This is a genomic window from Streptomyces regalis, from assembly GCF_001509475.1.
Classification (GTDB): domain Bacteria; phylum Actinomycetota; class Actinomycetes; order Streptomycetales; family Streptomycetaceae; genus Streptomyces; species Streptomyces regalis.
This window is the reverse complement of record NZ_LLZG01000187.1, coordinates 1-83,567: the sequence shown is the minus strand read 5'-3', so window position 1 is coordinate 83,567 and position 83,567 is coordinate 1. Positions and strand designations below refer to the sequence as shown.

At 70.5% G+C, this 83,567-nt stretch carries 71 protein-coding genes and 2 pseudogenes; 41 read left to right on the top strand and 32 right to left on the bottom strand.

Annotated features, from left to right (window positions below):
- The first annotated feature begins 226 nt into the window (after positions 1-226).
- Both ADL12_RS21735 and ADL12_RS21730 read left to right on the top strand, forming a co-directional pair.
- Positions 227-772, top strand: a complete 546-nt coding sequence (locus tag ADL12_RS21735; RefSeq protein ID WP_062704340.1) for a PadR family transcriptional regulator — start codon at positions 227-229, stop codon at positions 770-772.
- 86 nt (positions 773-858) lie between these two features.
- Positions 859-1,401, top strand: coding sequence for a bacterial proteasome activator family protein (locus ADL12_RS21730; protein ID WP_062704339.1), 543 nt, complete (start codon positions 859-861; stop codon positions 1,399-1,401).
- A 133-nt stretch (positions 1,402-1,534) separates the two neighbouring features.
- On the opposite strand, the gene ADL12_RS21725 is transcribed toward ADL12_RS21730, so the two are convergent.
- Complete coding sequence (locus tag ADL12_RS21725) at positions 1,535-3,172, bottom strand: protein kinase domain-containing protein (RefSeq protein WP_062704338.1); 1,638 nt, start codon at positions 3,170-3,172, stop codon at positions 1,535-1,537.
- Between the two features lie 362 nt (positions 3,173-3,534).
- Between ADL12_RS21725 and ADL12_RS21720 the strand changes: the two genes are divergently transcribed.
- The 4 genes from ADL12_RS21720 to ADL12_RS21705 all read left to right on the top strand — a co-directional run bounded on the left by ADL12_RS21720 (position 3,535) and on the right by ADL12_RS21705 (position 9,223).
- Entirely contained in the window at positions 3,535-5,082 is a 1,548-nt protein-coding gene (locus ADL12_RS21720; protein WP_062704337.1) for a protein kinase domain-containing protein, read from the top strand.
- 536 nt (positions 5,083-5,618) lie between these two features.
- Positions 5,619-6,797 (top strand): pyruvate dehydrogenase (acetyl-transferring) E1 component subunit alpha, encoded by a 1,179-nt coding sequence (pdhA, locus tag ADL12_RS21715; protein ID WP_062704336.1) that lies wholly within the window; start codon positions 5,619-5,621, stop codon positions 6,795-6,797.
- A 1-nt stretch (position 6,798) separates the two neighbouring features.
- On the top strand, positions 6,799-7,794 hold the full coding sequence (locus ADL12_RS21710) for an alpha-ketoacid dehydrogenase subunit beta (RefSeq protein ID WP_062704335.1): 996 nt from the start codon (positions 6,799-6,801) through the stop codon (positions 7,792-7,794).
- A 10-nt stretch (positions 7,795-7,804) separates the two neighbouring features.
- Entirely contained in the window at positions 7,805-9,223 is a 1,419-nt protein-coding gene (locus ADL12_RS21705) for a dihydrolipoamide acetyltransferase family protein (protein WP_062704334.1), read from the top strand.
- Positions 9,224-9,275: 52 nt separating this feature from the next.
- On the opposite strand, the gene ADL12_RS21700 is transcribed toward ADL12_RS21705, so the two are convergent.
- Both ADL12_RS21700 and ADL12_RS21695 read right to left on the bottom strand, forming a co-directional pair.
- Positions 9,276-10,214, bottom strand: a complete 939-nt coding sequence (locus ADL12_RS21700; protein ID WP_062704333.1) for a D-alanyl-D-alanine carboxypeptidase family protein — start codon at positions 10,212-10,214, stop codon at positions 9,276-9,278.
- Between the two features lie 170 nt (positions 10,215-10,384).
- Positions 10,385-11,233 carry a D-alanyl-D-alanine carboxypeptidase family protein gene (locus tag ADL12_RS21695; protein ID WP_062704332.1) on the bottom strand — a complete coding sequence of 283 codons (849 nt, stop codon included), beginning with the start codon at positions 11,231-11,233 and terminating at the stop codon, positions 10,385-10,387.
- A 257-nt stretch (positions 11,234-11,490) separates the two neighbouring features.
- On the opposite strand from ADL12_RS21695, the gene ADL12_RS21690 reads away from it, so the two are divergent.
- A complete protein-coding gene (locus ADL12_RS21690; RefSeq protein WP_062704346.1) occupies positions 11,491-12,168 on the top strand; it encodes a GntR family transcriptional regulator in 678 nt (225 codons plus the stop codon).
- A complete protein-coding gene (locus tag ADL12_RS21685; protein WP_062704331.1) occupies positions 12,165-13,460 on the top strand; it encodes an MFS transporter in 1,296 nt (431 codons plus the stop codon). Before ADL12_RS21690 ends, ADL12_RS21685 begins: the two co-directional genes overlap by 4 nt.
- A 22-nt stretch (positions 13,461-13,482) precedes the next feature.
- Here the strand turns inward: ADL12_RS21685 and ADL12_RS21680 are convergent, their stop codons facing one another.
- Both ADL12_RS21680 and ADL12_RS21675 read right to left on the bottom strand, forming a co-directional pair.
- Positions 13,483-14,262 (bottom strand): SAM-dependent methyltransferase, encoded by a 780-nt coding sequence (locus ADL12_RS21680; protein ID WP_062704330.1) that lies wholly within the window; start codon positions 14,260-14,262, stop codon positions 13,483-13,485.
- Between the two features lie 290 nt (positions 14,263-14,552).
- Positions 14,553-15,377, bottom strand: a complete 825-nt coding sequence (locus tag ADL12_RS21675; RefSeq protein ID WP_062704329.1) for a maleylpyruvate isomerase family mycothiol-dependent enzyme — start codon at positions 15,375-15,377, stop codon at positions 14,553-14,555.
- Positions 15,378-15,579: 202 nt separating this feature from the next.
- On the opposite strand from ADL12_RS21675, the gene ADL12_RS21670 reads away from it, so the two are divergent.
- Complete coding sequence (locus tag ADL12_RS21670; RefSeq protein ID WP_062704328.1) at positions 15,580-16,398, top strand: carbon-nitrogen family hydrolase; 819 nt, start codon at positions 15,580-15,582, stop codon at positions 16,396-16,398.
- A 53-nt stretch (positions 16,399-16,451) separates the two neighbouring features.
- Here ADL12_RS21670 and ADL12_RS21665 read toward each other — a convergent pair whose 3' ends face one another.
- Complete coding sequence (locus ADL12_RS21665; protein ID WP_062704327.1) at positions 16,452-16,952, bottom strand: LURP-one-related/scramblase family protein; 501 nt, start codon at positions 16,950-16,952, stop codon at positions 16,452-16,454.
- Positions 16,949-17,950 (bottom strand): GlxA family transcriptional regulator, encoded by a 1,002-nt coding sequence (locus tag ADL12_RS21660; protein WP_062704326.1) that lies wholly within the window; start codon positions 17,948-17,950, stop codon positions 16,949-16,951. The genes ADL12_RS21665 and ADL12_RS21660 overlap by 4 nt, the downstream gene beginning before the upstream one ends.
- A 52-nt stretch (positions 17,951-18,002) precedes the next feature.
- Here ADL12_RS21660 and ADL12_RS21655 point away from each other — a divergent pair, with 52 nt between their 5' ends.
- Positions 18,003-18,395 carry a cupin domain-containing protein gene (locus ADL12_RS21655; RefSeq protein WP_062704325.1) on the top strand — a complete coding sequence of 131 codons (393 nt, stop codon included), beginning with the start codon at positions 18,003-18,005 and terminating at the stop codon, positions 18,393-18,395.
- Positions 18,396-18,424: 29 nt separating this feature from the next.
- Positions 18,425-20,281, top strand: coding sequence for an NHL domain-containing thioredoxin family protein (locus tag ADL12_RS21650; RefSeq protein WP_062704324.1), 1,857 nt, complete (start codon positions 18,425-18,427; stop codon positions 20,279-20,281).
- Here ADL12_RS21650 and ADL12_RS21645 read toward each other — a convergent pair.
- From ADL12_RS21645 to ADL12_RS21630, 4 genes and pseudogenes are all read right to left on the bottom strand, one after another.
- A pseudogene (locus ADL12_RS21645) lies at positions 20,269-20,511 on the bottom strand (hypothetical protein); the annotation flags it as partial. The gene ADL12_RS21650 and the pseudogene ADL12_RS21645 overlap by 13 nt on opposite strands.
- 107 nt (positions 20,512-20,618) lie before the next feature.
- Positions 20,619-21,917 (bottom strand): M18 family aminopeptidase, encoded by a 1,299-nt coding sequence (locus tag ADL12_RS21640; protein ID WP_062704322.1) that lies wholly within the window; start codon positions 21,915-21,917, stop codon positions 20,619-20,621.
- A 99-nt stretch (positions 21,918-22,016) separates the two neighbouring features.
- On the bottom strand, positions 22,017-23,858 hold the full coding sequence (locus tag ADL12_RS21635; RefSeq protein ID WP_062704321.1) for an acyl-CoA dehydrogenase: 1,842 nt from the start codon (positions 23,856-23,858) through the stop codon (positions 22,017-22,019).
- Positions 23,859-23,993: 135 nt separating this feature from the next.
- Positions 23,994-24,833 carry an intradiol ring-cleavage dioxygenase gene (locus tag ADL12_RS21630; protein ID WP_062704320.1) on the bottom strand — a complete coding sequence of 280 codons (840 nt, stop codon included), beginning with the start codon at positions 24,831-24,833 and terminating at the stop codon, positions 23,994-23,996.
- A 121-nt stretch (positions 24,834-24,954) separates the two neighbouring features.
- Here ADL12_RS21630 and ADL12_RS21625 point away from each other — a divergent pair, with 121 nt between their 5' ends.
- The 4 genes from ADL12_RS21625 to ADL12_RS21610 all read left to right on the top strand — a co-directional run bounded on the left by ADL12_RS21625 (position 24,955) and on the right by ADL12_RS21610 (position 29,896).
- Complete coding sequence (locus ADL12_RS21625) at positions 24,955-25,428, top strand: SseB family protein (RefSeq protein WP_031483212.1); 474 nt, start codon at positions 24,955-24,957, stop codon at positions 25,426-25,428.
- Between the two features lie 183 nt (positions 25,429-25,611).
- The gene (locus ADL12_RS21620) at positions 25,612-27,552 is read left to right on the top strand and encodes an NHL repeat-containing protein (RefSeq protein ID WP_062704319.1); all 1,941 of its coding nucleotides are present in this window, start codon (positions 25,612-25,614) and stop codon (positions 27,550-27,552) included.
- A 114-nt stretch (positions 27,553-27,666) separates the two neighbouring features.
- The gene (locus ADL12_RS21615; protein WP_062704318.1) at positions 27,667-28,647 is read left to right on the top strand and encodes a pirin family protein; all 981 of its coding nucleotides are present in this window, start codon (positions 27,667-27,669) and stop codon (positions 28,645-28,647) included.
- Between the two features lie 139 nt (positions 28,648-28,786).
- Entirely contained in the window at positions 28,787-29,896 is a 1,110-nt protein-coding gene (locus tag ADL12_RS21610; RefSeq protein ID WP_062704317.1) for an AI-2E family transporter, read from the top strand.
- Here the strand turns inward: ADL12_RS21610 and ADL12_RS21605 are convergent.
- Entirely contained in the window at positions 29,812-31,998 is a 2,187-nt protein-coding gene (locus ADL12_RS21605; RefSeq protein ID WP_062704316.1) for a SpoIIE family protein phosphatase, read from the bottom strand. The two genes, ADL12_RS21610 and ADL12_RS21605, sit on opposite strands and share 85 nt — an antisense overlap.
- A gap of 203 nt (positions 31,999-32,201) precedes the next feature.
- On the opposite strand from ADL12_RS21605, the gene aspS reads away from it, so the two are divergent.
- Together aspS and ADL12_RS21595 are read left to right on the top strand one after the other, a co-directional pair.
- Complete coding sequence (gene aspS, locus ADL12_RS21600) at positions 32,202-33,965, top strand: aspartate--tRNA ligase (RefSeq protein WP_062704315.1); 1,764 nt, start codon at positions 32,202-32,204, stop codon at positions 33,963-33,965.
- Between the two features lie 115 nt (positions 33,966-34,080).
- Complete coding sequence (locus tag ADL12_RS21595; RefSeq protein WP_062704314.1) at positions 34,081-34,992, top strand: intradiol ring-cleavage dioxygenase; 912 nt, start codon at positions 34,081-34,083, stop codon at positions 34,990-34,992.
- A 119-nt stretch (positions 34,993-35,111) separates the two neighbouring features.
- Here the strand turns inward: ADL12_RS21595 and ADL12_RS21590 are convergent, their stop codons facing one another.
- The 5 genes from ADL12_RS21590 to ADL12_RS21570 all read right to left on the bottom strand — a co-directional run bounded on the left by ADL12_RS21590 (position 35,112) and on the right by ADL12_RS21570 (position 42,247).
- Positions 35,112-36,518 (bottom strand): FG-GAP-like repeat-containing protein, encoded by a 1,407-nt coding sequence (locus ADL12_RS21590; RefSeq protein WP_062704313.1) that lies wholly within the window; start codon positions 36,516-36,518, stop codon positions 35,112-35,114.
- A gap of 92 nt (positions 36,519-36,610) precedes the next feature.
- Positions 36,611-39,727: an FG-GAP repeat domain-containing protein gene (locus tag ADL12_RS21585; protein WP_062704312.1), complete on the bottom strand. Its 3,117-nt coding sequence runs from the start codon at positions 39,725-39,727 to the stop codon at positions 36,611-36,613.
- 143 nt (positions 39,728-39,870) lie between these two features.
- Positions 39,871-40,467 (bottom strand): O-methyltransferase, encoded by a 597-nt coding sequence (locus tag ADL12_RS21580; protein WP_062704345.1) that lies wholly within the window; start codon positions 40,465-40,467, stop codon positions 39,871-39,873.
- Positions 40,468-40,671: 204 nt separating this feature from the next.
- Positions 40,672-41,544 carry a hypothetical protein gene (locus ADL12_RS21575; protein WP_062704311.1) on the bottom strand — a complete coding sequence of 291 codons (873 nt, stop codon included), beginning with the start codon at positions 41,542-41,544 and terminating at the stop codon, positions 40,672-40,674.
- 142 nt (positions 41,545-41,686) lie between these two features.
- Positions 41,687-42,247 (bottom strand): hypothetical protein, encoded by a 561-nt coding sequence (locus ADL12_RS21570; RefSeq protein WP_167364420.1) that lies wholly within the window; start codon positions 42,245-42,247, stop codon positions 41,687-41,689.
- Here ADL12_RS21570 and ADL12_RS21565 point away from each other — a divergent pair.
- Positions 42,215-42,766, top strand: a complete 552-nt coding sequence (locus ADL12_RS21565; RefSeq protein ID WP_341846371.1) for a DUF5753 domain-containing protein — start codon at positions 42,215-42,217, stop codon at positions 42,764-42,766. The two genes, ADL12_RS21570 and ADL12_RS21565, sit on opposite strands and share 33 nt — an antisense overlap.
- Before the next feature lie 2 nt (positions 42,767-42,768).
- Positions 42,769-42,960, top strand: coding sequence for a DUF397 domain-containing protein (locus tag ADL12_RS21560; RefSeq protein WP_062704309.1), 192 nt, complete (start codon positions 42,769-42,771; stop codon positions 42,958-42,960).
- On the opposite strand, the gene ADL12_RS21555 is transcribed toward ADL12_RS21560, so the two are convergent.
- Positions 42,932-43,612, bottom strand: coding sequence for a nucleotidyl transferase AbiEii/AbiGii toxin family protein (locus ADL12_RS21555; protein WP_062704308.1), 681 nt, complete (start codon positions 43,610-43,612; stop codon positions 42,932-42,934). The genes ADL12_RS21560 and ADL12_RS21555 overlap by 29 nt on opposite strands.
- A 205-nt stretch (positions 43,613-43,817) precedes the next feature.
- Here ADL12_RS21555 and ADL12_RS21550 point away from each other — a divergent pair, with 205 nt between their 5' ends.
- Genes ADL12_RS21550 through ADL12_RS21540 form a run of 3 tightly spaced genes read left to right on the top strand, consistent with a single transcriptional unit; the run spans position 43,818 to position 47,031 of the window.
- On the top strand, positions 43,818-44,420 hold the full coding sequence (locus ADL12_RS21550) for a DUF4956 domain-containing protein (RefSeq protein WP_062704307.1): 603 nt from the start codon (positions 43,818-43,820) through the stop codon (positions 44,418-44,420).
- Complete coding sequence (locus ADL12_RS21545; protein ID WP_062704306.1) at positions 44,417-45,211, top strand: polyphosphate polymerase domain-containing protein; 795 nt, start codon at positions 44,417-44,419, stop codon at positions 45,209-45,211. Before ADL12_RS21550 ends, ADL12_RS21545 begins: the two co-directional genes overlap by 4 nt.
- Positions 45,208-47,031: a carbohydrate-binding domain-containing protein gene (locus ADL12_RS21540; protein WP_244187998.1), complete on the top strand. Its 1,824-nt coding sequence runs from the start codon at positions 45,208-45,210 to the stop codon at positions 47,029-47,031. Before ADL12_RS21545 ends, ADL12_RS21540 begins: the two co-directional genes overlap by 4 nt.
- Before the next feature lie 32 nt (positions 47,032-47,063).
- Here ADL12_RS21540 and ADL12_RS21535 read toward each other — a convergent pair whose 3' ends face one another.
- Together ADL12_RS21535 and ADL12_RS21530 are read right to left on the bottom strand one after the other, a co-directional pair.
- On the bottom strand, positions 47,064-47,429 hold the full coding sequence (locus ADL12_RS21535) for a PH domain-containing protein (protein WP_048581363.1): 366 nt from the start codon (positions 47,427-47,429) through the stop codon (positions 47,064-47,066).
- 85 nt (positions 47,430-47,514) lie between these two features.
- Entirely contained in the window at positions 47,515-47,991 is a 477-nt protein-coding gene (locus ADL12_RS21530) for a hypothetical protein (RefSeq protein WP_062704304.1), read from the bottom strand.
- 216 nt (positions 47,992-48,207) lie between these two features.
- Between ADL12_RS21530 and ADL12_RS21525 the strand changes: the two genes are divergently transcribed.
- Together ADL12_RS21525 and ADL12_RS21520 are read left to right on the top strand one after the other, a co-directional pair.
- Positions 48,208-49,548 carry a pectate lyase family protein gene (locus ADL12_RS21525; protein WP_062704303.1) on the top strand — a complete coding sequence of 447 codons (1,341 nt, stop codon included), beginning with the start codon at positions 48,208-48,210 and terminating at the stop codon, positions 49,546-49,548.
- A gap of 149 nt (positions 49,549-49,697) precedes the next feature.
- Positions 49,698-50,036: a DoxX family protein gene (locus tag ADL12_RS21520; RefSeq protein ID WP_062704344.1), complete on the top strand. Its 339-nt coding sequence runs from the start codon at positions 49,698-49,700 to the stop codon at positions 50,034-50,036.
- 103 nt (positions 50,037-50,139) lie between these two features.
- On the opposite strand, the gene metG is transcribed toward ADL12_RS21520, so the two are convergent.
- Both metG and ADL12_RS21510 read right to left on the bottom strand, forming a co-directional pair.
- On the bottom strand, positions 50,140-51,756 hold the full coding sequence (metG, locus tag ADL12_RS21515) for a methionine--tRNA ligase (RefSeq protein ID WP_062704302.1): 1,617 nt from the start codon (positions 51,754-51,756) through the stop codon (positions 50,140-50,142).
- Positions 51,757-51,856: 100 nt separating this feature from the next.
- Positions 51,857-53,599 (bottom strand): VWA domain-containing protein, encoded by a 1,743-nt coding sequence (locus ADL12_RS21510; protein WP_062704301.1) that lies wholly within the window; start codon positions 53,597-53,599, stop codon positions 51,857-51,859.
- A 276-nt stretch (positions 53,600-53,875) separates the two neighbouring features.
- On the opposite strand from ADL12_RS21510, the gene ADL12_RS21505 reads away from it, so the two are divergent.
- The gene (locus ADL12_RS21505; protein WP_062704300.1) at positions 53,876-55,966 is read left to right on the top strand and encodes a PhoX family protein; all 2,091 of its coding nucleotides are present in this window, start codon (positions 53,876-53,878) and stop codon (positions 55,964-55,966) included.
- A 26-nt stretch (positions 55,967-55,992) separates the two neighbouring features.
- On the opposite strand, the gene ADL12_RS21500 is transcribed toward ADL12_RS21505, so the two are convergent.
- A complete protein-coding gene (locus tag ADL12_RS21500) occupies positions 55,993-56,937 on the bottom strand; it encodes a LysR family transcriptional regulator (protein ID WP_062704299.1) in 945 nt (314 codons plus the stop codon).
- Positions 56,938-57,109: 172 nt separating this feature from the next.
- Between ADL12_RS21500 and snpA the strand changes: the two genes are divergently transcribed.
- Positions 57,110-57,784 carry a snapalysin gene (snpA, locus tag ADL12_RS21495; protein ID WP_062704298.1) on the top strand — a complete coding sequence of 225 codons (675 nt, stop codon included), beginning with the start codon at positions 57,110-57,112 and terminating at the stop codon, positions 57,782-57,784.
- A 72-nt stretch (positions 57,785-57,856) separates the two neighbouring features.
- Here the strand turns inward: snpA and ADL12_RS21490 are convergent, their stop codons facing one another.
- Positions 57,857-59,803: an FUSC family protein gene (locus ADL12_RS21490; protein ID WP_062704343.1), complete on the bottom strand. Its 1,947-nt coding sequence runs from the start codon at positions 59,801-59,803 to the stop codon at positions 57,857-57,859.
- A gap of 41 nt (positions 59,804-59,844) precedes the next feature.
- Positions 59,845-60,810, bottom strand: coding sequence for an endonuclease/exonuclease/phosphatase family protein (locus ADL12_RS21485; protein ID WP_062704297.1), 966 nt, complete (start codon positions 60,808-60,810; stop codon positions 59,845-59,847).
- A gap of 174 nt (positions 60,811-60,984) precedes the next feature.
- Between ADL12_RS21485 and ADL12_RS21480 the strand changes: the two genes are divergently transcribed.
- Complete coding sequence (locus ADL12_RS21480; protein ID WP_062704296.1) at positions 60,985-61,185, top strand: hypothetical protein; 201 nt, start codon at positions 60,985-60,987, stop codon at positions 61,183-61,185.
- Positions 61,186-61,342: 157 nt separating this feature from the next.
- Positions 61,343-62,080, top strand: a complete 738-nt coding sequence (locus ADL12_RS21475) for a VOC family protein (protein ID WP_062704295.1) — start codon at positions 61,343-61,345, stop codon at positions 62,078-62,080.
- 84 nt (positions 62,081-62,164) lie between these two features.
- On the opposite strand, the gene ADL12_RS21470 is transcribed toward ADL12_RS21475, so the two are convergent.
- Positions 62,165-62,944, bottom strand: coding sequence for an alpha/beta fold hydrolase (locus ADL12_RS21470; RefSeq protein ID WP_062704294.1), 780 nt, complete (start codon positions 62,942-62,944; stop codon positions 62,165-62,167).
- Positions 62,945-63,124: 180 nt separating this feature from the next.
- Here ADL12_RS21470 and ADL12_RS21465 point away from each other — a divergent pair, with 180 nt between their 5' ends.
- Positions 63,125-64,444: an aminotransferase-like domain-containing protein gene (locus tag ADL12_RS21465; RefSeq protein WP_062704293.1), complete on the top strand. Its 1,320-nt coding sequence runs from the start codon at positions 63,125-63,127 to the stop codon at positions 64,442-64,444.
- Here ADL12_RS21465 and ADL12_RS21460 read toward each other — a convergent pair.
- Both ADL12_RS21460 and ADL12_RS21455 read right to left on the bottom strand, forming a co-directional pair.
- Positions 64,359-65,276 carry a hypothetical protein gene (locus ADL12_RS21460; RefSeq protein ID WP_062704292.1) on the bottom strand — a complete coding sequence of 306 codons (918 nt, stop codon included), beginning with the start codon at positions 65,274-65,276 and terminating at the stop codon, positions 64,359-64,361. The genes ADL12_RS21465 and ADL12_RS21460 overlap by 86 nt on opposite strands.
- A gap of 237 nt (positions 65,277-65,513) precedes the next feature.
- Complete coding sequence (locus tag ADL12_RS21455) at positions 65,514-65,963, bottom strand: hypothetical protein (protein ID WP_062704291.1); 450 nt, start codon at positions 65,961-65,963, stop codon at positions 65,514-65,516.
- Between the two features lie 126 nt (positions 65,964-66,089).
- Here ADL12_RS21455 and ADL12_RS21450 point away from each other — a divergent pair, with 126 nt between their 5' ends.
- Positions 66,090-67,298: a PP2C family protein-serine/threonine phosphatase gene (locus ADL12_RS21450; RefSeq protein WP_062704342.1), complete on the top strand. Its 1,209-nt coding sequence runs from the start codon at positions 66,090-66,092 to the stop codon at positions 67,296-67,298.
- A 70-nt stretch (positions 67,299-67,368) separates the two neighbouring features.
- Entirely contained in the window at positions 67,369-68,916 is a 1,548-nt protein-coding gene (locus ADL12_RS21445; protein ID WP_062704290.1) for a hypothetical protein, read from the top strand.
- 152 nt (positions 68,917-69,068) lie between these two features.
- On the opposite strand, the gene ADL12_RS21440 is transcribed toward ADL12_RS21445, so the two are convergent.
- Positions 69,069-69,863 carry an NPP1 family protein gene (locus ADL12_RS21440; RefSeq protein WP_062704289.1) on the bottom strand — a complete coding sequence of 265 codons (795 nt, stop codon included), beginning with the start codon at positions 69,861-69,863 and terminating at the stop codon, positions 69,069-69,071.
- Positions 69,864-70,150: 287 nt separating this feature from the next.
- Positions 70,151-71,149, bottom strand: coding sequence for a ribosome-inactivating family protein (locus ADL12_RS21435; protein WP_062704288.1), 999 nt, complete (start codon positions 71,147-71,149; stop codon positions 70,151-70,153).
- A 245-nt stretch (positions 71,150-71,394) separates the two neighbouring features.
- On the opposite strand from ADL12_RS21435, the gene ADL12_RS21430 reads away from it, so the two are divergent.
- Together ADL12_RS21430 and ADL12_RS21425 are read left to right on the top strand one after the other, a co-directional pair.
- Positions 71,395-75,201 (top strand): nSTAND1 domain-containing NTPase, encoded by a 3,807-nt coding sequence (locus tag ADL12_RS21430; protein WP_062704287.1) that lies wholly within the window; start codon positions 71,395-71,397, stop codon positions 75,199-75,201.
- A 198-nt stretch (positions 75,202-75,399) separates the two neighbouring features.
- Positions 75,400-76,056 carry a hypothetical protein gene (locus ADL12_RS21425; RefSeq protein WP_062704286.1) on the top strand — a complete coding sequence of 219 codons (657 nt, stop codon included), beginning with the start codon at positions 75,400-75,402 and terminating at the stop codon, positions 76,054-76,056.
- A gap of 27 nt (positions 76,057-76,083) precedes the next feature.
- Here the strand turns inward: ADL12_RS21425 and ADL12_RS21420 are convergent, their stop codons facing one another.
- Positions 76,084-76,515, bottom strand: a complete 432-nt coding sequence (locus ADL12_RS21420) for an ATP-binding protein (RefSeq protein WP_062704285.1) — start codon at positions 76,513-76,515, stop codon at positions 76,084-76,086.
- 86 nt (positions 76,516-76,601) lie between these two features.
- On the opposite strand from ADL12_RS21420, the gene ADL12_RS21415 reads away from it, so the two are divergent.
- The 8 genes and pseudogenes from ADL12_RS21415 to ADL12_RS21385 all read left to right on the top strand — a co-directional run bounded on the left by ADL12_RS21415 (position 76,602) and on the right by ADL12_RS21385 (position 82,287).
- A complete protein-coding gene (locus ADL12_RS21415) occupies positions 76,602-77,450 on the top strand; it encodes a helix-turn-helix domain-containing protein (protein WP_062704284.1) in 849 nt (282 codons plus the stop codon).
- Positions 77,410-77,679, top strand: a complete 270-nt coding sequence (locus ADL12_RS21410; protein WP_062704283.1) for a DUF397 domain-containing protein — start codon at positions 77,410-77,412, stop codon at positions 77,677-77,679. The genes ADL12_RS21415 and ADL12_RS21410 overlap by 41 nt, the downstream gene beginning before the upstream one ends.
- A 117-nt stretch (positions 77,680-77,796) precedes the next feature.
- Entirely contained in the window at positions 77,797-78,447 is a 651-nt protein-coding gene (locus ADL12_RS21405; RefSeq protein ID WP_079052190.1) for a Uma2 family endonuclease, read from the top strand.
- 247 nt (positions 78,448-78,694) lie between these two features.
- Complete coding sequence (locus ADL12_RS21400; protein ID WP_062704282.1) at positions 78,695-80,044, top strand: helix-turn-helix domain-containing protein; 1,350 nt, start codon at positions 78,695-78,697, stop codon at positions 80,042-80,044.
- 89 nt (positions 80,045-80,133) lie between these two features.
- Positions 80,134-80,343: pseudogene (locus ADL12_RS50740) on the top strand (permease); the annotation flags it as partial.
- Positions 80,340-81,041, top strand: coding sequence for a TIGR03943 family putative permease subunit (locus ADL12_RS21395; RefSeq protein WP_062704281.1), 702 nt, complete (start codon positions 80,340-80,342; stop codon positions 81,039-81,041). The pseudogene ADL12_RS50740 and the gene ADL12_RS21395, both read left to right, overlap by 4 nt.
- 196 nt (positions 81,042-81,237) lie before the next feature.
- A complete protein-coding gene (locus ADL12_RS21390) occupies positions 81,238-81,981 on the top strand; it encodes a GAF and ANTAR domain-containing protein (protein ID WP_062704280.1) in 744 nt (247 codons plus the stop codon).
- Positions 81,982-82,011: 30 nt separating this feature from the next.
- The gene (locus tag ADL12_RS21385; RefSeq protein ID WP_062704279.1) at positions 82,012-82,287 is read left to right on the top strand and encodes a ribosomal protein L7/L12; all 276 of its coding nucleotides are present in this window, start codon (positions 82,012-82,014) and stop codon (positions 82,285-82,287) included.
- A 28-nt stretch (positions 82,288-82,315) separates the two neighbouring features.
- Here ADL12_RS21385 and ADL12_RS21380 read toward each other — a convergent pair whose 3' ends face one another.
- Positions 82,316-83,167 (bottom strand): hypothetical protein, encoded by an 852-nt coding sequence (locus ADL12_RS21380; protein WP_062704278.1) that lies wholly within the window; start codon positions 83,165-83,167, stop codon positions 82,316-82,318.
- Positions 83,168-83,567: the final 400 nt, after the last annotated feature.

Here is an 83,567-nt window from a genome sequence, read left to right as displayed (position 1 = left end):
CCCCCGCACAGGCCCACGACCAGCCCCGCCACCAGCACGACCAGCGCGCCCGCGGCCCGCATCGTCGGCAGGGCTCCCGCCCCTCCGCCGCACGCAGCACGCGTCCGCCCCCGCCACCCTCGCGTCGCCCCCAGCCATGAAGTCACGGAAACAAGCCTCACAGCACCCCACACATCGGTGCATTTTGTACTCCGCCACCCGACCGAATCCGGCGCACAATCCGGTTATGTCGATACGACACGGGCTGCTGGCCCTCCTGGAACCCGGCCCCCGCTACGGCTCGCGGCTGCGCACCGAGTTCGAGGCGCGTACGGGCGGGACCTGGCCGCTGAACATCGGCCAGGTCTATACGACCCTCGGCCGGCTGGAGCGGGACGGCATGGTCGTCCAGGACGGCGTCGACGAGGCGGGGCGGGTGCTGTACGCGCTGACGGAGGCGGGCCGCGCCGAGCTGCGGTCCTGGTTCGCGCGGCCCGTGCAGCGGGCGAGCCCGCCGCGCGACGAGCTGGCGATCAAGCTGGTGATGGCGGTCGGGGCGCCCGGCGTCGACGTACGGGAGGTCGTACAGGCGCAGCGCAGGCATGTGGCCCAGGCCCTGCACGGGCACGTACGGCGGCGGGCCGAGGCGCTGGCGCGGGCGCACGAGCACCCCGACGAGATGGCCCGGCTGCTCGTCCTGGAGCAGCTCGTCTTCCACGCCGAGGCCGAGAGCCGCTGGCTCGACATCTGCGAGGCCCGCCTGTTGCGGCTCACCCAGGCCAAGAGTGACTGACGGAATCTCCCGCGGCGTAAACGGTGGATCACCCCACACGGGGGGCACCACGATGATGAGCTGTACGGGTGCGAGAGAATGGCGGCATGGAGATGCCGAGGAACGAAAGGCCGTCCGAGAACCCCCAGATCCTGGTCGTGGGCCAGGACGGGATGGCGCTCACCGGCGGCACCGGAGACGAGGACTCCCGCGAGATCCCGGTGACGGAGCAGGTCGAGCAGCCGGCGAAGGTCATGCGGATCGGCAGCATGATCAAGCAGCTGCTCGAAGAGGTGCGCGTGGCTCCCCTGGACGAGGCGAGCCGGGTCCGGCTGAAGGAGATCCACGCCAGTTCTGTGAAGGAACTGGAGGACGGCCTGGCCCCGGAGCTGGTCGAGGAGCTGGAGCGGCTCTCCCTGCCGTTCACGGACGAGGCGACCCCGAGCGACGCGGAGCTGCGCATCGCGCAGGCCCAGCTGGTCGGCTGGCTGGAGGGCCTCTTCCACGGCATCCAGACCACGCTCTTCGCCCAGCAGATGGCCGCCCGGGCCCAGCTGGAGCAGATGCGCCGCGCCCTCCCGCCGGGAGTCGGCGGCCACGAGGACGGTGAGCAGCGCCCGGGGGGCCGCGTGGGCGGGCCGTACCTGTAAGACCCGGGTACCTACAGACCTGGTACGCGAACACCCGATACACAAGCGAACCGACCCGATACCTACGCGGAGGCCCGGCAGCCAGTGCTGCCGGGCCTTTTTCAGATCGCAGGCGCGGGTTCGGGTGGTGGTGTCACTCCGGATTGCCCGTCGAGACCGTGAACTTCATCGTCGGCGGGTTCTCCGGGTCGAAGTCCGTGCCCGCCTCGGGGGACTGCACCAGCACCGTGCCCGCGCCGTACGTGTTCTCGTCCTTGGAGGTCGTCTGGTACTTCCAGTCGGCGGCCTTGAGACACTCGACGACCGAGGGCCAGTACTGGTACGAGAAGTCCGGCATCCGTACCTCGTCGGGGTTGAGGTACGACTCCCGCGGCTCGGTGCACACGGTCGTCTCGACCGTCCGCGAGCTGTCCCCCTCCCGGTACCCCGGCGCCTTCGTGGCCGACGCCGACGTACTCGTGCCGCCCCCGCCCTCGTCGTCCTTGGTGCCGTCGCCGGGCAGCGTCAGGGCCGCGATCAGGCCGCCCACCGCGACGAGGGAGACGACGATCGAGCCGATGATCACCGCGCGGTTGTTCTTGCCGCCGCCCGAAGTGGTCTGCGGCTGGGGCGAGATGGTGTACGGCGCCGGGGTCGGGTGGCCCGGCTGCGGCGAGTACGCCGCCGGCGGCGGGGTCTGGTAGCCGGGCTGCTGCTGCGGGTAGCCGTACGCCGGCGCGGGCGTCGCGGGCGGCGGGGTGCCGTACGGGTTCGGGGCCGGGGTCGGCTGGTACGGCGTCTGGACCGGGCCTCCGGGCGGCGGCGTCTGGCCGACCGGCGGGAACACCGAGGCGCCGACGCCCTGGCCGCTCTGCGTCTGCGAGCCCGGCACGATGCTCGGCGGGGCAGCCTGGAAGGACGCGGCCACGCGCAGGCACTCGTCGCGCATGGACTCGGCGCTCGGGAAGCGCTCGTTCGGGTTCTTCTTCAGGGCGCGGGCGACCAGCGCGTCCACGGCAGGCGGCAGGGCGCGGTTGATCGAGGACGGAGCGACCGGCTCCTCCTGCACATGCGCGTACGCGATCGCCAGCGGCGAGTCCGCCTCGAACGGCAGCCGCCCGGTGACGAGTTGGAACAGCATGATGCCGACCGAGTAGAGGTCGGAGCGGGCGTCCACACCACGGCCCAGCGCCTGCTCGGGCGAGAGGTACTGCGGGGTGCCGACCACCATGCCGGTCTGTGTCATCGACGTCACACCGGACTGCATGGCGCGCGCGATGCCGAAGTCCATGACCTTGACGACGCCGCGCTTGTTCACCATCACGTTGCCCGGCTTGATGTCCCGGTGGACCAGCCCCATCTCGTGGCTGATCTCCAGCGCCGCGAGCACGTCCGCGGTGATCTTCAGCGCCTTGTCGGCGGGCACCGCGCCGAACTGCCGTACGTCCTCGTCGAAGACCGAGCTGAGCGGCCGGCCCTCGATGTACTCCATGACGATGTACGGCGTCGTCATGCCGTCGACCTCGTCCTCGCCGGTGTCGAAGACGGAGACGATATTGGTGTGCGTGAGCTTGGCCACGGCCTGGGCCTCGCGGCGGAAGCGCTCGCGGAACGCCTGCTCGCGGCCGAGTTCGGTGTGCAGGGTCTTGACCGCGACCTGCCGGTCGAGCACGGAGTCGTACGCGAGATGCACCGAGGCCATGCCGCCCTCGCCGAGCAAGTCGCGCAGCTGATAGCGGCCGCCGGCGAGCGCCCACCTCGCGTACCGGCCCTGTGCGCCGTCCTGGCTCATGTGCTGCGTCCCCCGTAGCCTCTTAGGCGCCTGCGATTGCCGTGGATTGCCGTGGATCGGGTTTGATCCCGATGATCCAAGTGCTATTCCCGGCCAAGTCTGCCCCACGGCACTGACAGGTCAAGCGCGGTGCCCGTTCCGTGACCGTACGCGAAAGAAGCGTCGCGGAAGAGTTACCGGGGCAGTACGCGCGGTACACAGAATTTGCACGAGCGGACGGGGTGCCGGTTGGATGGCCGGTCCGTCTCCTTCCGGCTGGGGCGGCCTTCTCGGACCGGCGGCTTGCGCGGAGGCTGTAGCGTGGCCGACGGAGACCGTAACAACACCGCGCGCACCGCGGGCAGAAACGACGGCGAGGACCGATGGCACAGCAGCAGCGCGCTCAGGGCCCGTCCGACCCCGAGGCGGCTGGCGGCGGTATGTCAGACGCGCCGGAGATGTGGGGTAATGGCGGGCTTGTCGGGGACGGCCGGTACAGGCTGACCCGCAGACTCGGCCGGGGCGGCATGGCCGAGGTGTTCGCGGCCGAGGACGTGCGCCTCGGGCGCACCGTGGCGGTCAAGCTGCTGCGCTCGGACCTCGCCGAGGACCCGGTGTCCAAGGCCCGCTTCACGCGCGAGGCCCAGTCGGTGGCCGGCCTCAACCACCACGCGATCGTCGCCGTGTACGACTCCGGTGAGGACTTCGTGGGCGGCCACAGCGTGCCGTACATCGTGATGGAGATCGTCGAGGGGCGGACGATCCGCGACCTGCTCCTCAATGCCGAGGCGCCCGGCCCCGAGCAGGCGCTGATCATCGTCTCCGGCGTCCTGGAGGCGCTCGCCTATTCGCACCAGCACGGCATCGTGCACCGCGACATCAAGCCCGCCAACGTCATCATCACCCACAACGGCGCCGTGAAGGTGATGGACTTCGGCATCGCCCGCGCCCTGCACGGCGCGCAGTCGACGATGACGCAGACCGGCATGGTCATGGGCACCCCGCAGTACCTGTCGCCCGAGCAGGCGCTCGGCAAGGCGGTCGACCACCGCTCCGACCTGTACGCGACGGGCTGCCTGCTCTACGAACTCCTCGCGCTGCGGCCGCCGTTCACCGGCGAGACCCCGCTGTCGGTGGTCTACCAGCACGTCCAGGACATCCCGACGCCGCCGTCCGAGTTCTCCGACGGCTGCCCGCCGGAGCTCGACGGCCTGGTCATGCGCTCGCTCGCCAAGGAGCCGGACGACCGGTTCCAGACGGCCGAGGAGATGCGCGGCCTCGTCCAGTACGGCCTGCAGATGCTGTACGACCAGGGCGGCCACACAGGCACCTGGAACACCGGCCCGGTGGCGATGCACGACGGCCGGCACACCCCGGCGGCGGGCTTCGCGAACACGACCGTCATGGGGCACCCCTCGGACTCCGGCTCCGGGACGACGCAGATCCCACAGCCGATCCTGCCCTCCGGGTACGGCGGCGGGGACGAGGGTGGCTTCGAGGGGCACGGCAACAAGGGCAGCGGCCGCGGCAAGCTGTGGATCCTCGCCGTCCTCGCGGTGATCGCGATCGCGGCGGGCGTCGCGCTGGCGCTCAAGGGCACCGGTACGGAGAACCCCGACACCGACCCCACGAAGAAGCCCACCACCTCGCAGACCACCGAGGACAAGTCCAGCGAGACGCCGAGCGACGAGCCGACCGAGGAGCCGACCGACGAGTTCACGGACGACGGCACCGGCACGGGCACCGACCCGGACTACACGCCCTCGTACACGCCCTCGTACACGCCCACCGAGGAGCCGACCGAGGAACCGACGACGGCCGAGCCGACCGACGAGCCCACCACGGCCGAGCCGACCGAGGAGCCGACGGAGGACCCCACGGAGGAGCCGTCGGATCCTGCGACGCTGCCGACACCGAGCGACGGCGTCTGACCTGGCTCCCGGCACCGTCTCACTGAAGAAGTCAGCCCCACGCGCGCGTGCGGCCCGGAAACGGGCTTCACGCGCGCGTGCCGTTTGCGGGGGCCGCCGAGTGGCCGGAATGCGTACCCACGTGTCGGCGGTAGCAGCGGACACGCTTCGTGATCGGCGGGCGGAATTTCCGGATTCTTCCGTCTTCGCGTGTGTGCTCAGCGTCACACCAGATGAGTGATCTCGCCCTCGGTGGCTCTTCCCGTGACCTGGGTCACCGATATAACGTGCCGTTGTTCCGGCCCCCTGCAAGGCTGTGACCAGGTGTTGTTCCGGACTTTCGCGATTTACTTGGAAATCCAAGCAAAATCGCAGGTCAGGAGGGGTTTCACAGAATTGTGGAGCACTGGGTAACGTGCCTATTGCAGGGCGCTCGCCGGGGCACCTGTCACGCCTGTTCCCACACGAGCCGCACCCACCCTGTGCGTCCGTGGGGCTTCAGGTGAGCCGCACTGGCACCCGGCGAACCCGGGAGCCGGACCGACGGAGGAGCACACGTGACCGTGGAGAGCACTGCCGCGCCAAAGCCGCGACGCAGCGCCGGTACCAAGAGCACGGCCGGCAAGCGCACAACCGCAAAGAAATCGCCAGGCACCGACCCCGAACTCGTGCAGTTGCTGACGCCCGAAGGCAAGCGCGTCAAGAACGCCGAGTACGACAATTACGTCGCCGGCATCACCCCCGACGAGCTCCGCGGCCTCTACCGCGACATGGTGCTCACCCGCCGCTTCGACGCCGAGGCCACCTCCCTGCAGCGCCAGGGCGAGCTGGGCCTGTGGGCGTCGCTGCTCGGCCAGGAGGCCGCCCAGATCGGCTCCGGCCGGGCCACCCGCGAGGACGACTATGTCTTCCCCACCTACCGCGAGCACGGCGTCGCCTGGTGCCGTGGGGTCGACCCGGCCAACCTGCTCGGCATGTTCCGCGGCGTGAACAACGGCGGCTGGGACCCCAACAGCAACAACTTCCAGCTCTACACGATCGTCATCGGCTCCCAGACGCTGCACGCCACCGGCTACGCGATGGGCATCGCCAAGGACGGCGCCGACAGCGCGGTGATCGCGTACTTCGGTGACGGCGCCTCCAGCCAGGGCGACGTCGCGGAATCGTTCACCTTCTCCGCGGTCTACAACGCTCCCGTGGTGTTCTTCTGCCAGAACAACCAGTGGGCGATCTCCGAGCCGACCGAGAAGCAGACCCGGGTGCCGCTCTACCAGCGTGCGCAGGGTTTCGGCTTCCCCGGCGTCCGCGTCGACGGCAACGACGTCCTGGCGTGCCTCGCCGTGACGAAGTGGGCGCTGGAGCGTGCCCGCAGCGGCGAGGGGCCGACGCTGGTCGAGGCGTACACGTACCGCATGGGCGCCCACACCACCTCCGACGACCCCACCCGCTACCGCGGTGACGAGGAGCGCCTGGCCTGGGAGGCGAAGGACCCGATCCTGCGCCTTCGCCGCTATCTCGAGGCTTCAAACCACGCGGACGAGGGATTCTTCGCGGAACTGGAGAGCGAGAGCGAGGCGTTGGGCAAACGAGTGCGCGAGGCGGTCCGCGCCATGCCGGACCCGGACCACTTCGCCATCTTCGAGAACGTGTACGCGGACGGGCATGCGCTCGTCGACGAGGAGCGCGCCCAGTTCGCCGCCTACCAGGCGTCGTTCGCGGACGTAGAGGGGGCCTGACATGGCAGCCGAAGCTGTGACATCCAAAAACATGGCTCTGGCCAAGGCGATCAACGAGTCGCTGCGCCGCGCCCTGGACTCCGACCCCAAGGTCCTGATCATGGGCGAGGACGTCGGCAAGCTCGGCGGCGTCTTCCGGGTCACGGACGGCCTGCAGAAGGACTTCGGCGAGAGCCGGGTCATCGACACCCCGCTCGCGGAGTCGGGCATCGTCGGCACCGCGATCGGCCTGGCCCTGCGCGGCTACCGCCCGGTCGTGGAGATCCAGTTCGACGGCTTCGTCTTCCCGGCCTACGACCAGATCGTCACGCAGCTCGCGAAGATGCACGCCCGCTCGCTGGGCAAGGTCAAGCTGCCGGTCGTCGTCCGCATCCCCTACGGCGGCGGCATCGGTGCGGTGGAGCACCACTCGGAGTCCCCCGAGTCGCTCTTCGCGCACGTGGCGGGTCTGAAGATCGTCAGCCCTTCCAACGCGTCGGACGCGTACTGGATGATGCAGCAGGCCATCCAGAGCGACGACCCGGTGATCTTCTTCGAGCCGAAGCGGCGCTACTGGGACAAGGCCGAGGTCAACACCGAGGCCATCCCGGGCCCGCTGCACAAGGCGAAGGTCGTCCGCGAGGGCACGGACCTCACGCTGGCCGCGTACGGCCCGATGGTGAAGCTGTGCCAGGAGGTCGCCGACGCAGCCGCCGAGGAGGGCCGGAACCTGGAGGTCCTGGACCTGCGGTCGGTGTCCCCGCTCGACTTCGACTCCATCCAGGCCTCCGTCGAGAAGACCCGTCGCCTGGTCGTGGTCCACGAGGCCCCGGTGTTCTTCGGCTCGGGCGCGGAGATCGCCGCCCGGATCACGGAGCGTTGCTTCTACCACCTGGAGGCCCCGGTGCTGAGGGTCGGCGGCTATCACGCCCCGTACCCGCCGGCGCGCCTGGAGGAGGAGTACCTGCCGGGCCTGGACCGGGTGCTCGACGCCGTCGACCGTGCCCTGGCGTACTGAGGAGAGGGGCATGACGACGATGACTGAAGCGTCCGTGCGTGAGTTCAAGATGCCCGACGTGGGCGAGGGACTCACCGAGGCCGAGATCCTCAAGTGGTACGTCCAGCCGGGCGACACGGTCACCGACGGCCAGGTGGTGTGCGAGGTCGAGACGGCCAAGGCGGCCGTGGAACTCCCCATCCCGTACGACGGGGTGGTCCACGAGCTGCACTTCCCCGAGGGCACGACGGTGGACGTCGGTACGGCGATCATCGCGGTGGACGTGGCGGGCGGTGCGTCCCCGGTCGCCGAGGCGCCGGCCCAGGCTCCGGCTCCCGCCGAGAAGGAGCCGGAGGAGGCCAAGCCCCAGGGCCGCCAGCCGGTGCTGGTCGGCTACGGCGTGGCCGCCTCCTCGACCAAGCGCCGCCCGCGCAAGGGGGCCGACGTCCCGCGCCAGGAGCCCTCGACGGCGGCGCAGGCCCTGCAGTCGGAGCTCAACGGCCACGGCCCCGCCGCCGCGGCGGTGACGCCTCCCCGGCCGCTGGCCAAGCCGCCGGTGCGCAAGCTGGCGAAGGACCTGGGCGTCGACCTGGCCACGGTGACCCCGACCGGCCCCGACGGCATCATCACCCGCGAGGACGTCCACGCGGCGGTGGCCCCGCCGGCCCCCGCTCCCGAGCCGGTGTCCCAGCCCGCCCCGGTCGCCGCCCCGGCGGCCACGTCGGCTCCGGTGGCCACGTACGACACGGCTCGTGAGACCCGTATCCCCGTGAAGGGCGTCCGCAAGGCGACGGCGGCGGCGATGGTCGGCTCGGCGTTCACGGCGCCGCATGTCACGGAGTTCGTGACGGTGGACGTGACGCGCACGATGAAGCTGGTCGAGGAGCTCAAGCAGGACAAGGAGTTCGCGGGTCTGCGCGTGAACCCCCTGCTGCTGATCTCCAAGGCCCTCCTGGTCGCCATCAAGCGCAACCCGGACGTCAACGCGTCCTGGGACGAGGCGGCCCAGGAGATCGTGCAGAAGCACTACGTCAACCTGGGCATCGCGGCGGCGACCCCGCGCGGTCTGATCGTCCCGAACATCAAGGACGCCCACGCCAAGACCCTCCCGCAACTGGCCGAGGCGCTCGGCGAGTTGGTGTCGACGGCGCGGGACGGGAAGACCACCCCGGCCGCGATGCAGGGCGGCACGGTCACCATCACCAACGTCGGCGTCTTCGGCGTCGACACCGGCACCCCGATCCTCAACCCCGGCGAGTCCGCCATCCTCGCGGTCGGCGCGATCAAGCTCCAGCCGTGGGTCCACAAGGGCAAGGTCAAGCCGCGTCAGGTCACCACGCTGGCGCTCAGCTTCGACCACCGGTTGGTGGACGGGGAGTTGGGTTCCAAGGTGCTGGCCGACGTGGCGGCGATCCTGGAGCAGCCGAAGCGGCTGATCACCTGGGCGTAGCCGAGAAAGGGGGTGTCCCGGTCGGGGCACCCCCTTCGCACGTCGGATCGGATCAGTCCCGCTGTGCGCCCTGCGGCAGCGTGCGCAGCTGCATCGTGCTCGCCGAGGTCGAGCCGAAGGCGTAGTCCATCAGCTTCGCAGCGTCCGTGAAGCGGTACTGGTCGTTGAGGAGGACGCCGACGACCGTCTTGCCGTCACGGGTTCCGGCGAAGACGAGGCAGGGGCCGGCCGGGGTGTTGGTGCCGGTCTTCACGCCGGTCGCGCCGCTGTAGGAGCCCAGCAGCTTGTTGGTGTTGTACCAGGTGTACGTGCGGGTGCCGCCGGTGCTCGTCGTCGCGTACTGCACCGTCTTCTGCTTCTTCACGATGCCGCTGAACGTCGAGTACTTCATCGCGCTGCGGGTGAGCTTCGCGAGGTCGCGTGGCGTCGTGTAGTTGGTGTTCTGCGTCGAGTTGCCGTCGAACGTGTCGAAGTGCGTGTTCGTCAGGCCGAGGGCGTCGGCCTTGGTGTTCATCTTGCTGATGAAGGACTTGGTGCGCGCCGAGACCGTCGTGCCGGTGCCGAAGGTGTCCGCGAGGGCCATCGCGGCGTCGCATCCGGACGGCAGCATCATCGCGTGCAGCAGCTGGCGGATGGTGACCTTGTCACCGGTCCTCAGGTCCGCGGTGCTCGCACCCTTGGCGGCGACGTAGTCGCGGTAGGCCTGCTTGATGGTGATCTTGCGATCGAGGTTCAGGTCGGGGGTGCTCAGCACGACACGGGCCGTCATGATCTTGGTGGTGCTCGCCATCGGCCGCTTGGTGTCGGCGTACTTGCTGAAGAGCGTGGAGCCCGTCGCACTGTTGAGCATGAACGCGCCCTTGGCGCTGACCGTGGGGGCGGTCGCCGCCTGGGCGGGTGACGTCAGGGCGCCGCCGGCGACCAGCGCGCCGGTGGTGAAGACGACGGCGGCGGCTCTGCGGAAACGTACGCCCTTGATGCCGGTTATCACTATGAACGCTCCGAATATGCGAAATGTCCACGGACATTTGCGATGTGGAGGGGGGAGGCGCTCAGAAGACACGCGAGGAGCGTCAAGGGTTGTACGGCGGACGGAAGAAATGGATGTGACGAGGGCGACCACTGATGAGTGGTCGCCCTCTGCCCAGGTGTACGCGATGGTCAGCTGATCTTCGCGTAGCCGTAGTTGATGAGCTTCTTCACGTCCTCCGTGCGCTTCGCCTCATTGGGAGCGGTCAGGACGGCGCCCATCACCGACTCGCCGTTCTTGGTGGCGGCGAAGACGAGGCAGTACTTGGCCTCGGTGCCCGAGCCGGTCTTCACGCCGAGCGTGCCGTTCCAGCCGAGCAGGGTGTTGGTGTTCTTCCACGGTGCCATCGTGCGGGTGGCGCCGGTCTTCGTGATCGTCTTTGCCGTGTACTGCTTGGTCTTCACGACGGTCTTGAACGTCGAGCTCTTCATCGCGCTCCGGGCGAGCTTCGTCAGATCGCGCGGCGTCGAGTAGTTGGAGCCGTTGCTGATGCCGTCGAACGAATCGAAGTGCGTTTTCGTCATGCCCAGGCTCTTGGCCATGGTGTTCATCTTGCCGATGAAGTTCTTGGTGCGGGCGGCGACCGTCGAGCCGGAACCGAACTTGTCGGCGAGGGTCATCGCGGCGTCGCAGCCCGACTTGAGCATCATCCCGTACAGCAGCTGACGGACGGTGACCTTGTCGCCGACGATCAGGCCGGCCGACGAGGCGCCCTTGGAGACGATGTAGTCGCTGACGGCGCCCTTGATCGTGACCTTGGTGTCGAGGTTCAGGTTCGCCTGCGAGAGCACGACCTTCGCGGTCATGATCTTCGTGGTCGAGGCGGTGAGCGCCTTGGTGTCAGCGGCCTTGGTGAAGAGCGTCTTGCCGTTCGCGCTGTTCATCAGGAACCCACCCTTGGAGCTGATGGTGGGTGCCGTGGCGGCCTGCGCGGGTGCCGCGGTGAGGGCTCCGGTGACGAGCACCGCGCCGGTGGTCATGACGGCGGCAGCGGCTCTGCGGATACGGAGACCCTTGGTGGCAGTTATCAACTTAAATACCCCGATTGCGTCGAATGCCCCGATATGCGGCCGAGTTGGCGGGGGGAATGGTCGGGCCGCACGTGTGTGACACGTAAGTAGCACAGAAGGTTGTGCGACGGGTGAGGCGGGTTATGTTTTCTGATGCCTCGTCTGGTTTCCCGTCCGCATGGTGGATGGACGCCGCGATGCGTACGTGTTGTATCTATGCTGTGCACATGCCTTCCGCTCCGCCCGCCCCCGTGAAGCAGCAGTCCATGAAGCAGCCGCCCGCCGCCGACCGCGTCTACACCCACGTCAAGCAGGGCGTCCTGCAACGCCGTTACGAGGGCGGGACCCTCCTCACCGAGGGCGAGCTCGCCGAGGCCGTCGGAGTCTCGCGCACGCCGGTGCGGGAGGCGCTGCTGCGGCTGGAGGTTGAGGGGCTGATCAAGCTCTACCCGAAGAAGGGCGCACTGGTCCTGCCGGTCTCCGCACAGGAGATCAAGGACGTGGTGGAGACGCGGATGCTCGTCGAGGAGCACGCGGCGCGCAAGGCCGTACCCGCGCCCCCCGGCCTCATCGCGCGCCTGGAGGAACTGCTCGCCCAGCAGAAGGCGCAGGCCGCCGCCGGCGATCTCGCGGGGGCCGCCGTCACCGACCGGTGCTTCCACGCGGAGATCGTGCGCAGCGGCGGCAACGAGATCCTGTCGCGGCTGTACGACCAACTGCGCGACCGGCAACTGCGCATGGGCGTCGCCGTCCTGCACTCCCACCCCGACCGGATCGCCAAGACCCTCGCCGAACACGAGGAGATCCTCCGGGCCCTGCGCTCCGGGGACGCCGAGGCCGCCGTCGGGACGGTCCACCGGCACATCGGCTGGTTCTCGCATCTGGCGCGGGGTGAAGAGCGATGAGAGCCGCCGCGTTGCCGGGTGACCCTCCGGGCGGCCGCCGCGCCGCCGCCGTCTGGGGCATAGGCGTCTCGGTCTACTTCGTCGCCGTCATCTTCCGTACGTCCCTGGGGGTCGCCGGCCTCGACGCGGCGGACCGCTTCGACGTGAACGCCTCGGCCCTGTCGACCTTCTCGATCCTGCAACTGCTCGTCTACGCGGGCATGCAGATACCCGTCGGCCTGCTCGTCGACCGGCTCGGCACCAAGAAGGTGCTGACCATCGGCGTGGTGCTGTTCACGGTGGGCCAGCTGGGCTTCGCCTTCTCGCCGTCGTACGGCATGGCCCTCGCCTCGCGCGCGCTGCTGGGCTGCGGCGACGCGATGACGTTCATCAGCGTGCTGCGGCTCGGCGGCCGGTGGTTCCCGGCCCGGCGCGGTCCGCTGATCGCGCAGCTCGCGGGGCTCGCGGGCATGGCGGGCAACCTCGTCTCCACGCTGGTGCTGGCCCGGCTGCTGCACGGCGTGGGCTGGACGGCGGCGTTCGCGGGCAGCGCGGCGGCGGGCGTCGTCGTACTGGTCCTGCTGCTCCTGTTCCTGAAGGACCACCCCGAGGGGCACGAGCCGGAGCCGCTGCCGCACCTGGGCGCGGCGTACGTACGCCGTCAGATCGCCGCGTCCTGGGGGGAGCCGGGCACGCGGCTGGGGCTGTGGGTGCACTTCACGACGCAGTTCCCGGCGATGGTGTTCCTGCTGCTGTGGGGGATGCCGTTCCTGGTGGAGGCGCAGGGGCTGTCCCGGGCGACGGCCGGTGAACTGCTCACCCTGGTCGTCCTGTCCAACATGGTCGTGGGCCTGGTCTACGGCCAGATCGTCGCCCGGCACCACGAGGCGCGGCTGCCGCTGGCGCTCGGGACCGTCGGGGCGACGGCGGCGCTGTGGGCGACGACGCTGGCCTGGCCCGGCGACACGGCGCCGATGTGGCTGCTGATCGTGCTGTGCGCGGTGCTCGGGGCGTGCGGGCCGGCCTCGATGCTCGGATTCGACTTCGCGCGGCCGGCGAATCCGCCGGAGCGGCAGGGGACGGCGTCCGGCATCACCAACATGGGCGGGTTCGTCGCCTCGATGACGACGCTGTTCGCGGTCGGCGTGCTGCTGGATGCGACGGGGGACGACTACGCCATCGCCTTCTCGGCAGTGTTCGTCCTCCAGGCGCTGGGGGTCAGCCAGATCCTGCGGCTGCGCAAGCGGGCGGCTCGGCGGGAGCGGGAACGGCTGGTCGCCAGCAGGGTGGAGACCGTGCACGTTCCCGCGTGAGCCGGCTTGAGTCAGGGGCGTGTCAGCGGGCCGGGACGAGGGTGAGGTAGGCGAGTCCCAGTACCCCGCGATAGCTCATCCACTGGGCGCGATGACCGTCGAGGCGCTCGCGTGTCTCGGCCGCGAGCGGGTGGTCGGGGTGCTCGGCCAGCCATGCCTCGACGTCCGCCTGGTACGCCGACTCGAACTCCTCCCACTCGTCGAGGTTCGCCGTCTCGGTCCACTCCGGGCGGAAACCGGCGGCGACCGCGAGATCGAGCAGGGTCGCGAGGTCGTAGTGGTCCGTCGCCGCCGCTCCCGGCCACATGCCGGAGAGTTCGGCGGAGGTAGGAGGGCGCTGCCAGAAGCCCTCCCCGAGCAGCACACGGCCGCCGTCGGCGACCAGGCGGCGCAGGGCGCGCAGAGCCTCGGTGGTGTGCTCCGGCGGCTCGGCCGCGCTCAGGGCCTGGCTCGCTCCGACGCACAGGACCAGGTCGGCGGGGCCGTGCGAGGTCCCGACGGCGGACTCCTCTACGAATGCCGCTCTTTGTGCCAGCCCTCGGGCCTCGGCGTTGCGGCGGCCGCGGGCGAGATCCTCGGCCTTGATGTCGATGCCGACGCCCGTCGCTTCGGGGGCGGCGGCCAGGACGCGGAGCATCAACTCGCCCCAGCCGCAGCCGATGTCGAGGACGGTGGTGGGGTTTGTCCGGGTGAGTCGCTGCACGAGGTTGTTCGCGCGCGTCTCCGACAGGGGGCCGTGGAAGGTCAGGCGGGTCAGGCGTGGCGGGTGGCTGGATGTGGTGTCGATCTCGGTGTCGGTCACGGCGGGACGTTAGCCGCGGGTGCGGAGTGGGCGACAGTAGTTTTCGCCCCCGCCGCCCCTACCCGTCCCATCCTGAAGGGGCGGAGCCCCTTCGACCCCGCCAGGGGGCTTTGCCCCCTGGACCCCCATCGGCCCTGAACGGGCCTCGTCCTCAAACGCCGGACGGGCTGAAATGCACGGACCGGCGCTGGGAAGTGACCGTCAGCACCGTGAGGCGAAGCCCCTGCGGGTGGGTGGGGGATCGGGATGGCGGTGCTCGGCCTCGAACGCCGGACGGGCTGGGATGCGCCCTACGGCGTCACCGTGAAGTTCCGCAGGATCGCCGCCGTCAGATCCGGATCCCCCTCCGCCTTCACCCGGTCCGCCACGGCATCCGGCGTAACGCGGCCGCAGGCGAGGCGGACGTAGGTCTCCCAGTCGAGGGTGAGGGTGGCGGCGGGGCCCAGGGCGGGGGCCGTTTCGAGGGTGCCGCGGCCCTGGATGTCGACGCGGATCGTGCGGAGGAACTCGATCGGGCCGTGGACGTCGAAGACGACCGCCGAACTGCGCGGGGCGTTCGACTTCGTGGCGACGATCTCGGGAAGCGCGGCCAGCAGGACGTCGCGGGCGACATGCGCGCCGGGGGAGTCGAGGTTGCCGGGGCGGCCGAGGGAGGTGCGCAGGTCCTGCTCGTGCACCCACACGTCGAAGGCGTGGCCCCGCATGGACTCTTCGAGGGTGAGCTCCGTCCCGAGCGGGCCGCGCACCTTGGTGCCGGGGTCGCGGGACTCGTTGCGCAGCTGGCGGTTGCGGCGGATGACCGTGTACTCCAGCTCGGACGTCATCTCCGGTGCCGTGTGGTGGCGGCGGACGTCGACCTGCATCTCCATGTAGCGCTGGTGGTCGTTCGTGACGTGGAAGAGGTCGCGCGGGAGCGTGTGGATGGGGCGCGGGTCGCCGAGCATCTCGCAGTCCAGGCCGATGACATGGGACACCACGTCGCGCACCGACCAGCCGGGGCAGGGCGTACGCCGGTTCCACTCTCCCTCCACCAGCGGCGTCACCAGCTCGGATATCGCTTCGATGGAGTGGGTCCAGGCGTCGGCGTAGGGCTGGAGGGTGGGATGCAGACTCACGGAACGGGACCCCTCGGCGGTTGGAACGTCGGTACGCGGGCAGGTGCTGGCGGCGGTGCCAGTGGGCGGCGGCTGCTGTCGGCGGGTGTCTTGAAACGCTAAGTTACGCTGCTGTGAGGCACCCCGGCAGTGCTTTCGTGTGACGATCGTAGGCCTGTGTGGAAGCCCGTGTGGACCGCTCGAATGCCAGGACGGTGGTAGTGTGCGCGCCTCTCTGCTCCAGATCGACGTCAATGAGGGCGAATCGGTCGAATCGCGTCGGGTGAGGGTTGCCTCGCTGGTACGGGAACAGGCCGGGGCGGATCTGGTGGTGCTGCCCGAGCTGTGGACCACCGGGGCGTTCGCCTACGAGGAGTTCGGCAGCGAGGCCGAGCCGCTCGAAGGGCCGACGTACGAGGCGATGGCCAAGGCCGCGAGTGATGCGGGCGTGTGGCTGCACGCGGGCTCGATTCCCGAGCGAACGTCATCCGACAGCGGCTCCGCCGCGGGGGACGGGCCGCTCTACAACACCTCTCTCGTCTTCTCCCCCTCCGGTGATCTGGCCGCCGCGTACCGAAAGATCCATCGGTTCGGCTTCGACAAGGGCGAGGCCGTGCTGATGGGCGCGGGCGAGGAACTGGTGACGGTGCGTCTGCCCGAGACCGTCCTGGGTGTGGCCACCTGCTACGACCTCCGTTTCCCCGAGTTGTTCCGCGGCCTCGTCGACGCCGGCGCCGAGACTCTGGTCATTCCGGCGGGCTGGCCGGAGCGCCGCCGGGCGCACTGGACGCTACTGGCTCAGGCGCGGGCGGTGGAGAACCAGGCGTTCGTGCTCGCCTGTGGAACGGCCGGGACGCATGCCGGAGTTCCGCAGGCCGGTCACTCGATCGTGGTCGATCCGTGGGGCGAGGTGCTGGCACAGGCCGGTGCGGGGGAGCAGGTCCTCACGGTGGAGTTCGACCCGGGGAAGGTCGCGGTGACGCGGGATCAGTTCCCGGCGCTGAAGGACCGGGTGCTGGGGCTCGCGGCACCGCGCCGCTGAGGGGCCGCTGAGGGCTCGCCCCGTCAGTCGGCGCCCCGTCAGTCGTTGCCCTGTCAGTCGTCGTCCCGCCGCTCCTTCTCAGCCAGGTGGATCACACACACCGCCACCGCGATCAGCAGCGCCGGATCCGCGTCGTCCCGTACGACGTCCACGCCGTAGGTCTCCCGCACATGCAGCCAGCGGCGGGAGACGACGGCCAGCAACTCGCCGTCGTACTCGACGGCGAACTCCCGGTCGTGGATCTTGCCGCTGACGTCGAGGTCCGTGCTGCCGTCCGCCAGGGACACGCGGTAGTGGTTGCGCAGCAGGGACAGCCGCTTGCGGCGGATCGTCGCGAGGGGGCCGCCGTCCCGCTCGATCACCATCGTGTCGCGCAGGGCGAACATCTTCTGGTGGATGTCGATGAGGACGCGCCCCTGGGTGTCCTTCAGCTCGAAGGTGTCCCGCAGCCGCATCGCCTTGCCGTCGACGAGGTACACCTTGTTGCCCTGGTCGTCCTCGATCCAGTAGTCGTCACCGAAGCCGAGGAGCCGGTCGCGTACGAGGAATCTCATGAGACGAGGGGTTCCCCGCCGGCCGGTCCGAAACGCCGCCTGTAGGCCGACGGGCTGAGCCCGGTCTCGCGCCGCACGCGCGCGCGGAGGTTCGCCGCGGTGCCGAGCCCGCTGCGCGCCGCCACCACGTCCAGCCGTTCCTCGCCCCGCTCGATGAGCCGGCAGGCCAGCGCCACCCGTTCACCCGTCAGCCAGGCCAGCGGTGTCGTGCCGAGCTGGGTGCGGAAGCGCCGGTGGAGCGTGGCCGGCGACACCGACGCGCGCGCCGCCAGGTCGGCCACCGTGAGCGGCTCGCCCAGCCGCTCCTGCGCCCACGCCAGCAGGGGCGCGAGCGACTCCTCGGGCACGTCCGGCACCGGCCGCTCCACGAACTGCCGCTGCCCGCCGTCCCGGTGGGCGGCGAAGAGGAGCCGTCGGGACACCGCGTTGGCGATCTCGGCGCCGTGGTCGCGCCGGATGATGTACAGGCCCAGATCGAGCGCGGCGGCGCTGCCCGCCGCGGTGAGGATCTGCCCCTCGTCGACGAAGAGCACGTCGGGCTCCAGCAGCACCCGCGGATGCAGCTCGCGGAAGGCGTCGGCCCACATCCAGTGGGTGGTGGCCCGGCGCTCGTCGAGCAGTCCGGCCTCGGCGAGCGCGAAGCTGCCCGTGCAGAAGCTCAGGATGCGCGCCCCGCGCGCGTGCGCACGGCGAATGGCGTCCAGGACGTCGGCGCCGCGCGGGACGACGTTGTCGGGACGCCCCGGCACCACGAGGGTGTCCGCGCTGTCCACGGCCTCCAGTCCGGGCGTACCGGTCATCGAGAAGAACCCGTGGTTCATGCGCACCACGCGCGCGGGCGTGCACAGCGTCACCTCGTACAGCGGCCCGGGCAGCCCCAGTTCGGGCCGGGGCAGCCCGAACAGCTCGGTGGCGACGCCCACCTCGAAGGGGTTGGTGCCCTCGTCGACGATCACGGCCACCCGATGCGGACGATGCTGAGAGGATCCTTGCGGCATATGCGATTCCTAGCACTCGTGTGCCGCCCCCGGCCACCCGCACGATGACGGCATGACCAACGAACCCGTCTCCCTGCCCGCCGCCCTCGTCTCCTTCACCGAGCAGTGGAGCCCGCGCATCGCCGCCACCGTCAATGACTACGACGTCCGGATCACCCACGTCGAGGGCGAGCACCTCTGGCACGTCCACGACGACACCGACGAGTTCTTCCTGGTCCTCGACGGCGAGCTGCACATCTCCCTGCGGGAGCCGGCCGGCGAGCGCACGGTCGTCCTGCCGAAGCTGTCCGTCTTCACCGTCCCGCGCGGTGTCGAGCACAAGCCCTACGCGCCCGTCCCCACTGACATCCTGCTCCTGGAGCCCACCGGCACCTCCACGGTCGGCGATCGGCACGACGAGGTGCCGGACCATGTGGACGCCACCACCGGGCACGCGCTGATCTGACTGTCGGTCCCGGGTGGCACCCTGGATCCATGAGCGACTCCGCACCCCGCCGCGTCCGCGTCCGCGCCCCCGAGCTGATCGGCAAGGGCGGCTGGCTGAACACGGGCGGCCGCCCGTACGGCCTCGCTGACCTGCGCGGACGCATCGTGATCCTGGACTTCTGGACGTTCTGCTGCATCAACTGCCTGCACGTCCTGGACGAGCTCAGGGAGTTGGAGGACAAGCACCGGGACACGATGGTCGTGATCGGGGTGCACTCGCCGAAGTTCGTGCACGAGGCCGAGCACCGGGCGGTCGTCGACGCCGTGGAGCGGTACGGCGTCGGGCATCCCGTTCTCGACGACCCCGAGCTCGCCACCTGGAGGCAGTACGCGGTGCGGGCCTGGCCGACGCTCGTCGTGATCGACCCGGAGGGCTACGTCGTCGCGCAGCACGCCGGTGAGGGCCATGTGCACGCCATCGAGCGCCTGGTGACGGAGCTGGAGGCCGAGCACGAGGCGAAGGGCACGTTGCGGCGCGGCGACGGGCCGTACGTGGCGCCGGAGCCGGAGCCGACGGTGCTGCGCTTCCCGGGCAAGGCCCTGCTGCTGCCGAGCGGGAACTTCCTGGTCAGCGACACGACCCGGCATCAGCTGGTGGAGCTGGCGGCGGACGGGGAGACGGTCGTGCGGCGGATCGGTCAGGGCAGTCGTGGCGCCACGGACGGCGACCCGGACCGGGCGCGGTTCCAGGAGCCGCAGGGACTGGCCCTCCTGCCGGACGGGGCCGTGGCGGTCGCCGACACGGTGAACCACCTGATCCGGCGCTTCGATCCCGAGACAGGCCGGACCACGACCCTCGCCGGGACGGGCTTCCAGTGGATGCAGGGAGAGGCCACCTCGGGTCCCGCGAGGGACGTCAAACTCTCCTCACCCTGGGACGTCGCCTGGTGGAACGACCGGCTCTGGATCGCCATGGCCGGCGTCCACCAGCTGTGGGCGTACGACCCGGCCGACGGCACCGTCTCCGTCACCGCCGGCACCACCAACGAGGGCCTCGTCGACGGCCCCGCCACCGAGGCCTGGTTCGCCCAGCCGTCGGGCCTCGCGGTCTCCCGCGACGGGGAGCGCCTCTGGCTCGCCGACTCCGAGACCAGTGCCCTGCGCTGGGTGGACGTCGAAGGCATCGTCCACACCGCAGTCGGTACCGGCCTCTTCGACTTCGGCCACCGCGACGGCGCCGCCGAACAGGCCCTGCTTCAGCACCCGTTGGGCGTCACGGCACTCCCCGACGGCTCGGTCGCGGTCAGCGACACCTACAACCACGCCCTGCGCCGCTACGACCCCGCGACCGGCGAAGTCACCACCCTGGCCACGGATCTGCGCGAGCCGAGCGACGCGGTGCTGGTCGGCGACGACATCTTGGTCGTGGAGTCGGCCCGGCACCGGCTGACCCGGTTGCGCCTGCCCGAGGAGGCCGTACGCGTCGAGGCGGTCGCCCATCGCACTCAGCGCGCCGCCACCGAAGTCGCGCCGGGCAAGCTCCAGTTGGACGTGATCTTCGAGGCGCCCGCGGGCCAGAAGCTGGACACGCGGTACGGCCCCTCGACACGCCTGCTGGTCTCGTCGACGCCGCCCGAGCTGCTGCTCGCCGGTGAGGGCGCGGACACCGATCTCGCCCGCATCCTGGAGCTCAACCCTGCCGTCCCCGAAGGCGTACTGCACGTCTCGGCGATGGCGGCGTCCTGCGACGACACAGCAGCAAACAGCGGCTCCGCCGCGGGCGCCAACGAGTACCCCGCCTGCCATGTCCACCAGCAGGACTGGGGCGTGCCGGTCCGCCTCGTGGAGACCGGCACGCCTCGCCTGCCGCTGGTGCTTGCGGGGATGGACGCTCAGACGCCGTAACCGTCGCTGTAGCCGTCCCGCCTGTGGTGGTGTCCGGTCTCGTCGACGACCGGTGTCGACGGCGGCACCACCACACGCCGACGCCGGGCGATGCTGCTGAACGTCGTGGTTCCGATGAGTCCGACGATCATCAGGATGATCCCGACGAGGTCGAGATTGACACCCTGCATCTCCCAGTCGGTCGCGAACGTGAGGATGGCTCCCACGGCGATGAGGATGATGCACCCTCCCCCATAGCCTTAAAGGCATGGGGGGACCCCCACCGGCCCATGAGTTGTCGCCTCCCTGTCCGGGTCCGGTGGTTCCGGTCGAAGGCGAGTACCCCGGTCCCGCGCGACTACCCCTGCAGGAACGCCACCAACGGGTTCGCCAGCAGGTGCGGGTCGTCCGCGCCGCACAACTCCCGTGCGCTGTGCATCGACAGGATCGCCACACCGATGTCGACCGTCTTGATGCCGTGCCGGGCCGCGGTGATCGGGCCGATCGTCGTGCCGCAGGGCATGGAGTTGTTGGAGACGAAGGACTGGAAGGGGACGTCGGCCTTCTCGCAGGCGGCGGCCCACACCGCGCGGCCCGAACCGTCGGTCGCGTAGCGGTTGTTGACGTTGACCTTCAGGATCGGCCCGCCGTTGACGCGCGGGTGGTGCGTCGGGTCGTGGCGCTCCGCGTAGTTGGGGTGGACCGCGTGGCCCGTGTCGGAGGAGAGACAGACGGTGCCGGCGAAGGCACGTGCCTTGTCCTCGTACGATCCCCCGCGCGCGAACACCGAACGCTCCAGGACACCGCCCAGCAGCGGACCGTCGGCGCCCGTGTCGCTCTGCGAGCCGTTCTCCTCGTGGTCGAAGGCGGCCAGCACCGGGATGTACGGCAGTGCGGCGCCCGAGCCGGCCACCGCGGCCAGCGCCGCCGCGCCCGCGTGCACGGACAGCAGGTTGTCCATGCGCGGGCCCGCGACCAGCTCCTTGTCCCGGCCCAGATACGCCGGCGGCTCAACGGAGTGGACCATCAGGTCCCAGCCGGTGACCTCGCCGGCAGCCAGCCCGGCCGTCTCCTCCAGGAAGGCGATCAGATCGCCGTCGCGCACGTCGTTGCCCAGGCCCCAGATGGGCTGCAGGTGCCGCTGCTTGTCGAGCTTGAGCCCCTCCGCCGACACGGAACGGTCCAGGTGGATGGCGAGTTGGGGGACGCGCAGCAGCGGCCGGTCCACGTTCACCAGCCGTGTCGTGCCGTCCCGCAGCGTCAGCCGGCCCGCCAGGCCCAGGTCGCGGTCGAGCCAGGAGTTGAGCAGCGGTCCGCCGTAGATCTCCACGGCCACCTGCCGCCAGCCGTGCGCCCCGGTGTCGGGCAGCGGCTTCACCCGCAGGTTGGGGGAGTCCGTGTGTGCGCCGACGATCCGGTACGGCGTGTGGGGCGCCGCGCCCTCGGGGACGTACCAGGCCACGATCGCGCCACCGCGCAGCACGTACTTGCCGCCGCTCGTCCCGTCCCAGGCGTCCGTCTCCGCGACCTGTCGGAAGCCGGCCTTTTCCAGCCGTTCGGCGGTGTTCGCCACGGCGTGGTACGGCGACGGGCCGGCCGCGAGGAAGGACATGAGGTCGTCGGTGTGGCCGCGGTCGAAGCGGGGGGGTTCGCTCATGGGGTTCACCTTAACGACGTACGAGGGCCCGCTCCCTGTCGATCGGGAGCGGGCCCTCGTAAGGGCGATGTGGGTTTCTGCCGCTTGGAACCGAGTTGACTAGAACGCGGCCTCGTCCAGCTCCATCAGGTCCAGGTCGACACCCTCGGCGAGCTTGCGCGCACCGGTCACGCCCGGCAGGACGTTGGCCGCGAAGAACTTCGCCGCCGCGATCTTGCCCGTGTAGAACGCCACATCTTTAGAAGACACAGCCTTGGCCGACGCGGTCTCCAGCTTCTCGGCGGCGATCGCGGCGCCCTTGAGCAGCAGGTAGCCGACGACGACGTCACCGGAGGCGAGCAGCAGGCGGGTGGTGTTCAGACCCACCTTGTAGATGTTCTTGACGTCCTGCTCGGTGGCCGCGAGGTCGGTCAGCATCAGACCGACGATGGCCTCCAGCTCGACGGCGGCCTTGGCCAGGTGCTCGCGAGCACCCGCGAAGTCCTCGCCGCCGGTGCCCAGCGCCAGGAACTTCTTGATGTCCTCGGCGAGCGAGTTCAGCGCGGCACCCTGGTTGCGGACGATCTTCCGGAAGAAGAAGTCCTGGCCCTGGATCGCGGTCGTGCCCTCGTACAGGGTGTCGATCTTGGCGTCGCGGATGTACTGCTCGATCGGGTACTCCTGCAGGAACCCGGAGCCGCCGAACGTCTGCAGCGACTGGGCGAGCTGCTCGTAGCCCTTCTCGGAGCCGTAGCCCTTGACGATCGGCAGCAGCAGGTCGTTCAGCGCGTGCTCGGTCTTCGCGTCCTCGCCGGTCGCCTCCTTGACGGCGATGGCGTCCTGGACGGAGGCCGTGTAGAGCACCAGCGCGCGCATGCCCTCCGCGTACGCCTTCTGCGTCATGAGCGAGCGGCGCACGTCCGGGTGGTGGGTGATGGTGACCTTCGGCGCGGTCTTGTCCATGAAGTTCGCGAGGTCCGGACCCTGGACGCGCTCCTTGGCGTACTCCAGCGCGTTCAGGTAGCCCGTCGACAGCGTGGAGATCGCCTTCGTGCCGACCATCATGCGGGCGAACTCGATGATGCGGAACATCTGGCGGATGCCGTCGTGCTTGTCGCCGATCAGCCAGCCCTTGGCGGGGTGCCGGTCACCGAAGGTCATCTCGCAGGTGTTGGAGGCCTTCAGGCCCATCTTGTGCTCGACGTTCGTGGCGTAGGCGCCGTTGCGCTCGCCCAGCTCGCCGGTCTCGAAGTCGAAGAGGTACTTCGGGACGAGGAAGAGGGACAGGCCCTTGGTGCCCGGACCGGCGCCCTCGGGACGCGCGAGCACGTAGTGGAGGATGTTCTCCTCCATGTCGTGCTCACCGGACGTGATGAAGCGCTTCACGCCCTCGATGTGCCAGGAGCCGTCCTCCTGCTGGATGGCCTTGGTGCGGCCGGCGCCGACGTCCGAGCCGGCGTCCGGCTCGGTGAGCACCATGGTGGAGCCCCAGGTCTTCTCGACCGCGATCTTCGCGATCTTCTTCTGGACCTCGTTGCCCTCCTCGAAGAGGATGTTGGCGAACGCCGGGCCGGAGGAGTACATCCACACGGCCGGGTTCGAGCCGAGGATCAGCTCCGCGTAAGCCCAGATCAGCGACGGGGGAGCAGTGGTGCCGCCGATCTCCTCGGACAGGCCGAGACGCCAGTACTCGGAGTCCATGAAGGCCTTGTAGCTCTTCTTGAAGGACGCCGGGACCGGCGCGGTGTTCGTCTCGGGGTCGAAGACCGGCGGGTTGCGGTCGGCGTCCGCGAAGGACTCCGCCAGCTCGTTCTCGGAGAGGCGGGTCAGCTCCTCGAGGATGCTCTTCGCGGTCTCGGTGTCCATCTCCTCGAACGGGCCGGTGCCGTACAGCGTGTCCCGCCCGAGTACTTCGAAGAGGTTGAACTCGATGTCGCGCAGATTCGACTTGTAGTGCCCCATGGCGACGGCTCCGTTAGAGAGATCGGCGAGGCACCGGGTGTAGCTCCTCGCGCTAGTTCACGTACCAACAAGTAGCTACGATGATGCTACCCGTCGGTAATAAGAAGCAACCCCGATCCTCGCATCTGTGACAGGTCACACCGGAACCGTCAGCGTCGCCGTGTATCCCTCCTGCACGCTCCCCTGCATGGCGGCCATCTGCTGGTCGTAGCCGTCGCTGAAAATGCCGTCCGTCTCCAGCGACAGCTCGCTCAGGTTCGTCACGCTCGCGCTGTAGCCGTCCGTGGCGTACACCGTCTCGCAGACGTCCTGCGGGAACGCGAGCTGCGAGGTGCTGGTGATGGAGGTGGCGGCCGTGGCGTCGGCCAGGCTGCCGTAGACCTCGAAGTGGATGTGCGGCCAGCGGCCCGGGTAGCAGCCGGGGAAGATGCTCTTGAAGGTGACCCGGCCCGAGTCGTCGCTCTCCTGGACGCCGCGCAGATAGTTCTCGTCGGTGACGCCCTCGGAGTACAGGGAGTAGCCGCCCTCCCGGTCGCAGTGCCAGACGTAGACGGCGGCTCCCTTCTTCGGCGTCCCGCAGCCGGAGGCGGCGTCCACGACCGTGAGCGTGAGGGTCAGGGGCACGCCCTCGGCGGTGCCGCCCGCGGAGTCGCCGAAGCTCTTGGTGAGGTCGCTGCGGACGACACCGCTCTCCTTCAGGACGTTCACACCGTTCGAGCCGTCGCCGGGGAAGGGCCCTGCGGTCTCGTCCGGGATCGTGGCGCACTCGGCGGACGAGGAGGGACTGCCGGAGCCGTTGGAGGAGGGGGCGGCCGAGGTCTCGTCCTGCGAGGTGCACCCCACCAGGGGGATCAGTCCCGCCCCCGCCACCAGCTGGATCATGCGGCGGCGGGCGAGGACCGGAAGGTCGTGGGAGAGCCCGCGGTCGTGCTCGTGGACTTCTTCGGCGGCTTCTTCGGTGTGGTCTCGGCGCATGGAAAGACGCTAGGAGCGGCAACGGCGGGAACCCAGGGGCACACGCTGTCAAGTCGCTGTCGGTTTGCCGGGGCACCCGTACCGGCCCGCCGCCCCCGCCGCTCTCGGTACTCTTGCGCCCATGTACGGCTACGACCAGAACGTCGGTGCACAGCAGGGGTACGCCCCGCCGCAGCAGCCCATGGCCGGCGGCGTCGGCGGGTACGGCCAGCAGCCACCGCTCTACCCCGAGCCGTCCCCGCCCTCGCTCGCGGACGCGGTGCGGGCCTTCACCACCGGGCAGATGTCCGCCGAGGACTTCCAGCAGGTCTTCGCCACGTCGAAGGTCTACTGCCCGCGCGGCGACAACCCCGGCTTCCTCGCCCTGCACAACACCCAGCAGCCGGTGATCCCGATGTTCACCTCGCTCAAGGAGCTGCGGCGGTACGCGGGCAAGGAGTCCAAGTACTTCGTCATCACCGGCGCCGAGGTGATCGACCTGCTGCCCACCGGCTACGGCTTCGTCCTGGACATGGAGGGCGAGCACCGGATGGTGTTCGACGCGAAGGCCGTGGAGCAGATGGTCGAGTTCGCGATGCGGCGGATGTACGGCTGAGCGTCGACCGTCGTCCGGGGCCCGGAATTCCCCTCCTCGATTGTCACAGCCATGCCATAGAGTGCCCCCTGGCAGCCGCGCCCCGCATGTCACCGCTCTCCCGCGGTTCACATCCGGGCGTCGCGCGGCGCTCTCGTCTCCCGGCACTGCCGGGCACTTCTGTGGGGGTTCATCACTGTGCGCATGCGCAGCACTGCGGTCGCGACGTCGCTCGCGGTCCTCTTCAGCTCGGCGGCACTGACCGTCGTGACGGCCGGCCCGGCGTCGGCCGCGTCGGCCGTTCTCACCCAGCCCGTGGGTCTGGTCGCGGACGGCGCGCTCCAGCGCGTCTTCGTGGCGGACCAGGACAACGGACGGATCCTGGCCACCGACTACAGCGGCACCCTGGTCGACGTGAACGTCGGCTTCGGCCGCCCCAGCGACCTCGCGCTCTCGGACGACGGTCTCACCCTGTACGCGGTGCTGCCGACGACCCACGAGGTCGTGGCTGTCGACGCGGCCACCCTGGAGGTCAGGACCCGCTACGACCTCGGCGCCGGTTTCGACCCGCGTGAGGCGGCCTTCGCGGGCGGGCGGCTGTGGTTCTCCTACCGGGTCACGGGAGACGACGGCTTCTTCCACGGCAATCTGGGCGTCATCGACCCCGCCGCCGACGCGGCCGCCGCGGTGAGCCTCGGACAGCTCCCGGAGGGCGTTGCCCCGTACTACAACGCGGCCGTCCTCGACGCGGACCCGTCCTCACCCGGTCTCCTCGCCTTCCACGACAGCGGCGACCGCTCGGGCGCGATCAACCTCCTCGACGTCTCCGGCGCCACCCCGCAGGTGGTCGCGAAGACGGACAGCGACCGCTGGACGATAGACATCGACCTGATGCCCGGCGCCTCCCAGGTGCTGTGGAACGGCTACCGGAAGCTGAACTACGCCGACGGCGCCTTCACGGAGGTCGCGGGCCTCACCGAGACCGGCTGGTTCGCCGACGTCTCCCCGGCCGGCCTGATCGCCCAGGCCTACGACCGCCACGTCAACGTCTACAAGGCGGGCTCCGACAAGCCGGTGCGCCGCTTCGACGCCGGGACCTCCAGCATGGGCGCGGTGGCCTGGGCCCCGGACTCCTCCCGGGTGTTCGCCCTGGCCGGCAACTCGGACAACACGTACACCCTGAAGGCGTTCACGGGCCCGGCGCTCAGCGTGCCGACCCTCACGGTCAACGCGCCCGCGTCCGCGCCCCGCGCCCAGCCACTCACCGTCACCGGCAAGCTCACGGCGAACGTGCCGTTCGCCGCGGGCACGACGCTCGCCGTCACCCGCACCGACCTGGAGAGCCCGAACGGCAAGGCGCTGCCGTCCGTCACGGTGAAGTCCGACGGCACGTACTCCTTCACGAACACCCCGCCGGCCGGCGGCAAGGTGAAGTACACGGTGCGCTACGCGGGTGACGCCACGCACACCGCGGTCAGCGCCTCGGACACCGTCGAGGTCTCCCGCGCCTCCACCTCGCTGAGCCTGAACAACAACGGCAAGCTGTACAACTACGGCACCGACGTCAAGTTCACCGCGCACCTCGGTACGACGTACAAGAACCGTTCGGTCGAGATCTGGGCCAACCCGTTCGGCGGGGACAAGCCGAACAAGCTGATCAAGAGCGGAACGGTCAACTCCGACGGCAACATCTCCGCCTGGGTGGACATGACCCGGGACACCACCGTCACCGCGGTCTTCAAGGGCGACGCCCGCTACAAGCCGAAGACGGTGAAGTCCACGGCGTACGCGCGGGTCAGGGTCTCCACGGCCGTCTCCAAGCACTACAAGACGGCGTATATCGGCTCGAGGTCGTACTACTGGTTCCACAAGAGCACCGACCCGCTGCTCACCACGACGATGACCTACTACCCGGGTCGTCAGCAGCGCTTCGATCTCCAGGTCTACTACCAGGGCACGTGGTACTCCGCGGACTCGCAGTACTTCCCGCTCGGTACGGACGGGAAGTCGCTCGTCAGCCTCGAGGCACCCGGTGAGTCGGGTATCCGGGCGCGGGTGCGGTCGGTGTACGTCAACGGCTCGTCCGGCGACACCGTGAACTCGACGACGTACGGGGCCTGGAAGTACCTGTACTTCAGCAACTGACGCGGGTCCGGCCCGCGCGGCGCAGCCCGGAGGGAATGCCCTCCGGGCTTGCGTCGTTCTAGGTGGCAGAAAGTTCAATGCTCAACTAAGCTGGCCGCACAAGGAGGTACCGACATGCCTGCAGTGACCGTCGAGAACCCGCTGACGCTGCCGCGCGTCGCCGCGCCCGCGGAGGCAGTGGCCCGTCCCGTGCTTGCCGTCACGACCGCGCCGAGCGGTTTCGAGGGTGAGGGCTTCCCGGTGCGCCGTGCGTTCGCCGGGATCAACTACCGCCACCTGGACCCGTTCATCATGATGGACCAGATGGGCGAGGTGGACTACGCGCCGGGAGAGCCCAAGGGCACCCCCTGGCACCCGCACCGCGGCTTCGAGACCGTCACTTACATCATCGACGGGATCTTCGACCACCAGGACAGCAACGGCGGCGGTGGCACCATCACCAACGGCGACACGCAGTGGATGACCGCGGGCTCGGGCCTCCTGCACATCGAGGCCCCGCCGGAGTCCCTCGTCATGTCCGGCGGTCTCTTCCACGGTCTGCAGCTGTGGGTGAACCTCCCGGCCAGGGACAAGATGATGGCGCCGCGCTACCAGGACATCCGCGGCGGCAACGTCCAGCTGCTCGCCTCCCCCGACGGCGGCGCGCTCCTGCGCGTCATCGCGGGCGAGCTGGACGGCCACCAGGGCCCCGGTATCACCCACACCCCGATCACCATGATCCACGCGACGCTGGCGCCGGGCGCGGAGATCACGCTGCCCTGGCGCGAGGACTTCAACGGCCTCGCCTACGTCCTCGCCGGGCGGGGCGCGGTGGGTGCGGAGCGCCGCCCGATCCACCTCGGCCAGACCGCCGTCTTCGGCGCCGGCGGCTCGCTGACGGTCCGCGCGGACGAGAAGCAGGACTCGCACACGCCGGACCTGGAGGTCGTCCTCCTGGGCGGACAGCCGATCCGTGAGCCGATGGCCCACTACGGCCCGTTCGTGATGAACACGCGGGAAGAGCTCCAGCAGGCCTTCGAGGACTTCCAGAAGGGGCGGCTGGGGACGGTCCCGGCGGTGCACGGGATGAGTGCGAGCGGCCCGTCCGAGGTCTGACCCCGATCGGTTCCGGTCGGGTTCCGGCCGAGTTCCACGGCGATCAGTGCCGGTAGTCCGGTACTGATCGCCGCGCCGCGTCACCCACCCGGTCCGCCCGCACACGACAGCCCCGGCCGGCCCATGATCCGCTGGAAGCGTGCAGGCCCCCCCGCTGCTCCCCGACCCCGTCCGGCGGCTCGCCGCCTGGTGTGCCGTCGTTTTGCTGGTCGCCGGGGTCGTCTACGTCGGGATCCGGCTGGCCGTGGAGTTCCGTACGGCCGTCGTGCCGGTGTTGCTCGCGCTGCTCGGGACGGCGCTGCTCGGGCCGCTGCACCGGCGGCTCGTGAAGGCCAAGGTGAACCGGTCCGTCGCCGCCGGGCTCACCTGCGTGGCCGTCGTGGCCGTCGTCGGTGGGGCCGTGTACATCGTCGTCGCCGCGATCGTGGACACCGGCGACCAGATCCTCGCCGCGCTCAAGCAGGCCGGCCAGGATCTCGCCGACCACTTCGGGGCCGCCGGGACCTCGCTGGACGACCTCGCCTCCAACGCCAAGGAATTGCTCACCGACTTCGGGGGGACGGCCGCCTCCGGCGTCATCAGCGGGGTGAGCGTGGTCGCGGAGACCATCGCCATGGCCGTGCTCGCGCTGCTGCTCGTCTTCTTCTTCCTGCGGGACTCCGACCGGGCCGCCGACACCTTGCGGTCCGTCGTCCCGGGCGAGAGCGGGGACGCCGTCGAGGCCATGGCCCGGCGGGCGTTCCAGGCGGTGGAGGGGTTCATGAGAGGGACCACCTTCATCGCCCTCATCGACGCCCTCTGCATCACCGTCGGGCTGCTCGTCCTCGACGTCCCGGGCGCGGTCGGGCTCGGTGCGCTCGTCTTCGTCGGGGCCTACATCCCCTATCTCGGCGCCTTCATCTCGGGGGCCGTCGCCGTGCTGGTCGCGCTGGCCGACCGGGGATTCGTCATCTCGCTGTGGGTGCTGGCGATCGTGCTCGCCGTGCAGGTGCTGGAGGGTCATGTGCTGCAGCCCATGATCCAGAGCCGGACCGTGCAGATGCACCCGGCCGTCGTCATGGTGGCGATCACCGCGGGGGCGTCCGTGGCAGGCGTCCTCGGCATGCTGCTCGCCGTACCGCTGACCGCCGCGGCCTTCGGCGTCGTACGCGAACTGCAGGACCGTTACGCGAGCCCGGAGCCCGCCGAGCCGGCTGCGCCCCCGGAACCGTCGGCGCCGCCCGAGCCGTCCGCGCCCTCGGACTCGTAGAGCTCGAACCAGATGCTCTTGCCCTCGCCCCGCGGGTCCACCCCCCACGCCTGAGCCAGCAGCTCGATCAGCATCAGGCCCCGCCCGGACGACGCCAGTTCCCCGGGGCGGCGCTTGTGCGGCAGGTCGTCGCTGGTGTCGGTCACCTCGACGCGTATCCGGCGGTCCCCCGGCTCACCCCGCACCTCGGCGAGGAGCAGGGCGTCGGCGTCGGTGTGGACGAGAACGTTCGTGAGCATCTCGGAGAGGAGGAGGACGGCCGAGTCCACCTGGTCCTCGGACGTCCAGTCGTGCAGCAGCTCCCGCAGCTGCTGCCGGGCCACCGCCACCCGCTCCGGCTCCGCCTGGGCCACCGAGAGCATGGTGCGGCGGATCGTGGGCCGGACGGCCACCGTGTTGCCGCAGCCGCACCCTTCCCCCTCCCGGCACAGCAGTAGCACCGCTATGTCGTCCTCGCGCCGGTCGGCGAGCGGGCCGGTGGTGTGGTGGGAGGACGGGCCGTGCACGGCCTGGACGAGGGCGTCGGCGAGCGCCTCCAGGTCGCCGTCGTGCTCCTCGAGGATCGCGCGGATGCGCTTCCAGCCGGTCTCCAGATCGTGGCCGCCAGTCTCGATCAGGCCGTCCGTGCAGATCAGCATGGTCTCGCCGGGTTCCAGGGTGATCCTGGTCGTCGGATAGTCGGCGTCCGGGTCGATGCCGAGCGGGAGGCCGCCGGCCGTCGAGCGGGCGAGCACCGTGCCGTCGGTCATACGGATCGCCGGGTCCGGGTGCCCGCCGCGGGCGATGTCCAGCAGACCGGTCGTGGGGTCGACCTCGACGTACAGGCAGGTCGCGAAGCGCAGGTCGGACGGGTCCTCGTCGAGGGAGCCGAACGTCATGCCGTGCAGGAAACGGGAGGCGCGGGAGAGGACGGCGTCGGGGCGGTGGCCCTCGGAGGCGTAGGCGCGCAGCGCGATGCGGAGCTGGCCCATCAGGCCCGCCGCGCGGACGTCATGACCCTGGACGTCGCCGATGACCAGGGCGAAGCGGCCGTTGGGCAGCGGGATCATGTCGTACCAGTCGCCGCCGACCTGGAGCCCGCCGCCCGTCGGGACGTAGCGGGCGGCGACGCTCATGCCCGGTATCTCGGGGCCCAGCTTGGGCAGCATCGAGCGCTGGAGGCCGTCCGTCAGTTCCCGCGCGGACTCGGCGGCCTCGGCGCGGGAGAGGGCCTGGGCGAGCATGCGGGCCACCGTCGTCAGCACGGACCGCTCGTCGGGCGTGAACGCGACCGGATAGGTGAAGGCCGCCATCCAGGCGCCCATCGTGCGGCCGGCCACGGTCAGCGGCAGGAACGCCCAGGACTGGCGGTTGAAGTGCGCGGCGAGCGGCCAGGTGACCGGGTAGCGGTCCTTGTACTTCTCGGGTGAGGAGAGGTACACGGCACGGCCGGTGCGGACGACCTCGGCGGCCGGGTAGTCGGTGTCCAGGGACATGTGCGAGAAGGGGTTCTCGTCGCCGGGCTGGTGGCCGTGGTGGCCGATGATCGTCAGGCGGTCGCCCGTGACGCCGAACACCGCGAGGCCGTCGGGTGAGAAGCCCGGCATCGACAGGCCGGCCGCGACCCGCAGCACCTCCGCCGTCGACCGCGCCTCGGCCAGCGCCCGGCCCGCGTCCAGCAGGAACGCCTCCCGCGAGCGCCGCCAGTCGCCGGTGACCGCCGTACGCCCGGCGGGGGTGCCCGGCGTCGGTTCGGTGACCTCCTGGAGGGAGCCCGTCACCTCGTACGACCGTTTCTCGCGGTCGAAGGAGGCGTGGAAGCGGCTGCGGCCGACCCGGACGACGCGGCCCCGCTCGTCCATGATCCGCACCCGCGCCTCGCCGAGGGTGCCCTCGGCCACGGCGAGCTGGATCACTCCGCTGATCTCGTTCCAGTCCACCGGGTGCAGGCGGGAGCGCACCTGGGCCTGGCTGAGCGTGGCCTGTTCGGCGGGCAGCCCGAGCAGCCGTGCCGCCTCCGCGTCGACCGTGACCAGTCCCGTGGCGGTGTTCCAGTGCCATAGTCCGGTCGCGAGGGCGGCGAGAACCTCCCCCACGGCGGGCAGGGCCTCACCAGTGCGCATTGCCCCACTGTAAGAAGAGGTGATCGCACACTGCCACCGAAGCTGTACGGGGCATCCGGTCGGAAGGGCGCCACGGGTGTGCCCACGGGTGTGCTCACGGGTGCTGTCAAATGGTGGGGAGCCGATCTTGGGGTCCCCGGTAGGCTTGGGGAGAGTTTCACGTGAAACACGCCCCCCGATCCGCGAAGACTGGATGAACGACGATGCATCGGTACAGGTCCCACACCTGCGGCGAGCTCCGCTCCTCTGACGTCGGCACCGACGTCCGGCTGAGTGGCTGGCTGCACAATCGGCGCGACCTGGGCGGCATCCTCTTCATCGATCTGCGCGACCACTACGGCATCACGCAGCTCGTCGCCCGTCCCGGCACGCCCGCGTACGAGGCCCTGGACAAGCTGTCCAAGGAGTCGACCGTCCGCGTCGACGGCAAGGTCGTCTCCCGCGGCACCGAGAACATCAACGCAGACCTGCCGACCGGCGAGATCGAGGTCGAGGTCGGCGAGGTCGAGCTGCTCGGCGCGGCCGCCCCGCTGCCCTTCACGATCAACACCGAGGACGGGGTCAACGAGGAGCGGCGCCTGGAGTACCGCTTCCTCGACCTGCGCCGCGAGCGCATGCACAAGAACATCCTGCTGCGTACGGCGGTCATCTCGGCGATCCGGCACAAGATGACGGCGCTGGGCTTCAACGAGATGGCGACGCCGATCCTGTCCGCCACCTCCCCCGAGGGCGCCCGCGACTTCGTCGTCCCCTCCCGTCTGCACCCGGGCAAGTTCTACGCCCTTCCGCAGGCCCCGCAGCAGTTCAAGCAGCTGCTGATGATCTCGGGCTTCGACCGCTACTTCCAGATCGCGCCCTGCTTCCGTGACGAGGACGCGCGTGCGGACCGCTCGCCGGGCGAGTTCTACCAGCTCGACATCGAGATGAGCTTCGTCGAGCAGGAAGACGTCTTCCAGCCCGTCGAGAAGCTGATGACCGAGCTGTTCGAGGAGTTCGGCAACGGCCGCCACGTCACCTCCCCCTTCCCGCGGATCCCGTTCCGCGAGGCGATGCTGAAGTACGGCTCCGACAAGCCGGACCTGCGCGCCCAGCTGGAGCTCGTCGACATCACCGACATCTTCGAGGGCTCGGAGTTCAAGGCCTTCGCCGGCAAGCACGTGCGTGCCCTGCCGGTGCCGGACGTCTCCGCGCAGCCCCGGAAGTTCTTCGACCAGCTCGGTGACTTCGCGGTCTCGCAGGGGGCGAAGGGCCTGGCCTGGGTCCGGGTCGCCGAGGACGGTTCGCTCTCCGGCCCGATCGCGAAGTTCCTCACAGAGGAGAACGTCGCCGAGCTGACCAAGCGGCTCTCGCTGGCCGCCGGTCACGCCGTCTTCTTCGGCGCGGGCGAGTTCGACGAGGTCTCGAAGATCATGGGCGCGGTGCGCGTCGAGGCCGCCAAGCGTGCCGGGCACTTCGAGGAGGGCGTCTTCCGGTTCTGCTGGATCGTCGACTTCCCGATGTACGAGAAGGACGAGGAGACCGGCGCGATCGACTTCTCGCACAACCCGTTCTCCATGCCGCAGGGCGGCCTGGAGGCCCTGGAGACCCAGGACCCGCTGGACATCCTGGGCTGGCAGTACGACATCGTCTGCAACGGTGTCGAGCTGTCCTCCGGCGCGATCCGGAACCACGAGCCGGAGATCATGCTCAAGGCCTTCGAGATCGCGGGCTACGACCGTGAGACCGTCGAGGAGAAGTTCGCCGGCATGCTGCGCGCCTTCCGCTTCGGCGCCCCGCCGCACGGCGGCATCGCCCCCGGCGTCGACCGCATCGTCATGCTCCTCGCCGACGAGCCCAACATCCGCGAGACCATCGCCTTCCCGCTCAACGGCAACGCCCAGGACCTGATGATGGGCGCGCCGACGGAGCTGGAGGAGGCGCGGCTGAAGGAGCTGCACTTGTCGGTGCGCAAGCCGCAGCCGAAGTAATCGTCAGCGCGCGGGGTGGCTCGGAACCGATGGTTCCGAGCCACTTTCGTATGCAGGGCTCTCACCCAGCTCTTACCCATGGTCCTGACAGGCGCGGTCCCTAATTTCCCTGCCCATGACGGGAAACCAGACGGCCCAAGGGCCGAAACACAAGCGGGATCTGACACGCCGTAAGGTCGTCGTGGCGGGTGCGGGCGCCGTGGCCGCGGTGGGCGTGGGCGGCACGCTCGCGGCCGGTGCCTTCGCCGGCGAGGAGAAAAATACCGCCTCCACCAGCGCTGCCGAGGTCTGCTACAAGCTGACCTCCGAGACGACCGAGGGCCCCTACTACATCGACGCGGACAAGCTCCGCCAGGACGTCACCGAGGACGAAGAGGGCATTGCACTCACCCTCCGCCTCAAGGTGATCGACTCCGAGACCTGCAAGCCCCTCAAGAACGCCGCGGTCGACATCTGGCACTGCAACGCGCTGGGCGTGTACTCGGGCTACGAGGCGATGGGCAGCGGCGGTGGTGGCGGGGGCGGGGGCGGTACGCCGCCGTCCGGTGAGCCGACGGGCGAGCCCCCGTCCGGGGAGCCGACAGGTGCGCCGGGCGGCGGAGGCGGCGTCCACGAGGAGCCGACCGACGACGAGCGCTATCTGCGCGGCACCTGGAAGACGGACAAGAGGGGCGAGGTCGTCTTCCGGACCGTCTTCCCGGGCTGGTACCAGGGCCGTTGTGTGCATATCCACACCAAGGTGCACGTGGGCGGCGAGTGGACGGACGCCGGCTACGAGGGCGGCAACACCTGTCACACCGGTCAGCTCTTCTTCGACGAGGAGTCGGTGCTGGCCTCCGCCGAGGTCGAGCCGTACTCCACCAACACCGCGACCCGCACCACCCTCGACGAGGACACGATCTACCCGGACAACGGCACTGAGGGCGGTCTGCTGAAGCTGAAGTACAAGAAGAACGACATCGCCAAGGGTGTCGTGGCCACGCTCACGATGGGCGTCGATCCCGAGGCCACGAACACCGGCACCTGAGAGGGGGGTGTGCGTACGGAGGACGTAACGTGCGCACACCCTTCACCCCGTTGACCCGGAAGGAGGGACTCCATAGTGCGCGGCCACCCTCTTCGGCTACCTCAAGGACACGACCGGGGTCAGATGACCCAGAGCAGCCCGTTGCCGCCGAGGAGCGTGCCGTTCTGCTGGGTGAGGCCGACGGCGTTCGCCGTGAACACGCGGCTGTTGGCGGCCGTCGGACGCGTGGAGCCGCCGGGGAAGACCCAGACCGCGCCGGTGGAGTTGTTCTCGCCGGACGCGCCGACGAACAGCTCCGGCCTGCCGTCCTTGTTCACGTCTCCGGCCGAGACCGTCGTACCGAAGAAGTCGTCGGTCTCGGCGGCGCCCGGCACGCCGGACGTGTCCTGGGAGAAGGAGTACGAGCCGGTGCCGGGGGCGCCCGAGGAGCGGCCCGGGATCACGGTCACCTGGCCGGCCCGGTTCTTGGCGAGGTCCTCGTACGGCGACCCGACCACGATGTCCGCGAGTCCGTCCCGGTTGAGGTCGGCCACGGTCAGCGCGCCGCCGAAGGCGTCGCCGCTCTCGCTCGCGCCGGGGACTCCGGCGGTGTTCTGCGTGATCTGGACGGGCGCGGTGTCCTTCGTGATGCCGCTCGCCGAGCCGTACCAGACGAGGACCCGGCCGCCCGTCGCCCCGTCCACGCCCTCCTTTTCGGGCTCGTCCGGGTCGCCGGCCACGAGGTCGGCGTATCCGTCGCCGTTGAGGTCGCCGGCGGCCACGATGAGGCCGTTACCCTGCAGCTCGTTGCCGTACGCGAGGTGCGTGTAGACCTCGCCGCCGCTCAGGTCGCCCAGCCGGGAGCCGGCCACGGCCGGATCGGGGACGGCGTCCCCGTCGAAGTCGCCCAGCGCGACGGACTCGACGGAAGCGGTGTCCATGTTCAGCGTGGCGGAGCCGAAGGTGCCGGTGCGGGAGAAGGGCCCCACGATGTGCACGGAGGCGTCGTAACCGCTCACCACCACCCTGGTTTTGGTGCCGCCGCCGGTGCTGAGCGCGGCGATGTCCTGTCCGTAGTAGGTCGGGGAGCCGGACGGCGACGGCAGATCCGTCCCACTCGTCAGCCCGCTCCTGCTTCCCCAAAGGACGGTCACCGCCCCGGAGTTCGTCCCCTTCGACGTGTCCTCGTACGGCGACCCCACCACCAGGTCGGCGTACCCGTCCCGGTTCAGGTCGGCCGTCGCGGTGGCTGCGCCGAAACGGTCGTACGCCTCGGCCGCGCCCGGCACCCCGGAGGTGTTCTGTGTGATCGTCTTGCGGCGGCTCGCCGCCAGGCCGGACGAGGAGCCGTACAGCACGATCACTGCCCCGGCCGCCTCCTTGCCGGACACATTCGCCCCCGGTGCGGGCAGGACGGCGTCCTTGTAGCCATCGCCGTTGAAGTCGCCCGGCACCCCGCCGTGCACCGCGGCCGCCGGTACGGCCGGCAGCAACGTGCCCATCGTCAATCCCGCGGCCACGAACGCGGCCACACCCCATCTACGCATGTGATCCCCTCCCACCCCATCCATCACGCGTGAAGTGTAAAGGCGCCCGGGATCACGGGAACCCCGGGCGCCTCGGTTGGTGAACCACCTGTCTAGGACAGGGACTTGTAGCCGCCCCACCCGGTGGCGATCTTCGTACGGGAGCCGAACGATCCCTTGCCGTTGCCGCTGTTGCGCCACACGTTGCCGCTGGTGTCGCGGGAGACGAGGTCCGGCCGGCCGTCGTCGGTGATGTCGCCGACGCCGACGACGGCGTTGTAGCTGCCGCCCCAGTTGGCGAACACCTTCACTCGGGCGGCGAAGGTGCCGTCGCCCTTGCCGTTGTAGCGGTAGAGGTTGTTGGACGTGTCCTGGGCCAGGAGATCCGCCTTGCCGTCGCCGGTGATGTCGCCGACGCCGACGATCTTCTTGTAGCCCTTCCAGTTGTCGTAGAGCTTTACGCGGGACGACAGCTTGCCGTCGCTGGTGCCCTTGTAGAGGTACACGGCCCCGGTGGAGGAGTTGCGCGCGATGAGGTCCGGCCGCCCGTCCCCGCTCACGTCGCCGGGCGAGGTGAGCGCGTTGTACTGCGTCCAGCCGCTGGTCGCGAGGGTCGTGTACGACGTCGACGGCTTGACCGCCGCCCCGCAGCCCGGCTTGTACAGGCGCAGCGCCCCGCTGCTGTAGCGCACGAGGACGTCGTTGCAGCGGTCACCGCTCAGGTCGCCGAACGGGATCACCGTGACGGTCGTCGGCCAGCCGGTGCCGGTGTTCTTGTCGCTGAACTTGCCGGTGCCGGTGCCGGCGTGGATCGTCAGGCCGCCGGAGGAGTTGAGGGTGAGCAGGTCGCCGCGGCCGTCGGGGCCGTCGGGGCTGGCGTAGTCGTGCCGGACAGCGGCTCCTCGCAGGAGATAGCCCTTGCCGGTGGAGACCGTGTTCGCTGTGGAGGTGCCCAGGCCGGTGGCCTTCAGCGCCCAGGTGAAGTGGCCGGTGGGGAAGTAACTCCCGCTCGCCGTCTTGCCGTTCCAGGTCACCGACACCAGCTCCGCGGTCGCGCCGCCGGTGATCGTCCGGGTCCCCTTGCCGTTCGCGCCGCTCTGGACGGAGGTGAGGGTGAGCGACCAGGAGGTGGCCGGGCGGGACAGCACCCAGCGGCCCTCGAAGGGCACGTTCGGGTACACGTTGTCGCCCGCCAGCGTCGTCTTGAAGGCCGTCATCGAGGACGGGGCGATGCCGGTGGTGGTGACGTGGGTGCGCTCGTAGTCGTCGAACCAGGCGACCAGGCCGGTGTACTCGTCGACCGTCCAGCGGTAGCGGCGGTCCACAGTCAGGCCCTTGTCGGGCAGTCCGGAGGCGATCACCCGGGTGGTGCCGGTGGCCGCCTCGGTGAGGACCAGCGTTCCCGCGGTGTGGTCGTGGCGGACGGTGAAGCCGTCGCCGAGGAGCACGTCACCGGGGGTGACCGCCGTCGACGTACCCGCCTTGGTGTCGTACACGCCCGCCGAGCCCGTGCCGCACGCCCAGTACACCCAGCGGCCCGCCGCCTGGAGTTCGCTCGGCACGCAGGCCAGGCCCGGGACGCTCACCGTGGTGAGCGTCTTCGCCAGCGGGATGCTGTACGAGGTGAGCGTGCCGGCGGTGGTGGTGGCGCTCCAGAGGGTGGAGCCGTTCAGGGCGGCGGCACGCACGGACCGCTTCAGCTTCTGGCCCTGGCCGAACTCGCCGACGTACTGCGCCGGGGTGGTGCCGCCCGAGTTGTAGACGGCGTAGTCGTCGCCGGCGTCGACGATCGAGCCGCCCGTGGTGCCGAACTCCAGCTCATGGCCGCCGATGGCGACCAGCCGGTCCTGCTTCAGCTCCGCGTCGTAGTAATAGTTGCCGAGGTAGACGTCCTCGGCGGCGAGGTTCCCCCACAGCGCCGCGCAAGCGGTGCCGGCGTACGGGCATACGGGGCTGTAGACCTTGCCGCTCTCCGTGGCGTCCGATGCCGTCAGCTCGGTGGAGCCGTTGGTGGTGAGGGTGCGCACGGACGTGAGGTGCGCGGCGGTGTCGGGGTCGTCCTCGGCGACGCGCAGGCGGCCGCGGCTGAGCGCGAGGCCCGTCTTGGCGTTCTCCACCGCCGGAGCCTGCTGGACCTTCGCCAGCTTCAGCGTGCCGTCCTCGGCCTGGCTCACCCGCTGCACCCACCAGTCGGTGGCGCCGGTGCCGCCGGAGACGAGGGCGCTTCCGTCACCGGCCGCCAGCGTGTACTCGCCGGCTCTCGCCAGCAGGGTCTGCTGCACCGAGGGGTCGGTGACGTTGACCGCGAGGAGCTTCGAGCCGAGGTCGCTGGAGGACAGCGGCAGCAGCAGCCAGTCGCCGACCAGGACCGGGTCGCCGTCGAGCGCGCCCGGGTGCGACGGCAGCGTGACGACCTGCTCGGCGGCGGTGAGGTCGGTACGGGACTTCAGGTGCAGTTCGGCGGTGCCGTTGTAGTACCAGCCGACGCGGTCCGCGCTCATCAGGAACGTCGAGTTGGTGGTGGCGTCCGCGAAGACCTTGGTGTTCACGGCCGACTCGATGTCGATGTAGTGGAGCGAGCCGAAGGTGCTGTTCGACACGAACACACCGGAGGAGTCGGCGCCGAGGACGTCCCCGGCCGACACGTTCGTCGCGTCACCGGTCACCCTGCGGACCCGCCACGCACCGTCGACCTTGTCGATCAGGGAGTTGGTGGTGACGATCGTGTCGCCGGCAAGGGCTCGGTAGGAGCCCTGGCCGTACTGGAGGGAGCCGTTCCAGCTCACCTTCCTGGAGGTGGCCGTCGCCGGGTCCCAGAAGGTGGCGTACGCGTCGCCGGTGCCGGTCGGCAGGGCGACCAGGTCGCTGTCCGAGCCGTACCAGGCGCTGTAGCACGTGGAGCCGATGTAGGTGCAGCCGGTTCCCGGGGTGTAGACGCCGGCGGCGTTCTCGACCGTGACGCTCCTGCCGGTGGCGTAGTCGGTCCACAGCAGCCCGTCCTTGCCGGTCTGCCGGTGCAGGAAGCCGGTGTCGCCCGCGACGTACGGGCGGTCGGTGCGCGGTGTGGTGGAGCTGGGGTCGACCAGCGTGATCGTGGTGGTCCCGGCCTCGGCCGCTTCCGCGGTGCCGCCGCCCTCCGACAGGACGACGACGGACGCGGCCGCGACGGCGACCGCGAGCGAGGAGACGGCGGCGGCGAGACCGCCCCGTCTCAGGGCGTGTCTGCCCACGTGAGGTTCCCTCCCCTGCGAGGGCCCGTGCCCTAGCACAAGTGGCCGGATGTTATCAGGGTTCGGTGACCGTCAGGGTTGGTGTCCGCCCAGGTGAACGGGGGTGCGGTGGGCCACGGCCGACGGTGGGGAGGAGGGGGAAATCAGCCGCGTTCGTGGGCGGACCGTACGGCCATCAGCAGCCCGCTCGACCAGGCCAGACGGGTCGTACGGAAGTCGGGCCGCCGCTCCAGCGTGGCCAGCAGGTGTGTCACGGCAGCGTGGTGGCCGTCCGGCCAACCGGGCTGGGGCAGCAGGTCGTCGATGAGATACGTGCCGCCAGGGGCCACGAGTTCCAGGGCGCGGTCGAGGTGGGTGAACTTCCCCGGCCAGGTGTCCGCGAAGACCAGGTCGAAGGGCTGGCCGACGTACTCCTCCAACCAGGTGCCGCCGTCCCCGGCCACGAACGTGACCCGCTCGTCGTGGCGGAATCGCTCACGGGCGACGGCCTGCACGGCGTCGTCGAGTTCGACGGTTACGAGTCCGGCGGTCCTGTCCATACCGCTCAGCAGCCAGGCGGTGCCTTCGCCGACGCCGGTTCCGAGTTCCAGGATCCGCCCGCCGGGCCGGGCAGCGGCGAGTGTGGCGAGCAGGCTGCCCGTGCGCGCATCGCACGACATCGTGAACCCGGCCTCACGCGCGGCTGCCTTCAACGCGGGGAGGGCGGCGGGGAGTTGATCGTCAAAAGGGTTGTCGTCCATCTCGCGATTCTGCGGGTCCGCCAACCGCCGCCTCAACCGGATTCCCGGGACTCTGGCCTCGTCTCGGCGGGGTTGCGCGGGCCGAGGACCAAGCCGTCGGCCCGTTACGGTGACCATGGCACGCCCTGCCGGCTTCTCCCGCGGCTCCGGGCTCAGCCGGCTGAGTCGGTCGTCTTCGCGGGGGCGCGCCCAGGCGTGGCGGGGCTACTCATCCGTGAAGATCTGCTCGGCGGAGGGGGCGATGACTGCGCGCCGGTGCCAGCGGCGCAGGATCTCGGGGTCATCGCAGCTGGTGATGCGTTCGCGGACCGCTTCAGGGACGTCGATGCCCCGCACCTCCAGGACGTCCAGGATGTCCTCGGCAGCGCGTTGTGCCCGGGCTTCGTCACGGATTTCCTCGAAGATGTACGACTTGTAGAAAGAGAGGTCCACGGCCACCAGTTTCCTCCAGATCTCTGCGGCGGCGTGCTTGCCCATGCCGCGTGCGACGTATTCGATGATCGGGTTGGCGAGGTCTGCGGGTGTGTCTCGCAGCACGTTGGTCATTGCTTTGAGTATGGCTCCGATGTCCGGGCTCTTGGCGTGCGTGACCGCGGCCAGTGTGGCGAGCGCGAGGTCCTTGCGGACTTCGGTGGGGTCGGTGATCACCGGCATGTTGTGCGGCCCCGCGACCATCGGGCGCAGGGTGATCAGCGGCCACTTGGCAGGGCCGAAGGTGACTGTGCGCGCTGCCCATTCGGCGGTCGCGCGGTCCTGGCAGACGACCAGCAGCATCGGCTGCAACCGGTACTTCGTGAGCAGATGGGTGGCGTAGTACGCCCAGCTTGCGGGTTTGTCCGGGTCCTTCGCGCCCTGGGCCTCGACGGCGAGGAGTAACGGCTCGTCGTCCTGCGTCTCCAGCCGCACAAGGGTGTCGACGCGGCGTTCGACCGGACTGGTCTCGGTGAGGTCGTTCGGCAGGATGGTGAACGACGTGGGCGGGGGGAAGTCGACGCCGAGCACCTCGGAGACCCGGGAGAAGAGGTCCGGGTGGTCCTGGAAGATGCGGTGCATCGCCTCGTGGGGCGAGCTGACCATGGGGATTCCTATCGGGTAGGGGTGAGTCCGGTCCGACTCGGAGCAGTGCCGGCTGTCAACGAGCCTCGACTCGACGATCGAGGCGGGAGCGACGCGGCACGTGGCGGGGGCGGAAGCAGGCAGGTGGTCAGTTGGCCCGGATTCACAAGACACCTGCTGTGAGCAGTCGTATCCACGTCTCCCGGGCCGCAGTGTCGCCCAGCCCGACTTCCAGTAGCCGGCACAGGTAGAGAGCGGTGTCCCGGTCGAGCGACCGCATTCCGCGAGCCAGCGCTTCCAGCGCGTCGGTGATCTTCTCGCCCTCGCTGTGCGTGATCGCCGCGAGCGTTGCCAGTACCGGCTGCTGGGCGATCGATGACGCGTCCATGATCTCCGGCAGGTCATCCGGCCCCAGCACCAGCGGACGCAGGACCTGGAACGTCCAGGTGCCGAAGCGGGACTCGAAGGGGCCGGCGGCCCAGGTCGCCGTGGTCCGGTTCCGGCAGACCACGAGCAGCAGTATGGGCAGCTCGTACATGAGGTGGAGTCGGGCCACGTGGCAGGCCCAGTCCAGGGGCTTGTCGGGGTCCGGCTCGCTCTGGACCTCAATGGCAAGGAGGAACGCGTCATCCTCGGAGGGGGCGACCTCCAGTGCAGGGATCCCTGTGGCGTCGGGGACTCGCTTCCTCCCGTGTTCTGCGATCTGGCCGAACTGGAGCATCACGCGTCGTTCCTTCAGGAGGTCGCCACCGCGCACGTGCCGGGATTGCTCCAGACCGAGGAGTACGCCCGCGCGGTGTTCGCCTACTGGCGTCCGGAACTCCCCGAGAGTGCCCTCGAGTTGCGGGTCGAGCACCGGATGCGGCGCAAGGGGGTCCTCGGGACGACCCCGTACCTGGCGGTGCTGCATGAACCGGCGCTGCGCACGAGGGTGGCCGACCGTCGGGTCGCACGGGCTCAGCTCGACGCCGTGCTCGGGCTCTCGGAGGCGCCTGAGGTCACCGTTCGGGTGATCCCGTTCGACGTGGACGGTTTCGCCGGCGCGAGTGCGGAGTTGCTGTATGCGGCTGGCCGAGTGTCCGCGCTGGACACGGCCCAGCGGGACACCCCGCAAGGCCCGGCGTTCGTGGACGCGCCGGCACAGCTCCTGTCGATGCGAACGCTCTTTCGTAAGGTGGAGGAGGTGTCCCTCGAGCCGTCTCGGTCCCGGGACTACATCCACCACTTGGCGAAGGAGCTGTAGCAGTGATCCAGTGGCAGAAGTCCACCTTCTCCAGCGGTAGTGACGGAGCCAACTGCGTCGAGCTCGCTCACGACGACACCTCGCTCCTCCTCCGCGAAAGCGACGACCCCACCCGAATAATCACCGTCACCCCCACCGCCCTCGCCGCCCTCCTCCAAGCCCCTGTCACTCATCCCCGTCCCCCGGCGGCCTGAGCGCCTCCTCCTCCAGCAGCCGCTCCGCGATGTCGTCGGCCCACGCCCGGGCCCACCGGCGCAGCACCGGTACCGACTCCTCGTCCAGCCCGGCCACCATGAACTCCCGGTCGTCCAACAGCTCCGTGGCCTCCAGGCGGGACTGCAGGTCGGCCAGGTCGAGCTCGTCCCAGGCGTGGCGGCGGCCCAGTTCCTCCAGGTCGGGGAAGCTCCAGTCGGCCGCGGCCGTATAGACGTCGGCGAGGTCGCGCGCGGCGCCCCGGTCGGTCAGGGCGCGGACCTTCGTGCCGATGAGGTCCGCCAGGGAGAGGGCCGGGCCGAGGGCGGTCGTCACCGGGGGCCGCCAGAGGGTCTCCTTCAACAGGTCGACCGTACGTTCCTCACCCGTGTCGGGGTCCGTGACGAGGAGGCGGGCGGAGAGCGGGTCCGTCTCCAGGGGGCGTACCCGCCAGCCCCGTTCCGTCAGGCCGTGCCGGACCATGGCCGCGATCTGGTCCATGGGCTCGGGGTTCTCGGTCGCGGCCTCCACCGATGTCACACGCCGTGCGGTCAGGTCATGCGCCCGGACCGCGCAGTCACCGGCCAGGACCAGTGGGTAGCGGGCGCCGACGGTGAGGACATCGGTCAGCAGGTGGCGGTGCGGGGGTTGCATGGTGGCCCCGATTATCGCGGTCGTATCCGGGTCAGTGCGGCGTCACCATGCCGCCGTACAGGTGTAGTTCACCTCACCTTCTCCTCCCGGATTTCTCAAGGCCGGTTAAGGGAACGCAAAGGGTTCTCACAGGCCACTCCCCGATCGTCATGGACATGAGCCCGAACAGCCCACGTCACCACAGACCCGGGGAGCGGTAACCGCCATGAATCAGCTGGTCCTTGTCGCCGTCGACCTCGCCGCCATCTCCCTGCTCACCTTCGGCGTCTACTTCCCCCGCCACCACCGCCGGGACCTGATCGCCGCCTTCCTCGGTGTGAACATGGGGGTCCTCGCCGTCGCGATCACGCTCACCTCGGCGTCCGTGGGGATCGGGCTGGGCATGGGGCTGTTCGGGGTCCTGTCGATCATCCGGCTCCGGTCGTACGAGATCGCGCAGCATGAGATCGCCTACTACTTCTCCGCCCTCGCTCTCGGACTCCTCGCCGGGCTCCCCGCGAGCGTGAACGTCCTCACGATGGCCCTGATGGGGCTGATCGTCCTCACCATGTACGTCGGCGACCACCCCCGCCTCTTCGGCCGGTACCGGCAGAAGAGCCTGAAGCTCGACTCCGCGTACACCGACGAGGACGCCCTGCGCGCGCACCTGGAGGTGCTGCTGGGCGGGCGCGTGGTGAATCTGTCGGTCAAGGGCATCGACCTCGTCAACGACACCACTCAGGTCGAAGTGCGGTATGTGGTGACCGAGGGCGCGCGAGCTCCCGAGGAGGCCGGCTCCGCCGTCACGCGGCAGGGAGTCCGGGCGTGACCGCCATCGACTCCTTCACCCCTCTGATCGGCGGCCTGCGGCCCATCGGGCTCGGCGAACTCGTCGAACGCGCCTCGCTGCTGACCCGGCTGGACCGCAAGTACATGCTGCCCGCCAGTGAACTCCCCTACTTCATCGCCGGGTTGGGGGATGACGTCCAGGTGCTGGAGATGGACCGGGAACGTTGCTTCGGGTACCGGTCTGTGTACTTCGACACGCCTGAGCTCGACGGGTACCTGGGCGCCGCGCGCCGTCGCCGGCGGCGGTTCAAGCTCCGGATCCGCGCCTACCTCGACTCCGGCGACCACTACTTCGAGGTCAAGACCCGTGGCCCACGCGGTATGACCGTCAAGCAGCGCATCCCGTACGAGGGAAGCCAGTGGCGGCTCGGACCTGAGGCGCGGGCGTACGCCGACCAGTTCCTTGCCGAGGCCGGGATCAACTCCGACGGGTTCCGGTTCTCGCCCTCGCTGGTCACCTCGTATCGGCGCACGACGCTGTTCCTGCCCGCGAGCGACAGCCGCGTGACTATCGACACCGGCCTGACCTGGGCTCTTCCCGACGGGACCGAACTGCGCACCCCTGACCGGGCCATCGTCGAGACCAAGTCGGGGCGGGCCGGGTCCGGTGCCGACCGGCTGCTGTGGTCGCTGAAGCACCGGCCCTGCCCGGTCTCCAAGTACGGCACGGGGCTCGCGGCCCTGCGCTCCGAACTGCCCGCACATCGTTGGCTGCCCGTTTTGCGGCGCCACTTTCCGACCGCACTCGCACTGAACGGGAGCCCCGCGTGAACAGAAGAGCAGTACAGAGATTTCGTACGAAGCTGATGGCCGCCGTCGCCTCGGTGGCGCTCGGTACGGCTGTGCTGGCCGGGTGCTCGTCCGGCGACAGCTCCTCGTCGGCCGCCGCAGGTTCGTCGAGTACGTCGTCGTCGGCCGCCGCGTCCGTGGACGGCTCCCTGAAGGCCGCCGCCGTCCTCGCCGACAACCAGGACGTCCACGCCGAGGACGGGGACACGGACGTCGACGCGTCCGACGCCGTGGACATTGAGCTGAACGGCGACTCCGCGTCCGCCGACGCGGACGGCGTCACCGTCGACGGGTCGACCGTCACCATCACGGCCGAGGGGACCTACCGGCTCAGCGGCAGCCTCAACGACGGGCAGGTCGTCGTCAACGCCCCCGATGTGAAGGTCACCCTCATCCTCGACGGCGTCTCGATCTCGAACTCCAAGGGCGCCGCGATCGACATCGCCGACGCGGACGAGGCCGTGGTCGTCCTCGCCGACGGCAGCGAGAACACGCTCGGCGACACCGACTCGTACGCCGAGGACGCGGAGGCGAACGCCGCCCTGCACAGCGCCGCCGACCTGACGATCGGGGGCAGCGGCTCGCTCACCGTGCAGGGCAACGGCAACGACGGCATCGCGAGCACCGACGGCCTGGTGATCCAGGGCGGCACCATCGCCGTCAACGCCGCCGACGACGGCATCCGGGGCAAGGACTACCTGGTCGTCAGCGGTGGCACGGTCACCGTCACGGTGGGCGGCGACGGGCTCAAGGCCGACAACACCGAGGACGCCGACCGGGGTTACATCGCCGTCAGCGGCGGCACCGTGAAGGTGAGCGGCAAGGGCGACGGCGTGGACGCGGCCACCGACCTGGTGGTCACCGGCGGCAAGCTCACCGTCGGCAGCGAGGCCTCCGACGACTCCTCCGCGCACGGCCTGAAGTCGGGCGTGATCACGGTCCTGGAGGGCGGCACGGTCGACGTCGACTCCTCCGCGGACGCCCTGCACAGCGACGGGGCCGTCCACCTGGCCGGCGCGCGTGTCGAGGCCGCCGCCGGTGACGACGGCGTCCATGCCGAGGGCGACCTGGTGATCAGCGCGGGCACACTGGAGATCACGGAGTCGAACGAGGGCCTGGAAGGCAAGGACATCCTGGTCAGCGGCGGCTCGACGACGGTCACGGCCGGCGACGACGGCGTCAACGCGTCGGGAAGCGAGGCGTCGTCCGACGACCAGGGCGGTCAGGGCGGCTTCGGTGGCGGCGGTGGCGGTGAATCGGTCGGCGACTACACCGCCAAGGTCACCGGCGGCACCCTCGTCATCAACGCGTCCGGCGACGGCTTCGACTCCAACGGCACCGCCGAGATCACCGGCGGCACGGTCGTCGTCAACGGTCCGGAGATGAACGGCAACGGCGCCCTGGACGTCAACGGGAGTTTCACCGTGAGCGGCGGCACGTTGCTCGCGGCCGGCAGCGCGGGCATGGTCGTCGCCCCGGACACCGAGTCCGAGCAGGGCTGGCTGTCCGCGACCCTGGACTCGTCCGTCCCGGCGGGCACGACCCTCCACGTCGTGGACGCCGACGGCAAGGTCGTGGCGACCTACGTGACGTCGAAGACCATCCAGAACGTCGTCTTCTCGTCCTCCGCGATCAAGAGCGGCGAGGAGTACGGCATCCGCTCCGGCGGATCGGCGTCCGGTGACTCCACCGGCGGCCTCACCGAGGCCGGTGACCTCGGCTCGGCCGACCAGATCGTCACGGTCACCGCGGGCGAGGCGCCGGAGGGCGGGTTCGGCGGAGGACCGGGCGGACGAGGGTAGAGAACGTACGAACGCGTGAACGGGTGAACGGGCTACTTGGCCACGAACTGCGTGAGGATCGCCTGCACCTCGTAGATGTCGACCCCCTTGGTGAACGTCTTCTGGATGGGTGTCGCCGACCCGGAGAGCCAGATCTTCAGCTCGGCGTCCAGGTCGAAGGTGCCGGCGGTCTCCACCGCGAAGTGCGTGATGCTGCGGTAGGGGATGGAGTGGTACTCCACCTTCTTGCCGGTGATGCCCTGCTTGTCGACCAGGATCAGACGCCGGTCGGTGAACAGGATGGTGTCGCGTATCAGCAGGTACGCGGCGTGCACCTGCTCACCGTGGCCCAGCAGACGCGCGTAGTCCTGCTGCGCCTGTCCCTGGTCGATCGTGTGCGCGTTCCCGAACAGTGCCATGGATGGATCCCCCCACTTGATGGCCTTGCGTGATCTTCGCAATGTATAGCGCCTGGGGGGTGTCCAGGCATAGAGGCGTAAACGATCAGGTGTCGTACGAACCGTCCCAGGGTGCGCCGAAGCCGAGGTGGTCCGGGTAGAGCTCGGCCCAGGGCTCACCGTCGTCCTCTCCGGTCACCAACCCGAACAGCACGCCGTCGACGGTGAGTTGGAAGGGGCGGACCGCGATGTCCGTGTAGGTGCGCCGGGGCAGGCTGCGCAGCCGGGTCGCGAGGTGGGCGCGGGCGCGGGCGAGGACCGAGTCGGGGCCGTGGGGGGCGAGTTGCTGCTCGGCCCAGGTGCCCGCGCACCAGATCTCCGAGTCGCGGTAGCGGCCGTCGGCGTCGAAGGTGTGCAGGACCGAGTACAGGCGTTTGTGCTCTTCCCAGCCTTGGTCGAGGCGGAAGCCCTTGGGGAAGCCGTAGGTGACCGACCCCAGGAACTGCCCGTCCGCATACAGACCGATCGCCTCGGTACGGCCGCGCGGCTCGTAGGCGATCGGGATGACCTCAGGGACTGCCATGGCGGAACCATACGGAGGTGCCGGGGGCATGGTGGCGCCGGGGCGCCCTCAAAACCAGCCAGCGGGCCAATTTCCGCTGTTCTTCCATCACTTGATCACCAGTCCGCCGAAAAATCCACGGCAACCTTTCCGATCTCCATGACCACAGATGAGTCGCAGCCCCGTTCACGCGGGCCCGCTCCGAAGCACATCTCCGAAGCGCATAAGGACTCATTCGTGGCATCCCCTTCCCACCGCCGCTCCCTCCGCCGTCGCCGCACCGTCGTCGTCACCGCCGCCGTCGCGGCCGCCGGCATCGGTGCCGGTGTCCTCGTGATGAACGCGAACGCCCGCGCGGTCGACCTGTACCACCAGTCGCTGCCCGCGAAGGACGGCTGGGCGGCCTCCGGCTCCGGTACGACGGGTGGCTCGAAGGCCGACTCCGCGCACACCTTCACCGTCAGCACCCGTGCCCAGCTGGTGAAGGCGCTGGGGTCGGTCTCCGACACCACGCCCCGCATCATCAAGGTCAAGGGCACCATCGACGCCAACACCAGCGACGCCGGCAAGGCGCTGACCTGCGCCGACTACGCCTCCGGCACCGGCTACTCGCTCTCCGCCTACCTCAAGGCCTACGACCCGGCCACGTGGGGCAAGAAGGCGCCGTCGGGCACGCAGGAGAACGCCCGCAAGGCCGCCGCGGACAAGCAGAAGAAGAACATCGTCTTCCGGGTCCCCGCCAACACCACCCTCGTGGGCGTCCCGGGCACGAAAGCCGGCATCAAGGGCGGCAGCCTTCTGGTGCAGAACGTGCGGAACGTCATCGTCCGCAACCTGACGTTCTCCGCGACCGAGGACTGCTTCCCCCAGTGGGACCCGACCGACGGCTCGTCCGGCGAGTGGAACTCCAACTACGACGCCGTCACCCTGCGCGGCGTGACCAACGTCTGGGCCGACCACAACACGTTCACCGACGCCCCGAACTTCGACAGGTCGCTGAAGACGTACTTCGGGCGCAAGTACCAGATCCACGACGGCGCCCTCGACATCACCAACGGCTCCGACCTGGTGACGGTCGAGCGCAACGTCTTCGACTGCCACGACAAGACCATGCTGATCGGCAGCAGCGACAGCGACAGCACCGGCAAGTTGCGGGTCAGCATCCACCACAACGTGTGGAAGGGCATCGTCCAGCGCGCCCCGCTGGCCCGCATCGGCCAGATCCATCTGTACAACAACCTCTACGACACGACCACGCTCAACGGCTACACCCCGAAGTACAGCATCGACTCCCGCGCCAAGGCCCAGGTCGTCGCCGAGCACAACGCCTGGAAGCTGCCCTCCGGCACCAAGGTCGCGGGGCTGTTGAGCGGCGACGGCACCGGCTCGATCGCCGGCAGCGGCAACCTCGTCAACGGCACGGCGACCGACATCGTGGCCGCGTACAACGCCGCGCGCTCGAAGAAGATCAAGACGACGGTGAACTGGAAGCCGACGCTGACGGCGGGTCGTCAGACGTCGGCGAAGAACTTGCTGACCGAGCTGGCGGGCACGACCGGCGCCGGGGTGCTGTCCTGACGCCGGGCTGACGTACGGCTGAGGAACTCTCCTGAACTCTCCTGGTCCGTTGCCGTCACACTTCCGCGGTGCTCGGCGTCAGGGAGGCAGTGGACCCGCCGCGCGGCACCGGCCGTGCGGTACCGACCGCAGCTGACCAGGAGGTCCTCATGCAGATCGCCCATGTCGTCGTCACCGTCGTCGCCGCCCTGATGGCCGGTTTCTCCGGCGCCGTCCTGCTCCTGCGCGCCCAGTGGATCGTGCAGGCGCTCACCGACTACGGAGTCCCCCGGTCGTGGTGGACCTGGCTGGGCCTGGCGAAGGCCGCCGGGGCCGTGGGACTGCTGGTCGGGCTGTTCGTGCCGGTGATCGGGGTGCTGGCGGGGGTGGGGCTGGTGCTCTACTTCCTCGGGGCGGCGGTGACGGTGGCACGGGCCCGGTGGTACGCGCACATTCCGTTCCCGTTGGTCTATGCCGCGCCGGTCGTCGGCGCGCTCGCTCTCGCGTAGAGGTGTACGGCCGTTGGGGTATGGCGAGGGCCCGGAACCAGCCGAGTGCGGTTCCGGGCCCTTGTGCGTGCGCGTGTCGTACCACGCGGTCTACGCGGTCGTACTACGCGGTGGGCTTCTCCTCCAGGCGCGGGAACAGGACCGCGCCCTTCGTCACCGTCGTACCGGCCGGGAGCCTGCCCCAGTCGCCGGCCTCCTGGATCTGCTGGTCCGCCAGGGCACCGAGGGAGACCTCGGCGCCCAGGGAGTCCCAGAGCTTCTGGGAGGTCTCCGGCATGACCGGGTTCAGCAGGACCGCGACCGCCCGGAGGGACTCCGCGGCCGTGTAGAGGATGGTGGCGAGGCGGGCCTGGCCCTCGGCGGAAGCGTCCTTCGCGACCTTCCAGGGCTCCTGCTCCGTGATGTAGCCGTTGACCTGCTTGACGAAGTCGAAGACCGCCAGGATGCCGCCCTGGAAGTCCAGCTCGTCGCCGATCTTCCGGTCGGCCTGCGCGACCGCGTGGGCCAGGCCGTCGTGGATCGCCTTCTCGGCCTCGCCGTCGGCCGTCGCCGCCGGCAGTTCGCCGCCGAAGTACTTGCCGACCATGGCCGCCACGCGGGAGGCGAGGTTGCCGTAGTCGTTCGCCAGCTCGCTGGTGTAGCGGGCGGAGAAGTCCTCCCAGGAGAACGAGCCGTCCTGGCCGAAGGCGATCGCGCGCAGGAAGTACCAGCGGTACGCGTCCACGCCGAAGTGCGAGGTCAGGTCCTGCGGCTTGATGCCGGTCAGGTTGGACTTGCTCATCTTCTCGCCGCCGACCATCAGCCAGCCGTTGGCCGCGATCCTGCCCGGCAGCGGCAGACCGTTCGCCATCAGCATGGCCGGCCAGATGATCGCGTGGAAGCGGAGGATGTCCTTGCCGACGAGGTGGACGTCCGCCGGGAAGGTCGACTCGAACTTCTCCGGGTTCTCGTTGTAACCGACCGCCGTGGCGTAGTTCAGCAGCGCGTCGATCCAGACGTAGATGACGTGCTTGTCGTCCCACGGGATCGGGATGCCCCAGTCGAACGTCGACCGGGAGATGGAGAGATCCTGCAGCCCCTGCTTCACGAAGTTCACGACCTCGTTGCGCGCGGACTCGGGCTGGATGAAGTCCGGGTTGGCCTCATAGTGGGCGAGCAGCTTCTCGGTGTACTCGCTCAGCTTGAAGAAGTAGTTCTCCTCCTGGAGGAGCTCCACCGGCTTCTTGTGGATCGGGCACAGCTTCTGACCCGCGTACTCGCCCTCGCCGTCGAGCAGCTCACCGGGGAGCTTGTACTCCTCGCAGCCGACGCAGTACGGGCCCTCGTAGCTGCTCTTGTAGATCTCGTTCTTGTCGTACAGGTCCTGGACGAACTCCTGCACACGGTCGGTGTGCCGCTTTTGCGTGGTGCGGATGAAGTCGTCGTTCGCGATCTCCAGGTGCTCCCAGAGGGGCTTCCACGCCTCCTCCACGAGCTTGTCGCACCACTCCTGCGGAGACACCCCGTTGGCGTTCGCGGTGCGCATGATCTTCTGACCGTGCTCGTCCGTGCCGGTGAGGTACCACACCTTCTCGCCGCGCTGACGGTGCCAGCGGGAGAGCACGTCGCCTGCGACGGTCGTATAGGCGTGGCCCAGGTGAGGAGCGTCGTTGACGTAATAAATGGGGGTGGTGACGTAGAACGCCTTTCCACCCTGCTTCTCGGATCCAGTGGCCGCCATGGTCGAAATCCTACTGGCCCCGTGAAGATCGACTCACACGCGTTTCGGGGGGTGGACGGGGGGTGGACTCGGCCGGTCCCCCTGTCCACCCCCCTGGGGGTTACGGGCGCCAGTTCGCCAGTACGCCCTCGTAGAGCTCGTTGTCCGTCAGCTCGCGGGGCGTTTCGCCCGCCAGGAAGTGGGCGGTGTTGGCCGTCTTGAGCTTGCGGAGATAGTCGAAGGCCTTGTTCTCGGGGTCACCGAAGGCGACGAAGGAGAAGAACACGGAGGGGTGGTTCTTTGCCGCGTCCGTAAGGGCCTGGGTGGCCGGGGTCTTGGCGTCCGGGGCGCCGTCGGTCTGGAAGACGACCAGGGCCGGGGTGTCCGAGGGCGCGGTCTTGGTGTGGTGGGCGATCACTTCCTCGATCGCGACGTGATAGCTGGTGCGGCCCATACGGCCGAGGGCCGCGTGCAGCTCGTCGATCTTGTTCTCATACTCGGTGAGGGTGAGCTCGCCGGTGCCGTCGAGTTCCGTGGAGAAGAAGACGACGTGGACCGTGGGGGCGGCGGCCTCGGGGTCGAGGTGGGCCGCGAGGGCGAGAGTCTGGTCGCCGAGGGCCTGGGCGGAGCCGTCCTTGTAGTACGGGCGCATGGAGGCGGAGCGGTCGAGGACGAGGTAGACCTTGGCTCGGGTGCCGGTGAGGTTGAGCTTGTCGAGCGCGGTGCCGGCGGACTTGTAGGCCGTGAGGAGGCCCGGGGGGAGGTCGGGGGCGGGGGCCGTGCCGGCGGCTGTGCCGACCGCTGCGCCGGTGGCCGTGGCCTCGGCTTCGCCTTCGGCGTCCGTGTTCCCACCCGTACCACCCGTGCGGCTTTCGTCGTCGGCTGCGAGTGGCTCCTGCGGGGCTTCCTCGCCGTCGGCGACTGCAGGCTCGTCGGTCGCCTCGGCGGCTACCGGCTCTGCGACCGGTTCAGGCGTGGCCTCGGCGGCCACCGGCTCGGGGTCGGGTGTGACCTCCGCGGACACCTCGGGCTCGGGTGCCGCCTCCGGGGTGACCTCCGCGCTCGCCTCCGGCTCGGGTGCCGACTCCTCGCCCGCCGCAACCGGCGCGGGCTCCTCAGCCACCGGCTCGTCCAGCACCGGCGCCTCGGCCGGCGCCTCCGCGACGGGCTCCGACTCGACGACCGGCGTTTCCGCGACGGTCTCCTCGGCCACGGCCTCCTCTGCCACCGACGTCTCCGCGACGACCTCTTCAGCCGCAGGCACCTCGGCGACGGGCTCTGCCTGGACGGGCTCGTCGGCGGCCGGCGTCTCCGCCACGGCCTCCTCGACAGCCGGCGTCTCCGCGGCCGTCTCCTCGGCGGCCGGCGTCTCAGCGACAGGCTCGGCCTCGACCACAGGCGTCTCCGCCACGGCCGACTCCACCGGCGTCTCCGCCACGGCCGACTCCGCCACCGTCGACTCCACCGGCGTCGCCGGCTTCGGCACCGTGACGTTGTCGAACGCGGCCGCGACCAGGTCGTGCTCCCCGTCCTCCGCCTGCTCGGCGTTCTCCGCGCTCTCGGCGGACACCGCCCTGTCAGCCTTCTCGGGTCTGGCGGCCTTCTCGGCCTTCTCGGCCTTCTCGGCCGTCTCCGCCTTCTCGGCTGTCTCCGCCGTCTCCGCCTTCTTGGGCCTGTCAGCCTTCGCGGACCCCTCCGCCCCCCGCGGTTCCGGTACCTGCGCGGCAGCGGTCGGCTGGGGTTCCGGGGACGGGGACGGGACCGTCGGCTGTGGCTCCGGCGAAGGAGTCGCACCCTCTGCTTCGGCGGTGGTCCCCTTGCGTGACCGGCCGAATGCGTTCCGCAGGAGAGTGAGAATGCCCATGTGCGCAACCCTTCGCGTGAGTTGATGCCCGTAGATCCCTGGCCAGGACGGACACGTAAGGTTAGCGGCCCCAGATGGCGATCTTGGGGAGGGGCGGTCACAGGGCCCCCTGGTACGTCAAGGGCTGCATCGAGCCGAGTCCGGTCCCGCACCCAACTGCCGTACGTCTACTTCTGATTCACCTTTAGTTCATGCGGTCGCCCCGCTCCCGCACAAACGTGCCCCTACCGTCCGTCACGCTGCACTCAAGGGGAAGCAAGGGGAGTACAAAACGCCATGCGCATTCAGTTGCCGATCATCCGGACCAACAGTGACTCGCACCCTGGTGGCCGATCCGCCCTGACCTGTCGGTTCCGGTGTGGTGACGCCTGTTTCCACGAGGTGCCCAATACCACCACGAACCCGTACGTAGGTGACGTCATTGCCGATGCCGTCAGCCGCCGTACCACGCTGCGCGCCGCCGCCGTCGTCACCGCGGCCGCCGCCGTGGGCGGTGCCGCCACCGTCGCCGCGCCGCAGGCCGACGCCGCCGTGGCCGCCGGGGCGGCCACGACCGAGCGGACCGGCACCTTCTCGCGCGGTGCGCGCGGCCTGCGCTTCAACCCCGTCGCCCCCAACAAGAACGACGTCGTGACCGTCGCCGACGGCTACGGGCAGAACATCGTCATCCGCTGGGGCGAGCCCATCCTGAACGGTGCGCCCGCCTTCGACCCGGACAACCAGACAGCCAAGGCGCAGGCCGGACAGTTCGGCTACAACTGCGACTACATGGCCGTGCTCGACATGCCGCACGAGCGGCACCAGCAGGTGCTCGTGATCAACCACGAGTACACCGACGAGGTGCTGATGTTCGCCGGGTACGACGCGGCGAACCCCACCCGCGAGCAGGCCGAGATCGCCTGGGCCGCCCACGGTCTCTCCGTGCTCGTGGCCGCCGAGGACCGCAGGAGCGGCAAGCTCACGGCCATCACCCGGCACCGCCTCAACCGCCGTGTCACCGCCACGACCCCCTTCGAGGTCACGGGCCCGGCCGCGGGCAGCGAGCTGCTGCGGACCTCCGCGGACCCGGCGGGCAAGCGCGTCCTCGGCACGCTGAACAACTGCGGCGGCGGCATCACCCCGTGGGGCACGGTGCTGTCCGGCGAGGAGAACTTCAACCAGTACTTCGGCAACGCCGAGAAGGTGACCGACCCGACGACCGCGGCGCGCCTGAAGCGCTACGGCATCAGCGGCGGCGCCTCCGAGCGCAAGTGGGAGCGCTTCGACAAGCGTTTCGACGTGGCGCAGGAGCCCAACGAGACCAACCGCTTCGGCTGGGTCGTCGAGATCGACCCGTTCGACCCGGAGTCGACCCCGCGCAAGCTCACCGCCCTGGGCCGCTTCAAGCACGAGGCCGCCGAGCCCCGGCTGACCGACGACGGCCGCCCGGTCCTGTACATGGGTGACGACGAACGTTTCGACTACTTCTACAAGTTCGTGTCGTCCAAGCGCATGATGAAGGGCACCAGCCGCGCCGCGCGCGAGCACAACCGCACCCTGCTCGACGAGGGCACCCTGTACGTCGCCAAGTTCATCGGCGACAGCCCGGCCGCCGAGATCGACGGCTCCGGCAAGCTGCCGGAGGACGGGGAGTTCGACGGCCGCGGTGAGTGGATTCCGCTGGCCAGCGGCAACAAGTCGTACGTCGAGGGCATGACCGCCGAGGAGGTGTACGTCTTCACCCGCCTCGCCGCCGACAAGGTGGGCGCGACGAAGATGGACCGCCCCGAGGACGTCGAGCCGAGCCCGCGCACCGGCCGGGTCTACATCGCGCTGACCAACAACAAGGACCGCGGTGCCGCGGGCAAGGCCCCCGCCGACGAGGCCAACCCGCGCAACGCCAACAAGCACGGCCAGATCCTGGAGCTGGCCGAGGGCTGGAACGACCCGGCCGCCGACCACTTCTCCTGGCGGTTGTTCCTGGTCTGCGGTGACCCGGAAGACCCGAGCACCTACTTCGGCGGCTTCCCGAAGGACCAGGTCAGCCCGATCTCCTGCCCGGACAACATCACCTTCGACGCGTACGGCAACCTGTGGATCTCCACCGACGGCAACGCCCTGGGCAGCAACGACGGCCTGTTCGGCGTCGCGACCGCCGGATCCCGCCGCGGTGAGGTGAAGCAGTTCCTGACGGTGCCCCTCGGCGCCGAGACCTGCGGGCCGATCGTCCAGGACCGCCGCGTGCTCGTCGCGGTCCAGCACCCGGGTGAGCTTGACGGCGCCTCCGTCGAGAAGCCCGCGAGCGCCTGGCCCGACGGCCCCGGCAAGCTCGTCCGCCCGTCGGTCGTGGCCGTCTGGCGCAAGGACGGCTGCGACATCGGCGTCTGATCGACAAGGGACGGCAACAGATGCCCTTACGGGAGTGCTGGGACCGGCGGCTGCCGCTCACCGTCGCGTTCCAGCCACTCCCGGTACGCCGGTGCCTGCCGCGCCGCCTCCCAGTACGCCTCCTCCAGCGCGGGATAGACGCCGTCCAGGTCCGTCTCCGTACGGGCCGCGAGGAGCAGTCGTACGCCGAGCGGGTCGCCGTGCAGGCGCCGTACCGCCATGGTGGGGCTGTCGGCGTGGGTCGGCTGGCAGACGGCGACGACCTCGCCGGTGGCGACCAGGGCGTCCGCCGTGTAGTAGTCGCCGTGCAGGACATGGGGGTTGACGCCGGCCGCGCGGAACATCCGCTGCACGGCGTCCCACTCGCCGTCGACCGTCGGGTCGACCATCCAGCGGTCCTCGGCCAGGTCGGGGAGGGTGACCTCCGACTTCGCCGCGGCGGGGTGGTCGGTCGGCAGTGACACGAACTGCGGCTCGCGTTCCATGAGCACGCGTAGGCGGAGTTCGGGTGGGATGCGCAGGGGGCTGCCCTCCACCTCGTGGACGAAGGCGACGTCCAGCTGGCCTTCGGCGACCATGCGGAGCAGGGCGTTCGGGGAGACGTTCATGTGGAGGGTCGGGTCCTGGCCGTGGCCGCGCAGCCGGCGCAGCCAGCCCGCGAGGGCCTTGCTCGCCGTCGAGCCGACCCGCAGCTCCGGGCCGCCCACCGCGGCGGCCCTCGCCTCGGCGACCAGGGCGCGCATATCGGCCACCAGCGGGCGGGCGCGGCTGAGGACCAGGCGGCCGAGCGGGGTGGGGCGGCAGCCGGATCTCGCGCGCAGGAACAGTGCGCCGCCCAGCTCCTGCTCGATCCGCCGCAGCTGTGTGCTGAGCGACGGCTGGGCGACGCCCAGCTGGCGGGCTGCCCGGTGCAGACTGCCGGTGTCGGCTATGGCACACAGTGCGCGGAGGTGTCTCACCTCGAGGTCCATGCCCTCGGACACTAAAGCGGAATCAAAGCTTTCACCAGCCGCACAAATCCGCCCTGAACCTTGCTAATTGGGGCCCTGATAGGGCCGTGCTATCGCCGGTTGCCATCATCACAGCCGCCGCACAGGAGCCGACACTCGCCTTGACGACTCACCCCCCACCTAGGAGTCATCGATGCGTATGTCCTTTTCCCTGTCCGCCCGTTCGGCGGTGGCAGTCGGTCTCGGTGTCGCGGCCCTCGGCTTCGGCACGGTCGCTCCGGCGACGGCGGCCCCGGCCGCCCCTGTGCAGGCCGAGCAGGCCGGTTACGTCGCCAAGTCGGCCGAATCCGACGCCAGTCGCGCCTTCTTCCAGGCCGTTCTGAAGTCGGTCGCCGAGAAGCGTGCCGCGAACCCGAAGGCCGCGGCCGTCACCGTCACCTACGACGCGTCCGCCGCGCCCACGTTCAGCGCCCAGATAGCCCGCAGCACCCAGATATGGAACAGCTCGGTGTCCAACGTGAAGCTCCAGGAGGGCGCCGGCGCCGACTTCACCTACCGCGAGGGTAACGACTCGCGCGGCTCCTACGCCTCGACCGACGGTCACGGCAACGGCTACATCTTCCTCGACTACGCGCAGAACCAGGAGTACGACTCGACTCGCGTCACCGCGCACGAGACGGGCCACGTCCTCGGTCTGCCGGACCACTACGACGGGCCGTGCAGTGAGCTGATGTCGGGCGGCGGCCCCGGCCCGTCCTGCACGAACTCCAACCCGGACGCGAACGAGCGGGCCAAGGTCGAGCAGCTGTGGGCCAACGGGTTCGCTGCCGCGATGGACAAGGCCCTGCACAAGGCCGGCCGCCAGTAGCGCCGGTTCTCCAGGACCCACCCCCCACATGGCGCGGTCGCCCTCCTGCACGGGGCGGCCGCGCCTTCCTGCTCAGTGCGGGGAGGCGATCGCGCGTGCTGCCGCCACCTCTTGCCGTAGCGGCTCCAGGACGCTGTCCGCCGGGCCGGTGAGGTCCGTACGGACCTCGTACAGGGTCTCGGCCTCCCGTACGCCCTGCGCCAACTCCCGTAGCTGACGCGCCACTTGGGTGACCTCGGCCGCCGATGGCGGAGTCGCCCCGTGTTTCACCCGCACCCGTGCCGCCGTCGTCGCGTCCACGATGCGCTCCACCGCGACGACCAGCGGCCACCACGCTGCCGCCCGGCGTCCGGTGGGCGGGGGTTCGGTCAGGGCGCGTTGGAACTCCGTGCGGATGGCGGAGAGGTTGCGGTAGAGGCGGCGGCGCATCCGGGCGCGGGCCGGTGGATCGACGGCGTCCGGCCCGAAGGCACCCTCCACATAGCGCGCCGTGTCCTGAACGGCGTCCGCGAGCCGGTCGCCGACCCGGGTGTGCCAGCTCTCCGGCCACAGCAGATACCCGGCGACGAGCGCGATGGCGCACCCCATGAGGGAGTCGACCAGGCGGGGCAGCAGCAGTGCGGTGCCCGCGCGGTTCAGAACGTCCGACAGGAGCAGGATCACCGGCGTGATGGCGGCCGTCTGGTAGCCGTACCCGCGCGGGGTGAACGCCGGGATCAGCGGCGCGAGCAGAAGCAGCACCGGTACGTCCCACCAGCCGCGCGGCACCTCCGCGAGCACCGCCGCAGCGATCACCAGCCCGGCGACCGTGCCGAGGGCGCGCAGCAGGGCGCGGGAGAAGACCGAGCCGAAGTCGGGCTTGAGGACGAAGGTGATGGTGAGGGCGACCCAGTAGGAGCGGGGGACCGGGATGAGGGAGACCAGCGCTTGCGCGATTCCGATGCACAGGGCGAGGCGCAGGCCGTAGCGCCAGGAGGCGGCGGACAGGGCGACGTCGCGGGCGGCGCGCGCGGCGCGGACGCTCAGGGCCGCCGGTCGGCCGAGGCGGTCGTCGGTGCCGCGGGGGTCGACGTCCCGGCCGGCCACGACCTCGGCGGCGTGGCGCAGGGCGTGGTCGACGGCGCGGGCGGTCTCGGTGGTCGGGGTGGGCAGCCGCAGCCCTATCGGTCCCGTGTAGCCGGACTCCACTGCGGAGGCGAGATGCCGCACGGCCTCGGGAACCTCGGGCGGGAGCGGGCTGCCGCTCAGGCGCGCGGCGGGGGCGGCCTCCACGACCGGGGTGATGGCGTTCAACTGGGCCAGCAGCCGGGCCAGTTCGGGGCTGCGGCCGTGGTGGCGGGCGCGGTGGGCGAGGACGATGTCGTACGACTGGTTCAGGGACTGGGTGACGGCGTGCCGGGCGTCGTCGTACGCCGGCGTGCTGCCGCTGCCCCCGGCCGCCAGCAGCTCGGCGACCGCCCGGTAGGTGTCCGCGACGGCGGCCCGCTCCGGCACCCCCGACCTGAGCGGCCAGGCGAGCAGCGCGAGGGCCAGCACCAGCAGCCCGCCGCCGGACATCAGCAGCGGCGCCAGCCACCACTCGCCCGGCATCGGCAACCCGGCCCCGACCACGCAGGTCAGCAGCAGCACCAGCCCCGCCGCGGAGGCGACCGCGCCGATCGTCGAGATCATCCCGGAGACCAGCGCGACGCCGGTGACCGCGGCGACGGCGACCCAGCCGTGGCCGTACACCAGGGCGCCGACGGTGACACCGACGGCGCCGAAGAGCTGCGGGATCGCGATGGTGGGGATGCGGACGCGGTACGCGGCGGCGGTGTCGCTGATGACGCCGTTGAGGGCGCCCATGGCGGCGAGGGCGCCGTAGGCGGGACGGCCGGCGGCCAGCCCGATGGCCAGGGGGAGGGCGATCGCGATCGCGGCGCGCGCGACGGCCGGCCAGTTGACGGGGGCCGGCTGGGCCCGCAGGTTCCGCACCAGCCAGTCGGGAGGTGTGCGGCCGATGGGGAACTCGCGGGACATGCGGCCCATTATGGGCACCCTCGGTCAGCTCGTCGCCGACCTCATCGGCGCTGGTGAAGCGTGACGTCGACGAGCAGTGCGCGGTGGTCGGTGCCGGAAAGGTCGAGGAAGCGGGCGGTGCGGGCGGAGAAGTCCGGCGAGAGGAGCACGTGGTCGATCTGCGCGCCGAACGTCGGGGTGGTGCGGGCGGGCCAGCTGGGCGTGCGGTCGTGGCCGGCGAGCCGGGCGGCGTCGCGCAGGCCGGTGTCGAGGATGCGGCGGAAGGCGGCGTGGTCCTGGGAGGCGTTGAAGTCACCGGCGAGGACGAGGGGCGTCCCGCCGCCCTCGGTGTTCTCAGCGTCCTCGGCGGCGAAGTCGCGCAGCTCACCCAGCTCCCGGCGCCACAGGTCGGTCCGGCCGGGCAGCGGCGGCATCGGGTGCGCGAGCTGGAGCCGTACGGCATGCCCGCGTACGTCGGCGACGGCGCCGGGCATGGCCATGGTGCCGTCGATGCCGTCGCCGTCGGCGGGGTCGAGCGGGAAGCGGCTGAGGACGACCGAGCCCGCCGAGCCGCCCGCCACCTGTGCCGCCCGGTGCGGATAGCCGGTGCCCAGGGCCTCCCGGAGCCTGGCGTCGCAGGTGTACTCGCACTCCTGGACGAACACGACGTCCGGCTTCTCCCGGCGCACGGCGGCGACCAGGTCGTCGGTCGCGTGCCCGAACTCGACGTTCGAGGTCAGCACCCGGAAGGAGACGAGCGCGGGCCCACTCGGCTCACCGGTCTTGCCGTACGGCTCGATGAACCAGGCCAGCAGCCCGAACAGGGCGACGGCCCACACGACGCCGAACCACCAGCGTGAGAACAGCGCGAACAGCAGTCCGAGTCCGGCGGGCACGAGCAGCCACGGCAGGAAGGCGAGGAACTGCGGGACGGGGGTGATGCCGTCGATGCCGGCGACCCGGCAGCCGACGACCACGCTGACGCCCAGGAACAGCAGGCCGGCCGACCAGGTAGCCGCAGTCTTCAAGTCCCGGCCTTCCGCTCGCGGGGGGTGGTGGGGATGCCCGAATCCTCCCTCAAGGACGAGGCCTGTGGGGCGGAGGTTGCGCGGAGGCAGATGTTGAGGCAGTCGGGGAGGGGTCCCGGTCGTGCGTGCCGATGATGAGCCGTCGGTCACCGCCGTGGAACAAGGAGACTCGCGATGACGCCTGTACAGGTCAACTGGCTGACCCTGGTGCTCGCTCCCCTCGCCGTCGTCGGGCTGGTGGTCGCCTTCACGGCGGCCCGGTCGGCGGCCAAGAAGGGCGAGCCGATGCCCGGCTGGGGGAAGGTCGTCCAGGGGGTGGCGATCGCGTTCGTGCTGCTCATGGCCCTGATGAACATGGCCTGGAGCGGGTCGTGAGCGGGCGGGACAGCACGTGGGGCAGCACGCGAAGCGTCATGCGCCGACGCGGGCGAGGAACGCTCTCATCACCTCGTTGAACTCCCCCGCACGCGCCAGGTTCGCATGTGCGCCGCCCCCTCGGCCTGGGTCGTCGGCCGCTTCTAGGATCTGCGGCATGGCAACAAGACTCGTGCAGATCAACATGAAGGCCCAGGACGACTCCGTGCTCGGCCGGTTCTGGGCGGAGGCACTCGGTTGGGGCGTCGACAGCGAGGGGCCCGGCGTTACCAACCTCGAACCCGTGGATTTCGCCTACCCCGACCCCGTGGCCGTCTGCATCGACATCGTCGCCCGCCCGGAAGCCAAAACGGTGAAGAACCGGGTGCACCTTGATCTGGCCACCACCTCGACCGCCCATCAGGCGGAGTTGGTCGCGCGCTTGAAGGATCTCGGCGCGACGCTCGCCGACGTGGGTCAGGGCGACGTCCCCTGGACGGTCATGGCCGACCCGGAGGGCAACGAGTTCTGCGTCCTGGAGCCCCGCCCGATCTACCAGGACACCGGGCCGATCGCCGCGGTGGTGGTCGACTGCACCGACCCACGAGGGATGGCCCGGTTCTGGGGCCAGGCGATGGACTGGACGCTGCACGAGGTCACCGACGACCACGCGTCCATGCGATCCGCCAAAGGCGTCGGCCCCTACCTCGAGTTCCTCCGCACCCCGGACACCAAGAGCGTGTGGAACCGCGTCCACCTCGACGTCTGCCCCTACCCCGGTGACGACCTGGAAGCAGAAGAAGCCCGACTGCGCGCCTTGGGCGCCACCGTCCCTGGTATCGACCAGTCCGCAATCTCCTGGACGGTTTTGGCCGACCCGGAAGGCAACGAATTCTGCCTCCTTACTCCTCGCTGACCTTGAGCAGCGGCTCCGGCCGGTTTCGGGCTCCGGCGGCGAAGATCAGGGCGTGGCCGTTTTCAACGAGCCCATCGCGACGAGTTACCCGTCCACCCGCCCCAAGAACTCCCCCAGCACCTCGTTGAACTCCCCCGCCCTCTCCAGGTTCGGCATATGCGCCGCCCCCTCGATCACCCGCAGCGTCGAGTCGGGAAGCGCGGCGTGCATCGCCTCCGCGTCCGACACCGGGGTGTAGGCGTCGTCCGCGCCCACAACGACCAGGGCGGGGACCGTGACCCGGGTCAGCAGGGCGCGATAGTCGGGGCGTTCGGCGCGGCCGCGCAGGGCTGCCGCGGCGCCCTCGGGGGGCGTTGCCGTCATCATGCGGTGGACGTGGGCCTTGACCTCGGCGTCGGCGTACGGCGCGACCATCTTCTCCAGTACCTCGTCGGCGTATCCGCGCATGCCCTCGCGCAGCAGCCGGTCCGCCATGGCGCCCCGTGCCTGCTTGCCCTCGGGCGTCTCCGGCGCCGGGAAGGTGTCCGCGAGGACCAGGCCGCGGATGCGGTCGGGGAAGCGGTCGTAGCACTCCATGACGATCTGGCCGCCCATCGAGAGGCCGGCGAGGACGAAGGTGTCCACCTTCAGGTCGTCCAGGAGGGCCTCGATGTCCTCGGCGAAGGCGGAGAGCGGGGTGATCCCCGGTACGACCGGGGAGGCGCCGTAGCCGCGCAGGTCGGGGGCGATCACGCGGCGGGTGGCGGAGAACGTCTCGATCTGCGGGGTCCACATCGTGCGGTCGAAGGGGTGGCCGTGGACCAGGACAAGGGGAGTCAGCGAGGTATCGACGCCTTTGTCCTCGAATGCGAGGAAGGGGCTCATGTGGTCGACCCTAGATCGGCCCAACTCCTCGGTGCAATAAGATCTTTGCCCTCGGTGCAATGCCGGGATGCCGGGATGCCGGGATGCCGGGATGCCGGGATGCCGGGATGTCGGGATGCCGGGATGTCGGGATGTCGGGATGCCGGGGTGTCAGGGTGCAGAGTGTCAGGGGGATGGCTCGTGGACGACTATCGGCGTCTCGCCGACCGCATAGCCGACGACATCGCCGCCGGACGGCTGGAGCCGGGTCAACGTCTGCCTCCGCAGCGGGTGTTCGCGCGGCGGCGCGGGATCGCCGGGTCCACGGCGGGGCGGGTGTACGCCGAGCTTGTGCGGCGGGGACTGGTTGTCGGCGAGGTCGGCCGCGGCACCTTCGTGCGGGCCGCTCCGGCGGGGAACGGGCGGGCGCTCGTCGAGGCCGCGACCGTGGCGCCGGTCAACCTGGAGCTCAACTACCCGTCCGCGCCGGGCCAGTCGGAGCTCCTCGCCCCGGCCCTCGCACCGCTCCTGCGCCCCGACGTGCTGACCGAGGCCCTGCGCCCGGCCGCCGCCACCGGCACATCCGCGGCCAGGGAAGCGGCGGCCGCCCTGCTCGCCACCCCGGGCTGGCACCCTGCCCCTGACCGGTTCCTCTTCACCGGCAACGCCCGCCAGGCCATCGCCGCCACCCTCGCCTCCCTCGTCCGGCCCGGCGGGCGGCTCGGTGTCGAACCGCTGACGTATCCCCTGGTCAAGGAGATCGCCGCCCGGCTCGGCGTCACCCTGGTCCCGCTGGCGGCGGACGAGGGCGGGGTGCGTGCGGAGTCGGTTGCCGCCGTGCACCGCAGTGCCCCGCTGTCCGCGCTCTACCTCCAGCCGGCGCTGCACAATCCGACGTCCTCGACGATGAGCGGCGAGCGGCTGCGTCAACTCGCCGCCGCCGTGCGCGCCCTGGACATCCCCGTCGTCGAGGACCGCATCTGGTCCTTCCTCACGGACGACGACCCCCTCGCCGCCCACGCGCCCGAACTCACCCACGTCGTCGACGGCCTCTCCAAGCGCGTCGCCCCGGGGCTCACCGTCGGCTTCGTCGTCGTGCCGCGGGCGCGGGCCGGGGCGGTGGCGGCGGCCGTACGGTCCGGGGGGTGGAGTGCGGGGCGGTTCGCGGTGGAGGCGGCCGCGCGGTGGATCGGGGACGGGACGGTGCAGCGGCTGGTCGCGGCGAAGCGGGCGGATGCGGCACGCAGGCAGCGGATCGTCGGCGAGGAACTGCGCGGATTCGCCGTACGGTCCGATCCGCGCGCCTATTTCGCCTGGTGGGAGCTGCCCGCCCCGTGGCGCGCGGACACCTTCACGGCCGCCGCGGCCGCGCACGGCATCGCGGTGACGCCCGGACCCGCCTTCGTCGTCGACCCGAACCGCACCCCCGACGCCGTCAGACTCGGGCTCGCGTCGGCTGCCGAGCCTGATCTTCGGCGGGCGCTGCGGACGCTCGCCGGCGTCGTGCGAGGAGCTCCGTGAGCCGGCAGATGAGGGCCACCGTCAGGCCGAGGGCGATCAGCAGCCAGGACACCGTGCGCAGGGTCTGCGTCAGGGCGTCGTAGACCGCGCCCGCGGCCGGGCGGTGGGCCGCCTCGGACAGGTCGGCCAGGGTGAGCCGGCGGCCGATCGCCACCGCCAGCGCCAGGAACGCGCCGCCGAGGGCCGTGCCCAGCGCGGTCGCCGTGACCGCGCGGCGGCGGCAGGCGGCGACCGCGATGCCGGCCGTGGCGAGCACGCCGGCCGAGACGGGCAGCCAGAAACCGGCGACTTCGAGCACGTCGTACCCCTTCCGGAGCCGGTCCAGTTCGTGGGCCGGGAGCACGGGGACCTCGGTGTGCTCGACCGGGATGCGGTGCGCCAACGAGACGTGGTCGTCGATGAGTTGGTGCTTGACCTGGGCGGTGATGGGGGCGATGTCGACCGTGACCGTGCGGTCGCGGCCGTCCTGGAGGGCGCTCAGTACGGCGTCGTGGAGCGCCCTGTTGCCCGCGTCCCACGCCGTGCGGAAGGCCTCGGTCCGGGTGAACGAGCGCACCGCGTCGTGCACGAAGGGGCGCACGGTGCGCAGCTCGGGCGACGCGGGGGATTCGGCCAGCCTGCGGTCGACCTCCTGCGTGATCCCGGCCCCGACGGTGTCCGCGACCGCGCCCTGCACGGCCGGATCCGCGGCGAGCGGCGCCATCGCGGTGACGTACCGGCCGGTGTCGGCCAGCCCATACGTCACCCAGGCCGCCAGCACGCCGAACGGTGCGAGGAGGCACGACAGGGCGATCAGCGCTGCCGACAGGGCGTTCCGCAGACGGGTGAGCACGTCTTCAGGCAAGGGTCATCGGGGCGGGCGGGCCAGTGCTGTGCCTGCAGACGGCGGCACTATTGCGCTCTCCGGTGGAGCGTTCACCCGAACGGGTGTCTCATGGATCAGAGGAGCAAGGAGCGGAAGGACAGCTCCTGGTTCCGTGGGTGGATGAAGGGGAACGGGTCGGCCCCGGCTCCAGTGGCGGCCGGGGCCGACCTGTGCCCCCGTCTGTCCGTGTCCGCGTCGTGTCCGTCAGCCGATACGGCGGCCCTGGGCGTCCTCGTGGGTGTAGTAGCGGTAGAACAGCACGGCGAAGAAGACCGCGCCGATCACCAGCCCCATGAGCGCCGACCTGAGGACGGTCTTGTCGGTCTGGCTGTACAGGAACCCGAACGCGCCGCCCGCGAAGGAGGCCCACAGGATCGCGTGCACCTCGCGGATCGTGCGTTCGGCGACCCAGCGCACGGCGACGTACAGCACTATGAACGCGGCCGCGGTGACGAAGCCGAAGAGCAGGTTCCAGCCGGTGATCTCACCGCCGGAACGCCGGTTCGCCGCGGCCCAGTAGCCGTAGACGAGCCCCAGGACGATCGGTACGGCCACGCTCGCGACGCGGTGCGCCCGCGCGCTGAACACGTCGGGCAGGCCGCTCGTGCCCGTCCTTGCAGTCCGCCCGCCGGGCGCGGGTGCCGCATGAGCCATGAGAGCACTCCTCTCTCTCCTCGCCCCCGCCATCCAGGGCACACCTGAGGGCGGCCGTTCGGCAAGTCGTGGGGGACCCCGGGTACCCGGATGCGGCTCGTCGAACGCCGTGTTTCGCTGAAGCCCATGAGGGCCGTAAGCGACGGTGGAGCCGGCCCGCAGGGCGAGGCGCGTCGGCCGCAGCTGCTGCGCTTGCGGGGCCGTAGCGTCGCCTGGGTGCCGCCGCTGCTGTTGCTCGTGGGCATCGTGGCGGTCGACTTCAGGACCAGCAGCGACTTCAGGATCCTGTCCTGGATCGTGCTGGTGCCCGGTATCGCCGCCGCGATCTGCGGGGTGTGGGGGACGGCCATGTTCGCGGTGCTCGCGCCCGCCACGTACGTCGCGGCGGACGCCGTCCTTCCGCACGAGTACCAGGCCGGCCTGCCCGACCTCGTCCTCGCCGGCATCGGCGGTGTCCTCGCCACGCTGGCCTGCGTGGTCCGGGTCCGTGGCGAGCAGCGCATGCTGCACATGCAGGACGTCACCGAGACGGTCCGCCGTACCGTGCTGCGTCCGCTGCCTGCGGGTTGGGGCGGCCTCGACCACGCGGCGGTGTATCTCGCGGCCGACTCCGAGGCCAGGGTCGGCGGCGACTTCTACGACATCCAGACCGGCTTGCACGGCACGCGCGTCATCGTCGGCGACGTCCAGGGCAAGGGGCTCGGGGCGGTGGAGGCGGCGGCCGCGCTGCTCGGCACGTTTCGCGAGGCCGCCTATCACGAGGCGGATCTGACGACGATCGCCGTGCGGCTGGAGGTGCGCATGCAGCGGCACATCCGTATGGGTAGGGCGCTCGGCAAGGAGGAGGGCGACCGGTTCGCCACCGCCGTCCTGCTCGGCTTCCCCGAGGAGCAGCGGGACGCCATGGACGCGGTCGTTCTCGGCCACGAGACCCCGCTCGTCGTCTGCCCCGACGGCGTACGGTCCCTGCCGCCCGACCACGGCCTCCCCATCGGCTACGGCGGGCTCGCCCCCGCCGACGGCCCGCCGCCGGTGCTGCGGGTGCCCCTCGCTCCCGGCGAGACGCTGCTGCTGACCACGGACGGCGTGACCGAGGCCCGGGACGGCGACGGCACCTTCTACCCGCTCGCCGACGAGGTCGCCGCCGCCGTCGCGGCCGACCCGGGACTCGCGCAGCCGCGGCGTCTGGTCGCCTTCGTGCGGGAGCGCACGCTGCGGCACTGCGGCGGGCATCTGGAGGACGACACGACCGTGTTCGCGGTACGGCGGGGAGCGGGGATGCGGGGGGACGGGATGAGGGGGAATGGGGGCGGAAATGGACGTTTGCGGTCCTGAGATCCCCCCTTTGCAGCCGCAGCGGTTACGGTGCTGCCGTACGTGATCGACGGGGGATGGGGAGGGACCGATGCCCGGAACCGTGCTGCTGCTGGCCGCCGCGCCGGCGGGCAGGGGCTGTCTGGTGGACGCCGCCTCCGTGCTCCCCGTCCTCGCCGCGGTCCCGCCCACGGTGCTGTCCGGCACGGACACGGCGAACGTCGTGGAACTCGCCGACCCCCTGGAACCGCAGGCCGTCCTCACCCGCCTGCGCGCCGCCGCGGCCGCGCCCGCCCCGCTCACCGTCTTCGTCACCGGCCAACTCCAGCTGGACCGCCGCCAACACCTGCCCCACCTCGCGCTGGCCCGCACCACCCCCGCGACCGTCCGCTACACCGGCTTCCCCTGGCACTGGTTCCGCGAGGAACTGCGCCTGCGCGCACCGGGCTCGACCACCCTGCTCCTCGACCTGCACGCCGACGCCGAGACCTGGGAGTGGCTCCTCGCCAACCCCCTCGACTCGGGCCGCAACACCACGGTGTACGGCCGCATCGCCCCACCGCCGAACCGCCGCACGGTGTCTACGCCGGCCTACATGAAGGCCGTCGCCACCCTCCTCCGCAGCGGCCACCGCCCACCCCTCGACCAGCTGCACCAGCAGGCCCTGTCCCGAATCGCCCCCGACTCCGGCCCCGGCACCGACATCATCCTGACGGCCCAGGGACCGGCGCAGCTTCCTGTGCCGGGTTCGGTGGCGGGTGGTGGGCAGGGTTCTGTGCCGGTCCCGGTGGTGGGTTCCGTGCAGGGTTCTGTGCCGGCCCCTGTGCCGAGTTCTGCGTCGGCTTTCCCGTCGAGTGCTGCACAGAATCTCCCGCCGAATCCGGCGCAGAGTGCGCCGCAGGTCTCTGCTCATAGTCCCGTGTCGGCTTCCGTGCCGGGCTCCGTGGCGGCTTCCGCGCTGAGCTCTGCGTCGACGTCCGCGGCAAGTTCCGCGTCGGCTTCCGTGCCGAGCTCCGCGCAGGCTTCCGCGTCGACTTCCGTGCAGAATCTCCCGCCGATCCCTGCCCACAGCCCCGCACCGACTCCTGCACCGACCTCTGTTCCGACTTCCGCGCCGCCGAGCCCCGCATCGGCTCCCGCGCCGGCCTCCGCACCGACTTCCGCGCCCACCCCCACGCCGGCTTTCGCGTTGAGCCCTGCGCACAGCGCCCCGCCGAGTGACCCGCACGCCGACGTCGCTGCCGCTCTCGAGGCCGGGCGGGCCGGGGAGGCTGATGCGTTGGCTGCGCATCATGAGCAGGTTGCCGTGCGCAGTCACGGGCCCTACTCCGAGGAGGCCCTGCACTGGATCGAGGTCCGGGCGGATCTGGCGATGTTGGCCGGAGACTCGGTGCGCAGTTGCCGGACCTGGCTGACGGTTGCCTCGGCTCGGCTCTCCGCGGGGCAGGCCCCGGACACGCCCGCGGTGGAGTCCGCGGTGGATCGGGCCCACCATCAGTGGGGTCAGATCCACGACACGGCGGCAGTACGCGAGCTGGGGTCCGCCCTCGCGGAGTTGAGGGGCCGGGTGCCGGGCCGCCGACGGGGCGCTCTGGAGAACGTCCATCAGCGGCTGCGGCAGCTGCAGGTCAGCGGTTGAGATGCGGCGATGCTTCGCGTCGCGGCCACGGGAGGCGATTCCTCCCTGGTGCGAACGCCGGGGCATCCTCGCCAGATGCAGGTGAACAGGGGAAGCCCCTGGCGGGACTGGGGGGGTGTCCCGCCGGGGGCGGCTCGGGCTCGGGCCGTGCGTCAGAACGCGGGGATCGCGCTCTGGGCCCTGGAGTCGGCGTCACGGGCCTTGTTGATGTTGCTCTGGAGGTTGCCGGTCAGCGGGAAGTTGGCCCGGCCCCACTGGGAGTTCCACAGGGCGTTGCGCGGAGCGTCGGCCATCCTCTGCATGGTGACCAGGGCCGGCTCGTCCCAGCCGCCGTTGCCCCAGGCCTCCGGCCTCTCGCCCCACTTGGCGAAGCGGAAGGCGTGCGTGCTCGCGCCGTCCTTGTGGTAGACGATCTCGACGCGGTTGCCGTTCATCGGCACCTCGTTGATCGGGTGGGTGCTGTAACCGCCGTGCCGGGAGGCGGCGAGGAACCGGGGACGCTCCTCGCCCTGCTTCTGGAAGACCACGACGGACTCCCAGTCGTGGCGGTGCCCGAACGCGTCGGCCCCGTTCAGGGTCTGGTCCTTCTCGAAGTAGAGCGCGTAGACGTACGCGCACCACCCGTTCTTGCACCATGACTGAGAGTACGTGTTGGCTCTGCCGAGGTGGTTGTCACGGCATCCGCCGGTGATCGACCCGGAGTTGTTGAGGCCGCCGTTGAGGTTTCCGTTCGCGTCGACCGCCGCGGCGGGGAAGCAGCTGTCCCCGTCGTAGTCGAACAGCGGCATGTACTTCTGCTGGAACGTGTCCGCGTTCCACGGCAGCGGGTTCAGGACGGCGGCGTTGGCGCTGCCCGTCAGGCCGGCGGTCAGCGCGGCGGCGCTGCCCAGGACGAGGGCGGCCTTGGCGAGACGGGATCTTCTGCGGGGCTTGGCCGACTGGGACATGCGGGGTTCTCCAGTTGCTCGGTGTGCCGGGGGTCCGACGGATCCGGTGCCGGGGAAACCGGCGGGACGAGACCGAGACTGGGGCGCGGAGAATTGATCAGCGGCACGTTTGACCAGGGCGAACAATTCCTCTCGGGGTTTCGGAGGGATGTTCGCGGCGGCGTCACCGGCCGGGCTTGTCGCGTCGTCCGCCGTTCATCCCGCGTTGCCCGAACGCCGAGCGGCCGCCGACGGAAACAGATCCGTCGGCGGCCGTCGCTTGTTTCTGGGTCAGCGGCTGCCGTGTGTCAGCGGCCCTTCGCCGTGTTCAGGACGTAGGTCGCGTACAGGTACGCGGCTTCCAGGATGAGCCTCGTGGGGTCGCCGAAGATGTCCCGCCGGTATCCCACCAGCGGGTGGGAGTCCCGGGTCACCCGCCCCTGGGCCTGGTCCTGGTGGACCAGCTGGTTGAAGTGAGAGCTCAGGGTGCCCCAGTCGTTCTCCAGCTCGGCGTACTCGCGGGGGATGTAGAAGGTGCCGTCGACGCTCATGACGGTGGCGATCTGGTCCCGCATGAGCCGGAAGCGTACCGACTCGGAGATGAACTGGGTCATCACCAGGACGCCCCACGCCATCTGCTCGTCGCCGTGCCCGTTGTACAGATTCCAGACCGCCGAGTTGACGGTGCCCCGGCTGATCCCCAGGCCGGCGCGCGGTCGGCCGGTGATCCGCTCGAGATCGACGTAGTTCTCGCCGAACCTCGTCTGCTCCTGCACCTTGGACTTGCGCCACTTGCCATTGTCCCAGCGGGCGGACTCCGCCTCGTAGGGCTTGTCCTTCTTGTTGGTCTTGGTCGCATCGGTGTCGCGGGCACCGAGGTAGTGGTAGGTGTTGTACTTGTCCCACCAGCCAATGAGGTAGAGGTCCGAGCGGCGCAGGTTCAGACGGACGGTGGCGTCGTTGCCCCACGCCTGGACGTCCACGCGGATGTACGCGTTCGTCGACTTGGGGTCGACCCAGCTGGGCGTGTGGTCGACCCGGTAGCCGCCGGCGTTGCGCACGCTGGTGCTCCCTCCGTCGTTGACGCGGCCGCGGATCGAGTCGATGAAGCGTCTGTAGGCCGCCGTCCCGTCGGTCCCGATCCGGAAGGTCGGATTGCCGTCGGCCGCGCTCGCGCTCTGCAGGACGCCCAGCGGGCCCAGCAGGGTGGCGAAGATCGACAGCAGCAGGGTGGTGACGACCGACGCGACGGTGACCCTTCGGGCCCGGCGGCCAGGTCTTGCTTCGATGACGTCTGAGTGCGACATGCGCTGCTCTCCCGGTGACTCGGTGTGCCGGATGCCGGCCTTGCCCCACCGACGCTCGCAACCGGAACGTTGATTGCCACGTCCCTTTTGTCAGGTCAATCAATTCCGTGGGTGGAAGCGGGTTGATTGACGTCACATGCGGTGTCACCTGTCCGTCACCTCGGGTCCATCAGGGCGTTACGGGACGGCTCGTATGGTCATCGCTCCTGATGCCGCTTTCGTCAGTTGTACGGAGGTACGTACGTATGGCGCGTCCTGAGAGACCGGTGGACCCGAACGCCGGCCCCGTCCAGCGCCTCGCGCACGAGCTGCGGGAGCTGCGCCGGGCCGCCGGCAGCCCGGCGTACCGGCGTATGGCCGAGACCGCCGGCTTCTCCGCGACAACGCTGTCGCAGGCGGCGGCCGGCGAACGGCTGCCGTCCCTCGCCGTCGTCCGGGGATACGTGCGCGCGTGCGGCGGCGACCCCGGCGAGTGGGAGGCTCGCTGGAAGGACGCCGAGGCGGAAGCGGCGGGGACGGCCCGCGAGGACGCCGAGGACGCGCCGCCGCCCTACCGGGGGCTCGCCCGGTTCGAGCCGGCCGACCAGGGGCTGTTCTTCGGCCGGGACCGTCTGGCGGAGGAGCTGCTGCGGCTGGTGTGCGGGCACCGTTTCGCCGCAGTGTTCGGTGCCTCCGGCAGCGGAAAGTCGTCCCTGCTGCGGGCCGGTCTGATACCCCGGCTCCAGCGGGAGATCGCCGACCGGGGTCGCCCTGCCGTGCTGCGGGTCCTGACCCCGGGGGACCGTCCGGCCGACACCTACGGTCATCTGCTGACCCCGGCGCAGGACGCGCCGGAGAGCTGGGTGGTGGTGGATCAGTTCGAGGAGCTGTTCACCCTGTGCCGGGACCGGTCCGAGCGGGCCCGGTTCATCGACCTGCTGCTCGCCGCCCGCGACCCCGGCAGTCGGCTGCGCGTCCTCATCGCCGTACGGGCCGACTTCTACTCCCGCTGCGGCGAGCACCGGGGCCTCGCGGACGCGCTGAACGGCGCCGGGTTGCTGGTCGGGCCGATGACTGCGGATGAGCTGCGAGAGGCGGTCGTCAAGCCGGCCCAGGAGGTCGGGCTGCTGGTGGAGCGGGAGCTGACCGCGCGGATCGTGGAGGAGGTCCTCGACGAGCCGGGCGGGCTGCCGATGCTCTCGCACGCCCTCCTCGAAACCTGGCGGCGCCGCAAGGGCCGGCTGCTGACCCTCGCCGCGTACGAGGCGGCGGGCGGCGTGCACGGCGCCATCGCCGCGAGCGCCGAGGAGGCGTACGGGAGGCTGACCGCACCCCAGGCGGACGCCGCCCGGCGCCTGCTGCTGCGGATGGTCGAGCCCGGCCAGGGCACCCCCGACACCCGGCGTCCGCTGAGCCGGGCCGAGCAGGAGGAATGGGCGTCCCCCGACGTGCCGGCCGTGGTGGAGCGGCTGGCCCGCGCCCGGCTGCTGACCGTCGACGAGGAGGGCGTCCAGCTCGCACACGAGGCGCTGATCAGCTCCTGGCCGCGGCTGCACGGCTGGACCGAGGAGGACCGCGAGCGGCTGCGCCACCACCGGCGGCTGACCGAGGCCGCCCGCGTCTGGCTGGAGCACGACCGTGACCCCGGCAGCCTGTACCGGGGCACCCGCCTGGCCCGGGTGGAGGAGCTGTTCCCCGACCACGAGCACGACCAGTCCCTGACCGTGCCGGAGCGCGAGTTCCTCACCGCCGCGCTGGACGCGCGTGAGGCGGAGCGCCGGGCTGCCGCCCGCTCCACACGCCGGGCGCGGGCCGCGGTGGGCGTACTGTCGGCCGTTCTCGCGGTGGCGCTGGTCGCGAGCCTGGCCGCCTGGACGCAGCGCCGGGACAACGAGCGCCGCCGCACCGACGACGAGGCCCGCCGTATCGCCGCCGTCGCGGACGCCCTGCGCACGACCGACCCGCGCACCGCACAGCTGCTGGGCGTCGCCGCCTGGCGCGTGTCCGAGCTGCCGGAGACCCGGCGGGCGCTGCTGGGCTCGCTCGGCCAGCAGGAACTGGACTCCTTCAGCGACCCGGCACCGGGCGACGGCCCCTCCCGCCATCTGACGGACTCCGGTCGCACGCTGCTCAGCGTCGAGGGCCGTACCTGGCAGACCTGGGACGTGGCACGGCACCGCCCGATCGCCTCGGGACGGCTGCCGGAGGGCGGCAGCGCGTTCGCGGCGAGCCCGGACGGGCGGCTGCTGGCGATCCATGGGGACGACGGGGTACCGATCTGGGACACGGCCGCCGGACGGTGGTTCGGTGACCGGCTGCCGAAGTCGTCCTTCGTGGACTTCGCCGCGCGCACGTACACCGTGAGCAGCATGGACGACTTCCGGGTGCAGGTGCGGTCGTCGGCGGACGGGAAGCCGCTGTTCGCGACGGAGTCGGACAGCACGGCGACGGTGGCATCGAGCACGGACGGCCGGCTGCTCGCGGTCTGCCCCCTCGGGGACGGCCCGGTTCAGGTCCGGGACCTGACGGCCGGGCGCACGCTGCACGGGCGCTGGGAACGCGTCGGCGACATCTGCGGCGAGGAGCGGTCACTGCTGACGCTCGGCGGTGGCGAGCGAAGCGAGATGGGGGTCCCCCCGGCCGAAGGCCGGGGGAGGCTGGCCGCACTGACCGGCAGCGGGGTGCACGTCTGGGACGTCCGGTCGGGCGAGCAGCTGGCCGACATCGCTGACACGGGAGTGAAGTACGCCGCCTTCAGCAAGGACGGGAAGTTCCTGGCGACCGCCGACGCGGAGGAGGTCAGGGTGTGGCGGCTCGGCGTCGACCCCGCCGGCCCGGTGTTCCGGCACCCCCTCAACAACCAGCACATCTACGGCGGTCTGGCCTGGGACCCCGAGCGCCCGGTGCTGCGCTATCTGGAGGCCGGCACGGTCCACTCGCTGGACGTCACGACGGCCGTGACGTCCGCCTGGCAGGACCAGCCCCTGGACAAGGTGCTGATCAGTCCGGACGGCCGCACCCTCGCCACCGCCCGCCGCACGAGCGACACCTACCGCTTCGAGCTGAGAGACACCAGCGACGGACGGCTGCTGAGGACGCTGCCGGCCACGCCGCTCCCCGTCTCCCGCGCCCCCTCCCGGCCGGTGCTCCCGGAGGACACCTCCCCGCTCCTGGCCTTCGCCCCCGACGGCAAGACGCTCGCATACGGCGTCTCAGCGCCCGGCTACGAGGCCTCCCCGCAGCGCCTCACGCTCTGGGACGTCACCCGGGGCCGGGTCCGCACGACGCTGGACCTGGCGACGAAGATCTCGGCCGGGGCGGTGATCACGATCGCCCTCGGCCGGGACGCCCGAACGCTCCACCTCACCCGCACTCCGGCCGTCGGCGAGCTGAGCAACGAGACCTGGGACGTCACCCACCACCGCCGGACAGCGGTCGTCCCGGCCCTGTCCAGCGCCCATCTGGCCGTCCGCCCCGACGGCCGTCTGCTGGTCGGCGACAACCGCACGGCCGCCCTGCCCGGCGGCAAGGCCATCCCACGCGACCTCGTCCGGGGCGACGAGATCGGCGCCCTCGCCTTCGCCGCGGACGGCTCCCGGCTCGCGGCGGGAGACCAGACGGGCCGGGTGGCGCTGTGGGACGGCAAGCTCCGGCAGCAGGAGGGAACCCTGCCGAACGTCTTCCCCACGCTCCCGCAGAGCATGACCCTGGCGATCACCGACGACACCTCCGAAGCCGTCAGCGCCCTCGCCGTCAGCCCCGACGGCCGCACGCTGGCGGTGGGCGGCGAGGCGGGAAGCCTCCAGCTGTGGGACATCGCCACCCAGCAACCACTCGGCGACCCGCTGACGACACCGGGCGAGGCGATCGACACGGTGGCCTTCGCCGCGGACAGCGGCACGGTGTACGCGGGAAGCGCGCACGTGCCCCTCCAGCGCTACACGATCGATCCGTCGCGGGCGGTTGAGTCGGTGTGTACGCGGGCGGGAGCGGGTGACCGGGGTGGTCTGACGCGGGCGCAGTGGCGGACGTACGTGCGTGATGTGCCGTACCGCAAGGTGTGCGCCGACTGACGCGTCCGGCATTGACCGGCGTTGATTCGCCTGGTGAGCGGCGATTGATTGGAGTGATGGAAAGGGTGGCTGATCAACTCCCCGGGCCGTGACGATCGTCCCGTCGCTGCCCCGGTCCGAACTCCCCCCATCGGCCGGGGCGGCGGCGCGACCCGCGACCAGACCAACGGGTCGAGGAATCCGACGGGAGAACCACCCATGAAGATCCTGAAGTCCGGCCGCCGCCGGATGGCCATGCTGGCACCCGCATTCGCCCTCGCGCTGATCCCCTTCTCCACGGGCACGGCCAACGCCAACACCAGCCCCGGCTGGGGCGACGACAGGCCCGACGTGATCTGGGACTGCAACAACGGCAAGACCGACCTGTGCCAGTACCACGAGGTCAAGGCGTGGACCCAGCTGGGCAAGCGGCGTCAGGTCGGCAACCCGGTGTACAACTGCACGGGCCAGAGGGACGTGGACGTCGAACGCTGGTGGACGACCTCCCGCACCACCTCGTACTCCTTCCAGCGGGAGACGAGCGTGTCGGTCAGCGCCGGCTTCTCGGACAAGCTTGAAGCGGGCGTGAGCGCCAGCTCGTCGCAGACCGAGAAGTGGGAGGTGGGCAGGACCAGCACCACCTCCAACAAGCTCACGGCCCATGTCCGGCCCGGTATGGCCGGCGGGTACTGGTTCGCACCGTACTGGCGCAAGTCCCAGGGCTGGATCGAGGTCCACTACGGCAAGCGGAAGCACGGCCACTACTTCTGGTACTACCCGGGCAGGGGCTCCACGGGCGTGGAGATCAACACGCCGGTGTTCAACTCGGACGGCGAGATGAAGGGCAAGTGGTACTGGGCGACGTGGAAGTGCTGACCAGAGCCGAGTCGGCGTTGTCCGGCGCTATTCGGGTCTCTTGACGTCACACTCGAACCAGACGGTCTTGCCGGGCCGGTCGGTCAAGGGGACCCACCCCCACCGGTCCGTGACGGCCCCTACGATCATCACTCCACGCCCGTTCTCGCCGAGCTCGTCCACAGCTGTGGACAACGGCGGGAACGGGCTCGTGTCGGTCACCTCGACACGCAGCCCCCGCTCCTCACCTCGCCGCAGGATCAGCACCGCGGCGCGCCGGTCGGCGGTGTGGCGTACGACGTTGGCGGTCAGCTCGGTGAGGGCGAGGGCGGCGCAGTCGTACAGGTCGGCCATCTCCCAGGCGGCGAGATACACGCGGAGGATGCGGCGCAGGTGCCGGGCGGAGTGCTCGCCCAGGGCGAAGTCGGTGCCGTACCTGGCGCCAAGTCCTGGCTCCTGCTGGTCGGTTACGTGATTCATGCCAGCAGCGTGGAGTCATGTGGTTACTCTCGGCTATAGACCGAAATGAACGCCGCGCCGCGTTCTGACCTGGGGGTGACCGCCGCATGCCCAACATCCGCCAACTCGACCCCACCGCATCGCCGTTGGACTACTTCGGTTTCGAGCTTCGCCGGTACCGGGAGTCTGCCGGGATGTCCCAACAGGCGCTCGGCGACTGCATCTTCTGCACCGGGTCGCTGATCGGCCAGATCGAGACCGCCCACAAGGTGCCGACGCGGGAGTTCGCCGAGCGGGCGGATGCGGCGCTGATGACGGACGGGTGCTTTTCGCGGCTGGTCGGGCTGGTGCTGCGAAGCCAACTGCCGACGTGGTTTCAGGCGTACGCGGAGATGGAGGCGAAGGCGACGTACATCTCCAAGTACCAGTGCCAGCTGGTGGACGGGCTTCTCCAGACGCCGGAGTACGCAGAGGCGCTGCTGAGCTTCGACCATGCGGACAAGGCCGAGGAGATGGTCGCGGCCCGCATGGACCGGCAGCGCATTCTGCAGCGGGAGCAACCGCCCGCGCTGTGGGTCATCCTGGACGAGTCGGTGCTGTTGCAGACTGTGGGCAGCCGCCAGGTGATGCGAAAGCAACTCGGCCGCCTGTTGAGCTTCCGGGACGACTCGTGGGTGCACATCCAGGTGCTGCCGTTCGACGTGGGCGCCCACGCGGGGATGATGGGCTCGTTCAATCTCCTGCGCTTCGATGACGACCCGGACATCCACTACAGCGAGAGCTACGACCAGGGGCACATGACGGCCAACCCGCAGGTCATCAGGGAGCGTTCGGTCGGTTACGCTCGCCTTCAGGCCGCTGCCCTCTCCGAGCGGGAATCGGCGGCCCTGATCGCCCGCGTGATGGAGGAACGCTATGGAGACCAGCCAGCAGCTGAAGGCAGCGGCGTGGCGTAAGTCCAGCTACAGCGGCACCAGCGGCGGCGATTGCGTCGAATGTGCCCCCCTCGGCGGCGCCGCATGGCGTAAGTCGTCGTACAGCGGCACCAGCGGCGGCGAATGCGTCGAGGTCGTCGACCTCACCCCCCACATCGCCGTCCGCGACTCCAAGGACCCGGACGCCGGCATCCTCACGCTCTCCCCGGAGGCGTACCGCGCGTTCGTGGAGCACGTCGCCGGGTCCTGACCGGCCCGGACCGAGCGGAAACGTAACAGCACACTCGTTCGAGTGAACGGCTCCGGATTCCTTGTGTGAGCTCCACGTCTACCCTGGGAGGGTCGCGTCGAGCGAAGGAGGTTTGTCATGGCGGTGGCGGAGCCGATCATCGTGCCGGGGTATCAGGGCGAGGCCATTCACGGTCCGTATGACGACCCGGACGGCGACAGCGACGCGGACAGCGGCGTGACCGACAACTCGGATTCGAGCACAGAGACAGCCTTCGAGCGCATCAGTGCGGCGGCCCCCAGGGGCTGGCGCGTGGAGTTGATCGAAGGGGAGATCCACGTGACGCCACCGGCTAACGGGGAGCACGAAGAGATCGTGTCAGAGCTCAGTGGCCAGGTCCGGGACCATGACAAGGGATCGGGCCGCTACACAGGCATTGGTCTGAACGTCCCCGGCGCCTCCGAGAGCGGCCACGTCATCCCTGATCTGGTTATCGCCCCCAAGGGCAGCTTCGGCGACCAGGAGGAGTGGCACGAGCCGTCGGGCGTCGTCCTGGTCGCCGAGGTCACCTCCAACAGCACCGCTGCCCGCGATCGCGAAAAGAAGATGCACGGCTACGCCCGCGCCGGCATCCCCGTCTACCTGCTGATCGACCGGGAGGAGGCGGAGGTCACCGTCTACTCCGACCCGTCCGGCGACGATTACGCCAAGAGCCCCAAGTACAAGCTGGGCCTCACCGTGCCGTTGCCCGCCCCACTCGGGTTCGAGCTGGACACCGCGGAGTTCTGAGCCCGCTCCGCGTCCTGGGCATGAAGGACTGACGCCCGGGCTGGGCCCGCGTTCGCCGCCAGAATCAGCGTCGCCACGGCGATCACCGCGGCGGCGAAGCCCCGGGTGTAGCGCTCGGTTGTGCTGGTGCGTTCCTGCACGGCGACCTCGCAACAGCCATGGGTTAAACGTGCTTAATACTCGGTTTAACCTAGGGTCGTCGGGCTCGAACGGCAAGAGGCGCAGGGCGAGTTGGGGGCATTGAGCGATGTCGGACCGTGACGACCCGGAGACCATCGGGCGAAGAGTGCAGCAGTTGCGGGCCGACCGCGGACTGACGCAGAAGCAGCTGGCGGAACCGGCGTACACCCCGGCCTACATCTCCACCCTGGAGGCGGGCCGCGTCCGCGCCTCCGACGACGCGTTACGGCACATCGCCGAGCGGCTCGGCGTCGCCTTCGAGGAACTCGCCACCGGGCGCCCCGCACACCTCGTCACGGACCTGCGCCTGCGGCTGACCGAGGCCCAGCGCGCCCTCGCCACCGGCGATGCGGAGGCGGCGGCCGGGCAGTACGCCGCGCTGCTCGCGGAGGCGCAGGCGCACGGCTTCGCCGAGGAGCAGGCGGTCGCGCTGCTCGGACTCGGTGAATGCGGCATCGACACCGGCGAACTCGACTCCGCCCGACGTCACTTCGAGCGGGCCGAGCAGGTGCTCGCCGAAGCCGACGCCCCACTGCCCGCCCGGGTCCCGGCCCTGCGCGGGAGGGCCGTGTCCCACTACCTCGCCGGGGAGCTCCGCTACGCCGTCTACCTCCTCGAATCCACCCTCGACGAGCTGAACCGCGGCGGCCTGCACGACCCCGACGCGCTGCTCCTCCTCTACGCCAGCGTCATCGGCCCCTACATGGACATGGGCGTCCACGCCCGCGCCGCCCAGGCCGCCGAGTACGCCCTCGCCCTCGCCCCGCAGGCGGCGGACCCGGCCCTGGTCGCCCGTATGCACCGGTCCGTCGCCCGCACCCTCCTCGCCGAGGGGCGGGTCGCGGAGGCCGACGCCTCCCTCGCCAAGGCCGCCGAGCTGTACCGGCAACTCCAGATCCGTACCGAACTCGCCAACTGCCACTGGATGCGCGGCTACGTCTGCGCACAGAACGGCGAGCTGGAGCGCGCCGAGGCCGAACTGCGCGAGGCCCGCTCCATGCTCACCGCTCAGCGCGCCGCCCTCTACACCAGCCAGGTCGCCGTCGAACTCGCCGACGTACTGCACCGGCGCGGCAAGTCCGACGAGGCCGCCGCCCTCCTCCACGAGGTGCTCAGCCACCTCAGCCCGGAACGCGGCGCCCTCCACTCCGCAGCCGCCCACCGCCTCCTCGGCATCATCGCCGAGGACGCCCACGACACCGAGACCGCCGAGGAGCACTACGTCCGCGCCCTCAGCCTCCTGGAGCGCGCGGGAGCGGCCGGCGACCTGGCCGACCTGTGCCGCCTGCTGGGTGACCTGCTGCGCCGCACGGGACGGGTGGAGGCAGCCCTGGACGCGTACCGGACGGGCCTGGGCCACCGCACGGCCCCAGGCACCACCACCCTCGGCCCGGCCCCCGCCCAGCCCCCTCTGTGAGCACCGCCCCTGCGCAAGCCCAGCCCCCTGCGTGAAGAACCCAGACCACCCGCAGACCGCCCGGGTCGGCCTGCGTCCCGCCCGCCCCCAGCGAGGCGGACGCGTTCGTCGCCGCCTCACTGAGCGGGTTCCCGCCGACCGCGCGGCTGGCGTTCATGGTGGTCGGCCCGATGGTGGACCTGAAGCTGATCGCCCTCCAGGCGGGCACTTTCGGACGATCCTTCGCCCTGCGGTTCTCGTCCGTGACCTGGGTGGTGGCCGTGGTGAGCAGCGCGCTGGTGGGGTGCTGGCTGCTGTGAGGCGCTACGGACCGGCGGCAGTGCTGCTTCTGACGGGCGCGGCGATCCTGCGGATCTCGCTGTTCAGCGAGCTGTATCTGCGGTACGTGCAGGCGGGACTACGGCCATACCTGGTCGTGTCCGGGTTCCTGCTGGTGCTGCTGGCGGTGGCCGCGGCGGTCGTCGGGCGACCGAAACAGGAACCGCACGCCGAGCAGGGCCGGCACACAGAGCACGGCGAGCACGACGAGTCCGGCGACGATTCCCACGCCCACGATCAGCACGGCGGCCACCATAGCCCCCGCCTCGCCTGGCTCCTCACCCTCCCCGCCCTCGCGCTCCTCCTCTCCCCGCCGCCCGCCCTCGGCTCGTACAGCGCCGATCGCGAGGCCGCGCAGCAGGCGGCGCAAGGGGTCGGGGCCTTCCCCGCGCCGGCGTCCGGGAACCCAGTGGAGCTGACACTCGCCGAGTTCAGCTCGCGGGCGATCTACGACAGCGGACGGTCGCTGGCCGGCCGCACGGTCCGGCTGACCGGCTTCGTCACCCGCGCCGGCGACGGCACCTGGTACGTCACCCGCCTCCTCGTCGCCTGGGTCGCCGTCACCGGTACCTGGCACCCCGAGGGCGCGCCCGGCACGGACGAGGCGTGGCCGCCCGTTCTGGACGCGGCGTCGGTGCGGCGGGTCGCGCAGCCCGCGAAGCCGTACGAGAAGCGGTGACGCGCCGCTCGCAGTGGTGGCCGGTCGAGCCCGCGCGGCTGTAGCCGCGTGTTCGACAGCCCCGCGCCCCCCGGGGCTACCGGGCCGCCGGGTTTCGCGGGGCGCGCCACGGGTAGTCGGGCGGCGTCCGGGCGAGTGGTGGAACGGCCACCCGAGAGCCCTGGATCCAGCAGGCCGCTCTCATGAGGAGGCTGCCGTGCGGCCCAAAGACGGTCATCGTGATGAGCGGGGACGAGAGCGGACCGGTGCCGCGGAAGCGATCGCCGACGGCGTACGCGGTGTCGGACCCAGCGAGATCCCGGCGCGGCTGTGCGATGTCGCCGTCGAGCTGCTGCCCGTGACCGGCGCGAGCGTGTCGCTGCACAGTGACGGCATGCCCGTGCAGCTGGGCGCCAGCAGTGCGCAGGCCGCGTATGTGACCGAGATCCAGGCCACCTTGGGCGACGGCCCCTGCCAGTCCGCCGCGCAGAGCGGTGTGCCCGTGCTGGCCTGCGACCTGACGGCCGGGCGGGACGTACTGCGCTGGCCGGTCTTCGCCCAGCAGGCCACGGCCGCCGGGGTGCGGGCGGTGTACTCGATGCCGCTCGGCAGCGACACGGTGTGCGTCGGCACGCTCGACCTGTACTGCGACACCCCCGGCGACCTCAACGGCCGGGACCTGCGGACGGCGCGGCTGGTGGCCGCGATGATGACCGTGGCGCTGATGGCGCTGCCGCGCGCGGAGGAAACGGGCGACCCGGGCGGCGAACGGTGGCTGAGCGGCCTCGCCACCGACCACGACCAGGTCTACCAGGCCGCCGGCATGATCATGGCCCAGCTGGGCGTCGGCACGGACGAGGCGCTGGCACGGCTGCGGGCCCACGCGTTCGCGGGCGGGAGTACGGCACTGGACGTGGCACGGGACGTGGTGGAACACCGGGTGCGGTTCGACCGGGATTAGGTCCTGCGGGCCCTTCTAAGATCGTCGACCATGGACATAGTGGGTCTCTTCTTGGTACTGGCCGCGTTCGTGGGCATCATCACCATCCAGAGCAGGATTTCCCAGACGGATCAGCGGGTTGCCCGGGTCGAGCGCAAACTCGACCTGGTTCTTGATCACTTGGGGCTTCGCGAGGAGGAGCCACGGATGGACGAGGTCCTCGCGCTCCTGCGGAACGACAAGAAGATCCAGGCGATCAAGGTCTATCGGGAGATCACGGGGGTGGGCTTGAAGGAGGCCAAGGACGCGGTCGAGCGTATGGGCTAGTGCAGAGCGCATGGTCTGACACAGGAGGTCAGACCTCCACCCGCCCCCGTTTCCTGACCTCCGCCAGGCGTTGGGCGCCGAGCTCGACGGCGGCCAGGGTGGCGTCGCCCGGTACCTTGCCGAGGCCGCCGTTGGTGACGGTGATGGCGTCGTCGCCGACGCGGACGGCGGCGACGTGGAGGGTGAGCGTGGGTGTAGGTGCTTCCTCGCCCTCGTCGTCGCTCTCGTCCTCGCCCTCGCTCCCGTCCTCGCTCCCGTCCTCGCTCTCGTCCTCGGAGACGCCGCTGAGGACGATGTGCAGGCCCCGCCGGGCGTCGCCGACCTCCGGCATCTGCGCCTCGCCGACCTCCACGGTCATCAGGCCGCCGCGCACGGTCCTGGCCATGAACTGCCCGCACGTGCGCGGCAGGCTGCCCAGCCACTCCAACGTCCGGTCCACCTCCGCGGGCCGATGGGCCACCACCTGGTAGCGCAACTGGGCCTCGTCGTACTCGTCGTCCAGACCGACCGAGGCGCGCGTACGGGCGTCGGGCCCGAACAGCTCCTCCGCGTACAGGGCGTCGAGCAGCCGCCGGCACTCGGCCGACTCGGCGCTCGCCTTGAGCATGGCGTCCCGCCAGGTGGCTACGCCCCGGGTGGGGACCCAGGGTTCCCCGAGGTCGGCCTCGGTGATGAGGGCGGCCCGGGCCTGCGCTTCGGTGAGGGTCGGGGCGGCAGCGGGGGTCGGGGGCCCGGTGGCGGTGGCCGCTGGGGAGACCGCGGCGGGGGCGGCCGGGACCGCCCTCTCCGGTCCGGCGAGGGAGCAGGCGGAGGCGGTGGTCAGCAGGGTGGCTGCCGAGAGCGTCGAGGCGACGACGGCGCGGGCCGGGGGACGGGGCATCGCGGGCCTCCTGGGCTGGGGTCAGGCGTGCGCTCAAGGTCGGGTGCGTGCTCTTAAGGCATCACCCCGGGAGTACGACCACCAGCGCGCCGAGCCGTCCGGGTGACGTGGGATCGCCGCAGAGGTTTTTCGCCCCCGCCGCCCCTACCCGTCCCATCCCCAGGGGGCTCTGCCCCCTGGACCCCCGCTCCTCAAACGCCGGAGGGGCTGAATCGGCCCCCGGCGTTCGAGGAGCGAGACCACACCGTCCCTGGCCCCACCCACCCGCTGAGGGCTTCGCCTCTGAGCGCCGGTCCGGGCATTTCAGCCCGTCCGGCGTTTGAGGACGAGGCCCGTTCAGGGCCGAAGCGGGGGTCTGGGGGCGGCAGCCCCCAGGGACGGGACGGGTAGGGGCGGCGGG

Excerpts from the sequence above, each read along its gene's own strand:
- ADL12_RS21425 (WP_062704286.1), top strand. The coding sequence starts at position 75,400 with ATGAAGATCCTGAAGTCCGGCCGCCGCCGGATGGCCATGCTGGCACCC.
- ADL12_RS21580 (WP_062704345.1), bottom strand. The coding sequence starts at position 40,467 with ATGGACGACAACCCTTTTGACGATCAACTCCCCGCCGCCCTCCCCGCG.
- ADL12_RS21405 (WP_079052190.1), top strand. The coding sequence starts at position 77,797 with ATGGCGGTGGCGGAGCCGATCATCGTGCCGGGGTATCAGGGCGAGGCC.
- ADL12_RS21385 (WP_062704279.1), top strand. The coding sequence starts at position 82,012 with ATGGACATAGTGGGTCTCTTCTTGGTACTGGCCGCGTTCGTGGGCATC.
- ADL12_RS21625 (WP_031483212.1), top strand. The coding sequence starts at position 24,955 with ATGTACGGCTACGACCAGAACGTCGGTGCACAGCAGGGGTACGCCCCG.
- ADL12_RS21550 (WP_062704307.1), top strand. The coding sequence starts at position 43,818 with ATGAATCAGCTGGTCCTTGTCGCCGTCGACCTCGCCGCCATCTCCCTG.
- ADL12_RS21630 (WP_062704320.1), bottom strand. The coding sequence starts at position 24,833 with ATGCGCCGAGACCACACCGAAGAAGCCGCCGAAGAAGTCCACGAGCAC.
- ADL12_RS21695 (WP_062704332.1), bottom strand. The coding sequence starts at position 11,233 with ATGACCACCGGCGCGGTGCTCGTCACCGGAGCCCTCACCGCGGCACCC.
- ADL12_RS21415 (WP_062704284.1), top strand. The coding sequence starts at position 76,602 with ATGCCCAACATCCGCCAACTCGACCCCACCGCATCGCCGTTGGACTAC.
- ADL12_RS21555 (WP_062704308.1), bottom strand. The coding sequence starts at position 43,612 with ATGCAACCCCCGCACCGCCACCTGCTGACCGATGTCCTCACCGTCGGC.
- ADL12_RS21690 (WP_062704346.1), top strand. The coding sequence starts at position 11,491 with ATGCCTTCCGCTCCGCCCGCCCCCGTGAAGCAGCAGTCCATGAAGCAG.
- ADL12_RS21650 (WP_062704324.1), top strand. The coding sequence starts at position 18,425 with ATGAGCGACTCCGCACCCCGCCGCGTCCGCGTCCGCGCCCCCGAGCTG.
- ADL12_RS21530 (WP_062704304.1), bottom strand. The coding sequence starts at position 47,991 with ATGGCAGTCCCTGAGGTCATCCCGATCGCCTACGAGCCGCGCGGCCGT.
- ADL12_RS21445 (WP_062704290.1), top strand. The coding sequence starts at position 67,369 with ATGCCCGGAACCGTGCTGCTGCTGGCCGCCGCGCCGGCGGGCAGGGGC.
- ADL12_RS21500 (WP_062704299.1), bottom strand. The coding sequence starts at position 56,937 with ATGGACCTCGAGGTGAGACACCTCCGCGCACTGTGTGCCATAGCCGAC.
- ADL12_RS21435 (WP_062704288.1), bottom strand. The coding sequence starts at position 71,149 with ATGTCGCACTCAGACGTCATCGAAGCAAGACCTGGCCGCCGGGCCCGA.
- ADL12_RS21590 (WP_062704313.1), bottom strand. The coding sequence starts at position 36,518 with ATGCGTAGATGGGGTGTGGCCGCGTTCGTGGCCGCGGGATTGACGATG.
- ADL12_RS21705 (WP_062704334.1), top strand. The coding sequence starts at position 7,805 with ATGACGACGATGACTGAAGCGTCCGTGCGTGAGTTCAAGATGCCCGAC.
- ADL12_RS21470 (WP_062704294.1), bottom strand. The coding sequence starts at position 62,944 with ATGAGCCCCTTCCTCGCATTCGAGGACAAAGGCGTCGATACCTCGCTG.
- ADL12_RS21595 (WP_062704314.1), top strand. The coding sequence starts at position 34,081 with ATGACGGGAAACCAGACGGCCCAAGGGCCGAAACACAAGCGGGATCTG.
- ADL12_RS21410 (WP_062704283.1), top strand. The coding sequence starts at position 77,410 with ATGGAGACCAGCCAGCAGCTGAAGGCAGCGGCGTGGCGTAAGTCCAGC.
- aspS (WP_062704315.1), top strand. The coding sequence starts at position 32,202 with ATGCATCGGTACAGGTCCCACACCTGCGGCGAGCTCCGCTCCTCTGAC.
- ADL12_RS21615 (WP_062704318.1), top strand. The coding sequence starts at position 27,667 with ATGCCTGCAGTGACCGTCGAGAACCCGCTGACGCTGCCGCGCGTCGCC.
- metG (WP_062704302.1), bottom strand. The coding sequence starts at position 51,756 with ATGGCGGCCACTGGATCCGAGAAGCAGGGTGGAAAGGCGTTCTACGTC.
- ADL12_RS21660 (WP_062704326.1), bottom strand. The coding sequence starts at position 17,950 with ATGCCGCAAGGATCCTCTCAGCATCGTCCGCATCGGGTGGCCGTGATC.
- ADL12_RS21575 (WP_062704311.1), bottom strand. The coding sequence starts at position 41,544 with ATGGTCAGCTCGCCCCACGAGGCGATGCACCGCATCTTCCAGGACCAC.
- ADL12_RS21475 (WP_062704295.1), top strand. The coding sequence starts at position 61,343 with ATGGCAACAAGACTCGTGCAGATCAACATGAAGGCCCAGGACGACTCC.
- ADL12_RS21455 (WP_062704291.1), bottom strand. The coding sequence starts at position 65,963 with ATGGCTCATGCGGCACCCGCGCCCGGCGGGCGGACTGCAAGGACGGGC.
- ADL12_RS21710 (WP_062704335.1), top strand. The coding sequence starts at position 6,799 with ATGGCAGCCGAAGCTGTGACATCCAAAAACATGGCTCTGGCCAAGGCG.
- ADL12_RS21440 (WP_062704289.1), bottom strand. The coding sequence starts at position 69,863 with ATGTCCCAGTCGGCCAAGCCCCGCAGAAGATCCCGTCTCGCCAAGGCC.
- ADL12_RS21730 (WP_062704339.1), top strand. The coding sequence starts at position 859 with ATGGAGATGCCGAGGAACGAAAGGCCGTCCGAGAACCCCCAGATCCTG.
- ADL12_RS21620 (WP_062704319.1), top strand. The coding sequence starts at position 25,612 with ATGCGCAGCACTGCGGTCGCGACGTCGCTCGCGGTCCTCTTCAGCTCG.
- ADL12_RS21400 (WP_062704282.1), top strand. The coding sequence starts at position 78,695 with ATGTCGGACCGTGACGACCCGGAGACCATCGGGCGAAGAGTGCAGCAG.
- ADL12_RS21505 (WP_062704300.1), top strand. The coding sequence starts at position 53,876 with ATGCGCATTCAGTTGCCGATCATCCGGACCAACAGTGACTCGCACCCT.
- ADL12_RS21720 (WP_062704337.1), top strand. The coding sequence starts at position 3,535 with ATGGCACAGCAGCAGCGCGCTCAGGGCCCGTCCGACCCCGAGGCGGCT.
- ADL12_RS21665 (WP_062704327.1), bottom strand. The coding sequence starts at position 16,952 with ATGAGATTCCTCGTACGCGACCGGCTCCTCGGCTTCGGTGACGACTAC.
- ADL12_RS21535 (WP_048581363.1), bottom strand. The coding sequence starts at position 47,429 with ATGGCACTGTTCGGGAACGCGCACACGATCGACCAGGGACAGGCGCAG.
- ADL12_RS21430 (WP_062704287.1), top strand. The coding sequence starts at position 71,395 with ATGGCGCGTCCTGAGAGACCGGTGGACCCGAACGCCGGCCCCGTCCAG.
- ADL12_RS21520 (WP_062704344.1), top strand. The coding sequence starts at position 49,698 with ATGCAGATCGCCCATGTCGTCGTCACCGTCGTCGCCGCCCTGATGGCC.
- ADL12_RS21640 (WP_062704322.1), bottom strand. The coding sequence starts at position 21,917 with ATGAGCGAACCCCCCCGCTTCGACCGCGGCCACACCGACGACCTCATG.
- ADL12_RS21725 (WP_062704338.1), bottom strand. The coding sequence starts at position 3,172 with ATGAGCCAGGACGGCGCACAGGGCCGGTACGCGAGGTGGGCGCTCGCC.
- ADL12_RS21420 (WP_062704285.1), bottom strand. The coding sequence starts at position 76,515 with ATGAATCACGTAACCGACCAGCAGGAGCCAGGACTTGGCGCCAGGTAC.
- ADL12_RS21380 (WP_062704278.1), bottom strand. The coding sequence starts at position 83,167 with ATGCCCCGTCCCCCGGCCCGCGCCGTCGTCGCCTCGACGCTCTCGGCA.
- ADL12_RS21480 (WP_062704296.1), top strand. The coding sequence starts at position 60,985 with ATGACGCCTGTACAGGTCAACTGGCTGACCCTGGTGCTCGCTCCCCTC.
- ADL12_RS21635 (WP_062704321.1), bottom strand. The coding sequence starts at position 23,858 with ATGGGGCACTACAAGTCGAATCTGCGCGACATCGAGTTCAACCTCTTC.
- ADL12_RS21735 (WP_062704340.1), top strand. The coding sequence starts at position 227 with ATGTCGATACGACACGGGCTGCTGGCCCTCCTGGAACCCGGCCCCCGC.
- ADL12_RS21510 (WP_062704301.1), bottom strand. The coding sequence starts at position 53,599 with ATGGGCATTCTCACTCTCCTGCGGAACGCATTCGGCCGGTCACGCAAG.
- ADL12_RS21490 (WP_062704343.1), bottom strand. The coding sequence starts at position 59,803 with ATGTCCCGCGAGTTCCCCATCGGCCGCACACCTCCCGACTGGCTGGTG.
- ADL12_RS21605 (WP_062704316.1), bottom strand. The coding sequence starts at position 31,998 with ATGCGCACTGGTGAGGCCCTGCCCGCCGTGGGGGAGGTTCTCGCCGCC.
- snpA (WP_062704298.1), top strand. The coding sequence starts at position 57,110 with ATGCGTATGTCCTTTTCCCTGTCCGCCCGTTCGGCGGTGGCAGTCGGT.
- ADL12_RS21655 (WP_062704325.1), top strand. The coding sequence starts at position 18,003 with ATGACCAACGAACCCGTCTCCCTGCCCGCCGCCCTCGTCTCCTTCACC.
- ADL12_RS21685 (WP_062704331.1), top strand. The coding sequence starts at position 12,165 with ATGAGAGCCGCCGCGTTGCCGGGTGACCCTCCGGGCGGCCGCCGCGCC.
- ADL12_RS21450 (WP_062704342.1), top strand. The coding sequence starts at position 66,090 with ATGAGGGCCGTAAGCGACGGTGGAGCCGGCCCGCAGGGCGAGGCGCGT.